Source organism: Vibrio sp. dhg (genome assembly GCF_003443775.1).
Taxonomy (GTDB): domain Bacteria; phylum Pseudomonadota; class Gammaproteobacteria; order Enterobacterales; family Vibrionaceae; genus Vibrio; species Vibrio natriegens.
On record NZ_CP028944.1, the window covers coordinates 1,095,465 to 1,210,807 of the forward strand.

At 45.2% G+C, this 115,343-nt stretch carries 110 protein-coding genes, 1 rRNA gene and 1 riboswitch (2 of these 112 cut by a window edge); of the genes, 58 read left to right on the top strand and 53 right to left on the bottom strand.

The annotated features are described in order from the left end of the window. Positions 1-605 (bottom strand): 16S ribosomal RNA (locus DBX26_RS20645); it reaches 948 nt to the left of the window's first position. Positions 606-1,075: 470 nt separating this feature from the next. Continuing rightward, a complete protein-coding gene (locus tag DBX26_RS20655) occupies positions 1,076-1,600 on the bottom strand; it encodes a DUF3087 domain-containing protein (RefSeq protein ID WP_118120766.1) in 525 nt (174 codons plus the stop codon). 148 nt (positions 1,601-1,748) lie between these two features. Between DBX26_RS20655 and trmY the strand changes: the two genes are divergently transcribed. Next, positions 1,749-2,348: a tRNA (pseudouridine(54)-N(1))-methyltransferase TrmY gene (gene trmY / locus DBX26_RS20660; RefSeq protein WP_118120767.1), complete on the top strand. Its 600-nt coding sequence runs from the start codon at positions 1,749-1,751 to the stop codon at positions 2,346-2,348. A 96-nt stretch (positions 2,349-2,444) separates the two neighbouring features. Here the strand turns inward: trmY and DBX26_RS20665 are convergent, their stop codons facing one another. Next, entirely contained in the window at positions 2,445-3,788 is a 1,344-nt protein-coding gene (locus tag DBX26_RS20665; RefSeq protein WP_118120768.1) for a TldD/PmbA family protein, read from the bottom strand. After that, complete coding sequence (locus DBX26_RS20670) at positions 3,788-5,173, bottom strand: TldD/PmbA family protein (protein ID WP_014233509.1); 1,386 nt, start codon at positions 5,171-5,173, stop codon at positions 3,788-3,790. Before DBX26_RS20670 ends, DBX26_RS20665 begins: the two co-directional genes overlap by 1 nt. 295 nt (positions 5,174-5,468) lie before the next feature. Beyond that, positions 5,469-5,576, top strand: a riboswitch (TPP riboswitch). 98 nt (positions 5,577-5,674) lie between these two features. On the opposite strand from DBX26_RS20670, the gene thiD reads away from it, so the two are divergent. The 8 genes from thiD (at position 5,675) to DBX26_RS20710 (ending at position 12,096) form a co-directional block, all read left to right on the top strand. Beyond that, entirely contained in the window at positions 5,675-6,532 is an 858-nt protein-coding gene (thiD, locus tag DBX26_RS20675) for a bifunctional hydroxymethylpyrimidine kinase/phosphomethylpyrimidine kinase (protein ID WP_118120769.1), read from the top strand. Next, complete coding sequence (locus tag DBX26_RS20680; RefSeq protein WP_118120770.1) at positions 6,522-7,280, top strand: ABC transporter ATP-binding protein; 759 nt, start codon at positions 6,522-6,524, stop codon at positions 7,278-7,280. The genes thiD and DBX26_RS20680 overlap by 11 nt, the downstream gene beginning before the upstream one ends. Further along, positions 7,273-8,073: an ABC transporter permease gene (locus DBX26_RS20685; RefSeq protein ID WP_020335112.1), complete on the top strand. Its 801-nt coding sequence runs from the start codon at positions 7,273-7,275 to the stop codon at positions 8,071-8,073. Before DBX26_RS20680 ends, DBX26_RS20685 begins: the two co-directional genes overlap by 8 nt. A gap of 37 nt (positions 8,074-8,110) precedes the next feature. Beyond that, complete coding sequence (locus DBX26_RS20690) at positions 8,111-9,061, top strand: ABC transporter substrate-binding protein (protein WP_118120771.1); 951 nt, start codon at positions 8,111-8,113, stop codon at positions 9,059-9,061. Positions 9,062-9,079: 18 nt separating this feature from the next. After that, a complete protein-coding gene (gene tenA / locus DBX26_RS20695; RefSeq protein ID WP_014233504.1) occupies positions 9,080-9,748 on the top strand; it encodes a thiaminase II in 669 nt (222 codons plus the stop codon). A gap of 12 nt (positions 9,749-9,760) precedes the next feature. Beyond that, positions 9,761-10,558 (top strand): hydroxyethylthiazole kinase, encoded by a 798-nt coding sequence (gene thiM, locus DBX26_RS20700; protein ID WP_118120772.1) that lies wholly within the window; start codon positions 9,761-9,763, stop codon positions 10,556-10,558. A gap of 59 nt (positions 10,559-10,617) precedes the next feature. Continuing rightward, positions 10,618-11,232, top strand: coding sequence for a thiamine phosphate synthase (gene thiE, locus DBX26_RS20705; protein WP_065303216.1), 615 nt, complete (start codon positions 10,618-10,620; stop codon positions 11,230-11,232). Positions 11,233-11,370: 138 nt separating this feature from the next. Then, positions 11,371-12,096 carry a phosphatase PAP2 family protein gene (locus tag DBX26_RS20710; RefSeq protein ID WP_118120773.1) on the top strand — a complete coding sequence of 242 codons (726 nt, stop codon included), beginning with the start codon at positions 11,371-11,373 and terminating at the stop codon, positions 12,094-12,096. Positions 12,097-12,166: 70 nt separating this feature from the next. Here the strand turns inward: DBX26_RS20710 and DBX26_RS20715 are convergent, their stop codons facing one another. Together DBX26_RS20715 and DBX26_RS20720 are read right to left on the bottom strand one after the other, a co-directional pair. After that, positions 12,167-14,614, bottom strand: a complete 2,448-nt coding sequence (locus DBX26_RS20715; protein ID WP_118120774.1) for a molybdopterin guanine dinucleotide-containing S/N-oxide reductase — start codon at positions 14,612-14,614, stop codon at positions 12,167-12,169. 22 nt (positions 14,615-14,636) lie between these two features. Beyond that, the gene (locus DBX26_RS20720; protein WP_118121242.1) at positions 14,637-15,731 is read right to left on the bottom strand and encodes a NapC/NirT family cytochrome c; all 1,095 of its coding nucleotides are present in this window, start codon (positions 15,729-15,731) and stop codon (positions 14,637-14,639) included. A gap of 269 nt (positions 15,732-16,000) precedes the next feature. Here DBX26_RS20720 and DBX26_RS20725 point away from each other — a divergent pair, with 269 nt between their 5' ends. Together DBX26_RS20725 and DBX26_RS20730 are read left to right on the top strand one after the other, a co-directional pair. Then, complete coding sequence (locus DBX26_RS20725) at positions 16,001-16,516, top strand: GNAT family N-acetyltransferase (RefSeq protein WP_118121243.1); 516 nt, start codon at positions 16,001-16,003, stop codon at positions 16,514-16,516. 35 nt (positions 16,517-16,551) lie between these two features. Next, on the top strand, positions 16,552-17,022 hold the full coding sequence (locus tag DBX26_RS20730) for an HAD family hydrolase (protein ID WP_118120775.1): 471 nt from the start codon (positions 16,552-16,554) through the stop codon (positions 17,020-17,022). A gap of 76 nt (positions 17,023-17,098) precedes the next feature. On the opposite strand, the gene DBX26_RS20735 is transcribed toward DBX26_RS20730, so the two are convergent. From DBX26_RS20735 to DBX26_RS20745, 3 genes are all read right to left on the bottom strand, one after another. Next, a complete protein-coding gene (locus DBX26_RS20735) occupies positions 17,099-18,229 on the bottom strand; it encodes a glycerate kinase (RefSeq protein WP_118120776.1) in 1,131 nt (376 codons plus the stop codon). Positions 18,230-18,245: 16 nt separating this feature from the next. After that, a complete protein-coding gene (locus DBX26_RS20740; RefSeq protein WP_014233495.1) occupies positions 18,246-19,595 on the bottom strand; it encodes a GntP family permease in 1,350 nt (449 codons plus the stop codon). A gap of 162 nt (positions 19,596-19,757) precedes the next feature. Further along, positions 19,758-20,900 (bottom strand): sugar diacid recognition domain-containing protein, encoded by a 1,143-nt coding sequence (locus DBX26_RS20745; protein WP_118120777.1) that lies wholly within the window; start codon positions 20,898-20,900, stop codon positions 19,758-19,760. A gap of 238 nt (positions 20,901-21,138) precedes the next feature. Between DBX26_RS20745 and DBX26_RS20750 the strand changes: the two genes are divergently transcribed. Continuing rightward, a complete protein-coding gene (locus DBX26_RS20750) occupies positions 21,139-21,312 on the top strand; it encodes a hypothetical protein (RefSeq protein WP_014233493.1) in 174 nt (57 codons plus the stop codon). Between the two features lie 70 nt (positions 21,313-21,382). Here the strand turns inward: DBX26_RS20750 and DBX26_RS20755 are convergent, their stop codons facing one another. Then, complete coding sequence (locus DBX26_RS20755) at positions 21,383-21,745, bottom strand: hypothetical protein (protein WP_118120778.1); 363 nt, start codon at positions 21,743-21,745, stop codon at positions 21,383-21,385. A 310-nt stretch (positions 21,746-22,055) separates the two neighbouring features. On the opposite strand from DBX26_RS20755, the gene DBX26_RS20760 reads away from it, so the two are divergent. The 5 genes from DBX26_RS20760 to DBX26_RS20780 all read left to right on the top strand — a co-directional run bounded on the left by DBX26_RS20760 (position 22,056) and on the right by DBX26_RS20780 (position 25,971). Next, entirely contained in the window at positions 22,056-23,903 is a 1,848-nt protein-coding gene (locus DBX26_RS20760; protein WP_118120779.1) for a M3 family metallopeptidase, read from the top strand. A gap of 68 nt (positions 23,904-23,971) precedes the next feature. Then, positions 23,972-24,508 carry a DUF924 family protein gene (locus tag DBX26_RS20765; protein ID WP_118120780.1) on the top strand — a complete coding sequence of 179 codons (537 nt, stop codon included), beginning with the start codon at positions 23,972-23,974 and terminating at the stop codon, positions 24,506-24,508. Positions 24,509-24,533: 25 nt separating this feature from the next. Further along, entirely contained in the window at positions 24,534-24,863 is a 330-nt protein-coding gene (locus DBX26_RS20770; protein ID WP_020335099.1) for a DUF4144 family protein, read from the top strand. Positions 24,864-24,989: 126 nt separating this feature from the next. Next, on the top strand, positions 24,990-25,415 hold the full coding sequence (locus tag DBX26_RS20775; RefSeq protein WP_014233488.1) for a VOC family protein: 426 nt from the start codon (positions 24,990-24,992) through the stop codon (positions 25,413-25,415). A gap of 40 nt (positions 25,416-25,455) precedes the next feature. After that, positions 25,456-25,971 carry a macro domain-containing protein gene (locus tag DBX26_RS20780; protein ID WP_014233487.1) on the top strand — a complete coding sequence of 172 codons (516 nt, stop codon included), beginning with the start codon at positions 25,456-25,458 and terminating at the stop codon, positions 25,969-25,971. A 93-nt stretch (positions 25,972-26,064) separates the two neighbouring features. On the opposite strand, the gene DBX26_RS20785 is transcribed toward DBX26_RS20780, so the two are convergent. Beyond that, entirely contained in the window at positions 26,065-27,198 is a 1,134-nt protein-coding gene (locus DBX26_RS20785) for an MBL fold metallo-hydrolase (protein WP_118120781.1), read from the bottom strand. 190 nt (positions 27,199-27,388) lie between these two features. Between DBX26_RS20785 and DBX26_RS20790 the strand changes: the two genes are divergently transcribed. Next, complete coding sequence (locus DBX26_RS20790) at positions 27,389-27,634, top strand: Rho-binding antiterminator (RefSeq protein WP_020335096.1); 246 nt, start codon at positions 27,389-27,391, stop codon at positions 27,632-27,634. Between the two features lie 153 nt (positions 27,635-27,787). Here DBX26_RS20790 and ompW read toward each other — a convergent pair whose 3' ends face one another. After that, entirely contained in the window at positions 27,788-28,432 is a 645-nt protein-coding gene (ompW, locus tag DBX26_RS20795; protein WP_014233484.1) for an outer membrane protein OmpW, read from the bottom strand. 361 nt (positions 28,433-28,793) lie between these two features. Between ompW and DBX26_RS20800 the strand changes: the two genes are divergently transcribed. Together DBX26_RS20800 and DBX26_RS20805 are read left to right on the top strand one after the other, a co-directional pair. Next, on the top strand, positions 28,794-29,105 hold the full coding sequence (locus DBX26_RS20800; RefSeq protein ID WP_118120782.1) for a cupin domain-containing protein: 312 nt from the start codon (positions 28,794-28,796) through the stop codon (positions 29,103-29,105). A 49-nt stretch (positions 29,106-29,154) separates the two neighbouring features. Beyond that, entirely contained in the window at positions 29,155-29,772 is a 618-nt protein-coding gene (locus DBX26_RS20805; RefSeq protein ID WP_118120783.1) for an HAD family hydrolase, read from the top strand. 30 nt (positions 29,773-29,802) lie between these two features. On the opposite strand, the gene DBX26_RS20810 is transcribed toward DBX26_RS20805, so the two are convergent. Next, a complete protein-coding gene (locus tag DBX26_RS20810; RefSeq protein ID WP_014233481.1) occupies positions 29,803-30,243 on the bottom strand; it encodes an Lrp/AsnC family transcriptional regulator in 441 nt (146 codons plus the stop codon). Positions 30,244-30,369: 126 nt separating this feature from the next. Between DBX26_RS20810 and DBX26_RS20815 the strand changes: the two genes are divergently transcribed. Next, the gene (locus tag DBX26_RS20815; protein ID WP_014233480.1) at positions 30,370-30,954 is read left to right on the top strand and encodes a LysE family translocator; all 585 of its coding nucleotides are present in this window, start codon (positions 30,370-30,372) and stop codon (positions 30,952-30,954) included. A gap of 194 nt (positions 30,955-31,148) precedes the next feature. After that, complete coding sequence (locus tag DBX26_RS20820; protein ID WP_014233479.1) at positions 31,149-31,922, top strand: siderophore-interacting protein; 774 nt, start codon at positions 31,149-31,151, stop codon at positions 31,920-31,922. Positions 31,923-32,025: 103 nt separating this feature from the next. On the opposite strand, the gene DBX26_RS20825 is transcribed toward DBX26_RS20820, so the two are convergent. The 5 genes from DBX26_RS20825 to kduD form a co-directional block, all read right to left on the bottom strand. Beyond that, a complete protein-coding gene (locus DBX26_RS20825) occupies positions 32,026-32,649 on the bottom strand; it encodes a bifunctional 4-hydroxy-2-oxoglutarate aldolase/2-dehydro-3-deoxy-phosphogluconate aldolase (RefSeq protein WP_118120784.1) in 624 nt (207 codons plus the stop codon). An 11-nt stretch (positions 32,650-32,660) separates the two neighbouring features. After that, a complete protein-coding gene (locus DBX26_RS20830; RefSeq protein WP_118120785.1) occupies positions 32,661-33,590 on the bottom strand; it encodes a sugar kinase in 930 nt (309 codons plus the stop codon). A gap of 76 nt (positions 33,591-33,666) precedes the next feature. Next, the gene (locus DBX26_RS20835) at positions 33,667-34,302 is read right to left on the bottom strand and encodes an RpiB/LacA/LacB family sugar-phosphate isomerase (RefSeq protein WP_014233476.1); all 636 of its coding nucleotides are present in this window, start codon (positions 34,300-34,302) and stop codon (positions 33,667-33,669) included. Between the two features lie 59 nt (positions 34,303-34,361). Next, positions 34,362-34,919 carry a YgjV family protein gene (locus tag DBX26_RS20840; RefSeq protein WP_174234202.1) on the bottom strand — a complete coding sequence of 186 codons (558 nt, stop codon included), beginning with the start codon at positions 34,917-34,919 and terminating at the stop codon, positions 34,362-34,364. 21 nt (positions 34,920-34,940) lie between these two features. Next, positions 34,941-35,702, bottom strand: coding sequence for a 2-dehydro-3-deoxy-D-gluconate 5-dehydrogenase KduD (kduD, locus tag DBX26_RS20845; protein WP_014233474.1), 762 nt, complete (start codon positions 35,700-35,702; stop codon positions 34,941-34,943). A 254-nt stretch (positions 35,703-35,956) separates the two neighbouring features. Between kduD and kdgR the strand changes: the two genes are divergently transcribed. Then, positions 35,957-36,739, top strand: coding sequence for a DNA-binding transcriptional regulator KdgR (kdgR, locus tag DBX26_RS20850; RefSeq protein ID WP_014233473.1), 783 nt, complete (start codon positions 35,957-35,959; stop codon positions 36,737-36,739). 108 nt (positions 36,740-36,847) lie between these two features. On the opposite strand, the gene DBX26_RS20855 is transcribed toward kdgR, so the two are convergent. Next, positions 36,848-37,717 carry a LysR family transcriptional regulator gene (locus tag DBX26_RS20855; RefSeq protein ID WP_118120786.1) on the bottom strand — a complete coding sequence of 290 codons (870 nt, stop codon included), beginning with the start codon at positions 37,715-37,717 and terminating at the stop codon, positions 36,848-36,850. A gap of 177 nt (positions 37,718-37,894) precedes the next feature. On the opposite strand from DBX26_RS20855, the gene DBX26_RS20860 reads away from it, so the two are divergent. From DBX26_RS20860 to DBX26_RS20885, 6 genes are all read left to right on the top strand, one after another. After that, positions 37,895-38,497: an HD domain-containing protein gene (locus tag DBX26_RS20860; protein WP_118120787.1), complete on the top strand. Its 603-nt coding sequence runs from the start codon at positions 37,895-37,897 to the stop codon at positions 38,495-38,497. A 12-nt stretch (positions 38,498-38,509) separates the two neighbouring features. Further along, positions 38,510-39,259 carry a class II aldolase/adducin family protein gene (locus DBX26_RS20865; RefSeq protein WP_065300640.1) on the top strand — a complete coding sequence of 250 codons (750 nt, stop codon included), beginning with the start codon at positions 38,510-38,512 and terminating at the stop codon, positions 39,257-39,259. A gap of 271 nt (positions 39,260-39,530) precedes the next feature. Next, the gene (locus DBX26_RS20870; protein ID WP_020335086.1) at positions 39,531-40,679 is read left to right on the top strand and encodes an S-(hydroxymethyl)glutathione dehydrogenase/class III alcohol dehydrogenase; all 1,149 of its coding nucleotides are present in this window, start codon (positions 39,531-39,533) and stop codon (positions 40,677-40,679) included. 89 nt (positions 40,680-40,768) lie between these two features. Beyond that, positions 40,769-41,608, top strand: a complete 840-nt coding sequence (gene fghA, locus DBX26_RS20875) for an S-formylglutathione hydrolase (RefSeq protein WP_020335085.1) — start codon at positions 40,769-40,771, stop codon at positions 41,606-41,608. A 401-nt stretch (positions 41,609-42,009) separates the two neighbouring features. Beyond that, positions 42,010-42,474: an oxidoreductase gene (locus DBX26_RS20880; protein WP_014233467.1), complete on the top strand. Its 465-nt coding sequence runs from the start codon at positions 42,010-42,012 to the stop codon at positions 42,472-42,474. Beyond that, a complete protein-coding gene (locus DBX26_RS20885) occupies positions 42,474-43,571 on the top strand; it encodes a diguanylate cyclase (RefSeq protein ID WP_020335082.1) in 1,098 nt (365 codons plus the stop codon). Before DBX26_RS20880 ends, DBX26_RS20885 begins: the two co-directional genes overlap by 1 nt. Before the next feature lie 84 nt (positions 43,572-43,655). Here the strand turns inward: DBX26_RS20885 and DBX26_RS20890 are convergent, their stop codons facing one another. After that, positions 43,656-44,459 (bottom strand): HAD family hydrolase, encoded by an 804-nt coding sequence (locus tag DBX26_RS20890; RefSeq protein WP_118120788.1) that lies wholly within the window; start codon positions 44,457-44,459, stop codon positions 43,656-43,658. Between the two features lie 110 nt (positions 44,460-44,569). After that, entirely contained in the window at positions 44,570-45,457 is an 888-nt protein-coding gene (locus tag DBX26_RS20895) for a LysR family transcriptional regulator (RefSeq protein ID WP_041170378.1), read from the bottom strand. 132 nt (positions 45,458-45,589) lie between these two features. On the opposite strand from DBX26_RS20895, the gene DBX26_RS20900 reads away from it, so the two are divergent. Then, positions 45,590-46,210: a DsbA family protein gene (locus DBX26_RS20900; RefSeq protein ID WP_118120789.1), complete on the top strand. Its 621-nt coding sequence runs from the start codon at positions 45,590-45,592 to the stop codon at positions 46,208-46,210. Positions 46,211-46,335: 125 nt separating this feature from the next. Then, positions 46,336-48,015: an RluA family pseudouridine synthase gene (locus DBX26_RS20905; protein WP_118120790.1), complete on the top strand. Its 1,680-nt coding sequence runs from the start codon at positions 46,336-46,338 to the stop codon at positions 48,013-48,015. Positions 48,016-48,127: 112 nt separating this feature from the next. Here DBX26_RS20905 and DBX26_RS20910 read toward each other — a convergent pair whose 3' ends face one another. Next, complete coding sequence (locus tag DBX26_RS20910) at positions 48,128-49,468, bottom strand: MATE family efflux transporter (RefSeq protein WP_118120791.1); 1,341 nt, start codon at positions 49,466-49,468, stop codon at positions 48,128-48,130. Between the two features lie 407 nt (positions 49,469-49,875). Between DBX26_RS20910 and DBX26_RS20915 the strand changes: the two genes are divergently transcribed. After that, positions 49,876-51,033 carry a GGDEF domain-containing protein gene (locus DBX26_RS20915; protein WP_065297975.1) on the top strand — a complete coding sequence of 386 codons (1,158 nt, stop codon included), beginning with the start codon at positions 49,876-49,878 and terminating at the stop codon, positions 51,031-51,033. Between the two features lie 26 nt (positions 51,034-51,059). Here the strand turns inward: DBX26_RS20915 and DBX26_RS20920 are convergent, their stop codons facing one another. Further along, positions 51,060-51,344: a hypothetical protein gene (locus tag DBX26_RS20920; RefSeq protein WP_118120792.1), complete on the bottom strand. Its 285-nt coding sequence runs from the start codon at positions 51,342-51,344 to the stop codon at positions 51,060-51,062. A 370-nt stretch (positions 51,345-51,714) separates the two neighbouring features. After that, on the bottom strand, positions 51,715-51,999 hold the full coding sequence (locus tag DBX26_RS20930; RefSeq protein WP_014233458.1) for a pyrimidine/purine nucleoside phosphorylase: 285 nt from the start codon (positions 51,997-51,999) through the stop codon (positions 51,715-51,717). Positions 52,000-52,516: 517 nt separating this feature from the next. Here DBX26_RS20930 and DBX26_RS20935 point away from each other — a divergent pair. After that, positions 52,517-55,066: a glycosyl hydrolase family 18 protein gene (locus tag DBX26_RS20935; protein ID WP_118120793.1), complete on the top strand. Its 2,550-nt coding sequence runs from the start codon at positions 52,517-52,519 to the stop codon at positions 55,064-55,066. Positions 55,067-55,168: 102 nt separating this feature from the next. Here DBX26_RS20935 and DBX26_RS20940 read toward each other — a convergent pair whose 3' ends face one another. Both DBX26_RS20940 and DBX26_RS20945 read right to left on the bottom strand, forming a co-directional pair. Continuing rightward, entirely contained in the window at positions 55,169-56,026 is an 858-nt protein-coding gene (locus tag DBX26_RS20940; protein WP_118120794.1) for an alpha/beta hydrolase, read from the bottom strand. Positions 56,027-56,156: 130 nt separating this feature from the next. Next, positions 56,157-56,747 carry a TetR/AcrR family transcriptional regulator gene (locus DBX26_RS20945; protein WP_014233455.1) on the bottom strand — a complete coding sequence of 197 codons (591 nt, stop codon included), beginning with the start codon at positions 56,745-56,747 and terminating at the stop codon, positions 56,157-56,159. A gap of 250 nt (positions 56,748-56,997) precedes the next feature. On the opposite strand from DBX26_RS20945, the gene DBX26_RS20950 reads away from it, so the two are divergent. Then, positions 56,998-58,023, top strand: coding sequence for an acyltransferase (locus tag DBX26_RS20950; RefSeq protein WP_118120795.1), 1,026 nt, complete (start codon positions 56,998-57,000; stop codon positions 58,021-58,023). Between the two features lie 411 nt (positions 58,024-58,434). Further along, positions 58,435-59,865: a sodium:proton antiporter NhaD gene (gene nhaD, locus DBX26_RS20955; RefSeq protein ID WP_014233453.1), complete on the top strand. Its 1,431-nt coding sequence runs from the start codon at positions 58,435-58,437 to the stop codon at positions 59,863-59,865. Positions 59,866-59,867: 2 nt separating this feature from the next. Here the strand turns inward: nhaD and DBX26_RS20960 are convergent, their stop codons facing one another. Next, the gene (locus tag DBX26_RS20960; protein WP_020335069.1) at positions 59,868-60,263 is read right to left on the bottom strand and encodes a GFA family protein; all 396 of its coding nucleotides are present in this window, start codon (positions 60,261-60,263) and stop codon (positions 59,868-59,870) included. A gap of 336 nt (positions 60,264-60,599) precedes the next feature. Between DBX26_RS20960 and DBX26_RS20970 the strand changes: the two genes are divergently transcribed. Continuing rightward, positions 60,600-61,208, top strand: a complete 609-nt coding sequence (locus DBX26_RS20970) for a YitT family protein (RefSeq protein WP_014233451.1) — start codon at positions 60,600-60,602, stop codon at positions 61,206-61,208. A 120-nt stretch (positions 61,209-61,328) separates the two neighbouring features. On the opposite strand, the gene DBX26_RS20975 is transcribed toward DBX26_RS20970, so the two are convergent. Continuing rightward, positions 61,329-61,811, bottom strand: a complete 483-nt coding sequence (locus DBX26_RS20975) for a methylated-DNA--[protein]-cysteine S-methyltransferase (RefSeq protein ID WP_118120796.1) — start codon at positions 61,809-61,811, stop codon at positions 61,329-61,331. After that, positions 61,808-63,175, bottom strand: a complete 1,368-nt coding sequence (locus DBX26_RS20980) for a DNA-3-methyladenine glycosylase 2 family protein (RefSeq protein WP_118120797.1) — start codon at positions 63,173-63,175, stop codon at positions 61,808-61,810. Before DBX26_RS20980 ends, DBX26_RS20975 begins: the two co-directional genes overlap by 4 nt. Positions 63,176-63,369: 194 nt before the next feature. Between DBX26_RS20980 and DBX26_RS20985 the strand changes: the two genes are divergently transcribed. The 3 genes from DBX26_RS20985 to DBX26_RS20995 all read left to right on the top strand — a co-directional run bounded on the left by DBX26_RS20985 (position 63,370) and on the right by DBX26_RS20995 (position 65,143). Then, on the top strand, positions 63,370-63,573 hold the full coding sequence (locus DBX26_RS20985) for a hypothetical protein (protein ID WP_014233448.1): 204 nt from the start codon (positions 63,370-63,372) through the stop codon (positions 63,571-63,573). A 350-nt stretch (positions 63,574-63,923) separates the two neighbouring features. After that, positions 63,924-64,367: a DoxX family protein gene (locus tag DBX26_RS20990; RefSeq protein ID WP_014233447.1), complete on the top strand. Its 444-nt coding sequence runs from the start codon at positions 63,924-63,926 to the stop codon at positions 64,365-64,367. An 80-nt stretch (positions 64,368-64,447) separates the two neighbouring features. Then, positions 64,448-65,143 carry a pirin family protein gene (locus DBX26_RS20995; RefSeq protein ID WP_118120798.1) on the top strand — a complete coding sequence of 232 codons (696 nt, stop codon included), beginning with the start codon at positions 64,448-64,450 and terminating at the stop codon, positions 65,141-65,143. 76 nt (positions 65,144-65,219) lie between these two features. Here the strand turns inward: DBX26_RS20995 and DBX26_RS21000 are convergent, their stop codons facing one another. Then, positions 65,220-66,113 carry a LysR family transcriptional regulator gene (locus DBX26_RS21000; RefSeq protein WP_014233445.1) on the bottom strand — a complete coding sequence of 298 codons (894 nt, stop codon included), beginning with the start codon at positions 66,111-66,113 and terminating at the stop codon, positions 65,220-65,222. 148 nt (positions 66,114-66,261) lie between these two features. Here DBX26_RS21000 and DBX26_RS21005 point away from each other — a divergent pair, with 148 nt between their 5' ends. After that, complete coding sequence (locus DBX26_RS21005) at positions 66,262-66,615, top strand: DUF413 domain-containing protein (RefSeq protein ID WP_014233444.1); 354 nt, start codon at positions 66,262-66,264, stop codon at positions 66,613-66,615. A gap of 153 nt (positions 66,616-66,768) precedes the next feature. Here the strand turns inward: DBX26_RS21005 and DBX26_RS21010 are convergent, their stop codons facing one another. Further along, a complete protein-coding gene (locus tag DBX26_RS21010; RefSeq protein ID WP_014233443.1) occupies positions 66,769-67,020 on the bottom strand; it encodes a DUF3081 domain-containing protein in 252 nt (83 codons plus the stop codon). A gap of 380 nt (positions 67,021-67,400) precedes the next feature. Between DBX26_RS21010 and nagB the strand changes: the two genes are divergently transcribed. Continuing rightward, complete coding sequence (nagB, locus tag DBX26_RS21015) at positions 67,401-68,201, top strand: glucosamine-6-phosphate deaminase (protein ID WP_014233442.1); 801 nt, start codon at positions 67,401-67,403, stop codon at positions 68,199-68,201. Positions 68,202-68,273: 72 nt separating this feature from the next. Here the strand turns inward: nagB and DBX26_RS21020 are convergent, their stop codons facing one another. Beyond that, positions 68,274-69,140, bottom strand: a complete 867-nt coding sequence (locus DBX26_RS21020) for a glycerol kinase (RefSeq protein WP_118120799.1) — start codon at positions 69,138-69,140, stop codon at positions 68,274-68,276. Positions 69,141-69,334: 194 nt separating this feature from the next. On the opposite strand from DBX26_RS21020, the gene DBX26_RS21025 reads away from it, so the two are divergent. The 3 genes from DBX26_RS21025 to DBX26_RS21035 are packed head-to-tail and all read left to right on the top strand — an operon-like array spanning position 69,335 to position 71,390. After that, a complete protein-coding gene (locus DBX26_RS21025; protein WP_118120800.1) occupies positions 69,335-69,706 on the top strand; it encodes a GntR family transcriptional regulator in 372 nt (123 codons plus the stop codon). Further along, positions 69,703-70,560, top strand: a complete 858-nt coding sequence (locus DBX26_RS21030; protein ID WP_065303184.1) for an ABC transporter ATP-binding protein — start codon at positions 69,703-69,705, stop codon at positions 70,558-70,560. Before DBX26_RS21025 ends, DBX26_RS21030 begins: the two co-directional genes overlap by 4 nt. Next, a complete protein-coding gene (locus DBX26_RS21035) occupies positions 70,560-71,390 on the top strand; it encodes a hypothetical protein (protein WP_014233438.1) in 831 nt (276 codons plus the stop codon). The genes DBX26_RS21030 and DBX26_RS21035 overlap by 1 nt, the downstream gene beginning before the upstream one ends. Positions 71,391-71,472: 82 nt before the next feature. Here DBX26_RS21035 and gltS read toward each other — a convergent pair whose 3' ends face one another. Beyond that, positions 71,473-72,699: a sodium/glutamate symporter gene (gene gltS / locus DBX26_RS21040; protein ID WP_118120801.1), complete on the bottom strand. Its 1,227-nt coding sequence runs from the start codon at positions 72,697-72,699 to the stop codon at positions 71,473-71,475. Between the two features lie 468 nt (positions 72,700-73,167). Between gltS and DBX26_RS21045 the strand changes: the two genes are divergently transcribed. Both DBX26_RS21045 and DBX26_RS21050 read left to right on the top strand, forming a co-directional pair. Next, positions 73,168-73,554 carry a thiol-disulfide oxidoreductase DCC family protein gene (locus DBX26_RS21045; protein WP_118120802.1) on the top strand — a complete coding sequence of 129 codons (387 nt, stop codon included), beginning with the start codon at positions 73,168-73,170 and terminating at the stop codon, positions 73,552-73,554. 60 nt (positions 73,555-73,614) lie between these two features. After that, positions 73,615-74,109, top strand: coding sequence for a peptidylprolyl isomerase (locus DBX26_RS21050; protein ID WP_118120803.1), 495 nt, complete (start codon positions 73,615-73,617; stop codon positions 74,107-74,109). Between the two features lie 112 nt (positions 74,110-74,221). On the opposite strand, the gene DBX26_RS21055 is transcribed toward DBX26_RS21050, so the two are convergent. The 10 genes from DBX26_RS21055 to DBX26_RS21100 all read right to left on the bottom strand — a co-directional run bounded on the left by DBX26_RS21055 (position 74,222) and on the right by DBX26_RS21100 (position 82,657). Continuing rightward, entirely contained in the window at positions 74,222-75,013 is a 792-nt protein-coding gene (locus DBX26_RS21055) for a LytTR family DNA-binding domain-containing protein (RefSeq protein ID WP_118120804.1), read from the bottom strand. A gap of 21 nt (positions 75,014-75,034) precedes the next feature. Continuing rightward, positions 75,035-76,057 (bottom strand): sensor histidine kinase, encoded by a 1,023-nt coding sequence (locus DBX26_RS21060; RefSeq protein WP_118120805.1) that lies wholly within the window; start codon positions 76,055-76,057, stop codon positions 75,035-75,037. Further along, positions 76,058-77,365 carry a hypothetical protein gene (locus DBX26_RS21065; protein ID WP_118120806.1) on the bottom strand — a complete coding sequence of 436 codons (1,308 nt, stop codon included), beginning with the start codon at positions 77,363-77,365 and terminating at the stop codon, positions 76,058-76,060. Between the two features lie 19 nt (positions 77,366-77,384). Further along, a complete protein-coding gene (locus DBX26_RS21070) occupies positions 77,385-78,158 on the bottom strand; it encodes an outer membrane lipoprotein-sorting protein (protein WP_118120807.1) in 774 nt (257 codons plus the stop codon). Next, positions 78,151-79,419 (bottom strand): ABC transporter permease, encoded by a 1,269-nt coding sequence (locus tag DBX26_RS21075; protein ID WP_118120808.1) that lies wholly within the window; start codon positions 79,417-79,419, stop codon positions 78,151-78,153. Before DBX26_RS21075 ends, DBX26_RS21070 begins: the two co-directional genes overlap by 8 nt. Continuing rightward, positions 79,407-80,105, bottom strand: coding sequence for an ABC transporter ATP-binding protein (locus DBX26_RS21080; protein ID WP_118120809.1), 699 nt, complete (start codon positions 80,103-80,105; stop codon positions 79,407-79,409). The genes DBX26_RS21075 and DBX26_RS21080 overlap by 13 nt, the downstream gene beginning before the upstream one ends. 9 nt (positions 80,106-80,114) lie before the next feature. Continuing rightward, on the bottom strand, positions 80,115-80,783 hold the full coding sequence (locus DBX26_RS21085) for a hypothetical protein (RefSeq protein ID WP_118120810.1): 669 nt from the start codon (positions 80,781-80,783) through the stop codon (positions 80,115-80,117). 219 nt (positions 80,784-81,002) lie between these two features. Continuing rightward, a complete protein-coding gene (locus DBX26_RS21090) occupies positions 81,003-81,719 on the bottom strand; it encodes a YebC/PmpR family DNA-binding transcriptional regulator (protein WP_014233427.1) in 717 nt (238 codons plus the stop codon). 138 nt (positions 81,720-81,857) lie between these two features. Then, positions 81,858-82,067, bottom strand: coding sequence for a DUF3283 family protein (locus DBX26_RS21095; RefSeq protein ID WP_005374484.1), 210 nt, complete (start codon positions 82,065-82,067; stop codon positions 81,858-81,860). 392 nt (positions 82,068-82,459) lie between these two features. Beyond that, entirely contained in the window at positions 82,460-82,657 is a 198-nt protein-coding gene (locus DBX26_RS21100; protein WP_014233426.1) for a PA3496 family putative envelope integrity protein, read from the bottom strand. 362 nt (positions 82,658-83,019) lie between these two features. Between DBX26_RS21100 and DBX26_RS21105 the strand changes: the two genes are divergently transcribed. From DBX26_RS21105 to DBX26_RS21115, 3 genes are read left to right on the top strand one after another with little or no spacing between them, the layout of a single operon-like run. Continuing rightward, positions 83,020-83,868 (top strand): ABC transporter ATP-binding protein, encoded by an 849-nt coding sequence (locus tag DBX26_RS21105; RefSeq protein ID WP_118120811.1) that lies wholly within the window; start codon positions 83,020-83,022, stop codon positions 83,866-83,868. A gap of 2 nt (positions 83,869-83,870) precedes the next feature. Next, a complete protein-coding gene (locus DBX26_RS21110) occupies positions 83,871-84,803 on the top strand; it encodes an ATP-binding cassette domain-containing protein (RefSeq protein ID WP_118120812.1) in 933 nt (310 codons plus the stop codon). Next, positions 84,803-85,270 carry a transcriptional regulator gene (locus tag DBX26_RS21115; protein ID WP_118120813.1) on the top strand — a complete coding sequence of 156 codons (468 nt, stop codon included), beginning with the start codon at positions 84,803-84,805 and terminating at the stop codon, positions 85,268-85,270. Before DBX26_RS21110 ends, DBX26_RS21115 begins: the two co-directional genes overlap by 1 nt. 290 nt (positions 85,271-85,560) lie before the next feature. On the opposite strand, the gene DBX26_RS21120 is transcribed toward DBX26_RS21115, so the two are convergent. Beyond that, on the bottom strand, positions 85,561-87,531 hold the full coding sequence (locus DBX26_RS21120) for a replication initiator protein RctB domain-containing protein (protein ID WP_020335045.1): 1,971 nt from the start codon (positions 87,529-87,531) through the stop codon (positions 85,561-85,563). Positions 87,532-88,770: 1,239 nt separating this feature from the next. Here DBX26_RS21120 and DBX26_RS21125 point away from each other — a divergent pair. From DBX26_RS21125 to DBX26_RS21140, 4 genes are all read left to right on the top strand, one after another. Next, positions 88,771-89,988, top strand: coding sequence for an AAA family ATPase (locus DBX26_RS21125; protein ID WP_014235120.1), 1,218 nt, complete (start codon positions 88,771-88,773; stop codon positions 89,986-89,988). A gap of 7 nt (positions 89,989-89,995) precedes the next feature. Continuing rightward, the gene (locus DBX26_RS21130) at positions 89,996-90,970 is read left to right on the top strand and encodes a ParB/RepB/Spo0J family partition protein (RefSeq protein WP_014235119.1); all 975 of its coding nucleotides are present in this window, start codon (positions 89,996-89,998) and stop codon (positions 90,968-90,970) included. 120 nt (positions 90,971-91,090) lie between these two features. Then, a complete protein-coding gene (locus DBX26_RS21135; RefSeq protein ID WP_118121245.1) occupies positions 91,091-93,112 on the top strand; it encodes a tRNA(Met) cytidine acetyltransferase TmcA in 2,022 nt (673 codons plus the stop codon). Positions 93,113-93,368: 256 nt separating this feature from the next. Then, the gene (locus DBX26_RS21140) at positions 93,369-95,045 is read left to right on the top strand and encodes a DUF342 domain-containing protein (protein WP_118120814.1); all 1,677 of its coding nucleotides are present in this window, start codon (positions 93,369-93,371) and stop codon (positions 95,043-95,045) included. A 243-nt stretch (positions 95,046-95,288) separates the two neighbouring features. On the opposite strand, the gene mpaA is transcribed toward DBX26_RS21140, so the two are convergent. Continuing rightward, on the bottom strand, positions 95,289-95,999 hold the full coding sequence (gene mpaA, locus DBX26_RS21145) for a murein tripeptide amidase MpaA (protein ID WP_118121246.1): 711 nt from the start codon (positions 95,997-95,999) through the stop codon (positions 95,289-95,291). 132 nt (positions 96,000-96,131) lie between these two features. Here mpaA and DBX26_RS21150 point away from each other — a divergent pair, with 132 nt between their 5' ends. Further along, positions 96,132-97,757: an ABC transporter substrate-binding protein gene (locus DBX26_RS21150; protein ID WP_118120815.1), complete on the top strand. Its 1,626-nt coding sequence runs from the start codon at positions 96,132-96,134 to the stop codon at positions 97,755-97,757. Positions 97,758-97,869: 112 nt separating this feature from the next. On the opposite strand, the gene DBX26_RS21155 is transcribed toward DBX26_RS21150, so the two are convergent. The 7 genes from DBX26_RS21155 to DBX26_RS21185 form a co-directional block, all read right to left on the bottom strand. After that, positions 97,870-98,460 carry a mechanosensitive ion channel family protein gene (locus tag DBX26_RS21155; RefSeq protein ID WP_065300611.1) on the bottom strand — a complete coding sequence of 197 codons (591 nt, stop codon included), beginning with the start codon at positions 98,458-98,460 and terminating at the stop codon, positions 97,870-97,872. Positions 98,461-98,912: 452 nt separating this feature from the next. Continuing rightward, on the bottom strand, positions 98,913-101,027 hold the full coding sequence (locus tag DBX26_RS21160) for a type I secretion system permease/ATPase (protein ID WP_020335034.1): 2,115 nt from the start codon (positions 101,025-101,027) through the stop codon (positions 98,913-98,915). Between the two features lie 14 nt (positions 101,028-101,041). Beyond that, positions 101,042-102,955 (bottom strand): LapD/MoxY N-terminal periplasmic domain-containing protein, encoded by a 1,914-nt coding sequence (locus DBX26_RS21165; RefSeq protein WP_065300609.1) that lies wholly within the window; start codon positions 102,953-102,955, stop codon positions 101,042-101,044. A gap of 5 nt (positions 102,956-102,960) precedes the next feature. Then, the gene (locus tag DBX26_RS21170) at positions 102,961-103,644 is read right to left on the bottom strand and encodes a transglutaminase-like cysteine peptidase (protein ID WP_020335032.1); all 684 of its coding nucleotides are present in this window, start codon (positions 103,642-103,644) and stop codon (positions 102,961-102,963) included. Between the two features lie 125 nt (positions 103,645-103,769). Beyond that, positions 103,770-105,161 carry an HlyD family type I secretion periplasmic adaptor subunit gene (locus DBX26_RS21175; RefSeq protein ID WP_014235109.1) on the bottom strand — a complete coding sequence of 464 codons (1,392 nt, stop codon included), beginning with the start codon at positions 105,159-105,161 and terminating at the stop codon, positions 103,770-103,772. Positions 105,162-105,330: 169 nt separating this feature from the next. Next, positions 105,331-106,557 carry a sigma-54 dependent transcriptional regulator gene (locus tag DBX26_RS21180; RefSeq protein WP_065300608.1) on the bottom strand — a complete coding sequence of 409 codons (1,227 nt, stop codon included), beginning with the start codon at positions 106,555-106,557 and terminating at the stop codon, positions 105,331-105,333. Continuing rightward, positions 106,550-108,400, bottom strand: coding sequence for an ATP-binding protein (locus DBX26_RS21185; RefSeq protein WP_065301593.1), 1,851 nt, complete (start codon positions 108,398-108,400; stop codon positions 106,550-106,552). Before DBX26_RS21185 ends, DBX26_RS21180 begins: the two co-directional genes overlap by 8 nt. A 278-nt stretch (positions 108,401-108,678) precedes the next feature. Here DBX26_RS21185 and pdxH point away from each other — a divergent pair, with 278 nt between their 5' ends. Continuing rightward, the gene (pdxH, locus tag DBX26_RS21190) at positions 108,679-109,314 is read left to right on the top strand and encodes a pyridoxamine 5'-phosphate oxidase (protein ID WP_014235106.1); all 636 of its coding nucleotides are present in this window, start codon (positions 108,679-108,681) and stop codon (positions 109,312-109,314) included. Between the two features lie 67 nt (positions 109,315-109,381). Here pdxH and DBX26_RS21195 read toward each other — a convergent pair whose 3' ends face one another. Next, complete coding sequence (locus tag DBX26_RS21195; protein ID WP_024372625.1) at positions 109,382-110,101, bottom strand: PAS domain-containing protein; 720 nt, start codon at positions 110,099-110,101, stop codon at positions 109,382-109,384. A 761-nt stretch (positions 110,102-110,862) separates the two neighbouring features. On the opposite strand from DBX26_RS21195, the gene DBX26_RS21205 reads away from it, so the two are divergent. The 3 genes from DBX26_RS21205 to DBX26_RS21215 form a co-directional block, all read left to right on the top strand. Further along, positions 110,863-111,675, top strand: coding sequence for an AraC family transcriptional regulator (locus DBX26_RS21205; protein WP_065300607.1), 813 nt, complete (start codon positions 110,863-110,865; stop codon positions 111,673-111,675). Between the two features lie 386 nt (positions 111,676-112,061). Then, entirely contained in the window at positions 112,062-115,208 is a 3,147-nt protein-coding gene (putA, locus tag DBX26_RS21210; RefSeq protein ID WP_065300606.1) for a bifunctional proline dehydrogenase/L-glutamate gamma-semialdehyde dehydrogenase PutA, read from the top strand. An 11-nt stretch (positions 115,209-115,219) separates the two neighbouring features. Further along, on the top strand, positions 115,220-115,343 hold the 5' end (the start) of the coding sequence (locus DBX26_RS21215) for a 1-pyrroline-5-carboxylate dehydrogenase (RefSeq protein ID WP_065300605.1). It continues 584 nt past the right edge of the window; the window shows 124 of its 708 coding nt (coding positions 1-124); the start codon lies at positions 115,220-115,222; the stop codon falls past the right edge of the window.

A 115,343-nucleotide genomic window follows, 5' to 3' on the forward strand; every position in this document is an offset into this window, starting at 1 on the left:
TAACAAACCACCTGCATGCGCTTTACGCCCAGTAATTCCGATTAACGCTCGCACCCTCCGTATTACCGCGGCTGCTGGCACGGAGTTAGCCGGTGCTTCTTCTGTCGCTAACGTCAAATCTATACGCTATTAACGCATAAACCTTCCTCACGACTGAAAGTGCTTTACAACCCGAAGGCCTTCTTCACACACGCGGCATGGCTGCATCAGGCTTGCGCCCATTGTGCAATATTCCCCACTGCTGCCTCCCGTAGGAGTCTGGACCGTGTCTCAGTTCCAGTGTGGCTGATCATCCTCTCAGACCAGCTAGGGATCGTCGCCTTGGTGAGCCCTTACCTCACCAACTAGCTAATCCCACCTAGGCATATCCTGACGCGAGAGGCCCGAAGGTCCCCCTCTTTGGCCCGTAGGCATCATGCGGTATTAGCCATCGTTTCCAATGGTTATCCCCCACATCAGGGCAATTTCCTAGGCATTACTCACCCGTCCGCCGCTCGACGCCGTTAACGTCCCCCGAAGGTTCAGTTAACTCGTTTCCGCTCGACTTGCATGTGTTAGGCCTGCCGCCAGCGTTCAATCTGAGCCATGATCAAACTCTTCAATTTAAGATTTTGTCGGCTCAATGAATACTGAACATTACATAAAGTAATGTTTGAATTGACTGTGCTGAATCCGAAGATTCAATGGTCACTTCGTTTCATTGAAACCTAATTTGAAACCGAAGTTTCTAATTGGATTATCATCAACGAGTGCCCACACAGATTGATAGGTCTATATTGTTAAAGAGCTTGCTTTGCGAGAAGTTTTTCTCTCAAAGCGGAGGCGTATTCTAATGAACTAATTCTTGGTGTCAAACACTTTTTAAATTAATTTTTAGAAGCTTTTAATTCGCCTTGTTGCCAACTGCTTTTGCGTTTCCGCTTTGCCCTGACAACGGAGGCGCATTATAGGGAGATGATTTTTCTTGGCAACCCTTTTTGAAGAAAAAATTCAAAAAAAAGCGCTGAGTGATGAAATCTCACTCAAACGCTTATTTTTAGCACTCATTTGTTAATACCAGGTAGCAAATAGGCAATCAGAATGTATCCAACCAAGACTCTTCAAAGCTTGTAATATCAAGTAAAAGCGATTTGCTCACTTCGATCTCTTCTATGGTTTCTAATTCTTTAGTTACGCTACTCATGGTGAGCGTGTTGTTGTCTAACTCGAATACTTGTCTTTGCGTGGTGTAGTAGAACTTGAGAATGGTCAGCGCTTTCAAATCATCCGAACTTGCAGCAGCTTTGATATTTTTTAGCTTACGGTAAATCTTGTTGTGTATTTGCTTAAGCTTCCAAACGTACAGAACTTCTCGCATGTAAGGGTGAGTTTTAAATTGGTTTAACAAAGAGAGGGACGTCGCGAGAGACAGAAGTACGCCAATCAAATTCCAATGAAAGTTACCTGTAGATTGTTCCGGTTGAATATTGGTATTGCCAAAAAGACTAATGAGTAGCGTACTGAAGGCTAATGAAGAGACAGCAAGCAATACAACAAAGCCGCCAATCACCAGGTTTACTTTCTTTTTATAGACTTCTTTATTGATTTTTTTAATTTCCATATACCACTCCTAAAGGGTTACCCCTATTGTAGCGGCGAGAATCGGCACCACAATCGTAGCTTTGTAAGTAAGTTCATAATTCTCGCATCAAAGCGTCGTCTGGGTATATACTCCGCGCATTCACTCTTCATATATAGAGGCTAAATTCATGCGCTCTTTTGTTTTACGAGCTCGTGCTGCACCAACCACCAGCAAAGCACTACTCGAAGGTGTCGGTCAGGAAGCACATACCGAGATCCTTGCTCACACTATGATGAATACTATGTTTGTTGCACAGTCACATCGTGAAGACGTAGTTGTGTACCTGGTTCTTGAGAGCACCAAAGATTACTCCCGCACGATTACGATTCGATCGAATGATATTACTAATATTGGTGGATTCCACGAGTCGACGTTGATCGCTGCTGTAGCTCGCGCTTTGGATGCATCGGTTGGTATGGGCAAAGAGCAGCTGCGTGACGTTGAGCCAGGTATTACGGTTCGTACTATTAGTTTCGAGCGTTTGGTTCAAGAACTGGCTGAGGACCATCAGCTATATATGTTGGATAAGAAAGGCGATTTCGTTCGTGATGCAGAAATTGGGGCAAACCCTTGTTTCTTGCTAACTGATCACATTCCAATGCCGAAGAAGTCATTCAACAGTTTGAAACGCCTTGGGACAGAAAAGATCAGCCTTGGTCCTAAGATGCTGTTTGCTTCTCAGTGCGTGGTGTTGATCCACAATGAATTGGATATTCGAGACTTCTAGTTCTTCGCTTACGAATAGTGTCACTGACAGATGGTTAAAGAACGAAAGAGGACTCCATGGAGTCCTCTTTTTGTTTCTCAATTTCTGGTGGTGGCTTTATTTACCACCAATGCTCAAACGTGCAAAACGCACATCTGGTGCAAAGAAAGTTCGGCTGTCATTGATTAGCTGAGTATCTCCAACCGCGTCCACTTCTTGCAGCATTTTGTAGAAGTTACCCGCAACAGTAATACCACGTACAGGCTGAACTCGTTGACCATCTCGGCATAAGAACCCGCTAGCACCAAACGAGAAATCACCGCTGACAGCATCTGCGCCAGAATGAACACCCTGAAGTTCTACAAGTTCAAGGTACTCGCCCGCTTTAACTTCCGCAACACTGCTCTTGCCCGTAGCAATCACTTTGTGGTTAGCAGCAACATCTAGGCTTGATTTCGCTCCTCGAGCAGCACTCGCGGTTGAAACGGCACCTAAGTAGCTTGCAGTGTGACTGTTGTGCAATAACGTATTGAGCTGACCATTCTCAATTAACACGTTGTCCTGCGTTGCAAAGCCTTCACTATCGAAACCACAAATCGCCATACCATTTGCCATATATGCGGTGTCAGTCAGGGTGATCAATTCACTTGCAACGCTTTGACCAAGCTTGTTACCCAATGGTGTAATCCCTTTCACTGCGCTTACACCAGAGAAAGCACTGCCGAATGCCCCGAACAAACTGCTCAGCGCATCGATATGGAAGATAGCTGGATAGTTGCCAGTTTTAACGGGACCGCCATCAAGCAAGTCACGGGCTAAGTTGTAACCCTCTTCAATACAGAAAGCCGAGTTCAACTCGTCGAAACGACGCCCTACCGACATCTTACCCGCCATCGACTGCTTACCGTCTTTTTCAAAAAGCGTGTAGGCGTAACAGTTGAAAGAGCGCTCGAAGTGCTGACACAGAGTACCTTGCGTATTAGCAATGATCAGTTGAGTTTCACCATCGCTATAGCCGTTGTATGGCGAGCTTGAAGCATGAGGTAAGCTGACCACACCTTGCTCAAGCGCAAGAGAAAGCTCGATTTTTTCATCAACAGACGTGGTGTCTTCCTGCGCAATTTCCGCAACATCCGTCGTGATCTGGCTGTCTACACAGCTGATCGTTTGATGTTCATCTTGCTTGGAGAAGCGAGCACTCTGCAACGCATTAGTCAGCATCAAATCTAGGCTTGGCTGTTCTAATGACTCAGAATAACTGGTCGCTACTCGTGCGTCTTTTACCACTCGAACACCGAGTACCTGGCTCGAGCTTACTTTGTATTCATCCAGCTTGCCTTGGTTCGCTTTCAAAGAGAAGCTGCTGTTGCGGTTAACAATCACATCCGCTTCTGCGCCTTGGCGTTTAGCTTCTGACAGGACGTAATCAACGGCATTAAGAAGTTGTTGTTCTTGGCTCATTAGTTACCACCTCCTACCAGAATATTGTCGACTTTCAGCGAAGGCTGACCGACGGTTGTTGGTACAGCACCACTCACAGAACCACACATACCCGGAGCAAGTGCCATATCCTTGCCCACCATGCTGATTTCTTTCAGAACTTTAGGGCCAGTACTGATCAGCGTTGCCGCTTTGAGTGGTTTAGTGATTTTGCCGTTTTCGATCAGATAAGCTTCACGTACTGCAAAGTTGAACTCGCCCGTACCTGGCTGAACAGAGCCGCCGCCCATTTTCTTGGCGTAAATACCACGCTCAACACCTGCCAGCATATCGTCCAGTGAATGCTCACCTTCTTCAATAAAGGTATTACGCATACGAGAAGTTGGAGCGAACTTGTAGTTTTGGCGACGGCCTGAACCGGTTGGCTCATAACCCGTTTTCATGCCGCCCATTTTGTCGACCATAAAACTGGTTAACTTACCGTCTTTGATAAGTTGAGTGCGCTGAGTAGGCAACCCTTCGTCATCGACATGAATTGAGCCCCATTCGTTGGTCATGGTGCCATCATCGACTGCGTTCACGGCCGTGTGAGCAATCATTTCGCCCATCTTGTCATGGAATACGGATGCTTTCTTCGCGACCGATGTTGTTTCAAGCAAGTGACCACAGGCTTCGTGGAAGATAACACCACCAAAACCATTGCCGATAACCACTGGCATTTCACCTGATGGACAGGCATCCGCTCCAAGCTTAACCAAAGCTTGCTGAGCGATAGTCTGACCCAGTTCCTTGGCATCTAACTGCTCACTGAACTCCCAGCCAGCCAGTGCACCAGGACCTTCCATACCAGAAGATTGCTCATTGCCTTTTTGAGCAACGGTGTTACCTGCGACGCGAATGTAATGACGCGTATCATCAACGTGTAAACCTTCCGAGTTGAAGATAGATACCTGCTGCTCTCGCTGTAACACACTACCAATAAACTGGCTGATGTATTCACTTTCCGCTCGTGCCGCTTGGTCAACTTTTAAAAGGAACGCGATTTTAGAATCCAGATTGGCGTCTTTACTCAGAGGCAAACGGCATCCGTGCTGAACTGGGTAGCGATTCAAATTAAGAGAACCCGCAGATGCGATTTGCTCACGTTTGTCTTTCGCAGCCAGCAACGAGGTGACGCGTTTGAGTTCTGCTTCGTCTGTGCTGTTGGTGTACCCATAAAGCACTTTGTGACCGAAGAAGAGGCGAATACCGATACCAAAATCAATACCGGAATTGACCTTATCCACCTCACCAGATGCTATCTGGACGGTGTTAGTTTGATGATGTTCAACGAATAGCTCAGCGAAATCAGCTCCTAGAAAAAGAGCGTGATCGATCACTGACTTCGCTGTTACAGAATTAAGCATGAAGTCTCCTTGCTTGATGATCGTCTTAGCCTTCCTAAATAACTTACTGTTAATTGAGTAAAGTTAAATTGGCAACACGTTAAATTTTAACAGTTTATTAACCTTGTTTTGTGCTAATCCTTGCTAAGTGAGACCACGATTGTTTATTAAATATTCCAGTTTCTGCACATAAACCAGAGCGTTGCACTGGTCAATTCCGCGCTACAAAACATATAAAGGCTACTCTATCACTCACAACACACAAATGAACACTTAAAAAACGTATCCCTCAAGTAAGTGTCCTGCTATCATCAAAACGAAATAGTCGGGGGGCCACGTATTACGCGTTGGCTGAGATCGAAATTCGAGACCCGTTGAACCTGATTCAGTTAGCACTGACGTAGGGAACTATGAGCACTTTGCCTTTCGCCTAACATACTAGGCACGCTGCAGCGGTTACGAAAATCGATCTGCCTACCGTGGTCAAAGTCAGTTCCTATACGTCTTGTAATAGGAGCGACCATGACGCAGCAATCACAGCCTAATTCCCACAAGACGCCATCTGCAACAACCCCAATCGTTTTGACGATCGCTGGATCAGATAGCGGTGGCGGCGCTGGTATTCAGGCAGACATTAAAGCCATGTCTGCAACGGGCAGTTTTGCATGCTCTGTCATTACTGCAATTACCTCGCAAAATACTCAAGGCGTCTCAGCCATTTTTCCTATTCCACTTGAGCACGTTGAAAGCCAACTCGATGCGGTATTCACTGACCTTAATATCGTGGCCGTTAAAGTCGGCATGCTGGCCGATGCCAACATCATCAAAGTGGTGGCTAACAAAATTAAACAATACCAACCGAAACATCTGGTCATTGACCCGGTAATGGTCGCCACCAGCGGTGATTTATTGCTGGAGCACTCTGCGATAAGCACGTTAAAAGAAAAACTCATCCCTCTCGCAGACATCATCACCCCTAATCTTCCTGAGGGCGCAGCGTTAACCGGAAAAGCAGCACCGCAATCCGAAGCTGAAATGAATGAGATGATTGCGGATCTCCGTGAACTCGGCGCAAAAGCAGTCTTGTTGAAAGGCGGTCACTTGGAGAAAGGTGAAAACAGTAGTGACCTACTGATCATGCAAGACTCTTCAGAACTCATTAGCGCGAAGCGCTTCCCAACCAAGAATACGCACGGTACGGGATGTACGCTTTCTTCTGCTATTGCGTCTTACCTTGGACAAGGCAATAACCTACACAAAGCCGTGCACTTAGGTAAACAGTACATCTCTCAAGCGATCGCCCATGCCGATGAGCTGGAAGTCGGTAAAGGTCACGGCCCGGTTCACCACTTCTTCGCAGGCCACACATATGTGCGCTAACGCGATTGGTATTCAGTTTAGTCACGCTAGTCTGCAATACAACGACAGCCAGGCACCCACTCTGGCAGGAGTGAACATGACCATTCCAGCAGGTCAGTGGACGGTTTTACTGGGGCGAAGCGGCTGCGGTAAAACCACCATTTTGCGCTATCTCGCCGGCTTACTTGATGAACAGGTGAAATGGCAAGGTGAACTGACGACCACTGACGGAATAGCTTTACATGAGCGTATCGCTTACATGGCTCAACAGGACTTGTTGCTACCGTGGCTCAATGTGCTGGATAACGTGTGTCTGAGTTCTCGCTTTTCTCACGCCAACTCAAATTCCGCAGGAGAGAAACAGCGCGCTATTCAATTGCTCGAACAAGTTGGATTAGCTGACGACGCCTACGCTAAGCCAACGCAACTTTCCGGAGGTATGCGCCAGCGTGTTGCTCTTGCTCGTACACTGATGCAGGACAAACCTCTGGTCTTGATGGACGAGCCTTTCTCTGCACTCGATGCCGTTACTCGTCATAAGCTGCAAACCTTATCGGCCACGCTGCTCAAAGGAAAAACGGTCGTGCTGATTACTCACGATCCGCAAGAAGCCGTTCGTCTTGCCAATCAATTGTATGTACTGCAAGGCACGCCTGCACAAGCTAAACATCTGCTGGTGCCAGATACGATGCCTCCTCGCGTGCTTGATGGCGAATGTGCCGCCTTGCAACAAGCGATCTTGGATCAGCTGGAGAAAGATTATGAGTGATATGACTCAATACAACTCCGTCTCAGAACGTATCAGCAAAAAAGAACGAGTCACCCACCCAGCTCTGCGCTTGGTGATCAGCACTGCGGTCATTTTAGGCCTGTGGCAACTGATTGTCGTGGCGTTCAATATGCCCAGCTTCATTTTGCCTGCGCCTGTTGATGTGCTGAATAGATTGATCTCCCGCTATGACGTGTTACTCGCACACACCTGGGTCACCGCACAGGAAATCCTGCTTGGTCTTGGACTCGGCTTGTCGATGGGTTTGCTGTTTGCGCTGCAAATGTTGCTGTTCGAACCACTAAAACGCTGGCTGCTACCGATTCTGATTGCTAGCCAGGCGATTCCGGTATTTGCCATTGCACCCGTTCTGATGCTTTGGCTTGGCTACGGCATCGCATCAAAAGTCGTGATGGCAGCGATCATCATCTTTTTCCCTGTTACGACTTGTTGTTACGACGGTTTACGCAATACCCCAACCGGATACCTGGATTTGGCGAAAACGATGGGCGCTTCGAAATGGCAACTTCTGCGTCACATTCAGTTGCCCGCGGCACTGCCAACATTGGCTTCAGGCATTCGTGTCGCAGTCGTTATCGCCCCGATTGGTGCGGTCGTCGGCGAGTGGGTCGGTTCAAGTGAAGGCTTGGGTTATCTGATGTTACAAGCCAACGCACGCATGATCATCGACGAGATGTTTGCCGCACTGTTTATCCTCGCCGTGCTGTCCATCGCACTCTACTTCATCACTGACAAATTATTGAAAAAAGCCATCCCTTGGGAAAGCAAATAGATAAAACAAATAGAGATCACCAAAAGGAAGATTACCCGTGAATAAAAACAAACTTATTAGCGCTGCAACTCTGCTTGCTTCAATTGTTTCAACTAACGCACTGGCGGCCGAAAAAGAGCTGACTTTGATGTTGGATTGGTTCGTGAATCCGAACCACGGCCCTATCGTTATTGCGAAAGAGCGTGGTTACTTTAAAGAGCAAGGCTTGAAGATCAACATTCAAGAACCTGCCGACCCAAGCACGCCACCTAAACTGGTTGCCGCAGGCAAAGTGGATATGGCGATTTCATACCAACCAAGTCTGACGATTGATGTTGCCGCAGGCCTGCCGCTTATCCGCTCTGCTACGTTAATCGCAACACCACTGAATACCATGATGGTGCTGGACAACGGTAAAAATGACAGCCTTGCCGACCTAAAAGGCAAGAAGATCGGTATTGCTATCGCGGGTAATGAAGAAGCAACCATCGGCACAATGTTGGCACAAGAGAATGTGAAGTTTTCTGACGTACAAATCATCAACGTTGGCTGGGCGCTATCTTCCTCTCTGGCATCAGGTAAAGTGGATGCAATTTGGGGTGGACTACGTAACTTCGAAACTAACCAGCTTGCGTTAGAGGGTTACCAAGCTAAAGCCTTCTTCCCGGAAGAACACGGCGTGCCAGCATATGACGAACTTGTGTTTGTCGCGAATGCAAATACATACGACAAAGAGGCCATCAAAGCCTTCAACAAAGCGCTTGAGCAAGCCACTACTTACATCGTGAACCATCCAAAAAAATCTTGGAAAGAGTTTGTTGCTTACTCCCCAGACACGCTGAACAATGAACTGAACCAACGCGCCTGGAATGACACTTTGACTCGTTTCGCGCTTCGCCCATCCGCAGTTGATCTAAAACGCTACGACGATTACGCCGAGTTCATGTACTCACAAAAGATCATCGAAACACTACCAAAAGCAAAAGATTACGTGCCTAGCTTTGACTAATTCTGAGGTTATCCCATTATGAAATACCAAGATTTGATCGACGCTTGCCGTCAAGACTGGCAGGAATACACCGAGCACCTTTTCGTTCAGCAACTGGCGAACGGTACGCTTGCTCAACCTTGTTTTCTGCATTATTTGAAACAGGACTTTTTATTTCTCAAGCAATACGCGCGCGCTTACGCATTAGCGATTTATAAAGCACGTACTTTGTATGACATGCGTCGTGCACTGCCGAGCGTTCATGCGTTGTTGGATTCAGAAATCGCTCATCATGTGACTTACTGTGGTCAATGGGGTTTAACTGAATCCGATCTGGAAAACGAACCGGAAGATTTCGGCACCGTCGCCTACACACGCTATGTGCTAGATGCAGGTATGACGGGTGATTTGGTTGACCTGTATGCGGCATTAGCGCCTTGCTCTATCGGCTACGCGGTTATTGGCAAAATGTTGATGGAAGATGAAAACACCATCATTGAAGGTAACCCGTACGCTAGCTGGATCACCCTCTATGGCGGTGAAGAATTCCAGTCAGGTGTTGCGGAGGGCGCAGCGCACTTTAACGAGCTATTGGCTGAAATCGATATCAATAGCCAGCGCGGCCAGAACCTGATTCAGGTATTCAAAACGGCAACGCGTATGGAAGTCGCTTTCTGGCAACAAGGCTTGAATGCTCAGCAAGATTAATTGGAGACGCCCATGTTAATTGAAAATATCACTCAAGCATTAACCGCTGTACGTCAACAAAAGCCGTTGGTTGTGAATATCACTAACTACGTTGTAATGAACAACACGGCGAACGCTCTGCTGGCAATTGGTGCCTCTCCAATCATGGCGCACTCCAAACAAGAGATGGCAGAAATGATGTCATTTGCTGGCGCGCTGGTGATCAACATTGGCACGCTAGACAGCGAGTGGACACCGCGTATGATCTTTGCGGTAGAACAAGCCAATGCCAATGGTAAGGTCGTCATCCTTGATCCTGTAGGCTGCGGCGCAAGCACACTGCGAACAGAAACATCTCGTCAGATAGCGCGTCTTGCAGACAAACTTATCATTCGTGGTAACGCGTCAGAAATCATTGCTCTGGCTGGTGAACAAGCTCAGAGCAAAGGGGTCGATTCTCTGGATAGCAGCGATGCAGCATTAGGCGCTGCGCAGTTCCTCGTTGCAGAGTATGGCGCAAACGTGGTGATTTCTGGCGAGACGGATTACATCGTGACGAAATCGCAGACCGTAACACTCGGCAATGGCCACGAAATGATGCCATACGTAACGGGAATGGGTTGTACGTTATCTGCACTCACTGGCGCATTTGCCGCGGTGGGTGATGAAACCGGTTTGGCCGCCGCTGCCGTACTTGGTGTGGCGGGTGAAATCGCCGCCGAACAAGCGCGCGGTCCGGGCAGCTTACAATTAACCTTGCTTGACGAGTTGTATCAGCTTGATGAACAAACACTGGCAAAACGACTCAAGATTACCGTCATTCAAGACTAACAACTTAACATCGATGCCTCCGGCTCATAACGAAGAGTTGGAGGCATAAAGGAAACGAAATGAACGCCTATCGTTTGTATTTGGTCACCGATGACCAACAAGATCTTGCCACGCTCAAGCATGTGGTCAGTAAAGCAGTGGAAGGTGGCGTGACCATGGTACAAGTTCGTGAGAAACATGGTGACGTACGTGCTTTCATCGAACGGGCTCAAGCGGTAAAAGATATCCTCAAAAATACTAACGTACCTTTAATAATCAATGACCGAGTTGATGTTGCACTTGCAGTCGATGCTGACGGCGTGCACCTCGGTCAATCGGACATGCCTGCTCATATCGCACGCGAACTGATTGGTCCAAATAAAATCCTCGGTTTATCCATTGAGGATGAGCAACAACTCGCGGAAGTCGACACCCTACCCATCGATTACATAGGCTTAAGTGCCATCTATGCGACACCGACCAAAACCAACACCCAAAAACACTGGGGTATAGATGGTTTAAAAATGGCACTCAATACTACATCTCTGCCGATCGTCGCGATTGGCGGCATTAACGAATCGACTATCCCAGCGCTAAGCGCAACGGGTGTACACGGTTTGGCTCTGGTATCGGCTATCTGTCACGCCGACGACCCTAAACTGGCTTGCGAGTACTTACTTAGCCTAATGGCCTGATATACCAAGAACAAATGAGCTAATGAGTTTCTTCAAACCATTTTCACTCTACTTTTGCGATTTGACACATCTTTGATAAGTTTTTCACGCCCAGTGGCGTAAGATAACTGTCTATATTCCCGGTTGTAAAAGTTCTTAATGAAAACAAAAAAATACGGATTGATGATGCTCGCCTTGTTTGTTCTTGGCATCATCCCATTGTCACTCTCCTCTTCATATCAGAATCTCTCCTCTCCAGTATCGGACGGACTCGGTATCACCTTCACTTTATTGACAGACTCCGCTGGCAGTAAGGGGTTTCTTATCACTCTGATCTTGTTGATTCTGTCTCTCTATCGATTTAAACCCAGCTATAAAGAGTGGATGCAGAAGCTGTCTATGCTTGGCTTACTGTTAGTGATTGGTTTTGTCTGTAAAGCAGGCTTAAAACTGATGACAGAAAGCCCACGCCCATATACCGAACTTTTGGCTGCCGAACAGCTTATAGACACACCAGAGTCTTTTTATCAGCTAACAACAGAACAACAATCGAGCGCGATTGAACACGTCTCAAACCAAGTCAGCGATTGGCGAACCCGCCATTGGCAGGGAGAAAAAGACTACTCTTTTCCTTCCGGACACACGATTTTCGTCGCAATTTGTCTGGCATTCTTTGGTGGCTTAATGCTGCAACAGCAATGTTACTTTTCCGCTTTTGCTCTTTGGTTTTGGGGAGTCAGTGTCGCGTACAGCCGTTTGTGGTTAGGCATGCATCGCCCTGAAGATTTGATAGGTTCAGCGGTATTTGTCGCCGTGATATTTACACTTCTGCCCACATTTCAGGTCACTAAAAAGATGCCGTTTGTTGCTTTGGTGCCGCGCTAATACGAACAAATTTTAGATAAAAAAGAAGCCAGCGAATTGCTGGCATCTTGCTTTTAAATGCTACTTATTGCTACCCATTTTTAGGTGGTTCAAACGCGGTGAGTTCTAACTCAGGGCCGGTATATTTTTCGATACGAACCAGTGCCGAGTTTGCCGCGCAGCCATTGCCGAGTCTGGAGGTCGGAATATCCAGTGTCAGCACATTACAGCCACCGTTCTTACAAATCCCGGTTTTTGGATCCAGATCTGGCCAGCCACCTTCGTGAATACATACCGAACCTTGCTTGATGCGATCCGTCACTTCTGCGCCGACTAACACCTGACCTCGGCCATTAAAAGCACGCACAAGATCACCCGTTTTTATGCCGCGGGATTTCGCATCTTCAGGGTGAATCCAAATCGGTTCACGGTTCGCAATCGCGTACTCTTCGCGGATTTTCGCGTAGTTAAACTGACTGTGAAGACGATGGGCTGCGTGTGCTGTCATTAACTGCAACTCACCATCTTGCGCATTACCCGTATATTCTGTTGGTTCGAACCAAGCAGGGTGCGGCAAACAATCTTCTAGCTGATAGCCTTCAATCGTCTTCGAGTAGATTTCAATTTTGCCACTTGGCGTACCAAGAGGGTTCAAAACAGGATCTTCGCGGAAGTCAGCATAACGGACAAACTGAGCGTTTTTCTCGTTCCATTTCATCTCGATCAGCTGGTTATCTTCCCAGAATTTACTGAAGTTCGGCATTGCTACGCGAGAGCCACGACCACCTTGTTGCGCCACTTTGTAAAACCCGTACAGCCATTCCATTTCCGTTTTGCCTTCGGTGTAAACATCTCGTCCACCCGGAGCGATCATCTCCGCCATATCAGCAAAAACATCGAAGTCGTTGCGCGCTTCTCCCTGAGGCTCAACCACCTGCTTCATTGGAACCAAGTGCTGGTTACTGTAGTCACCCGTCATGGTCATATCGTTGCGTTCAAACGACGTGGTGATTGGCAGAACGATATCGGCATGCTTCGCAGCAGCTGTCCAGTAAGGTTCTGAAATCACGATCAGTTCAGGTTTTTGCCATGCTCTGATAAGACGATTGGTATCTTGGTGATGAGTAAAGTTCGCGCCACCAGCCCACCAAATCATTTTGATATCAGGGAACGTCAGCTCGTGACCATTGTGATGATAAGCTTTGCCTGGGTTTTCCAGCGCTTCCACAATTCGCGCCACAGGGAAACTTTGTACAGCCCCCGACACCGCCCAGTCATTACCCGCAGATGAACCGCCACCTAACGATGCTGAAATTGCAGGAAGTACACCCGCATCTCGGGCAGGGTTACCACCATTAGAGTAGTGGTACGAGAGACCGAAACCGCCGCCCGGCAAGCCAATCTGACCCAGCATAGAGGCCAGCGTAACCAGCATCCAGTGACGTTGCTCACCGTACTGTTGACGCTGCATGCCCCAGCCAGACATTAACATGGTGCGGTTTTTACTGAAGATATCGGCCAACAGCTCTAGCTGCTTAACAGGCACCCCACAGATACTTGACGCCCATCCGGCTGATTTCTCTACCCCATCTTCTTCGCCAAATAAGTACGCTTCGAATTTATCGTAACCCGTGGAGTACTTCTCGAGGAAAGCTTTGTCATGCTTACCTTGTTTGACTAAAGTGTGCGCAATACCCATCATCATCGCTACGTCAGTCATTGGATGCGGCGCGATCCACTCGGCATTATCACCAAAGAATTCGATGGTTTCAGAACGAATCGGGTCAATCGCAATCACCGTCTTGCCCGATTTTTTCAGTTGATGGAAAAACTCAAGACCCGCGCAATCAGTTGAGCTCCACGCAATCTTTAGGGTGTTGATTGGGTTTAAACCCCAAAGTACCACCACGTCACTGTGCTCAAGAACAACAGGGTAAGTGGTTTGTTGCTCATAGACTTCAATCGAACCGACAACGTGCGGCATGATGATCTGTGCGGCCCCCGTAGAGTAATCGCCTAGGTGACCAGAATAACCGCCCGCCATACTCATATAGCGCTGTAGCAGGGTCTGCGCTTTGTGCAGCACGCCGCTAGAACGCCAACCATACGAGCCAGCGAAAACAGAAGCTGGACCATAGGTTTTACGAATACGCATGTGTTGCTCATGGATCAGCTTGTAAGCCTCATCCCAGGACACGCGTTCAAATTCATCACTGCCTCGAAGGCCTTCGGGTGAGGATGGGTTTGCCAGGTAGCCTTTTCGCACCATTGGGTATTTAACACGAGCCTTAGTATGCACTTGGTCTGGCCCAGTGCTTTGCAGGCTGTTTGGTACCGTCTGAGGCAGCGCATTCGTTGTAGAAATCAGTTTGCCATCTTGCACTTCACACAGCATCGGGCCCATTCGGCCAGCCGTTAAGATACCTTTGCCACGTGCATCCGAGGAAGCAACCGACAACGGTGAAAATGAAGTGAATGCCATCGCACCGGCCGCCATACCAGTGCCTTTTAGAAATCCGCGGCGGGTCATATTAGTCATAATCTTTTCCTTCTACTTATCGTTAGTGACCAACCACATCTTTCGCGTGGTGCTGGAAGAACTTAGTCAGAATTTCTAGGTTTTCGGCGGTAATATCCGTGCGATCACCCATACTCTTCGCGACTGGTCCCCATGCGTTCACCGTGAAGTGATTTGAAGGAATCTTCGCATGACAAGTTGCACAGTAAACATTGTCCAACTCTTCTGCGTATGACCATACTGGCTCTAGCGTATCTACTACTGGAGAATCAATCGTGCCAGTTAGAGAAACAGAGCGCCATTCGTTACCGTATACATCAGCAGCAAACTCGCCACCTTCAAGCGCTTGCTGACCTTGCTCGGTCAGTGTGGCGACAATCGCACGTTGACCTTCACCCATGTAGAGCACTTGTTCAGCGCCTTTCATTTGGTAAGCGTTCAGTTTAACCGTGCGAGCATCACCTTCCGTACTGACAACGTCTAACTTCGTTGTTGGATTAATAGTACCCAACTCACCCATATCGATGGCTGTGACTGGGTAAACCACTTCTGCTCCCGGAGAAGTTTGAGTAGTAAAGCTCATGAGTGTTTCAAACGCTTTACTGTCGAGTTCGGCCTCTGGTGCGAAGTGAGCCACACCTTTGTGACAATCAATACAGGTCTGATTGTTTGCAATTCCGTACTCGTGCATTTTTACAGCATCACGTGATTGCTCAAACGGTTCCATCGCATCAAAGTCGTGACACGAACGACAGGTTGCAGAATCATTTTCGCGGAACTGCTCCCAAACCATTTCAGCCAATTCTTTCCGGTGCGCTTCGTATTTTTCAGGCGTATCTAATTTGCCTGTGATGAACTCGTGGTAAATATCCTTCGATGCACGAATTTTCGTAATCAAATAGTCGACAGGTTCATGAGGGATGTGACAGTCAGAACATTCTGCGCGAATGCCTTTTGCGTTACTAAAGTGAACAGACCCTTGATACTCTTTATAAGGTGTTTCCATGGTATGGCACGAGACACAAAACTCCGTAGATGAAGTGTAATGCATCACCGCAGCCGATCCCCCGAGGGTTAGCCAACCAACCCCTATCCCAACCGCTAATAACAAAATAATAGTTCGTTTTTTCATTGTAATAACTCGCAACACTTGCTCACAAATTGTAATTGTAGGTTGTAAACTAATACTTTGTGGGTAGGTGGCACATGATCCACGTCATACGCTACTGATTTCTGTATCTCAAGAATGAAATATCGCCACATTGATCCCATAAATAAAGTTTCAGCATTAATAATTTGAATAATTCGTCACTCACAAAATAAATGCCTTTTATAAATGCAACCAATTGAACAATGTATAAAAAAGGTGAGAAACTGTCTGTTGAGCCTCATGCAGATAGGAAGCGTATGTCGATTCAACTATCCACTCCCAGAACAATAATGACACCTATCGGAGAAAACGACTGGGCATTATTTCATCGTCTTCATACTGAAAGGGATATCATCTCTCTCTGTTTCGATGTACCCAACGAGGAACAGCTAAGAGAAAAGTTCGCATCGCGCTTATCAACCTGGACACCGAAGAGCAAACACTGGCTTTGCTTGGTGATAAAAGATTCCGTAACCGAACAACCGATAGGTATCACCGGGTTTGTTGTTCATAACGGTACCGCAGAAGTCGGCTATTTGCTTCTGCCAGAGTTTCATGGCAAGCAATTAGGTCCCGAAACTCTCGAAACCGTAATAAGCTGGGCACATACGCAACATCAGATCAGTGTATTTTCTGCCACGGTAACTGAGGGGAATATCGCCTCTGAACATGTGTTGGAAAAATGCGGCTTTGGCTTAGTGAAAGTCATCCCAGAGGCTTATGAAATAGGTGGTATTCGTTTCGTAGACAAAATCTACGCTCTGGAAATATAAGAACGTTAATAGAGTGAAAGAGGGAAAATTCAAACATGATTTATCTATTCGATTGGGGCAACACATTAATGGTCGACTTCCCTCACGCAAAAGGGAAAATGTGTGACTGGAACACTGTCGAAGCGATCCCTCAGGCCAAAGAGGTTTTGGCAGCGCTCTCGCAAAATCATCAGATTTACATCGCGACCAGTGCGTCAGATTCAGTAATGGAAGATGTCCAGCGGGCGTTCCAGCGAGTTGATTTAGACCAGTACATCAACGGTTATTTTTGCTTTGCCAATGTCGGCATTAAAAAGAATCGTGCCGAATTTTACCAAGCGGTGGCGAAAATCCTGGGTGCTAAAGAAAAAGAGTTGACCATGATTGGTGACATACCGACCAAAGATATCTACCCAGCGATCGAAGCGGGATTAAATGCTATATGGTTTAACGCTGCTGGTGATCCCGCTCCGGGTCAACCCATTGAGCAGCAAATCCGCTGTTTGTCAGAGCTGGTTTCAGACTAAGCACCATCGTTCACCATATCAACAAAAAACTCCACATGACGTGGAGTTTTATCTTTTTGTCTCAGACAGAACTAAATCATTTCTTTGTCCATAACCGTGCGACGTTCTCGGCCAAATTAGCCACGTTAGTTTCCGCTTCTGTCATCGCATCCGCTAAACTCATGGCTCTTGGCACACAAGGAAATACCGCATCAATACCGCATTGATAAACGGCTTGATAGTTGTCGCCCACACAGCCAGCCAACGCTATTACTGGTAGGTTAAATTGCTTCGCCACTTTCGCGACCCCCATAGGAGTTTTCCCGTGAGCCGTTTGATGGTCAATTCTTCCTTCTCCGGTAAAAACAATATCAGCATCGGCAACATGATCCGCTAGTTTGACCGTCTCTAATACAATTTCAATGCCCGGTTGTAAACGGGCAGACGTATAACCTAGCAGTGCAGCCCCCATTCCACCTGCAGCACCTGCACCTTCTCGGGTGAGTACATGCTTACTTGTGACTTGTTCTGTCAACTCACCAAATTTACGCAATGCATTATCCAGCACAGAGATATCAGTGGTTGTCGCTCCTTTCTGTGGCCCAAAAGTTGCCGAAGCACCTTTTTCACCACAAAGAGGGTTATCCACGTCACATGCTACGAGTATTTCACATTGTGCTAAACGGACGTCGAGGCCTGACGTATCGATGGAAGCGAGATTAATTAAGCCACCACCGTTTGTGGCAATTGCATTCCCCGATTCATCAAGAAATTTAACGCCCAACGCAGTCAACATACCGACACCACCGTCATTGGTTGCACTCCCGCCCAAACCAATGATTAAACGTTGCATACCACGATCTAAAGCATGTTTAATCAACTGACCAGTACCAAAACTGCTGGTCAGTTTAGGATCACGATCTTCCGCAGGAACAAGATGCAAGCCACTGGCTTCTGCCATCTCAATCACGGCAGTTTCACCATCACCGAGAATGCCGTAAAACGCCTGAACCTCTTTATTTAAAGGGTCAAAAACAGTAGTGAATACTTGCTCACCTTGTGTTGCATCAATCAAGGACTGGACAGTACCTTCGCCACCATCGGCAACGGGGACCGTAACAAACTCGGCATCATGCCAAACACGAGCAAGACCTGCCTTTATCGCTTCGCTAACTTGCTTGGCGGTTAAGCTTTCTTTAAATGAATCAGGTGCAATTACCACTTTCATATCTATTTCCTGAGACTTATAAGAGAACGAGACTCAAAATGTATACCAACGCCATTGCAGTAACACCTTGAATTAGAGTTGCCATGGTTTGCGCTCGATACGCCAAACCGACTGACATTCGGCTAAACTGAGAAACAACCCAGAAGAAGCTATCGTTTGCATGTGAAACCGTCATCGCACCCGCACCAATTGCCATTACAGTCAGCACGCGGCCCATTTCTGAATCCAAACCAAGCTGCGTAAGCATTGGCGCTACCAAAGCAGAGGTAGTCACCAAAGCAACGGTTGAAGAACCTTGCGCTGACTTTAAAGCTGCGGCAACAATAAACGGCATAAAGATACCAACACCTAACGCTGATAATGTCGTACCAAGGTAATCACCAAGCGGCGTCGCTTTTAGCACTGCTCCAAATGCACCACCAGCACCAGTAATCAATAGAATAGGCGCTGCCGCCGTGATGCCTTGGCTAATGCGCTCACCAAACTCTTCAATCTTACGGTCCGATTTTAATAGGCGAACTGAAAGGAACAAGCCAATGACCAATGCCGTCAAAGGTTGACCTAGGAAAGTCAGTACATCAAACAGTATACCCTCACCTAACGGCAAGCTTGGGAATTTTGCAATGGAGCCAAAACAGATCAGTAAGATTGGAACAAAAATTGGAGCAAATGCCTGGCTTGCGGTCGGAAGTTTGCCGTAAGAGGCTTTCAGAGCTTTCCAATCATGTTGAATTTCTTCTGCTTCAAGGCCATCAGGCTCAACATGTTTGAATCGGTTTGCCCATAACATACCTGCTAACGCTGCGACCGCCGCTACAAAGATACCCACGCCAATAACCAAACCAAGGTTAGATTCCAAACCAAGGTTACCTGCTGCTGCAATAGGGCCCGGAGTTGGCGGTACAAAGGTGTGTGTCGCGTATAAACCTGTTGCTAGTGCCACACTCATCGCCACACTTGACGTTTTGAGTCGCTTGGCCAGTGACTCTTTCAAAGAGTTAAGAATAACGAAGCCAGAATCACAGAATACTGGCACAGAAACGATGTAACCGATAATACTCATCGTGAGGGTTGGAAAACGCTCACCCAGCACTTTAATCACAGTGTCCGCCATGGTTATCGCCGCGCCACTTTTTTCCAGGATAACACCGATGATGGTACCTAGGACGATAACTAAACCGATGTATCCAAGGATACCGCCAAAGCCAGAAGCGATGGTTTTAGCGATGCTATCGGCAGGTAAGCCATATGCAAACGCAGCAAGAAACGCCGCGATTATTAAAGCAAGGAAGGGATGTAACTTAAATTTGGTGGTGGTAAGCACGATAAACGCGATCACCCCGAGCAGGATTAATATAAGGTTCATGATAACTCCATTTATTTTTATTGTATCGAGCTGAGTCAAACGACTCGCTCACTCAATATGTAGGGACATTAGAATTATCAATTGATTGCGATCAGATTCCTTTAGGCCGAGTGACAAATGATCGGAATAGAAAATTGGCTGTTATTGGGCCAATGCACAATATTAGGTCATTTTTGAGAGCCGGGTCGCAATATATAGCTCAGCTAAACCCACAAAATCTGTAGTGGATAAACCGGTAATTTCCGTGATCTTATCCAAACGATACCTAAGTGTATTTCTATGAATAAACATAGCATTAGCGCACTCTTTCACGTTCCCGTCGCATTCGAATAATACATCCAGTGTTTTCAGTAACTGACCAGATTTATCTTTGCCCTTCAACAAGTTCACACTATCAATAATTTGTTCACCCTGCCAAATATCCGCCAAAGGAGCCAACAACACCGGCAAGCGTAAATCATTAAATAAGTATTTACGTCGCTCTGGGTAAAACTGCTTCCCAACGGCTAATACTTGCTTCGCACTTTGATACGATAACGCCACATCTTTGGGCTCGCTAAATACCTGACCAAGAGCAATATGAAAGGTATGTGAGTCATGGTCACTTAAGCGAGACATCAGTTTATCAATCCGTTCGCTTTCTATTTGGCTGTTCCACTGTTTGATACTTTGATACGGCTTAAGAACGACAATTTCGTTTACAGAGACAATGGCGACAAGGTTATTTCGTTCTGGATATTCCAACAGCTCAACAATATTTCGCACACTTTTCATGCTTTTAGAGGCTGATGAAGTCGAAACTTCAATTACCGTAGCGACTCTGGGCTGAGTAATATCAATCGACAGTCGCATTGCCCAATCTTTAAGCTCTTCGTCGGTTAAACTGCCCTTGATCCAAGACAGAATAAACTCCTCTCGATGACGCCTATCCCACTGAAACTTTTCGACCAATGCGGCTTGTTCAATGGTGAGCTCAGCCGTCATTTTAACCAAACTCGCAAAATCGCGGATGGTGTCTGGCTCTCCAGTAACACCTACCGTGCCCACCACTTCACCATGAAGTTTGAGCAGCATATTGATACCCGGTTTCACACCCTGCAAAGTAGAACATTGCTGTTGAGTTAATTCTAAGGATTCCCCGTGACTTATCGCAAGCACCGCCCCGTCATGCACCTGCCCAATTCGTTTGGCGTCACCGCTGCCTATAATGATGCCAGATGAGTTCATCACATTAACATTGTGACCAATAATAGACATGGTTCTGTCGACGATCTCCTGTGCGAGCACATGATCCAGAATCACCATAACGTTTCCTTCCTAAACAATGAACAATCCAATAAATCACAAACTGTCCAATATCACCATGACGTTAATACAAATTAGACGAGTAGCTCTTACCAGCGCTTTATTAGACTTATTAAAAATAGGGTTTTATACGTCATTATCACGTCTGGCATATATACTTAAACCAAAGGCACTTCGATGTACTTGGAGCAGCACGTTGAAGTCACTTGGCGAAAAACGGAAGTAAGGGAGAACAACCATGGAATTACACAATAAGGCCGGCGAAGTTGCAAAAATCGCTGACAACCTAACATTGAAAGAAATTACCGAAATGGGCTATACCGTTGACTTATGTGATGAAGCGTTTGACCCAGGTGAGCATTGGAAAGCAGAAGGTAAAACTCAAGGTATGGGGGAATACCCTGAAGAGTAATCCCACAGCCGATTGCGGTTCTTAACTCCTGCTGAATAACAGACACAAAACCGAGCGGCCTACGCTCGGTTTATTTTGTCACTTCTTCGATAAACATCGTCATCTCTTCGAGATAGTTACCATTGGCGCATCCCCAATCGGTCACCTCAATCAACTCCGTCATTAATTGTCTGGTTTCATCCGATTGCACAGACTGGATAAACGCATTGAACCGGTCACCATCAGCCTGATTGTGTAAACCATGTATTGCGTACTCCTGCAGCAAGTCATTGTAGACCGCCCAGCGCTGATCCTCTGACATATGGCTACTGAGAATAAGTGCACATTTCTCTTGGATACTATTCACTGAATCCTTTTGTGGCGATGTGACCGACGAGCACCCTGTCAACATCAAACCTAGTGTCAGTAACGTTGTAATTGTTTTCTTTATCATTTTAATTTTTATCGTTGCTGAAAGAGAATGCATAAACTATATATGCAAAAACTATCTGTGTATGGCTTTGATGCTAAATGCCGTGATCAACGACGAGACTGAGGCAAACAATCGCCTACGCTTTAACCAACCAGGTTTAATTTTCAGGCTCGCTTAGAAACAAACCAGCCACTAACCCATTAAAATGTAAACGAATAGTAAAACCACGTTTACGAACAGCAAAAGCAGTAAATAAAGTGCACACTCCGTTCTTGCTCCCAAGCGTGCCATAATCAACCGTCTACATAACGCAACCATTTGAAGGATCAAAATGACCGCAACGCATTACCTCAACGACCTCAATCAGCGCTACCTCGCGATTCACCGCACCAAGGAAGATTTCTTTTGGGAAACTTACATGGGGATCAGCGATGACCATGACGGTTCGACGCAAGCACAAACAGCATGGACAAGCTTTTTGAGCAACGCGGAACAAATTACCGCAATCAAACAACAGCTTGAAGCCGCTGACTCCATTTCTGACCCGCAAGAAAAGCAGCAAACCATCACGGGTTTGTCAGGCTGGCTGGCGATGTTTGAATCACATGCAATCGAAGGTGAAAAAGCGCAAGAATTAAAAAATCAATTGATTGCCTTTGAAGCCGAGCTTTTTGAAAAAAAACAGAACCATGTCCAAACGTTTACCGATGAAAATGGCAAACAAACCGAAGGTTCGCTTCCGGTATTGAGCTCGACCATTCGAACCAATAATCATGAAGAAGTGCGCCAATCTGCGCACCAGGCGCTGCTGAACCTCGAGCAATGGTTGCTGGAAAATGGCTTTATTGAGTTGATCAAACTGCGTAATCAATTCGCTCGTTCATTGGGTTATGCAACTTTCTTTGATTACTCAGTACAAAAAACCGAGAAGATGACCTCTGAGCAGCTGTTCGAGATTCTGGAAGATTTCGAACAGCGTACTCGAGATGCGCACCTGAATAGTTTAGAAAACCTAGCGAAAGAGAAAGGTCAAAATGCGCTGACAGGCTACAACTTTATCTATTCATTCGCAGGTGACGTCATGCGTGACCTAGACCCATACGTACCGTTCTCGAAATCTCTGCGACGCTGGGTAGAGTCGTTTGGCCGTCTGAACATTGATTACTCAGGCGCAACACTGACTCTGGATTTACTGGATCGCAAAGGTAAATACCCGAACGGATTCTGCCACGGCCCTATTCCTTCTTTTTACAACCAAGGTGAATGGGTTGCTGCGCAGGTCAACTTCACCAGTAATGCTAAACCAGACCAAGTAGGCAGCGGCTACGATGGCATTAATACGTTATTCCATGAAGGCGGCCACGCCGCGCACTTTGCCAACGTTAAAATGAATGCTCCTTGTTTTTCACAGGAGTTTGCACCGACGTCCATGGCGTATGCAGAAACACAATCAATGTTCTGTGACAGCCTGCTAACCGATGCAGACTGGCTAAAACAGTACGCACTGGATGATGAAGGTAACCCCGTTCCTGATGAGATCATTCAAGCGATGATCAACAGCCGTCAGCCATTCAAAGCCTACGAAGAGCGCAGTATCTTAGTTGTGCCATATTTTGAGCGCGCGCTGTATCAACTCAGCGATGAAGAGTTAACGCCAGAGCGCATCACCAAGCTTGCACGTGATTGTGAGAAGCAGATTCTTGGGTTGGAATGCAGCCCTCGCCCACTCATGGCCATTCCGCACCTGCTCTCTGACGAAGCCGCTTGTGCTTATCAAGGTTATCTGCTCGCACATATGGCGGTGTATCAGACCCGAGCTTACTTCCTGGATAAATTTGGTTACCTAACCGACAACCCAGAAATCGGTCCACTACTAGCGCAGCATTACTGGCATGCAGGCAACAATTTGTCGCACAACGAAACGATTGTTAGCCTGACAGGTGAAGGATTCAACGCCAAGTATCTTGCCGACGTATGTAATCTGTCACCAGAGCAAGCGTGGGAAGTGCAGCAGCAGAAAATCAACTCACTTACCACGCGTGAACGAGCTCCCGTAGCATCGCTGAACGCGACAATTAAAGTCGTCGACGGCAGTAAGGAACTCGCAAGCAATACCACATCCGACGAGCAAATGTGTGACGATTTTGAACGTTACATCGTAGAAACGTACGGTCGATAGTAAAAAGAGGAGCCAGAATCTGCGTTCTGGCTCTTTGCTACTGACACATGGTTACAAAAGGAAGCGCTATGCATCAGTCGATCATCAAGTTCTGGTTTGAAGAACTGCCCCCACAAAATTGGTTCGAAAATAATCCTGAACTGGATAAACTCATTGAATCTCGGTTTTCCTCAGTGCTAGAACAAGCGGCTCGCTGCGAATTGTTTACTTGGCGCGACAGTGCACAAGGTCGATTAGCCGAAATCATTGTACTCGACCAGTTCTCGCGTAATGTGTACCGCAATACGCCAAAAGCGTTTGCACAAGATCCACTCGCGCTCTCGTTAGCACAAGAGGCCATTCGACTTGGTCTGCATAAAGCGCTGAATCGCGATCAACGTAGTTTTTTGTACATGCCGTTTATGCATAGTGAATCTCGTGTCATCCATGTGGAAGCAGAAAAATTGTATAGAGCTCCGGGGCTTGAAAACAACTACGATTTTGAGCTAAAACACAAAGCCATCATCGACCAATTTGGGCGTTATCCACATCGTAATGCGATATTAGGAAGAACGAGTACACCAGAGGAAGTTGAGTTTTTGAAAACACCAAATTCTGGCTTTTAACGTCAGTAAACAACAAGGCAATAGAATGACGCTAAACACCGTAATGTGGCCGTGCTTATTGAAACTAGAGGGCGATGACGAACTCATCTATCTGCAATCCCACTCAGAGTTACAAACAGAGTGTCAGGCACTCATTTGGGGACAAGAAGATTACGTGATTGATTCAAACGGTCAAACTTTCGGCTTGCAGCATGATAATGCCAATCACATAACCCTGAACCCAAATAACAAAACCCTGTCTGTCGAGGAAGTCACTACGCTGATTCAATCTCATGAATTTAGTCAGGCTCAAAGATGCATCATTAAAATCCATTTCAGTAGTGTTCAGCAGGCCGTTTCTGCGTTAGCTGATTAATATTACAAACTCTTATATCAGACATAAGTTCCTAATCTTGATTTAAGTGCTGCTGGCCACTTTCACAGATGTCCAAGCACTCTTCAACCATATGCTATTCTCAATAGCAAACAGGAGGAGGAATACATGCCTAGTCAGAACCCCATCGAAATAAAAGCACTCGATCACATTGTTTTGCGAACAACTAATCTCAATGCCATGTTGTACTTTTATCGAGACATACTAGGTTGCCCGGTCGAAAGGGAACTCGCTGAATTGGGGTTAACTCAGCTCAGAGCCGGTACAGCATTGATTGATATCGTCACAGTAGAGAGTGAACTGGGCAAACTGGGCGGAAAACCTCCTGTCCAAAATGGTAGGAACGTCGATCACTTTTGTTTGCAACTTACGCCGTTTGAAGAAGCTGAACTCATCCAATATCTGAACACCCACGATATTCAGACTGAGGATTTTGCCGAGCGTTATGGCGCGCAAGGTTTTGGACGCTCGCTCTATATTAATGATCCCGAGGGGAATGTTGTCGAGCTCAAACCTCAGGTGATAATCGAGTAAGTTTCAGCTATCTCAACATGATTTCGATAAGGCAAACAGAATGAACGCTATCTCACTGATTAAGGGAGACATCACCACAGCAAAAGTCGATGCTATCGTTAATGCTGCTAATCCAAGCATGCTCGGTGGAGGAGGCGTCGATGGTGCGATTCACCATGTCGCTGGCCGCGAGCTGTATGTTGCTTGCTTAGCAGTGAAAGAAATCGATGGTATTCGCTGCCCTTTTGGCTACGCGCGCATTACTTCCGCTGGAAAGTTAGACGCACGTTACGTTATTCATGCAGTTGGGCCGATCTACGATAAATTTCACGACCCTCGAGCGGTGTTAGAGTCGGCCTATAAAAACGCACTCGATCTGGCGTTGGAAAGCGGCTGTAAAACTGTCGCGCTACCCGCCATCTCATGCGGGGTTTATGGTTATCCACCACATGAAGCTGCCGAAGTGGCACTCTCAGTCTGTCAGCGCCCGAAATACCACTCGCTGCAGATGCACTTTTACCTGTTTAGCGATGAGATGCTTAGAATTTGGCAACAAGCTCTCGCGGCCTATCAGTAAACCCAATCGACCAGAGAACCAGAGAACCAGAGAAGAATAGGCTCAAGACTTAACCACACTGAGGCGTCAATAAGCATAAGATGCAACAACAGCTTACACCTCAACCCCTCTTACGCGTTCTTCACTGAATTCCTTCTGCCACCAAGTTCGGTTTTTGTATTCGTTCTGAACAAGAAAACTCTCTCCCGGCATAGGCGTGAGTAACGTTACGCTTTCGCTTTGGCAGTGGCGAATCAAATCTTCAATTGGCTCATCCCATTTATGCGTGAACAACTCATAAGTTGCCCAGTGGACAGGCAATAACTTTTTCGCCTGTAAGTCCTTGAATGCCTGAACCGTATGGTGTGCTTGCATGTGGCCCCAGTTTTCTACCGGATAGCCCTGATTGTTTTTTACATCCGCCGCTACTTCCAAACAGGCAATGTCGATTGGTCCGCACCGCTGTGCGATATCGGCAAAATGCTGGTCGTAAGCACTGTCTCCACTAAAGTACAGTGTCTCACTTCGCCCTTTAATGACCCATGAAGCCCACAATGTGGTGTTTTTATCGAGATAAGTTCGCCCTGAGTTATGGTTAGCGGGCGTACAAATAAGCTCGACATTGGCATACTGTATGCTCTCCCACCAGTCGAACTCAACAATATCATCAGCACACACTCCCCATTTGATAAGGTGTTTACCAACGCCAAGCGGCACGTAAAAGGTGACTGATTTATCTGCATAAAAACGGATACTCGAAGCCTCCAGGTGATCATAATGATCGTGCGAGATCACGATAACATCTGGGATAGGCAAACTCTCTCGAGCGTGTGTATTAGGGATGTTACGCTCGAACCAAGCCTTCGCGATTAACGGTGAAGCATAGTCAAATACCGGATCGGTCAGAATACGAACCCCATTCACTTCCACCAGCATGGTTGAGTGTCCAAGCCAGGTCACTCGCATAGAATCACTGCGGTGTAAAAACTGATCTTGAACGATTGGGGAATAAGGTAAATGTCCATTGGGACACAGTGGCGCACGGCCTCCCAAATAGCTCCAGCAAACCTGCCAGAGCGACTGATGACTTGGCACGTTCGGCATGGCATTTTTGACCCGGCCATTTTCGAACTGGGGAGAGTGATGAATACGATGTGCGAGTTGCGCGGTATAAGCTTGCGGCTTAATCGGTGAGCCTAATTTACGCTCAGGGCTCAAAAAATTGCTCTTCAGGGTCGTTTCAGACATTTCTTAGCTTCGTTTGCTCGACGATAGGTTTAGTAAAGCCCGCTTTCATGTCTGTTTTATGACCAACCAGAGGCGTAAAATGAAGATTAGGTTTCAGTGGAAACGATTCCCCTCGAGTGGAATCTCAAACCAAACATTTTGTACTGGGTATACTTAAAGCAAATAGATTTGGTACAAAGGGAGAACAACGATGGTGACCTGCAATCAATACGATTTTATTGAAATAGCCTGTATGTTTCAGTTACCTGTTGAAATTACTCTGAAGAATGGTGAAAGCCATCAGGGGAGAGCGTTTGATACCGGCTTTGATATGCAGCGACAAGAATGTTTGTTTCTTGATGTTGACGGCGAACATGTGGCCTTTCCGACTGAACAACTGCTCATGATGCGAGCGCTAAAAGCCAACCCACATTTTAGTGAAGTAACGTTTGATTAGTGCATTATGGTTTAAAGATGAGAGCAAAAAAGAGGGGCAGTGCCCGAATACCGCCCCTAAAGTCATGCCAAACCTGTCATACGCTGGGCCTCTAGCCTTGCGCGTTATAAAAATTGCTAGCGGTCAAAAGACCTGAAAACTACTGGTTATTGTTTAAAACTTGTAACCACCGCTGATCATAAATACCCAAGGGTTAATCTCTACGTCAGTCTTTTGCTTCACGCCACCTGCTTTGTAGGTTGCTTCTGTCTCAATGTTCGCGTACCAAGCAGATGCGTTTAGGAACCATTGATCGTTGATCATGTAGTCCACACCAACGTTTGCCGCTAAACCAAATGAATCGTCCAGTTTCAGATCCGACAGGCCATTAACTTTACCTTTGTTATTAAAGCCTTCATCAAAGAAGATAGTGTAGTTCAGACCCGCACCAACGTATGGACGGAACTTACTTTGTGGCTCGCCAAAGTAGTACTGAACCATAAACGTTGGTGGCAGGTGTTTGGTATCAGCGATATCTCCAAGATTGCCTAAATCTGTAGAAATATCGTGACTAAACGGTGTCGCTGCTAACACTTCAAAGCTGATGTTGTCCGTAAACATGTAGCCAAATGTCAATCCAAGCTGAGTGTTAGAATCCACTTTCAGCTCTTCTGAAGAGCCAAGAATCTTATCGCTGCTATCATTAGGAACCACAGACGCCGCACCCACGCGAAGAACGAAGTCACCTTGTTTATGAGCGAAAACACTTGGTGACACGAGCGCAGCAACCACTGCCAAACTGCAGATTGTTTTTTTCATTTTTATTTCCTTTTATAGGGCTTCGTTTTTGTACCCGTCACAGGTTCATGAAACTCTGCAATATCCAATGGAAAGTCAGAGTGTTAACGAACTCGGGTATTTATATTTGTTAACTGCGCGCAATCTAGCACATAAAAACCTTACTATTTTGACGGAAATCAATTTGTAAAAAATATAGCGAGTCTGTGTTAGAAAACGCCAAATTGATCAACAAATTATGCAAATGATACACAACCTTGTAATGCAAAATGTGCGTGTGAGAAGCTCTTGCCCCTTTAGAGGCACGAGCTTAAGCAGGCTGAACGACGATAAATCACTTATCATCAGATGAGTGAGACACTTTTCAAGCTCAGGAAACGCGATGAACCTGTTTAAAGATTTACCTCATGATGTTAATGAAGAAATATTTGAAGATCTGCTGTGTTACGACAAGTTGCGTATTGAACGTATTGTGTCTTACGGGCAGACTTCTCCCGAAACTGGTTGGTACGATCAAGAAGAAAATGAGTGGGTGCTGGTATTAAAAGGAGCGGGAGAACTCACCTTTGAGAATGATATAGTCAAACGTCTAGAAGCAGGCGATTACATTAATATCCCGGCACACACTAAACACAAAGTCAGTTGGACCGCCCCCGATACGGAAACAATTTGGTTGGCGGTATTTTACCAATAATTCAAAATCAAGTTACCTTGATAAAAGCGAAAACAAGTAGGCATTCATAGTGAGCAATGTGAAAAAGCCGTCATTGGCACTGTTTGATTTTGATGGCACCATCACCAATCAGGATATGTACAGCCTATTCTTGCACTATTCCGCATCAGGCAAGCGAAAGAGCGTCGGCAAGTTCGTAATTACGCCATTCTACTTGTTGTACAAAATTGGAATATTACCTGCTCACATTATGCGTCCGATTGCGAGCTTTATTGCCTTTGCTGGAAAAGAGACTCAGCACGTTAACGCCATCGGTACGCAATTCGCTAACGAGATTATCCCCCAATACCTCAGACCAGAAGCCGCAGATAAACTGGATTGGCATCAACAAAATGGCGATACCATTGTCGTGGTATCAGCTTCCCTAAATGCGTATTTACGGCCCTGGTGTGAAGAAAACGGATACCATCTACTGTGCAGTGAACTGTTGACCAACACGCCCACAATCAGCGGACGATATCTGCAAGGCGATTGCAGTTTGGAAAGAAAAGTAAGACGGGTGCACGAATCATTTAACTTGAATGATTTTGCCTCCGTCTATGCCTACGGTGATACTCATGAAGATATCCCGATGCTCAAACTTGCCGATCACGCCATGCTGAACTGGAAAAAGTGGGAAACCACGTAGACACCGCCAAAAGCAGCAGTGGTAAGGCTATCATCGCTCATCTTTAGGCGTGTCCATCACCACCATGGTTGTAATCCCCTGAACGTGCTCACACTCCCCAAGAACACCAGCATGAAAAGCTTTGTAGGCGGCTAAGTCCCGCGTTTCTACTCGCAACAAATATTCGTTCGCGCCAGTGATGTTATGACACTCAACGACTTCTTTCACAAAACGTACGTGATCCTCAAACGCGTGCTGCGCCTGTTTAGAGTGAGAAGCTAACCCTATCGAAACATACGCGACAAAACCGACACCCAGTTGCTGACTGTCGAGCACCGCACGATAGCCTTTGATTACGCCTTGACGCTCCAATTCTTGCACACGGCGCAACGTCGCAGAAGGTGACAAACCAACTCTCTCAGACAGCTCAACATTGGAGATTCTTCCGTCCAACTTAAGCTCTTGCAATATTCTTTCGTCAAATTTATCCATAATGATTTTTTATTGCTTAATTAATCCATTCAAGGTCAATAAAAGCACAATATTGATGACGTTTCTACTTATAGTTGTTTGAAAGATGACGTCCACTCAGGACAGTTTTGATGTAAGGAAAAAACTATGGAATACCATCAATTAGGCGCTCTGGCATTGTTTGCTTTTGTATCGACTTTTACTCCGGGCCCGAACAATATCATGCTGATGACATCAGGCGCGAATGTCGGGTTTAAACGCACCATTCCACACATGTTAGGTATTACTTTTGGCTTTGGTGCAATGCTAATTCTGGTTGGTATTGGCTTAATGGGGTTATTTCACGCGTATCCGGTTACCCATACAATATTAAAAGCACTCAGCTTAAGTTACTTGCTGTATCTGACTTATAAAATCGCCACCAGTGGTAAAGCAGAAACAAAAAATGATTTTAAGCCAATGTCGTTTATCGGTGCGGCGGCATTTCAGTGGGTGAATCCAAAAGGCTGGTCCATGGCGCTCACGGCCGTCACGGTGTACAGCTCGGGAGCCGCATGGCTAGAGCTGACGTTTATTGCAGGCATCTTCTGCTTGGCTAACCTACCCTCAGTCACTTTTTGGACCGCTGCCGGGATACAGCTTCAACGCTGGTTAACCACATCTAAACGTGTCAAAGGGTTTAATTACGGCATGGCGGCATTACTGCTTTTATCGACGATTCCAATGATATAACTGAATCCCAATCAAAACCTCTACGGAGGTTTTTTTAATGTTTGAGGGATAATCATCGAACAAGCGAACATTCTCGCTTAGGTTTGAGTTTCAGTTTCAATTCACAGTGTAAATTTGTTTAAAGACACTACTCTCTCAAGAGAGATATTGATATTCTTAAATGAGAAAGAGAATAATTATCGAGAAAAGTAAAGATGAAAAAGAAACCTGAACCTAAAGAACTTGTCGTTACGCACACAGAAACGATTACCCCAAACATGCAGCGCCTTACTTTGCAAGGAGACGCCCTCAGCCAATTCCCGGCAGACTGTGAGGGTAGCTACATCAAGCTGCTTTTTAATCAAGATGGTGGAACCACTTTAGAAGCGATGTCTGAAGATAATCGCCCGTTGATGCGTACTTATACCATTCGCCGTTACCATCCAGAGAAATGCAGCATTGAAGTCGATTTTGTTCGACATATCACACAAGATCTGCAATGTGGATTCGCCGCTCGCTGGGCGATGTCAGCACAGAAAGGAGACACCATCAACATCGTTGGTCCGGGTAGTATTTCTAACCTCAATACCGACGCAGATTGGTTTTTCATGGCCGCCGATATGACTGCCCTCCCTGCTCTGTCCGCCAAAATCCGAACGTTGTCTGAAGAAGCAAAGGGCTATGCGGTAATTAGCGTCATCTCCGCCGCAGACATTCAACCACTGCACGCGCCGGCGGGTATGGAACTGATTTGGCTGACTGAAGGACAAAATCTGGCAGACGCCGTCCGCGAATTGGAATGGTTGGAAGGGAATGCCGCCGTTTGGTGTGCGTGTGAATTTGATTCTATGCGCGCATTACGCCAGTACTTCCGCAATGAAAAAGAAGTCGAGCGTGAAAATATCTACATCAGCAGCTACTGGAAACAAGGCGTGGCAGAAGATGGGCATAAAGTGATTAAGCGTGAAGATGCCGAATCCAATCAATAGCAATTCACGATAAAAAATACGCCCGGTGGAGCCGGGCGTCGGCAAAATGCCTAATAGCTTTTTTGACTATCAACGATAGTTTTCAGGCTTAGCAGGGTATAAATCATTCAATAATTGTTGCAACTTCACGAATCAACAACGCAAGTTCGTCCCATTGCTCGTTGTCAATCAAATCACCAGGCACCATCCAGGTTCCACCACACGCTAATACAGAAGAAATAGCCAAGTAATCTTTTACGTTACTATGACTTACTCCACCTGTTGGCATGAATTTAACTGGGTATACCGCTGAAAGTGCTTTAAGCATTGCTGTGCCACCTGATGGCTCCGCAGGGAAAAACTTAAGGGTACGAAGGCCCATTTCCATCGCTTGTTCAACCAGACTTGGATTATTTACACCAGGTACGATAGCGATGTTACGCTGCTGACAGTATTTAACGGTGGTTGGGTTAAAGCCCGGGCTAACAATAAAATCGACACCAGCTTCAATCGCTTCATCCACCTGAGCACTGGTTAGGACAGTGCCCGCGCCAATTAACATCTCTGGATACGCGTCGCGCATATTCTTGATCGCAAGTGCCGCTTCTTCAGTACGAAACGTGATTTCAGCACAAGGCAGGCCGTTTTCAACCAATACCTGAGCCAATTTTACAGCCTTGCTTGCATCTTTAATTGCAATAACAGGGACTACTTTAATTTCAGAAAGTTGTTGATTTAGGTCTTTCATTTCATCGTTCCTTAAATAGTCGGCATCGATTCGCTTGGAATGATTGCACCGCGATGTTGGATTACAGAACCAGCCACTTTGTGCCCAGCCAGCGCAGACTCAGCAACGTCTCCGCCTAGAATGCGTTTTGCAAGGTAACCTGCACTGAAAGAGTCGCCAGCTGCCGTCGTATCGACCACAGCGTCTACTTTCAATGCCGCAACGGAGTGCTGTTGGTCTTGTGTCACAACAAAACAGTCGTCCGCGCCGCGCTTAACAATGATCTCTTTCACTCCAAAGCCTTTGCTACGATTAATGGCTTCAGATTCCTCTTTGTCACCCCATAGCATGACCTCATCATCAAAAGTCAAAAATGCCATGTCAGTAACACTGAGAATTTGCGAGTAGAAACGACGAGCCAACTCTATACTTGGCCAAAGTTTTGGCCGGAAATTGTTATCAAACGCTATCGTAACGCCCTCGTTACGGCAGGCAGCCAACAGGTCGATCAGCGTTTGACGATGCTCTTCAGCGATAATAGCTAAACTGATACCGCTAAGATAAATCATTTGATGTTGGCAAAGATCTTTAACCAAAGATTCAAAGTTTTGCTCGCGTAGCCAATATTTTGCTGCAGCGTCTTCACGCCAGTAAAAGAAACTTCGTTCACCATCGTCCGCGGTTTCAATCGCATAAATGCCCGGCAATTTATCTTCAGAGAAGTAGACCATGTCGGTGTTGATGCCTTCGTCCTGCCAAGCTGTCAGCATTTCGCGGCTAAACGGATCGAGTCCCAGCCCAGTCACATAGGATGTTTCGACGCCATGTTGTTGGGTTAAACGAGACAGGTAAACAGCAGTATTGAGGGTATCACCACCAAAACCTTGCTGTAGCACGCCATGATGTTTCCTAAGCTCCACCATACATTCACCGATGATAGCGACGCGACTGATTGGGTTCATGGGAGCCTCCTTAGTGGTACAAAAAATAAGCCAGCACAATGGCTGGCTTGTACTTAATTCCCGATAAATTAAGTAATTAGTCCAGTAGAGACTTCACGTATTCTGCGATCTCAGGCACTTGGCAATGTGCGAAGAAGCACTCTTGGAATTGCGCACTACCAACAGCAGTTTTCACTAGCTCTTGATCGATGGCACGTAAGCCTTCAACCACATCTTTAGAGACTGCGGCTTTTACGTCGTTCAAGATCGCAGCGTTAGCTTGCTGAGGCGCTGCTCGCTCGATAGGGTAACCTTCACCACGATTTCCAGTGAACGCTTTTTCAAAGATGTAACGCACGTTCAGTTCACCAGCCCAGCCAAAACCTTTAGCGAAGGCTAGAGAGATAGCGTTGCCGTTGTTGATTTGGTTGAACAGGAATGCATCAGATGGCTCCAGGCAGTAGCCACATACTACGCCTGGATGTAGGTTGCTTGACATCAGCGCGCCTTGGCCAGTTCCACAACCCGTTACCACGAAATCTACTGCTTTTGAGTTCAGTAGGATATTCGCCATGATACCTAAGTGGACGTACGTTAGATGATGATCATTTTCATCAGTCATACCAACGTTAAATACTTCGTGGCCAAGACCACCCGCTACAGTGTTTAATTCACCAGCCACCATTGCGTTTTTCGCGGCTTGGCTGTTTTCCATCATTAGTGCAATTTTCATCTGTTACTCCTGCGGTACAAACCGCATTCAAAAAGTTTCTTAAACAAAATTCTTAGAATCTATGACCTTTCAAGCTGATTTTGATCAGTTTGTAGCGTCTTCACACAAGGCGGAAGCATTGGCTCCAGTCGCTGGCGATATAAACGGTAAATTGTCATTGAATTCATAACGATCACGGTCATTTCCAGCAGTGTCCCCCCAATAGAACCCACCAGAATATTGTTGGTCAGCCAACAACAAGCACCAATCAAAAAGCCCACGCGCATCTGAATTCCCGACAAGCAGAATACAGAGTAGGTCCCGATAATCGTTCCCAAAATAGGCCAAATGTCACGCCACTGCTCAGCAGCCCAATAACCACTAACTAAACTGATAACAATAAATGCAGCAGCGATTCGCTTCGACGAAACAAATATTGCCGTGGTCGTTCTGATTGTCGACAGGAACGCCCCAAGCGCTGAGGTCATTGAACCAAGCAATAAAAAATGGAGAAGATGATTGAGATTAAATATCAGCATCAAGATTTTTAGGCGTTTATCATTTTTTTGGTAAAAGACGGAGAATCCCAAACCAAAACTGATAAACCCTACTACTTGCGCTAATGTTGCGGTATCCACAATCAACTTCTCACAAATCGATTAGCGAGCTAACCATCCACCGTCAACCGCGATCGTGTAACCATTGATATAGTCAGCCGCTTTTGATGCCAAAAATACACAAGGGCCAGCTAAATCTTCAGGCAAGCCCCAGCGTTCAGCAGGGATACGTTCAAGGATGGCAGCGTTACGCTCTTCGTCAGCACGTAAAGCAGCGGTGTTGTTTGTTGCCATGTAACCTGGTGCAATCGCGTTCACGTTAATGTCGTGACTTGCCCATTCGTTCGCCATTAGGCGCGTAACACCCATCACGCCGCTCTTAGAGGCAGTGTATGAAGGAACGCGGATACCGCCTTGGAAAGACAGCATAGATGCGACGTTGATGATCTTGCCACCTTCACCTTGAGCGATGAACTGCTTTGCAACGGCTTGAGACATAAAGAACACCGATTTGATGTTAATGTTCATTACGTCATCCCAATCTTGCTCAGAAAACTCGATCGCATCTTCGCGACGGATGATACCTGCATTGTTTACAAGAATATCAATGCGGCCCAGCTCTGTGACTGCGCGATCAACGATTGAAGGGATGTCATCCAGCGTCATTAGGTTAGCGCGAACATCAACAAATTTACGGCCTTCGGCTTCAATTTTCTCAATAGTTTCTGTCGGTTCAATGATGTTTACGCCCACGATATCACAACCGGCTTTTGCTAAACCAAGCGCCATACCTTGGCCAAGACCAGTGTCACAACCCGTAACAATGGCTACTTTGCCTTCAAGGTTAAATGAATCAAGAATCATGTCTTTTTCCTCAATAATTAGATAATTCGTGATTTGGCGACTGGCCATGTCACTTTCTACACACATATACTGAATAAAAAAGAAATCAGTTTCAATTATTTTTGAAAAGACGTTTCAAAAAATAGATTACGATCCAATTTTTCTGCACCGAACCCCAATTTAATTCCAAATTATTGAAAAGGTATTTTATAAATACTAGTGCTACAGATTTTATAAGATATAATGAAGCAAACAAAAAATTCACAAGGACATCAATGAAAACCTCAAATCAACCTGAAGCAGTTTCATCAGTACTGAAAGTGTTTCACATTCTTCAAGCACTAGGGGAGCAAAAATCCATCGGTGTATCCGATCTTTCCCAACGACTAATGATGTCGAAAGCAACAACATATCGTTTTCTACAAACAATGAAGTCACTAGGCTACGTATCGCAAGAAGGTGAAGACGATAAGTACTCACTAACACTCAAGCTGTTTGAGTTGGGATCAAAATCGCTCGAGTATGTTGATCTGATTGAACTGGCCGACAAAGAAATGCGTCATATTTCAGAACAAACCAATGAAGCCTTGCACCTGGGTGCTCTGGATGACAATGCCATCATTTACATCCACAAAATTGATTCTGGCTACAACCTACGCATGCAATCGCGCATTGGTCGCCGTAACCCTCTTTACAGTACTGCGATTGGTAAAGTTCTACTTTCTGAGCGCGATGAAAGCTTCGTCCGTGAGGTGTTAAGCGGTGTAGAATTTATTAAACACACTGAAAAGACACTAGAAAACACGGAACAAGTGCTAGAAGAATTGGCAAAAGTGCGCGCTCAACATTTTGCAGAAGATAACGAAGAGCAAGAACCTGGCCTTCGCTGTATCGCAGCGCCGGTTTATAACCGCTTTGGTCAAATCATTGCTGCTCTGTCTATCTCATTCCCTGTTATTCGCTTTGAAGAAGAACGAATGGAAGAGTATGTTGGCTTATTGCATCAAGCAGGCAAAAATATTTCCGAGCACTTGGGATATCATAACTACCCCGCATAGTCTGGAAAGCAGCTAGACGGCTGCTTTATTGCCTACTTTATAAATATTGAGAGGGCGATTAAATTTCGCAATTTACCTTATTTAACGCTTCGGCAGCTGATGCGCTGATCACGCCAACTCTTTCGCTAAAAAGTCGATGAGTAATCTGACTTTAGGCGATAGTTTATGACTTGGTGGATACAGCGCCCAAATACCTTCACGATCATCCCGGTAATCACTGAGCACTTCGACCAGCTCACCGCAATCTAACGCCTCTTGAACGTAATAATCCGGTAACTGCACTAAACCAAGCCCACGCTTTGCGGCATCCACTAAAGCGAAACCACTGTTGCATTTGATCCGTCCAGAGACGCGCAACGACTTCTCTCGGTTCTGCTCTTTGAAATGCCAGTAATCGACAGAACCCACCAAACACTGATGACGCCCTAACTCTGATAGTGTATGGGGTTCGCCAAATCGTTCCAGATAATTAGGGCTCGCACAGACATACATTTGGCGTGAAGAAAGGCGCTTAGCAATCATACTTGAATCTTGTAATCGCCCCAGGCGTATGGCCACATCCAACCCTTTCTCTATCAAGTCGAGTCGCTGGTTAGTCAGAATCAAGTCGAGATTAACCTGAGGATGCCTCTCTAAGAACTGATGCAATAATGGCGCAAGGTTCATTTCTCCATAGGTAACCGGAGCCGTCACCCGCAGTATGCCTTTTGGCTCTGCCTGCATTTGAGTCACGGCAAGCTCGGCTAACTCTAGCCCTTCTAACAGGTGCTTACACTGCTGATAATAAAGCTGACCTGCCTCAGAAAGAGAAACTTTACGCGTGGTGCGATGCAGCAATTTCACCGCTAAACGTTGCTCTAGCGCGGAAACTCGACGACTGATCTGTGCAACCGATGTTTTAAGTTTATTTGCAGCGCCTGTGAAACTGTTTGTCTCTGCAACGGCTACAAACTCAGTAACACCTTCCCAATTCGCCATTTCTTTGTTCCCGTCAAATCATTTAACGACAACATTGTCACACAAACTCTGACCGGGAGAAACTTCCCTTTATCTGTACCCCTCAATACAAAAAGCTAATTAAATGTAAACGATTTAACATTGAACAAACATGAGCTGTGTTTTTATAGCGTCTGAATCCACAAGTAGGACAGAAGAATGACCAAGCACAATACCCCATTAGCTGGTTTTACTCATATGGAACATGGCACAGCACAAGACTGGAAGATCATCGCGGAACAATTTGTTGATTATGCTGGAGAATTACCAGACAGAATCATCAAACACCTTTTATTGCTTGATGGTGATTTTGGTGGCTTTCAGGTTGATCGGCTCACACACAGCCTCCAATGTGCAACACTCGCCTATCGAGATGGTAAGGATGACGAGTACGTCGTGTGTGCGCTACTGCATGATATTGGCGATACGTTAGGTTCGTATAACCACCCAGACATCGCCGCTACTATCCTCGAGCCTTTCGTCAGTGAAGAGAATCACTGGATGATCAAACATCATGGTATTTTTCAGGGATATTACTTCTTCCATCACTTGAATATGGACAGAGAGATGCACAAAGCGTACATCGATCATCCTTGTTACCAACGCACTCAGGAATTTGTACGTAAATATGACGCGCCAGCCTTTGATCCTGAATTAGACACCCTATCGCTAGAATTCTTTGAGCCGATGATCCGCAAGGTATTTGAGCGTCCCGTTCGTTCGATTTACAAACAAGCTCAAGACAAAATAGCAGCAGAATAGGGAGAGGCGATCATGAACTCATCAATGAGAAATCAAGTTAGCGAACAAGAATGGCAGTTACGTGTGGAATTAGCCGCATGCTACAGGCTGGTCGCAGAATTCGGCTGGGACGACTTAATCTTTACCCATATAAGTGTACGAATTCCAGGCCCTGAGCATCATTTTCTGATCAATCCTTACGGGATGATGTTTGATGAAATTACCGCCTCCGACCTTATCAAGATCGATCAAAACGGTAATAAGCTGCAAGACACACCTCACTCCGTCAATCACGCTGGATTTATCATCCACAGCTGTATTCATGAGGCGCGTCATGATGTCGGCTGTATTATTCATACACATACGCGAGCTGGTGTCGCGGTCAGCGCGCAGAAAAATGGCATCTTGCCAATCAGTCAACAGTCAACTTATGTGCTGTCGTCATTGGCTTATCACGACTATGAAGGCGTCGCAGTAAGAGAAGATGAACAACCTCGTTTGCAGCAAGATCTGGGAGAGGCAAATTTCCTTGTGCTGCGCAATCACGGGCTATTAACGGTAGGCAAAACCGTCGCGGATGCATTTTTGTCTATGTATGCCTTGGAAACCACCTGCCAAATCCAATTAGCCGCACAATCGGGAGGCAGTGAGCTCATTCACATTGAACCTAAGATTGTCAGCTCGATAACTGAAGCGGTGAAAACACAAGGCGTGGATGGTTCCATCGTATGGCCAGCGTTATTGCGCAAACTGGACCGAATCGACCCACGCTACAAAGACTGATTAATAAAGAAAAAGGCGCTGAATCATAAACACGATAAGCGCTTTTTTTGTTTGCCCCAAAGCACACCTGTCGTCATCAAAAATCCTTTTGTCTTCTATCCGGTTTAACACTCTTATTATTACTTATATGTAAAAATCATTTTCATAAACGACGGATTATCATTTTTAATGAAATAGATAAAATGAGCATAAATAAAACTACAGGCGAAAAGCGAAAGCTCAGCTACGCTTAACTACTACGCCTACCTATTGATTAGATAAGGGAAATCCAATGGCACTTGAAATCAAACCAGGTCAAACATCGATCAAATCTAAAGCGGCTGTCGCATGGGCGGCAGGCGAGCCATTAAAAATGGAAGAAGTGGATGTACAACTGCCTAAAAAAGGTGAAGTTTTAGTCCGTATCGTGGCAACTGGCGTTTGTCATACGGATGCATTCACGCTATCTGGTGACGATCCAGAAGGCATCTTCCCTGCGATCCTTGGTCACGAAGGTGGCGGTATCGTTGAAATGGTAGGCGAAGGCGTGACTAGTGTTGAAGTTGGTGATCACGTTATTCCTCTTTACACAGCAGAATGTGGCGAGTGTAAGTTCTGTAAATCTGGCAAAACGAACCTTTGTCAGGCAGTACGTGAAACTCAAGGTAAAGGCCTAATGCCAGATGGCACAAGCCGCTTCTCAATCAATGGCGAAACAATTTTCCATTACATGGGCTGTTCGACGTTCTCTGAGTACACTGTACTTCCAGAAATTTCACTAGCGAAAGTAAACAAAGAAGCACCTCTGGAAGAAGTATGTCTACTTGGCTGTGGTGTGACTACCGGTATGGGCGCAGTACTGAATACAGCAAAAGTTCAGGAAGGCGACACAGTAGCCATCTTTGGCCTAGGCGGCATCGGTCTATCTGCAATCATTGGTGCACGTATGGCTGGCGCTAGCCGCATCATCGGTATCGATATCAATGAGAGTAAATTCGATCTTGCGAAACAACTTGGCGCAACCGATGTGATTAACCCTCAGAAATTCGACAAGCCAATTCAGGAAGTCATTGTTGAAATGACAGATGGCGGCGTTGATTTCTCGTTTGAATGTATCGGTAACGTCAACGTGATGCGTCAGGCTCTTGAATGCTGTCACAAAGGCTGGGGTGAGTCAGTCATCATCGGTGTAGCTGGTGCAGGTCAAGAGATCTCTACCCGTCCATTCCAACTGGTAACTGGCCGCGTATGGCGAGGCAGTGCGTTCGGTGGCGTGAAAGGCCGCTCTGAGCTTCCAGAAATTGTAGAAAAATACATGGCAGGTGAATTCGGTCTACAAGAATTCATTACTCACACTATGGGACTTGAAGACGTCAACGAGGCGTTCGACCTGATGCATGAAGGTAAGAGTATCCGTAGCGTGATTCACATGGACAAATAATGTCTCTGCAGGCTCTCCCTAGGGAGAGCCTTATTGTATTAACGGTGTCCTGCCGTTGAATCTAATATCTGCTTCTTAAGAGTTTATTCATGATGATAGAAAACGTAAGTCAGGCCAAAGTTTTTGGTGGCTGGCACAAACAATACACTCACGAATCTAGTTCACTGAATTGCCAAATGCGATTCGCTATTTTCCTGCCGCCAAACGCGACAAAGTCCCACCCAGTACCAGTGCTTTACTGGCTATCGGGTCTCACTTGTAGCGATGAAAATTTCATGCAGAAAGCTGGCGCATTTCGTATGGCTGCCGAACTTGGCATCGCCATTGTTGCCCCAGACACCAGCCCTCGTGGCGAAGGTGTGGCAGATGATGAAAATTACGACCTCGGTCAGGGTGCTGGTTTTTATCTCAATGCAACTCAGGCACCTTGGTCACAGCACTACTTCATGTATGACTACATCACGAAAGAACTACCAGCAATCATCGAAAACAATTTCCCGGTTTCTGATGTGAAGTCTATTTCTGGCCACAGCATGGGCGGGCATGGTGCACTGACTATCGGCTTAAAAAATGCCGATCAGTATCGCTCAATTTCAGCATTTAGCCCTATCAGTAACCCTATTCAGTGTCCTTGGGGCCAAAAAGCGTTTACCGCTTATTTAGGTACCGATATCGAAAACTGGAAACAATATGATGCGAGTGAGTTGCTGAAACAAGGTCCATCACCATTGGCTATTCTGGTTGATCAGGGCGACGCAGACGGGTTCCTGAGTGAACAACTTAAACCTGAACTTCTCGTTGCGGCGGCGAATAAGCATGGTTCAGAACTAACGCTTCGAATGCAGCCAGGTTATGACCACAGTTATTACTTCATCTCAAGCTTTATTGATGACCATTTGAACTTTCATGCTAAGTATTTGTTCGAGTAAGTTGTTAATAAGTAACATAATAATAAGCCACCCCAAAAAGGTGGCTTTATTCTTTTTTGAATATCTATTCGTTATTCAGAAATATTATTAATTTTAAAATTGAATTGAAAATGTTAATTTTCTTCTAATAATTATTAATTGATAATTATATCGATTTTTATTGAATAGTACTTAAAATACGCTAAGAGTCCTAATATTCCTCTAATCACTGCATTTCATCGTTCATTTATTTAAGAAGTCACTTAATAGCCTTGACGTAAAGTAAGCGTAAGGTTACTTTTCAAACAAGATATATTTTTGCAACCTTATCCATTTATTCAAATCATCGAAACCTTAAATAAATCACGGCTAGCGTCGCTTTCTCTAGCTCAGTAAAAGCATAAAACTCCAAAATGAATAGAATGAAAAAGATACTCGTATTAGGCTTGCTGTGTTTTGCCCCTTTTATTTCTGCACATACCGTTTCATTTAGTAACGGTCCGCAAAAGTCCAGTGTGGCATTGGAATTAGAAGACATTCAATCGTTGCCAGAAACCACTTACACCACCGAGTTACCTTGGAGTAAAGGGGAGTCTGAGTTTACTGGAGTAAAGCTGAGTGACTTACTCACTTACGTATATGGTGATATTCCAGCGCAAATCGATATCAGTGGTTTAAACAATTACCATGCGACCGTAACGCGACCAGATATCGTTAGATATGAGCCGATTTTGGCCTATCAAAAAGATAAACATTACATAAAAATCAGGGACAAAGGCCCATATTGGGTTGTATATCCGCTGAACCTTTACCCAGAGCTAAATCGATCCGCATATCATGCCCAAATGGTCTGGCAGGTGAATGAAATTAAATTGATAAAGAAATAATGAAATTATCAGATACCTATCCACTCAAGCCCCAAAAGTGGCGATACACAACACTCAGCAAACTGCTGCTGTTCGTCTTTGCTACCTCTTTATTGCTCGCGAATGTCGTGCTACTTCAACAAACGCGTGCATTAGCGCAAAACTTTACTAACGAGCAAAAACAAGCCACGTGGTTTTTGTTTCAGCTGTCTAAAGAGCTGTCGGAACTGGTTGGGGAAGCACGTCGGCTTGATGAAGACATACAGGACATAAATGGCGCAGAGCTACAGTATGAGCTCGCCTGGAGCCGCTTTGACTTACTCATCAACAGCGATGATGCGTACACTTTCTTTTCTCGCAACAATATTCAGCAGTATTTTTTAGAACTCTTCGAACAATTCAAAGACCTTGAGCCTTTTCTTGTCGAGGCGAGCAACGGAGATCGTCAAGCGGCAGCCCAGTTTTATCGCTCAACCCAGACGCTGTACTTAGACTTAGTGGATTTTGTGAATCAAAACTTCCGACTCACCAGCAAAGTATATGAAGCACAAAAAGGTGAAACACAGCGACTGGTACAAGCGCAATATATGCTGTTTGCGACTTTTGTGTTGTCGACACTTTCTCTTATTTATTTCTTTTACCGCGAATCAAGTTTCCACCGAAAACTAGCACTCAGCGATCCGCTGACAAGGCTAGGCAACAGAAGCGCGCTGTTTGTGACGCTCAGAAAAAACATGCAACAAAAAAACACGTTTTATCTCTGTATCCTGGACTTAAACGGGTTTAAAAAAATTAATGATACTCACGGACACCAAGCTGGCGACAAAGTTTTACGAGCTATCGCTAACCGGCTAAAGTCGATGGAGATCAATAATTTTACCACTTACCGAATGGGTGGTGATGAGTTTGCCATCGTCGTTCAGGACAAAGCCATCAGCGAAGAAGAAATACAGCGTCATATTAATGCCGTGTTTGATGACCCGGTACTAAAAACAGAAAACGATCATCAACTTTCGACCAGTATTGGTATCGCGCGGTATCCGATGGATAGCGATAATATCGACTTCCTTATCAATATCGCAGATAAACGCATGTACAAGATGAAATTCCAAAGATAGAACAGAGTGACATCTCAAACATACAAAAGCCCCGCTCTTCAACAAGCGGGGCTTTTCATTACAACTGAGGGTGAGTCTGCGCGACTAGTTGTTCATAAATTTTTCTTTCAGCACAGTGAGCACACCAGATTCCTGATTGCTTGGCGCAGAAAAACGGGCGATTTTCTTAATCTCTTCATGAGCATTGGCCACCGCATAAGAGTGCTCGCTCACTTGCAGCATTTCCAAATCATTTAGGTAATCACCAAATGTCATCGTCTCTGCAGGTGTGAAATTCATGGTTTGTTGAAGATACTGAATTGCCGCCCCTTTAGAAGCTTTTGCGTTCATCACATCTAGCCAGATTTTGGCACTAACAACGACTTTATGTGAGTCACCAAACTGGCCGTTCATCGTCGGGAAGACTAACTCTTCTGAACCGTCAAAATGGCAGATCGCAACTTTAATGAACTCATCGTCAACCTGAAGCAAATCGTCGACGTTTTCACAGCGATGGTAGTACTTTTGAAACTCTTCCAACGTTTTTTGATCCTGAATTTCGATATAAGCCGAACGCTTACCACACAGAACAATGTGTGCCCCATCTATGCCGCGCGCCGCTTTGATTATCTCTGCTACTTCAGGTTTCGGAATTGTACAGCTATAGAGTTCTTTATCTTTGTGTATCACCAAAGTGCCATTTTCTGCCACGTACAGAATACGATCCTGAATCGGAGCGAAAGTGTCACGCAAGCTATAATATTGACGACCAGAGGCAGCCGAAAACAAAATACCTTGTTCCTCTAATCGTAAAAAGACATCGAAGAATTCTGGGTCTAAACGACCGTACTGATCGAGTAGCGTGCCATCCATATCGGAGGCGATAAATTTAATGCTAGCTTGTGACATGAACTAAAACTCTAATTAGGGAAGGAAAACAGCGATTACGTTTAAGGTACAGGATCGTGTGTGAATCTCAAGTTGAGTTGTTCTATTGCTTTGCGATATTGACTCTTGATCTACCATGGATGGCGCTTAAAGTACTGTTCACTATGGTCGATGAAGGCTCTCACCGCCGGAGATAAATGTTTGCGGGAAGAGTACAGTGCGTAAATGTGTAGCCGATTCGGTTTCCAGTCAGGAAGCACGATTTCAAGCTCGCCCAATTGCACATACTTCGTGGTTAAATACGTGGGCAGTAAAGCAACACCCATCCCCTGCAAAGCCCCGTGTAGTAGTGCAGTCGCTTCATTACACGTCAATCGGCAATGAATGCTGACCGATTCAAACTGCTCACCCAGGGATAAATGCCAGACGCGCCGCTCAAAATTTTTATAACCTAAACAATCATGGTCAGACAAATCGCTTGGTTGAGAAATCACTCTCTGTTTCTTCAGATATTCAGGCGCAGCCACTAGGACAGAATCACAGTCAGCAATGGGCTTGCCAATCAAGGCAGGATCCGGATTCGAAGCTATTCTAATCGCCAGATCGATACGTTCTTCCGTCAGGTCACTCACGGAGTCTTGCAGATCCAAGTCAATATCAACCTTAGGATGTAATTGCATAAAACTGTGTACGGCAGGGATCAACTGAGAAAAACCAAAAGAAGCACTCGACGCGAGTCGGATTTTACCTGCCAGTTCACCGTCAGCGACAATATTCGAGGTCAGGGAGTCGGCCTGCTTTAGCCAACGTTCAATTTGCGCAACACTGCGTTCACCAGCGGTGGTGAGTGAAACTTTGCGCGTGGTTCGATGCAGCAAACGAATTTGCAGCCAGTTTTCCATGGCATCCACATAGCGCGTCACCATCGGCCGGGACATCTCCAACCGCTCAGCCGTTGCGGTAAAACTGCCGGAATACACCACATCAATAAAAACCTTAGCGGCGGTTAGTCTATCCATTGATTTGCTCGGAATAAGAAACAGTGTTGTACATTATTGTGTATTTTTCTGAGCGTATCAATTTCATAACATAGCCTCTGTACCCAAACGAACCGTGCCGTTTGACTAATTTCATTTCTAAGGAGATCTTTCATGGTTACCATTCATTATTTTTTCGACCCTATGTGTGGCTGGTGCTATGGCGCATCAGACCTCTTAGAACCTCTGGTGACATCTCCACAATTTAATGTCGTGTTCCATCCGGGTGGCATGCTCAATCAGCACGTGATTAGTTCCGAATTTCGCCAGCACATTATTGGCAGTGACGAACGTATAGCTGCGGAGACAGGCGCTGTATTTGGCGATGCTTACTTGCAAAGAGTGAAGCAAGAGCGTGAGTTCATCCTAGATTCCTATTTGCCTACGCTAGCCATCTTAACCGCGGAGAAACTCAGTCTAGACCCATGGGTTATGCTGAAAGCGATTCAGTCTGCTCATTACCAATCGGGACTCAAAGTAAATGAGCCCTCCACGCTTAAATCCATTGCTGAAACACTCGGATTGGACACAAGCGATTGGGACGAACTGATGGAGCAAAATCAAACCGTATTGATCAACGAAATTCACTCCAGCCAGCAGTTGATGAGCCAGTTGCAAGTGAGTGGATTCCCAACGTTACTGGTAGAAAAAGAAGGCCAATTCTTTAGAATTCCTCACACGGCTTATTACGGTAAACCAGAACAATGGCAGGACGCATTGCAACAGCTGCAGTAAGCCACTCGATAGATTCGCTCTTTCAGCCTCAGAAAGAGCGATTTCACGGTGCAATATCAACATGGCAATCTTGAATCAAACAGGTACAATCCTCGCTCAAATTTTTACTCGCGCGGATACACATCATGCACTCGCCTGAACATTGCTTTACTCGTTTTACTGCTGATATTTCTGGTTATGAGTTACCAGAGCAGTTTACGTTTCCGTTCTATTACACACCGCACCCTCTATGCGTATTAGCCGCTGAACAACTGCAACAACACTTACTCACGCAAAATGACTTTGAGCATGACTTTGGGTTAGAGGATGAGCAAGCGGGACGAGGGAAAATGTTCGGCGTACTTTTGGTACAAAATCAACAAGGTGAGCTAGGGTATCTCAGTGCTTTCTCCGGCAAGATCGCCGATCAAAACTTGTTGCCTGGGTTTGTACCACCAGTGTATGACATGCTGACTGATGAAGGTTTTTTCCGCGCTGAAACCGACGCCATCAATGCAATCAATGCCGAATACAAGCAGTGTGCAGATAACCCCGAATTAATTGAGCTAAAAGCGGAGATTCAAGCCGATCGCACTTCATATCAGCAAGAAGAACAGGCGCAACGCCAAATCATGATAGACGGCCGCGCGAATCGAAAACTGCAGCGTAAACAGGGTGAGCAAACACTAGGTCCCGATGAACTAAAAACGTTGTTAGACGACTTGGGTAAACAAAGTGTGGCCGAGAAAAATGCGCTCAAATACCTCAAGATGGCGTGGGATGAAAAACTGGCAGTGAAAGAGCAGCGTTTAGCCACTTTAAAACATGAACTTTCAGAATTTAAAGAGCGTCGAAAAACACTGTCTAACGCTTTACAGCACAAACTACACAGACAGTACCGGTTTCTTAACGGACTGGGACAAGAACGCGATTTAGTGGATATTTTCGCTACCACCACGAATCCGGTGCCACCAGCAGGCGCAGGTGAATGTGCTGCCCCGAAACTGCTTCAATACGCATTTAAACATGGCTTTAAACCACTGGCGCTTGCCGAGTTCTGGTGGGGGGAATCACCAAAGTCCGAAGTGCGCCAGCACAAGAAGTTTTACCCATCGTGCAACAGTAAGTGCCAACCGATACTAGGCCACATGCTGCAAGGTATGAACGTCGAACCCAACCCGCTGGCGGAAAACTGGGCAGAAGACAAAGAGCTGGAAATTCTCTATCAGGACGAAGCCATGGTAGTAGTAAACAAGCCATCAGGTTTGCTGTCTGTTCCGGGCAAAACCATCAAAGACTCGGCGTACACAAGGCTACAGGCAATGTTCCCTGACGTTGAAGGGCCTTTTGTCATCCATCGCTTAGATATGGCGACATCAGGCATTTTGGTGTTTGCACTGACCAAACGCGCGAATAAAAGCTTACAGAAGCAGTTCATGGCTCGTGGCGTACAAAAACGCTACATGGCTCTGCTGGAAGGTGAACTTAGTGATGCCGAGGGTGATATCTCATTACCTATGCGTGGTGACCCAGAAGATCGCCCGCGCCAATTGGTTTGCTTTGAGCATGGAAAACCAGCGGAGACGCACTGGCAGCTGATTGAAGTTAAAAATGGCCGTAGCAAAGTGTATATGTACCCTAAAACTGGCCGTACCCACCAACTGCGTGTCCACAGTGCTCATCACATGGGATTAAATATGCCAATGATCGGCGATGGCCTGTATGGCGAAAAGGCAAATCGCTTACACTTGCATGCAGAAATGCTGGAACTGGATCACCCATACAGCAAAGAACGCATGAGCTTCCATGCCGATTGTGAGTTTTAAACCCAGCACGGTTAATCTGAAGAAACTAAAAAGGCACTGAATTCAGTGCCTTTTTTAAATTCAGACCAAGCATATTCCGACTCAGTCTTTGCCACTATCGGCTATGACGCATTTAACTGACTTTAAATTTCGTCCACACTTGTGAACGCCAGCGTCTCGCCATGATGATGCCACGAACCCATTCATCCAAAGCGATTGCCATCCAGGCTCCCACTACACCGTAGCCCATGTGAATACCAAGCACGTAAGAGAACAACACGCCTAAGCCCCACATACTTACGATACCCATTTGCACCGGGAATTTAATGTCGCCCGCACCTTTTAAACCAGCAATGAAGATCAGGTTAAACACACGTCCAGCTTCTAACAGGATCGACCCCAGAACCAATGAGCCAGCAAGAGCAAGGATTTCAGGCTGATCAGTGAACACGCGGAGAATGTCTTCTCGGAATACGTAAATCACGGTCGTGGCAACGGTAGAAGCAACAAAGCCCACCAAGAAATAAATCTGAATACGCTTCAGGATGCTGGTCACCCAGCCCTTACCAATGTAATAACCGGTTTGAATCTGCGCTGCCTGTCCAATCGCCAGTGCAAAAGCAAAAGAAAAACGCGCAATATTCTGCGCATAGGTAAATGCCGCCAACGAAGCCGTGCCCATCTGTACCACAAAGTACACAATACAGATTTGCGCAATGTTGTAAGACAACACCTCACCCGCATTCATGCCGCCAATCTTCAAAATCTTTTTATAGATGTCCGCCGGCACTTTTTTCATGGTCGACATTGGTAACTGGATGCTCGAACGCGCCACAACCACCAACAACATCAATGTACCTACAACTTGGCTCACGACGGTCGCAACGGCAACGCCCTCTACGCCATAAACGGGTAAACCAAACGGCTGATACAACGCGATGTAGTTACCTGCAATGTTTAGCACGCCACTGAGCAGGTTAACCACCATTGGTGAGCGCGAAAAACCGTGACTACGCAGAATCGTGGTTAGCACGATGCCAATGGTGACATTGAATGTCAGTGAGCCACTGATCAGCAAGTAATTGCGCGCGTATTCCTCCACTTGGGCTTCAAGGCCGTAATATGGCAAAAAGAATATCGCACCAAGTACCGCTATCACGCTGAGGAAAATACCTACAATCACCGACAACACAACACTCGCGACACCAACATCAACCGAGTCTTTCTCACGGTCAGCGCCATTGTATTGTGCAATTAAGATGCCCGTCCCACTGCTCACAAATGTTGAAACAATGATCAGAAAAAACGTCAACTGGGTAATAACCCCAACCGCTGATACCGCTTTGTCTGAGTAACCACTCAGCATGAATACATCACTGGTTCCTAAAGCCGTCCTTAGCAAAATTTCCACGAGTATCGGCCAAGCGAGTGTCACGATGGACATGCGCTGGTTGATGTTCTGGCTCTTAGGCATAGTTGTAAACCTTCACACAATGAAAAACTGCTTCACAGGAAACTGTGAAGCAGTTTAAGAAAATAGCCATTCATACTTGAAATGGGCGAAAAGTTGCTATGCGCAAATTTTATTCGCATCCCGGTCACAACAGCAACAAAATTTCGTCGAAATGAGCAATATTTTTCTTATCTCACGGTAACTCATTGACGATATGAAAGGCACTTTGTCGACGTATACAAAAAACAATAGCTGAAGAGCGTATGACCCACGTGAAACATCATCATCGCCTCGAAAATCTACTTTTAATTCAATTACTCATCGCCATATTCAAAATGATTTACTTCACAGTTAGCCGAACTTTTATTCTATCTATCGCTCAGTTAACAACTAGAATAGAGTTAAAACTATAAAGTTAGGGATACAAGATGTCGACATTGGCAGGGGCACGCTTAGAAGAGATGGCGGATATCCGCGCAACGAGAAAAAAGAAGATTGTTTTTATATGTTCGAGCATCGCCGCCACTTGTCTAGTCTATGGTGCGATTGTTCAAGCATTTGAGCAGCACTGGGGGCTGTGTTTGCTCCATGCTTTATCTGCGCTTGCCTGCTTTGCGATTTGCTACATGATAAAAGTACAAAAGCATCACCAGTATGCCGATCTACTTTTAAGCGCAGTACTCATGCTAGAAGGTTTGCTGTTACTACTGTTTAATGATGCGCCTTCAGGAAAAATTTTGTGGCTGTATCCAATTGTCGCAACCCTCATTCTTATCAACGAGTTTAAAGTTGGGCTTCTCTTTAGCTGTACCTACATAGTCTTTATTTTTTTCGGCATCGCTTTTCTGGATAGATTACCAACCGCCTCTCCTATGATTGAGCGTCGGTTTATGTTGACGTTGATTGCGATTAGCTTTGTTTGTCATACATTTTCTTATTACTACGCCAAGGTTCTGAATTACATTCAAGTCCTCTATCGAGAAGGCATTGAAGAACTGGCCTATTTTGACCAACTGACCAGTTTGGCCAATCGCTGGAGCTTTGAAACTTGGGCACGACAAAAACTGAGCGAAATCGATCGCTATCAAACCAAAGGTTTGACCGCCGTTATCTTCCTCGATCTCGACAACTTTAAACTCATTAATGACAACTATGGCCATGACGTTGGTGATCACGTTCTAAAGACATTTGCATCTCGATTGAAAGAGAGTGCTCGCTTAGCTGGCCACACTCCCCCGAAGAATGATTATTCTATCGCTCGGTTTGCCGGTGATGAATTTGTCCTGCTACTACACGATGTGCCTAACAAAGAAAGTTTGGACGAAGTGTTAAAACGCATTGTTAATGTATTCTCAAACCGCTCTCTAGATTACGACCTCATTAATGAAATCACGATGAGTGTCGGGGCGGCGATTTATAAACAAGATGCAAACGACTTATCGGAACTGATTCGATGTGCAGATAAAGCCATGTATGTAGCAAAACACACCGGTAAAAATCAGTACGCCTACTATGAAGATTGTGTGCAGTTGGAAGAATTGAGCACCCAACAATTGCGCCAACCAGAAATCGGAGAGGTTTATTAGCTCGTCGAGTGAACGTTTACAGAATACTAATAAGCGAACCAATACGTCGCCCATAAACCAACAAGCAGGATAACCACTAACCAGATGACTTGGCTTGCACGTCTGGTTTTTCCTTGATGTGGAGCCTCGTTATGTTTGCAAGCTTGTTGACTCAATTTACCCACCAGCTCGTTATCTAATACTCGTTTATACAAATCTCGCCGCTTTTGCGCAGCATTCGCCACAGCAGTGAAGCGTCGTCTTTGCTCTGTAGTAAAATCATTAGCCTCGTAACGTGGAGGGAGATCCGTGTGTTTGCGTTGTACTGACATCATTTCCTCCTTGGATTGATGAGTACTCTCTAGGGTCTGTTTACCTTTCGTGGTTAATTTTTGTTCGAGATAAAAGCGCTTTAATCGCGACGAGAGGCGGACGGCTAGAGGTTTGTAGCTTAGTCATTCTAAGTAAAGCACCTCTCAACAAAGAGTATAGCGCTTTTAGCCGAACCCTTTGGGCAGCGTTTGTGGCTCCTTTCTACTGCGTTATCGGCTTGTCAGGTAGGTCAACTACATTTCAAAACCTCTGCATTGTATAAAGAACCCACAAACTGCTGCAAAAATCAGCTCGAAAGGTCAACAGACCCTAAGTACACACAAAAAAACCACCCGAAGGTGGCTTCAATTCACGGTGCAAGACGGTGTTTTATAGATATTCACACAAGTACGCTGTCGCATCTTTAACTTGTAGTTCAAACGATGAGTTGCCTTCAACGTCAAAAGACTCACCGCTGTTGTATGTTGTCCAGTCAGTTTCACCTACACGTTTAACAATAAGGGCACCTTTCACTACTGTCATGCGTTCTGGAGCTTGTGTACCAAACGTGTACTCTCCTGGAAGCATCACTCCGACACTCACTTCTTGCTCGTGTTGACTAAAACCTAGTGACTTCACACCGCCTGCAAAATAGCTGTTTTCCTTGATACTCATTATCAGTTCCCTCATTAAAAATCTGACCTTTTTTACCCTGTTTTTCTCCACGACTCAAGCCCATAAAGCCTTCTAATTAAACATTAGTGACAAATAGGTTCATAACTAGGTTTTCTTATCATGCATAGCACATCAAAACCGGTGATTATTTAGGCATAACAAATAGACAATGTGGCACCTGAGCCCTCACTCTCCTAGCGCCTTTAGATGTAAGAATTCCCAAGATATTCAGACAAATAAATACGCTTCATTTTGATTTTTCTTTAAGTGCGTAAACGATAAATACTGCTTCTGCAGAATATTTTTAGATTATTGACTCAAGATTGTATTTCACGTGCAACAGCGTACGAGTTTTATTTAACTTCTCTCAAGTGACTCGAAAAACGCTTTGATTTTTTTTGACGAAAAAAAACTCTCTGAAATGCTAAACGTGATGCTTTTGCAAGTGGTGCCGGACTTTGGCGTAAGAGCAGATTGTGTTTGTGATAGAACATGAATCTAAGGATAGAGAGAAGTTATGATTCGATTTAACCTATGTGCCGCAGGCGTTGCTTTGGCATTATCCGGAGCGACTGTCGCTGCTCCAACTGCACCAAGTATTGATCTATATGGATCTAACAACCTTCAGTTTTCTAAAATTGAATTGGCCATGGAAACCACATCCGGTTACCACAATATGGTGACCTACCATGACCAAGCAAAGATTGCGGTGACATTCAACCAGTGGAGCGGCTCGACGGGCGACACATACAACATCTACTTTGATGGTACCCAAGTTGCCACTGGCGCCATTACCAGTAGCCAAACCACCGCCAACTTCGAATATGGTCAAGGCGGTTTGTATCAGATGGAGATCGAAGCGTGTGATGAAACAGGCTGTGCGAGAAGTGCCCCAGCTGAAATTACCATCGCTGACACTGATGGCTCGCACTTAAAACCGCTTACGATGAATGTAGATCCAAACAACAAATCTTACAGCACAGACCCTAGCGTGGTGATGGGGACTTACTTTGTTGAGTGGGGCATTTATGGCCGTAACTACACCGTCGACAATATTCCGGCAGACAACCTAACCCACATCCTTTACGGCTTCATCCCAATTTGTGGCCCTAATGAATCCGTTAAATCCGTTGGCGGGAATAGCTTTAACGCGTTGCAAACTGCCTGTAACGGCGTACCTGATTATGAAGTCGTTATCCATGACCCATGGGCAGCGTACCAAAAGAGCTTCCCACAAGCCGGTCATGAATACAGCACTCCGATCAAGGGTAACTACGCAATGCTGATGGCCTTGAAACAACGTAACCCTGAGCTGAAAATCATCCCATCGATTGGTGGTTGGACTCTGTCTGATCCATTCTTTGATTTCGTCGATAAAGCCAATCGAGATACCTTTGTGGCTTCCGTTAAAAAATTCCTCAACACATGGAAATTTTACGATGGCGTCGATATTGACTGGGAATTCCCTGGCGGCGGCGGTGCAGCGACAGACCGAGGCGACCCCGTCAACGATGGTCCTGCATATGTTGCTTTAATGCGTGAACTGCGTGCAATGTTGGATGAGTTAGAGGCAGAAACAGGCCGAACATACGAACTCACTTCAGCAATTGGTGTGGGTTACGACAAGATCGAAGACGTTGACTACGCGAACGCGGTCCAATACATGGATTACATTTTCGCGATGACCTACGACTTCTACGGTGGTTGGAACAACGTACCGGGGCATCAGACCGCCCTTTACTGCGGGTCGTTCATGCGCCCTGGTCAGTGTGATGGCAGTGGTGTTGATGAAAACGGCGAACCGTTCAAAGGGCCAGCCTATACTGCAGACAACGGTATCCAGCTTCTTCTCGCCCAAGGCGTCCCTGCCAACAAGCTCGTACTCGGTACTGCTATGTACGGTCGTGGCTGGGAAGGGGTAACACCGGACACCCTAACCGATCCAAATGATCCAATGACAGGTACTGCAACTGGCAAGCTAAAAGGCAGTACCACACAAGGTGTCTGGGAAGCTGGCGTTATCGATTACAAAGGCATTAAGTCATTCATGCTTGGAGCGAATAGCACTGGGATCAACGGCTTTGAATACGGTTACGATGATCTGGCAGAAGCGCCGTGGGTATGGAACCGCTCAACGGGCGAGCTGATTACTTTTGATGACCACCGTTCCGTACTAGCAAAAGGCAACTACGCTAAAACGCTTGGGCTTGCGGGTCTATTCTCCTGGGAGATTGATGCAGATAACGGCGATATCCTCAATGCCATGCACGAAGGTATGTCTGGTGCGGTTATTGAGCAGCCAAACCGTGCTCCAACAGCAACCGCTGGCGCAGATCAATCCGTAGCAGGTCCTGCAACCGTGACGCTAGATGGCAGCCAGTCCAGCGATTCTGACGGTACGATCGCCAGCTACGCTTGGGAGCAAGTATCTGGTACAGCAGTAACCCTGACCGGAGCAAATAGTGCGAACGCAAGCTTCGATGTGGCTGAAGTAACCGCAGAAGAACAACTGACGTTCAAACTCACAGTAACAGATAACGAAGGTGCAACCGCTTCTGATCTTGTTGTGGTCACCGTGAAGCCAGCAGGCGTTATCGAACCACCTCAAAACACAGTGCCAGTTGCACAAATCACCGCTCCAGCAACAGCGAATGCAGGTGAGGTTATGGTCATAGACGCGTCGGGATCTAGCGACGCAGACAACGACACACTCACGTTTAGCTGGACGCTACCACAAGGTTTAAACGCGACCGTTGAAGGTGCGAAAGTGACCTTTACTGCTGCTGAGTACTCCCAGGATACCAGCCTAAACTTCACCGTGAGTGTGAGTGACGGTGAAGCATCCGCGACCGCAAGTACAACCATAGTCGTTGCACAATACACCACAGATCCGAATACGGGCACATGTGATAACGCTTGGGATTCAGATGCGGTTTACACAGGGGGTGATCAAGTGACTCATGCTGGCAGTACTTGGGAGGCGAAGTGGTGGACTCGCGGCGAGGACCCAACAACGACAGGTGAATGGGGTGTTTGGAAACAAGTAGGCACAGCGAACTGCAACTAAGCCGCACTAGCCACGCTACTTTCTACAAAACTAAACTATAACCATGATGTTTAAAGGACAAGGGCAGCACTCGCTTCCTTGTCCTTTATTTTTATAAAATCACTAAACTTTAGATTCGATTAAGCGGTCAAAACTTTGGAACACTTGCTCGCACTTCATGACTCGGCCATGACCTTGACCTTGCGTGGTGACTAACTCAACATTGGCGATGTCCTCCGCCGCTTTTGCTGAGATACTGTGTTTAGTGAACTTGTCTTGCTCATCGTGAACAATAATCGTCACTGACTCACGCTCAGAAAGGCGTTTTAGCGGGTCAATCGACTGTAACGGGTAATCAAACTGCGCTTCCACTTCTGACACCACTGCATTAAACAGTTTCATGGAATAGCCCGAGCGCGCGATACTGCCAAACAGGTTTTCTACATAGTTTAAAACAGGCGCGATGAGCAAAAATGGCTTGTTCTCCAGTTTGCTGTGACGACATTCCAGTGCAGAAGCGGTACCCATGCTGTGACCAATTACTCCCGCAATGTCATCAACCGAGTCCAGCACATCTTCAAGACCACGAATAAAACCGGGAATGTGACCATACTGACCTTCACTCTCACCATGAGCAGGATGGTCGTAAGCCAGTGCGGTAAAGCCTTTCGCGGCGATATGTTCCATCAGAGGAAAAAACTGGCTCGCGGTTCCCGACCAACCGTGAGTCAGAACCCAAATAGGGCCAGTTCCAAGTGAGTAGGTTTTAATCACACCATCAAACCCTTGGATCTCCCCTTTGACCAAACCTTCAGGCTCTGCATTTTTCGGTTTAGTACGCACTGGCGTCAAAAGGAGCTTTCTTGCAGTACTTTTGGCGTGTGACGGTGCCAGAGTGTGATGTAGACGGGTACTGATATTAACCAAGCTACGTTTAACGCTAAAACGCTGCGAAGTATTAAAGTAAATTTTGTCGCTCATGATCTTTCCCTTAACTAGCAGCACAAAATAGAACGGTCGTGCTTTTTGTGCTGATAAGAAAGAGCGAACTCTGTCGCTCTATCTAAAATTTTGAATGTGTCTGTGTTTTAACAGACTGGAAACGGGATACTTACGCCTTCCAACGAGCAAACAAGTTATCTATCCCTTGCCAGAACAGTCTCTGACTCTCTGCCTCGCCTTTAATCGAATAAAACACATGCGCGCTTAGGTACTGTCCGTACAAATCAAAGGTTGCCTGCTTGGTGTCTAAATCACTTGAGAACTCACGATTATCTTTTCCTTTCGCGATTTGTATTTCTAAGTAGTTCAACCATGTATTGATCGATTTTCTCAATGCCACTTGTAATGGACAATCATCCGCTGCAGTATCGTTCCAGGCATCAAGAAACATACAACTACCCTGAAAAGAGTGGTTCCAAGTCATCCATGAATCTAACAACCCACGAATTTTTCTCTCTATGTGATCATCCCCTAGCTCCCGAACAGGTTCTATCACCCGAGAGGTAAAGACTTGATTCGCGTGCTCGAGTACCGAAAGCTGCAAGTTCAGCTTAGAGTTAAAATGAGCAAACAGGCCACTTTTCGACATCCCACACAGCTTTGCCAATTCACCAATGGTAAGGCTTTCCAGCCCCTCTTCACTGGCAATCTCAAAGGCTCTTTGCAGAATAAACTCTTTCGTTACTTTTCCTTTTTTCATAACAGTATTTTTAGCACGGTCGTTCTTTTATGCAAGGTTTAGTGTTCTGGTCTAACCATTCATTGGCAAGAACAATTGCAACGATCGGTATATTGAGTTCCGTGATAGGTATATAAATGAGAAGCTTGAACCACGTCTGAATTTAAAACATTACCTGTCACCAAGAGAGCATGAGTTGATTTCTTCACGTACACCGTTATTCGGGAACTGTTACTTTCGCTGAATAGTTTTATGTTCAGGTAAGTAATTTATGACAACCAAAAAGAAGATCGCCAGTTTAGAATTTGCCCGAATCATCGCCATGTTGGCGATAATTGGTCTTCACTGTCAAATGGCTCTCACATACTGGCAATGGGGAGAGGTGCCCTGGGTCGGTTACATTATTAACCAGATGTCACGTTTTGCGGTTCCTTTGTTTTTCCTTATTTCTGGCTATTTGATTCAGCCCAAACTCAGTACCAATCCAATTGAAACACTGAAGAGCTACGCCAAACCGTTAATCAGGATCTGGATGGTGTGGAGTGTAATTTGCCTAGTCGTACCGCTCCGGTGGCAAACTGTCTCTGAAGCGGGTTATTTAGCAGAACGACAAGGTTACTGGGATTATCTGATGCAATCCCCGATTAACTCATTGCTAGAAGGGGGCTTGGTTCATTTGTGGTTCCTGCCGGCACTCCTGATAGCCGTGACACTTATCGCTTTTCTGGTCAAAGCTGAGCAGTCACGACTCCTACTTCCTATCGCTTTATTGTTTTACGTGTATGGAGTTTTAGCAGGAAGTTACTCTACATTAACTGAACTGCCAGCTCCCTTTTTCACTCGCAATGGCCCTTTCTTTAGTACATTGCTGGTTGTGCTGGGTTATCTGGCCAGAGAGAAACAATGGCAATGGTCTAGCAGCAAAGCCTTATTCCTGATGGTGATTGGTTTGGGGCTTCACTTTGCAGAAGCCAATCGACTGATGCAATACGACGTAGTGTTTAACACTCATGATTTCTTATTTGGGACCGTTATTTGGTCACTTGGTATTTTCATGTGGCTACTTGCTAACCCCAATTTTGGCAATATGTCATGGGTGCACAAGTGGTCACCGAGCATCTTAGGTATCTACGTTAGCCACCTACTGGTGGTAATTATCATGATGAATGTAGCAGGCATTCTCCTATTACAAGGTTTAGTTAAAGATGTTTTCATTTACTCAACCACCATTGTCGCCACATTGCTTTTAGTCAAAAGTATTGAGGCTTCACCACTAAGAAAACTATTACTAAGATAAATCAATTAGATGCGAGCCATAGCTTGCTCTGACACGTTCGTTGGGGCAAGCCAAACAAAAATGAGAGTGAGCTCTCACTGGCTAAAATTTTAGCCAGTGAGCCTCAATAATTTTGTCGATACTCACAAAAAACATTGAGCATTTCCTTTAGATTTACCCAATAAATAAAACACTGCTCATTTAACGGAGGCTGTATGTGGGCATCTCAAGGAGTCACTCCTTTTTTAGAAATAAGCCATTGGCTGACCTACGGTTTGTATGCCGCAGCGATTTTATGTTGCGTAGCGGGTATCGTGTCACTAAGAAAATAGTGGCATAACACCCGGTTCCTACTGTTAATTCGAGCTTTCTCACAACTAACCTCTTAATTTATGGCTACTATTTCTCCAACAAGACAAGGGAGAAATGTCTATGCCAATTTACCCAATTGTGGCTTTCTGCTGTTTGTTATTCTCAAGCTCCAGCATGGCTGCGGTCACCAGCGAGCTCAACCTAGTTAATTCTACCGTTGGCTATACCGCTCTAGTTCTGTTTTCTATTGCTTACGCTCTGGTTATGCTGGAAGAGTATCTCAAGATGAGAAAATCCAAACCTGTGCTGCTTGCAGCAGGGTTAATTTGGATTCTGATCGGGTACACCTTTACTCAACACAACCAACAGGATGTAGCTAAAGCTGCGTTAGAGCACAACTTGCTTGAATACGCAGAATTGCTGCTATTTCTATTAGTGGCGATGACTTACATCAACGCCATGGAAGAGCGAAGACTCTTTGACTCTTTACAAGCGTGGATGGTGGGTAAGGGTTTCGGCTTTAAAAAGCTGTTTTGGCTGACAGGTTTCCTCGCATTCATTATTTCACCCATCGCGGATAACTTAACGACGGCACTGTTGATGTGTGCTGTAGTAATGAAAGTCTCTGGCGACAACCCAAAATTCGTCAATCTGGCTTGTATCAATATCGTCATCGCCGCCAACGCGGGCGGTGCATTCAGCCCTTTTGGTGATATTACAACGTTAATGGTCTGGCAAGCGGGTCACGTCAGATTTTCTGAATTTCTTCCTCTGTTTATCCCTTCTTTGGTCAACTATTTAGTCCCAGCCTTTTTGATGTCGCTGTTTGTACCAAACACCAAACCCAATACCAAACATGAGCACGTGGAGCTGAAACGCGGAGCAAGACGCATTGTTCTGTTATTCATTCTGACCATCGCTACCGCCGTCTCTTTCCATGCCGTGCTGCACTTCCCTCCTGTGATAGGCATGATGATGGGTTTGGCTTACTTGCAATTTTTTGGCTATTTCCTACGTCGGACACTCAAGCAGTCTTTAGCGAAAAAAACGGCCATCGCGATTGCGAATGGCGATGAGCAGGCTCTGAAACGTATCGGTTCCGTCGTGCCGTTTGATGTGTTCCATCGTGTGTCACGTGCGGAGTGGGATACCTTACTCTTCTTCTACGGAGTCGTGATGTGCGTTGGTGGGCTTAGCTTGCTTGGCTATTTAGAGCTGGTTTCTCATGTGATGTACACCGAATGGAATCCAATGTGGGCGAACGTAATGGTCGGCATACTTTCAGCCATCGTGGATAACATTCCAGTGATGTTTGCCGTATTAACCATGCAGCCAGACATGTCTGTCGGCAACTGGTTGCTGGTCACACTCACTGCGGGTGTTGGTGGTAGTTTACTCTCTATCGGGTCGGCCGCTGGCGTCGCGTTAATGGGGGCAGCACGTGGTCAATACACTTTCTTTGGCCACTTAAAGTGGACACCGGTGATTGCTCTGGGTTACGCCACCAGCATCGCTGCACATGTCTGGATGAACGGTGGCTTGTTTCAGTAACGCTATCTGTCTGATGGATGGTTCACGCCATCCATCACTTCAATATCACCTAGATCGTATGGATTTACACCATCAAGACACCCGACATTGTAACCATATTCAGTAGGGTCTGAGCGACGCTGGTGATGGGTATAAATACCGCATTCGCTACAGAAGTAATGTTTTGCGGTAAAGGTATTGAACTGATAAAGCTTAAGCTTTTCTTCTCCTTTAACAATTCGAATGCCACTTAGGGGGACAGAAGCCACAATAGCGCCACGACGACGGCACATAGAGCAATCACATCGTCTTGGTTTTTCAATGCCATTAGGTAGTGAAAGCTCTAGCTCCACTGCTCCACAATGACAACTCAGCCTATGCAAAGCGTTAATTTCAGTTGGTCCAACTCGCTTTATCATGATTTTCCTTTCTTTTTCTAGCTCAACTTTACAACGTGTACATTATGTTAAACAGGCTAACAAAAATTCAATGTTTGTTGAAAACTCGACATTGGTCACTTTTCAAGACATTTTATGCGCAAGTAACCCAGACTTAAGCGGTTTCAGTGACAATTGGGAGGCTAACGATGGCGTGTTTTTCTGAAGTATTGCCCACCTCCCTAGCTCACGCAGCAGCATAACGTCATCAGGTTATATCAATACTATTGCAAATATTTTGGTGGCCACTTTGGCGACCGCATCCCTGACTCCAGCTGCCAATGTGGCTGGAAGGGTTTAAACCAAGGAAAAACTTTTATGGATAAAGATCATAGCTTTAGAGAGAACCTCTTGGCTCTGACGCTTGGCAGTGCGTTGGTGTCTTTGGGGGTTATTATTTTCAGCAAAGTTGGACTACTGACTGGCGGCACGGCAGGTTTAGCGATATTCCTCACCAAAGTGAGTGATTTCAGTTTTGGTCAAATCTTTTTCGCACTCAACCTCCCGTTCTACATTCTTTCTGTAACACGTATGGGCTGGCGATTTTCCATCAATACCTTTATTGCGGTGACGATTGTCTCTTTCGCGGTAGACCATCTGCATCAAGTGATTGAAATTTCGAGAATCAATATGGTGTATGCGGCACTTCTGGGTGGTGGACTGATCGGTATCGGAATGTTGGTTATCTTTCGCCATAAGATGAGCCTTGGCGGCTTTAACATTCTGGCGCTGTATCTACAGGAACGCTTCGGAATCCGGGCGGGTAAAGTACAGATGGCGTTGGATTGTGCCATTGTCATCATGTCTCTGTTTATCGTGGATGTTTACATCATCGCTCTATCTGTAATGGGGGCTGTGATTATCAACCTGATTCTTGCCATGAATCATAAACCTGGCCGTTACCAACCCAAACCTCAGGAAGCATAATCGCCTGATAATGCCTGAAGAAATAGAAAAAGCCCCGAGCCAACGTCTCGGGGCTTTTTTATACTCAATAAAAGTAAGTGAGCTTAAGTTCGGTTCAGTCTGAGAACGCTCTCATCTCAATCAAAGAGGCTTGCCCTGCTCCAAAGCCAGTAACCTCTGCTTACGCTCAACGCCACCCGCATAGCCCGTCAATTTCCCACTCTTACCAATGACACGATGACAGGGAACGACGATAGAAATTGGATTTTTCCCGTTGGCCAACCCTACGGCACGCACGGCCTTAGGATTGCCTATTGCGTCTGCAAGCTGTTGATAGCTCCAGGTTTCTCCGTAAGGAATGGTTGTTAGTGCATGCCAGACCTGGTTTTGAAAATCCGTCCCCGTGGCCGCCAAGGGAAGATCAAACTCGTTCCTTGACCCAGAAAAGTATTCCCCTAACTGAACAACGGCCTGATGCAAGATTGGCTGGCGATCATCACGCTCACCCAAATCATCCGGTTTTGTTGTACAGGTTTCAAACCAAATACCAAGTAAGCCGTCAGAGTTAGCTTGTATCGTCACGGTGCCTAACGGGCTGGGCATTTCGGTATAGATTGTTTTCATGATTGATTCCATAAATGAAAAGTTGCGTAACTTCCCCAAGGTGACGCGGTATGGCTATTGAGAGACGGGAAGCGCTGCATTGCCTTTTTTACGACTAAGTCGTTATGCAAAAAACAGTCAGGGTTAGACTCTCCCCGAAGCTCGGCATAACTCACCGTCCAGGGCCCAATACCTTTAAGTTTTAACCATTGCTGTGGTTCCGCTTGTGGATTATCCAACATATATTGTGCAAAGGTCACTAACGTATTCTTTCGACTCTGAGGCATGCGTAAAAAACTCACGTCCGCATTCACGATGTCAATTGGCTCAGGAAAATAACGCGCTTCTCCTTCTGCACTGAGTTTATCTACCAGCAGATTCAACTGGCCAATCGCCGCTTTAACCGAAACTTGCTGGCCTAAAATTGCCCGAACGCCCGCTTCCCATGTACTCCACACACCAGGAATCCGAATACCACTACTCTTTACAACCCCAGGGGCAACATAACTGAGATGCCGCTCTATCGTGCAAATATCAGCGTCAAGATCAAACATTCGGCGAACACTGGTCACCAAATTCTGCAATTTGGCGACATCTTCAATTTCGAAGTCCAGTTCGAGATGGCTTTCACCTTTCGTCGCTTTAAACCACGCTTTGCTTCCTGAGATACAAACCGTACGGCTATAGCTGTTTTCCGTCAGTACTTCCACGCCTTCTATCGCCCTTAAACGATAAAAGTCCAACATATGCTGCCAATTAAATTCGCCGCGAAACGGTAACACTATCCGATTCGTTTCCATTTTTTCAAACTCATTACGCCTAACCTGAGACGGTGTCAATTTGAGAAACTTTTGAAAAGCATCATTAAACCGGCGCGTGCTGTTAAAACCTGCGGCAAAGCCCACTTCGGTAACAGACATCGAACTCGAATGCAGTAACTGTTTAGCAAACATCAATTGCTGATATTGAGCATATTGCTTGGGCGACATACCTAGGTACTGTTCGAACAACATTCTCAAATAACGATCAGATATTCCTACACGCTCTGCTAGTTCACACACCGAATGATGATGCAACTCCCCCTTATCAATCATAGAGATAGCGCGTTGAAACGTGGTTTCTACTCCTCTCCAGGCCCACGAACCAGGCGCACTATCCGGTCGGCAGCGCAAACACGGGCGATAACCTGCCTTAATAGCCTGAGTTTTGTCCGTAAAATATTCGACATTCTCTTCTTTCGGTAAGTTAGCTGGACATATTGGTCGGCAGAAAATACCGGTTGTTTTAACACCAATATAAAATCGACCATCAAAACGGCTATCACGTGACATACGCGCTTTCTGACATTGCTCAAACGTCAATGACGTGTAGGGGTGTATAAGCATGATGCTGTCCTTGCTTGCACAATCTTAACGAGCAGTTCATCTGCTCAATGGGCTATATGATCATTGTAGAACGAGGTGTTTACTGAGGTTAGCCATTTTCGGAACTCAATATTGAGAATAGTTGGCATTAGCGTATTTCTACACTAAAGTTAAGACCAGAACATCACAACAACGTCGGCTAAAAGGGAATTGGTATGGACTTACACACATGCGTAATTGTGCTTAGAAACCAAAAGGTTATTACGAGTAAATCCGTTGATCATTCTATCGGAATAATTGAGCGAGACTCAAATAACGAGATTTCAGAAATTCAAATCAATACTACCGATGGGGGTAATATTAGGACTTATCACTACAACAATGTAGAGGAGTCGCTTGAAAGTTTGATGAATCTCTAATTCTTGTTGCCGAGGAAGCCTCCTCCCTCATTAATATCGAAAAAATAGAGCACACGCCCCCGTGCTCTATTTTTTTGGTCTAGTTTCATAGATTTATCACCAAAGTTAACCCCCCTCTCTTTCGAAAAAAATGACATAGTGATTAAGAAACCTCGATTTTTTCAGGAAAAACAAACACCAAATACAATCTTAATAATATGATTTAAAAGGTAAAAAACTACTAGTTCGAATTTATTGAACTAGAGCATCAAATAACCCCAATTTTTTATCGTATAAACCCGACCTAAACTGTACTCAACAGCTAGGGAGAATGGACTCCCGCTCAAAAAACATCGTATGAGGACAGAATCATGAAAGCACTTCTACAAAAAATTACCGCATCAAACGCAGGTTTCAGCACGCTGGCACTTCGCATTCCTATCGGCATCATCTTTATGGCACACGGCTCTCAGAAGCTATTTGGCTGGTTTGGTGGCTACGGACTGGAAGGCACTGGTCAGTGGATGGCATCGATTGGCTTAGGTCCTGGTGTTTTAATGGCTTTCTTAGCAGGTAGTGGTGAGTTCTTTGGTGGTTTGTTTATTCTATTAGGCTTACTGACTCGACCAGCAGCGACCGTACTTTCTTTTACCATGCTTATCGCTATTTTCTCGGTTCACTTCGAGAACGGTCTGTTCCTGGCAAACAACGGTTATGAATTTGGATTAGCACTATTAGCAGCGAGCGTTTCTCTGATTTTCTCAGGTGCTGGTAAAGCTGGTCTGGATAACCTTTTAAACAAGAAGCTTTCTTAATTTCCCTTTTTAGAAGTACGGTTCAGAGTGCAGTTCCACTCTGAACCCCATATCTGAACACGAATACTGAGGAAACACAGATGATCACAGTGCGACACGCAAAAGATCGAGGAAGAGCTGATTTTGGCTGGCTGGACAGTAAGCATACTTTTTCTTTTGGCAGCTACTACGATCCTCAACACATGGGCTTTTCGGATCTCCGTGTGATCAACGACGACATCGTCCAACCAGGCGCTGGCTTTGACACTCATGGTCATCGAGACATGGAGATCATCAGCTATGTACTTGAGGGCGTAATTGCTCACAAAGACAGTGAAGGGAATGTACAGAAATTACCATCGGGTGAATTTCAGTTAATGTCGGCAGGTAAGGGGATCTACCACAGCGAATTTAACGCTTCAGACACTGGCCCTCTGCGTTTTCTTCAAATCTGGATACAGCCAAACTCATTTGGAAACAAACCGGGTTATCAACAAAAGAATTTTGGTCAGCACAGCGGACTCACGCCCATTGCGACGCCAACAGGTGAAAATGGCACCCTACACATCAAACAGGATGCGCGTTTATACCAGTTGATTTTAGACCCAAACCAAGAACTGACGTTTAGTATTGAGCAAAGCAGAAACCTTTTTATTCATCAGGTACGAAGCAAGCTTGATGTCGACAGCACAACATTGGCTGAAGGTGATGGCGCGAAGATTGAGCAGCAAAACAGCGTCACATTTCGTAATCACTCTACGGCACAGACTCTCGCACTGGTGTTTGACTTAGCGTAATCCCAGTTTTGATAAAAAAGCCCCTGATATCAAATCAGGGGCTTTTACTTTGTGTTCATTTCACAGCAATGATGGCTTATTCGTCAGACGCACCTGATCCAATTTGCTGCAAGCTGTATGCGGTAAGGGGATCAACCTGCTTCACTATCTCTTCAACCTGCTTAATCGCCTCTACAGACGAGCTGGCTTTGCGATAGCTCAAGTAAATAGGGCGATGCCAGTCTTCCACTCCAGACACCTTGTAGAGCTGCCCATTAGCAATAAATGGCTCAACAAGAGATATCGGTAAGTAGGCGGCCCCACCCTTTTCTAGAATAAAGTCCAGTGCAATACGCGCAGTTGAGGTCCGTAAGAACGGTGCCGGGATTTTCGGGTGGCGCTCGGAATGCTCAGAAGCAAAACGGGTGCCCCAGTCAACGTATACGTATTTTTTATCAAATACCGTATCTAGCGAATCTTGTTCGGTCGATACCAGAACAAGCACAACATCAGCCACTTTTTTACAGTTCAGCTCATCCGCTTTTATCTGGTCAAAGGCAAATGCCATGTCCAGAGTACGCTCTAAAAGACTACGGCTGAGCATTTCGCGCCCCATGACTTCCGCCATAAAGCCATAGCCGCCGAAAGAATCGGTGACCACACTCAAACAGTTCTGTAGATACGCATCCCAAATATTCGGGGTGCCACCTAAGGTAAGTTGCAGCGCTTTACCATCATCGAGTGACAGTTCCAGCTTGGCTTGCTGCAATGTGGTGACCATCACCTCAGCGTAACTAATTAATCGCTCACCCGCAGACGTTAGCTTTATGTTATTGCGATCACGAATAAACAATTGAGTATCGAAATAACTTTCCAGTTGCTTGATGCGAGCGCTGACCGCTGCTTGGGTAATATACAAGTTCTCAGCAGCACGTCCAAAGTGACGAACCCTTGCCAGCTCTAAAAATGTTCGAAAGACCTTTACATCCATAAACCATCTCCTGGTTAATATCAAACCAGATTAACAACTATTTAAAATCATGACGATAAAAAAAATTTGTTTTTCTTTTGTTAGGTTTGCGCCTAATTTTCGCCTTAGTTCATTACATTCATCAATAACGGTTACAGAGGCTGTTGACATGTCTGACACTGAATTCCGTCATGGCAAAAAACGATTTTACGATAACGTAAAATTCCCACGCGGATTTGCAAAGTCTGGTGATTTTACTCTTGCAGAAGAGGAAATTCTAACAATTTATGGGGATACAATGCTTGGTCTGGAAACAGGCGAGTTAACACCGGAAAACAGCGAAGAGAAACACTTCGTTAAGGTGTTAGAACACCCAGGCAAAGCAAAAACCAAAATTGAGCGTACGTGGTTAAAATATACGCAACTCGCTCGTGGTCGCAAGCGCTTCCATACGCTAAACGGACGCAACAAGCCGGATGCAACGGAAGACTACACGGAAGAGAGTTTGGTTGAAGACGATTAATTAACCAGTATAACTATCTAATAGATAGTTAAGTCGAAGACTTAGACAAGCGTTCATTCGCCTTAAGAGTGAACGTTTGTGATTTGTTTCTTCTCCTAAAGCCCAAGGTCGCGTTCTCCCGAGGGCTTTATTTGTTCATAAAACCGTGTTGGTTTACTTGGCAAGCATGGCAATCTTTTTCAAAAAACTCTCCTTCAAGTGTTCCTGATCGTATTCAAGATTGTAGGTATTGTGGAAACCAATCTTTAACTCCACACCGTTACCTCTCAAAAATACGTTGTAGCCATCATAGTCAGAAAACGCCTCAACCCCTTCATAGATCTTCCCAAACTCAGTTGGGGTACCATTGTTCATCACATTTTCGTATGCCGATAATACTTTGCTTGGATCTAATTCGTTTTTCATAGCGAGTTCCTCACCAATACACACGCCTTAATTATGGATAAGGAACTGACACCTTGCCATTATCGATCTTATCTGAAATCAAAACATTCTCATATCTACCGATGCTTGTGACTTTTCTGCGTCACCGCCGTATTTCCACACGATGAAAAACTTAATTTCAGCCATGAAATTTACCTCAATACACTCTAAGCTAATAAGAAGTAAAAAACGGCATACTGGTCCTTTTTAGTGTTATTTGATGGCTCATTTGTTGATAAAAACAACAACGCTCAAAGAAAAAGCAAATTTTTGACCTAAAACAATAGCAGTTGCCGATAACTTATTTTATAATGCGAATTAATGTTTCAGAACATCTTAAATTCAATTACTAGGGGCACAAAATGAGACTTATCCCGTTAACTCAAGCAGCACAAGTAGGTAAGTGGGCAGCAGCACACATCGCAAAACGCATCAACGATTTCCAACCTACTGCTGAACGTCCATTCGTTCTGGGTCTACCTACTGGTGGCACTCCTCTAGCAACTTACAACGCATTGATTGAACTGCACAAAGCGGGTGAAGTCAGCTTTAAGCACGTTGTGACTTTCAACATGGATGAATACATCGGTATCCCAGCCGATCACCCTGAATCATACCGTTCATTCATGTACAGCAACTTCTTCAACCACATTGATATCCAAGAAGAAAATATCAACTTGCTGAACGGCAATACTGACGACCACGATGCTGAATGCAAACGCTATGAAGATAAGATCAAATCTTACGGTAAGATTAATTTGTTCATGGGCGGTGTGGGTAACGACGGTCACATTGCGTTCAACGAGCCAGCATCTTCGCTTTCTTCTCGCACTCGAATCAAAACTCTGACGGAAGACACTCGTATCGCGAACTCTCGTTTCTTTGACGGCGACATCAACCAAGTTCCAAAATACGCTCTGACTATCGGCGTTGGCACACTTCTGGATTCTGAAGAAGTAATGATTCTGGTAACAGGCCACAACAAAGCACTTGCTCTTGAAGCTGCGGTAGAAGGCTGCGTTAACCACCTATGGACAGTCTCAGCACTTCAACTGCATCCGAAAGCCGTGATCGTATGTGACGAGCCTTCTCAGCAAGAGCTAAAAGTGAAGACAGTAAAATACTTCTCTGAACTAGAAGCAGAAAACATCAAAGGCTTCTAATCGCAGCGCAATTTTTAGCCCACGCTAGAAATACAAAACCCGTGATCACTCACGGGTTTTTTTGTTTATCGTTTAATACGCTTTGATACCAAACTGGCGTAACCGTTGGGGTAACACCTCATCGAGCTTTTCAAGCTCACTTGGATCGACTTCAATCAAGTTGAGCTGATGTTGCTCATAAACCTCTCGAATCGTCTCTCGGTCAGCTTTGCAGATTTCTCCACTATCACTTCCCCAAAACTGCAAATAGACTTTGCCAGTTGGCAAATAGAAATCACTGGTGACATCCTGCTCAATCGGCAGTTGGCGTTCGTAGGCATGTACCACTCCAGCCAAATAGAGCCAGTTATCAATTAACAGCTCACCTTTCGAGCGCACATAATGTCCGTCTAAAGTGCGGTGTTTGGCTTCAAACTTTTGACGAAAACTAGAAAAAGATTTGTCCGTCGAGTGAGACTCCGCATCCTGACCTAAAAACTCGACCACAGACTGCTTCAAGCGCTTGTTTTTCAGAACGACTTCGTGCCAAACAACAAAAGAATGTTGAGATTCCTTGTCAATTCTCTGCTGTCCTCCGGCTCGAACCCCCGTGGCAGTCACGTTCCAGCCTGTCTCTGATTTATTGATCCAACCCAGTTCGCTCAATAGTTGATTAATGCGCTTCGGATTTAAGTTGAGCTTATCCCCTAGTTGCGTCGCACTGAGTGTTTTACCAGTCGTTGAAGAGAGTTCAATATGCAGTGTGGTTGGCCACACGATGAATTGACCAAATTTGGCATGTTCGACATATTCTCCGCCGAATTTAGCCCCCTCTTCCGTCAACAGCCATTTGTCGTCTTGACGTGTGATATAACCCGCTCGCTGAAGATCGGCGAACAATAGCTTGGCTTCTACATTACGCATTTTTGCTAATGCTGACGTCGATACTTTTTCAGACATGTTCTACCTCTGGCTGCTGATCAATTAGATGAATATTAACTTATTGATTTTATTACTTGAAGTGGCACCTATGACAAACCTTCTTAAGCAATCAATAAAACCATGACTCTCACTCATCTTCTTGCAGACCTTTCTATATAAACGCCAAGGTGTTATACCTATATATAACACTAACTTGGCCAAAGGGTTTCATCATGAAACATTGGCATGATCGCCAGCCAATTTTTCGTCAGTTGGCGGACCTGCTCACTCAGCAAATCCTGCAAGGAACTTGGAAGGAGGGCGAGGCTTTACCTTCTGTTCGTAGCGTTGCTGCTGATATGAAAATTAACCACCTGACTGTCATGAAAGGCTACCAACTCTTGGTTGAACAAGGCGTCGTAGAGAAGAAACTCGGTCAGGGTATGTTTGTCTCATCTGGCGCGAAACAACGATTACTCGCCACAGAAAAAAAACGCTTCCTTAATGAGCAAATCCCTCAGATAGCCGACACGTTAAAGCGTCTGGATATGTCTCTCGATGAACTTATCCTGCAACTCAAATTACAAATTAAAGGTGACCAATGAACGCAACCGTCAGTGTAAAGCACCTCTCCAAACACTATAGCCAACAAGGAGAAACACTACACGATATCAGTTTTGACTTGCATCCTGGTCAGGTGCTCGGCTTACTTGGTCACAATGGTGCTGGTAAATCGACGTTAATTAACGCGCTGCTCGGCGCTCATGAATATAAAGGCACGATTCGCATCAACGGCTATGAGCCCGTCATGCAACGCCACAAAATCATGCAGCACTTGTCCTATATCTCAGATGTGAATGTGTTGCCAGACTGGATGACAGTCGAGCAATTGCTGGCCTATACCGAGGGGGTTCACCCAGGTTTTGATCGTCATAAAGCCGATGCCATACTTCACCAAACTGATATCAAAGCAAAGTCTCGCATTCGCGCGTTGTCAAAAGGGATGAAAGTACAGCTGCATCTGGCGATAGTCATCGCGACCAATACGCAAATTCTGATCCTTGATGAGCCAACTCTCGGTTTAGACTTAGTTTATCGAGATACATTTTATCGTCATCTACTGGAATGGTTTCACGATGGTGAACGCATATTGATCATCGCCAGCCATGAAGTGGCCGAAATCGAACACCTGTTAACGGATGTCCTGATCCTCAAGCATGGTCATTCTGTTTTGCAAACCTCGATGGATAAAATCCATGAAGACTACTTCATTCTTGATGCACAAGATCAATACCATCGACAAATTGAAGCGATGCATCCTCTCTCTTCCCAAAAAGGGCTTGGTACAACGAAGTGGTTACTCCCCGCAAGGTACGCCGCACAAGTCGATGGCTTAGGTGACATTCACGGTGTCACGCTTGCTGATCTGTTTCTCGCGTTGCAAAAAGGGGTAGCTTAATGCGTTCTATAATGACGATGTTAAATAAAGAATGGCTAGAAAACCCACTCGTGTCTCGGGTGCCATTTTTTATGTTTGTCTGTGGGACCTTGTTGTTTATCGGTTTAATGAGCAACTCGAACCTTCAGCAAAATTTCTTCTTCCAAATGAGTGTCGGCGGTGATGCCAACGGTATCCAAAAACAGTTGGGGGAAGAGTTAAGTTCTCTCATTGCGGGAGGTGCAGGCTTACTTTCCATTCTACTTGGTACCCAATATTTTCCGAGAACGCTACGCAAAGAGCGTTCAGAAGGCAGTATCATGTTCTGGCGTAGTATGCCGATCAGCGATGTTCAGACGCACGTCGTCAAGCTCGTCTTTGGACTGTTAGTGATACCTTTAGTGTGTTCTGCCTTGGTGATCATTGCCGATTTTATGTTGTGGTCACTCAACGTATCCACCAATCATCAAATCGGTTTCTTGTATCGCTACTCATCAGTAGGCTATGTCTTACTGCATTGGAGTGAGTTTCTGTTAAGGATGGGGTTGGCTGGTTTTCTGCTGCTACCTTTGGCTTTAACCACCATGGTTATCTCACAGAAAGTAAACTCACCGCTTGTGATCTTATTTATCGCCATTTATGCGCTGCGCTGGATGCCGATCGCTTTGTTTGGTTATTACGGAGTGGATCAGTTCTTTTCTGAGATATTCACCCTGCCTTTCCACGCGATCATCGCGCCAAATCCACTGGATGCAGTAGCTGAAGTTGGAAAAACTAATCTCGGAATTTATGTCTTTATTGGCTTATTAGCCTGGGCAGCATGCCTGAGAGTCAGCCGAACCATTCAATAGCGGTAGAAGCTCGACGCTGAACTCAAAAACAAAAAATGGTCACAACTTTCGTTGTGACCATTTTTTTCATTTCCCTTTTCTCTTAGCCAAGAAACGAGATATATCCTTGCAGGATGACTAAGTTGACGATATCGATAAAGAAAGCGCCCACAATCGGCACGACCATAAATGCCTGAGGTGACGGACCATAACGGTTAACGATAGAGCCCATATTCATGACCGCTGTGGGCGTGGCACCCAAGCCAAAACCACAGTGTCCACCAGCAATGACGGCAGCATCGTAATTACGCCCCATGACTTTAAACGTCACATAGTAGGTAAAGATTGCCAGTACCGCAGACTGCACAGCCAAAATCACCAAAAATGGAATCGCCAAATCGAAGATATTCCACAGTTTCAGACTCATTAGTGCCATCGCCAGAAACAGAGATAGCGATACCGTGCCGAGCATATCGACCGTTTCTGCATCCAACTTGCGAATTTTGGTCACTTCGAGGAAGTTGGTCACAATCACGCCAATAAACAGGGCATACACAAAATCAGGAATCATCAGCCACGAGATTTCAAACGTACTTACCCATTGTTCTAAGTATTTAGCGCCAGTGACACAAATCAGTAAAAAGAACAGCTTCTCAACCACTTTTTTAGCGGTCACTTTGTCTTCTTCGTACTCGTTGTAGGTGACTAGTTCTGGGAATTTTTCATGCGTTTTTGCGCTGCGACCGTATTCTGATTCAATACCATGCTTATCCACCAAACGCTCAGCCATCGGGCTGCCGATAATACCTCCGATGATCAAACCAAATGTGGCCGACGCCATCGCGATTTCCAAAACGTTATTTAATCCATATACGTCCTGAAAAGTTTGAGACCAGGCTGCGCCGGTTCCATGTCCTCCAGAAAGCGTGATTGAGCCTGCAACCAGCCCCATTAGTGGGTCTAAACCTAGTGCTGCTGCGAGTGAGACGCCCACACCATTTTGGATGATGATGTAGAATGAAGCCACAGCCAGGAAGATGAAAACCTTAGCGCCACCTTTCATCAATTGGGTGTAATTTGCCGCTAAGCCGACGGTTGAAAAAAACATCAGCATAAACGTGTTTTGTAATGGAAGATCGAACTCTAAATCGATGCCGTAGAAATGAAGTGTCGTAATAATGCAGGCTACGATAAGACCGCCTACAATCGGCTCCGGTATGTTGAACTTACTTAAAACTGGCAATCTGGCATTCACGAAATGCCCTAGAAATAGCACACTGATCGCAACCATGAAGGACTCCAGAGCCCCGATAGATATTATATGATTCATATCACCTCTTATTGTTGTCCTCTTCATCCTCCATAATGATTGAGTGTTAATTTAACCGTATTCCAATAGCAAATATTCTCACTGATGTGTTCAAAAATATTCTAAAGATCATGCAAATGCGCGATAGACTCTATGAGAGCGCATTAAAATGTAAGCAGAAGGGGGACTTGTTATCGAGTAGTTTACTTACTCTGACTCATGGATATTTAAATGAGCCGAATCCAGAGAAACTCTCAAGCAACAACAAAAATGTTCGCTATAACGGAGACAGATTATAGCATATCAGCAAAAACTGTCTTTATTTCAATAACATTCATGTAGCCTATAGTTTACAGTCAAATCTATTCACCATGCACGATTGCTCTATCGAAAATATAAAATGGAATAGGCTAGAATCAACATCGCTGACACAACGTATAAAAAAGTGTAGTCAAAACGGTATTCTAAGCAGAAACGTAAGGAGCAGCTATGGCAAAACTCACCATATTTTATGATGGTACCTGTCCGCTTTGTGCCAAAGAGATGAGAGCGTTGATCAAGCGCGATACGCATCAACATATCCGCATCGTTGACATTTATAGTGAAGCATTCTCTGCTTACCCACAAATCGATGCCGCCAAAGCAAATACCATACTCCACGCTTTGGACGACTGCGGTAATTTACTGCTTGGTTTGGACGTTACCTATCGAGCCTGGCAGCTGGTGGGTAGAGGTTGGCTGTATGCACCATTACGTTTGCCCTTAATTAGACCGGTTGCCGACTGGCTGTATATAAAATTCGCCAACAACCGATACCGCATCTCTTACTGGCTCACGGGCACATCGCGCTGTGGCACCGATCAATGCTCAAGATAATACGAACATGTTATCGCTTGGGCTATAATGCCTGCTCCAAACACCACTAGAGAACCACTCATGATCATTATGACAACCAATTTCGGTGATATAGAAATTGAACTGAATACCGAAAAAGCCCCCGTAAGCTCAAGAAATTTTAAAAGATATTGTGAAGACGGCTTTTATAACGGTACGATTTTTCATCGCGTCATTAAGGGATTTATGATCCAAGGTGGTGGCCATACTGAAGACATGGCAGAGAAACCTACCCGAGCACCTATTGCAAATGAAGCAAATCGCGGATTAAAAAATACTATTGGTACTATTGCAATGGCTCGCACCGATGCACCCCATTCCGCCACGGCACAGTTTTTCATTAACTTGGAAGATAACGACTTTCTCGACCACACCGCAACGACAAATCTCGGTTGGGGCTATGCAGTATTTGGCAAAGTTTCCGCCGGTATGGATGTAGTCAATCGCATCGCAGATGTGAAGACAACCTCTAAACTCGGTCATGATGACGTTCCTTGCGATCCGATTATTATCGAGAAAGTGACCGTCAGGGACTAAACCTCCGTGCACACTAATACGCCACAATTTCACAAAAGTTGGTAGATATACTGTTAATGGAATAAGAGCGTAGTTTACAGTGTAAAGAACAAAGCGCCTTGCAAAGTCACGGTCACATACCTTTGAATAAACTTTGTGAGGCTCGACTTACCGCCAATTTCGTATCACCAATATGGACAAGCATTCGTCCTGAAAAATCTTTGTTAACTTTATTGATTTTACAAACCTGAACGACAGTTGAACGGTGAACTTGCCAAAACTGGTCAGGATTAAGTTGTTGGATCAGTTCTTTTAACGATGTTCGAATCAGGTATTCCACAACCATCCCCTGCCCTTGCTGTGCATAGACCGAGACGTACTTCTCTTCTGCCTTGAAATAGAGCACATCAGAGGTAGCGATCAAATGAATGTCTTCCCCCTGAGTGGCTTTAATCCATTGCAGATATTGGGGAGTTTGGGGCGCAGACATTTGCTGAAGCTGCTCTAACAAGCTATTCATCTGCATGTTGCCGTTGTCTTGCACGCGATTAGCAAGGCGCGCTTGAACACGTTCACAAGTGGTTTGCAGCCGATCATCAGAGATAGGTTTGAGTAGGTAATCTGCCGCATTTTGTTCAAACGCTTTAATCGCGTAATCGTCGTATGCGGTAACAAAAATAATCAAAGGTGGATTCACCATACGATTAATTTTTCGCGCTAAACTCACCCCGTCTAAAACGGGCATGCGAATATCAAGAAAGGCGATGTCGGGTTGGTTATTTTGAATGGTACTCCAAGCCTGCTCACCGTCCGCGACTTTTGCGACCACTTCCAGTTCTGGCCATACTTCAGCCAGGCTTTTGTCCAAATGATGCCTCAGCAACGGCTCATCGTCGGCAATAATTGCAGTGATTCCAGTCTTCATTTCTCCATATCCTTGTTTAGATTACCACTCAATTGGCCAGCTTAAACGGACACTGACACCACCCTCGACAAGCTCACTGATTAACACCTGCCCTTCTCCGGAAAATAGAGCATCAATTCGCTGCTTTAAGTTGCTAAGCCCAATCCCCGATCCACAATGTTGACTGACGTGATTCAGCCCGACACCCGAGTCTCGGACTTCAATTTCAAGTAACCGGTTGTCACGTTTGATCCGCAGACTCACTTCTCCCCCTTCTCGCTTCGGTTCAATGCCGTGAATAATGGCATTTTCAATCAGCGGTTGTAGCATCATTGGGGGTAGCTCGAGTTGCTCAGTACCTTCCTCTACTTCAATGGAGTATCGCAAGCGATCACCTAAGCGAATTTGTTGGATCGCGAGATACGCCTCAATCAATGCGGTTTCATTGTCGATGGTCGTGTTTTGTTCACGTGAGCTTTTTAATGTTGCACGCAATAATGCGGTGAGCTGATCAAGCATCTTTCTGGCTTTATCCACGTCTTGTGACATTAGCGCACTGATGTTCGCCAATGTATTAAACAAAAAATGCGGCTCAATTTGGCTTTGCATCTGTTTCAATTGACTGAGTAATAAGGCGCGCTCTTTTTCCGCTTTCTCGAGCTTGATGGTTTCCAATTCACGCTGTGCGATAGCTTGCTTCTCTCGCGAGTGAAAATAGAAAAAACACATGGCACTGAACAACAATCCCATCAAACCGATGGGCAACATGCCAGAGATCCCGAAGTATTCGCCAAGCCAAAACTGCGCATTTACCACCCCAAACAGCAAACATGCGGTGAGAGAAATGGCAATTTCCATTACACGCGGGATGGTGGGAAAGAGTTTGTCGATCAACCACGAGAAAAAAATGGCCGAATAGCCAAAGCCAAAACTGACCAGTAAATGAATATATAACGGGCCGCCCCATACAAAGAGCGTCATTACAGCAATAAATAGGCAGAATAAAGAGGTCTCCACCAAACTTCTTCGCCATCCACCTTCTTTCATTGACTTCCCTGAGAACATTTAGAATTTCCCTTTTATATTAAAGACAATCATATATTTATCATTGATCTGCGCATACGCGGATTGCTTATCTCCAGATAAAAATCGTGCAGCAGCTTCCAGTTCCACACTTTGGTCACCAGTATCAATCCATTGATAACTCACCCATTGAGTCACTATCGCACCGCCGTCTTGTGGAGAAATCAAGACATCGAGCGTTGGTGTGACGTCACTTAACCAACCCATATTCTCTGTCATAAACGTCGCGCCACTCCATGCCGCCCAGGCTTCTACATCCCAACTCCAATGCAGCATCACGTTATGTTGCACAATATTGGCATGCTGAAAACCTTGCGCGTAACTGCTCGCAAGCAACCAAGTTGAGGGGAATGAAGAGAGTAAGTCACCACGGCTTATCGCCTTCTCCCATTCGCTCGTTGACCAGGCACGGCTGTCATACCAATATTCTGCGATTACGTTATGCCCAGCTTGGTTAGCCCAGTTAAGTCCAACCAAAGCTTGAAATGCACTGCCTTGGTTATCAACAGACACAGGCTGTTCAAGCTGATCAGAAATCTGATAACTGACACTCTGCTTTTGCCATAGAAGAGAACTGTGCATGGCTATCGACTCGTCCCAAACGGTAATCACGCTGGCGCCAAGTAAGCCGCGGCGAACATCATCGTAATAACCAATCCATTGGAATTCCGTGTCATCCACCAGCATATAACGACGTACACCAACACCTTGTTGCTCGGTCGCTTGATCCAATGCACTTTGATCTTGTTGCCCCCAACTTGAGTCTGTGGCAATCAAAGTCCATTCACCGGCTAAATCGTAATGAGAAACAGAAAAAACGCCCGCCCCTTCTTCGGCCACCAAACCAACTGGATTTTGTCGGTAGGGTTTGAACAAATCCAAGACACGGTAGCCATACCCCACGCCCCAATCGACACGTAATTTACCCACACTGATATCGAGAATAACATCACCGATTTGCCATTCGTCTTGCCAGACAAGTTCTCGTATTAAGAGTTGGTTGTCTGATTCGCTCCCCCATCCTTTTCGGTCATGTTGATTCAGATACAAGCCTTGGCTATAAAACGAAAATAAGCCACTGATGTTTTGGTAGTTCATTTGCACATCAAGCAGCGCATTGAGCGAGTCACGAGAATCTCCTTGCGCTGGGATGAAATGAGTCTCGCGTTGCTTAACGGTCTCGTAGCTCAACGCCCAATCCCATTCGAGACTCAGTTCGTTACCCGCCAATACGGGGGAAGCGAAAGCTCCCATCAAAAGACTTGCGATACAAGTAGTACAAAATCGCATATTGGTCCCCTACTGCAGCCTACAATTGCGAGGTGTTCGCTTTTGGCAAATAGCTGGGATTGTAGAACTTGTCGTCCAACTGCCATGGCAAGATCGCCTGATACTCGATCACCGTCTTTTTGCTTGGCTGGATGCTGTCCAACAAGGTCATCTCACTGACGTAATCTCGCGTATCTTTCGTTGCTCGGCTGTAGTACGCTTGCTTAGCGAGTTTGCCTGAACGTAGATAAAGATCAGCTTTGATTGGAAACGCATCCTGCTTTGCCAGCCATAGATCGATCTTCTGATAACTCGCGCCTGCAGTTTTAGCGGTCAGGACAAGATGGTAAGTGGCAATGCTCTTGCCGCTCACAGAGGTGGTTTCTGTCGCTTTCCACTCTCCCTGATAATCTTGGCTCCAGGTGAGTGTAGATATATCTCCGATCGATGCTTCACCCAGTAACTTTTGCATTGGTGTAATGCGAATCGGGCGACGGCTTTTAGGCATTTGCAGCCAGTAGTTATCGCCCATCATCAGCATTTTTTGACCAGCCTCGACTGCCGATTTAAACACCACGAGTGACTCTCGATTGGGACGAGTATAAACATGGTATAAACGGGTCTTATCCAATTCTTGATCTTGGTACAAGCGCACCAACGATACGACTTTAGATGATTGATCCTGTAAGCGGTAGCCATCGGCTTTTTCCATCAATTGCGCCACTTGCTGTGTATCCAGCGCTTGCACATTTGCGGAGACTGCGCCACAGATTACTAGCACCGCCAGTGGCATGGTTCGTTTGAAATTAAACATAAATCAGTGCCTCCGTAATAGGCTTGTTCACCCCTTTGCGTGCCGATAAAAACGCCGCAACCAAACAAATCAGTAGTACTGCAAATCCGGCAACCGCAACGAGCTCCCAAGAGAAGTAAATAGTGAGAGGATATCCTTCTGTGCGTCCCGGCGGTGGCGGCATCTGCACGTCTACCACCATCAACAAAACCGTTACGACGGCGGTCAGCAGCGCGCCAATCAAGCTGCCAATCACGGCAAGCAACCCCGCTTCTCTTAAGAACCCGGCTATAATTTCACGCGGATAACTTCCCAGCGCAGACAACGTACCTATCTCACGCGTTCGCTCCGTGACGGACATGGTCATGGTGTTAAACAGCGCGACAAAAACCACCAGTGCCATTACCGCTCCCATGATGCCGAAGATCCGGTCGTACAACCCCTTCACTTTGAGATAAAAGAACGCTCTTTCCTGCCAAGGGGTGATTTCAACCTCTTGATTACCGAAGCTTTGTTTTTGATTCGACAGAATTGTTGCCACATCTTGTCTGACCTTGTTTGTCAGATTGGTATCGAATAAGAAAACCGATAAGGTACTGACTTTGTCCGAACCGAGCAAAGACTGTGCGCTATGGATGTGTACATACAACTGACGTTTATCCAGCTCTGGAACGCCCGTTGAATAGATGCCGCGAACTTTAAAGTCGTACGCATTGAGCGCGCCGTCCGTCGTCGTAGCCAGTAGCGTGATCCAGTCGCCTACGTTTACGTTTAGATTGCTGGCGAGATCCACACCTAACATGACTTCCGGTTCAGCTGGGTCATAACGTGAAGCGTGGATATTGGACAGCGTCTGCCCTGCTCTCACATCCAAAAATGGCCCTTTCATATCGAACTCCCGGTCATTCACACCTATACCGATGAAAATGGATGACTTACTGCCGTTGGAAACCAGCCCGTTGAACTCCACACGCGGCTGCACGCCTCGTACTTCATTAATACCGATAAGTTGCTTGGTAAAAGCATCAACATGGCTTAGACCATTGCTTAGAGGCATTTCCTCCTCTTTCGTGAAGTATCCAGGTGTTGTTAGGGTTAAATGCCCGGTATCGCGCGCGGTTGCCTCTTTCAAACTGTCATAGGTATATAAGCCGAAACCGCCTGCACTGGTCAGGGCAAATACAGCAATGGCGATAATCAGCATCGAAAGCAGGCTACGGCGGCGGTTACGCTGTAGGTTGAGCCACGCAAGACGAACTGAATCTGGGATTAACTTGCCCATGAAACCTCCTCAGCCCCAAGAGGCGTTTGAGTCATGTTTCCGTCGACCAGCTCAAGAGTACAATCGCAGCGTGAAGCCATTCGCATATCGTGAGTCGCAATAATGAAAGTGGTGCCCCTTTCGTGCCCCAGTTTTTTCATGATGTCGATAACCTTATTGGCACTTTGGCTGTCCAGACTGGCAGTGGGTTCATCAGCAATCACCAATGCCGGTTTATGGACCAACGCTCGTGCAATAGCGACGCGCTGCTGCTGCCCTCCCGACAAATTATCTGGCATATGGTGAACAAACTCCCCAAGGCCCACGAGGTCTAGCATTTCGTGAGCGAGTCTGGTTTGTTCAGCTTTGGAAAAACCGTTGAGATGCAGCGGATAAGCAACGTTCTCTAAAGCCGTCATCACGGGCACTAAATTGAATTTCTGGAATACAAAACCGAGCTTTTCTCGGCGCATTTTAGCGGCTTGTATTTGCCCGGTTGGGTATGGGCTTCCTTTAAAGGTCACTTGCCCGTGATAATGCGTATCCAGCATGCCTAGAATATTGAGGAGCGTACTTTTTCCCGAACCAGAAGGACCACACAGCGCCACCATCTCTCCGGCAAACACTTCTCCCGACACATTTCGCAGTGCATGAACCGTCTGGCTTCCTAAGACATAATCACGACTGAGTTGATTGAAAGTGATCATAGTGGCTCCTTACCGCTTCGCGAGCAGTGCCTTGGCGTTTTGCGTTTCAATGTTGTCATAACCTAAGCGCTCCATCTCATCCAACCAAGCTTGGGCTTGTGTCTGATCGTCAGCGCGTAAAGCGGCCTCAATGGCGTAACGGTAAACCCATGCGGTAGCGGAAAAAGGCTGTTGCTGGAAACTTGGATCATTGATCAAGGCAAGATACAGCTCATAGCCTCGCTCAAAGTGATTGAACATATCAGGAAGGGCTGTGTATGTTGTCGCCGCCATCGCAGTCGCTAACAGATATTCTGGTAAGCCTTGCAATCGTTGCTGCTCTTGAACCGGTATCGGCTGGCTAGCCATTAAATCCAAACCCTTTTGTATCGTCGCCAGACCTGACTCGGTAAACTTCATCTTATTCCAAGGCATAAATGCTTCCCGACCTTGAAGAGTTTGAGAGCAGCCGAGGTACACCAAAGTCAAAGGCGTAGCGCCGTGCTGCTCGATAAGAACCACTAGTTCGTCATGAACGCTGTCGACCAAAGCTGAATTTCCTTGTTCAGCTTGATTAAATCGGTGAAGTAACGACTCCGTAGGATTGGCAAATGCGAAACTACTGCTCAGTGCGAGAACGGAAAATAAGGCGATGAATAATTGAAATCCCGATCGGAAGTACGAATTGAAAACCATCATAGTAATTGTCCTTTATTAATATTGATTTGATGGTTTCAGATTAAGGAAAGGTGCTCTCCCCTGCTTAGGGATGCGACCAATGGTGTTTTTGCGGAGTGAATGGGGTTCAGCACGGATGAATGGTTGTATCGGCCTCCCAATCAGAAAGATTAAAGACTCGCCCAGCACGATCAAAAAAGGCTTCCCGAAGGAAGCCTTTCAATCGAATTCGCGAACGAATTACAGCTCAGCGTTATGGTAAACCTGCTGAACATCATCACAGTCATCAAGAAGGTCTAGGAACTTCTGGAATTTCTCAGCATCTTCACCTGCGATTGGCGTTTGAGTTTGAGGAACGAAAGTGATTTCTTCCACATCAATCGTTAGATCTGGGAATGCGCCGTTCAAAGCTGTTTTCGTTTTGAAGAACTCAGTATGAGGTGCAAATACTGTGATCACACCGTCTTCTAGTTCAACGTCAGTGACATCAACATCTTCCATCATTAGCGTTTCCAGAATGATTTCATCATCATCGCCTTTGAACTGGAATACCGCTTGGTGATCGAACATGTGAGATACCGAACCTTCTACACCAATTTTCGCGCCTGTTTTTACAAAACACTGGCGAACATCTTGGAAAGTACGGTTGCCGTTATCTGTTAAACAATCAACGATGACACTTGTGCCACCTGGGCCAAAGCCTTCGTAACGCGCAGGAGCGTAATCTTCACCGCCACCGCCACTCGCTTTATCAATCGCTTTGTCGATAACGTGTGCAGGAACTTGGTCTTTTTTCGCTTTCGCGATCAGGTGCTTAAGAGACAAGTTCATGTCTGGGTCTGCACCGCCATTTTTCGCACACATGTAAATTTCTTTACCGTATTTGGAATAAACTTTAATTTTTGCGCCTGCAGTTTTCGCCATAGAGGCTTTGCGCACTTCAAAACTTCTTCCCATCGGGATGTTCTCTCTAAATTCAAATTTAATGCGAAGGATTTTAGCAAAAAGCGAAACGTTTTCAATTTTCGCTCTGCTGAGGAATGGGGGAAGTTACCTCATTCGCCGCGTTGATTCCTATCAAGGCCACGATTCGCTTTACGCGACGCCCATTACTCGCTTGTACTTTTCAACCGATTGCTGGAAAAATGCTTTTTCATCAGCATCGTTAATCTTAGATAATTGCTCTTCTATTGCTTCAGGGCCAGATTTGGCCTCTCTGAGTTTCCAAACCAAAAACGAAGCTTGCTTATCCAGTTCGATTTTGTTTTTTTCATCAGGCGGCAACAGGGATAGATTAAACGACATTCACAGCCTCAAGGTACTTTAAATACTAGCCGCGCACTATAGCATACCGACTATAGATTGGAGAATAGAAACGCACTTATCTTGATCAATTTCAAGTTACCGATGTGACTATCCCATCGAATTTCAACGCTTTTGGCGACGAATCAAAATTCTATCGACGCGCGGCACTGCTATCCCCTGCTTAAAAATCTTATTTACACTGTAAAACAGCGAGTGATAACCATAGGCCAGCGAGCATGGTATCCAGCAAAGTCTGGCATTGTGCGGCTATAGTTTTACAACTAGGAAAGTTGACAAAAACATTAACCATTGAAGTAGGTGCGATGAGTCATAAAATGAAAAAGGGTAGCAATGAGCTACCCTTTGAATTGTTTGTTGATGACAAAGATGAATCAGTGGATCAAACCCAGTTCTTTGGCTTCTTCAATCGTCAAACCACTTTCACGGATTTCACGAAGTGCCTCAATGCGTCTTCTGGCTTCTGCCGATTTCACGGTTTTGTCAGGCTGCACAACGGATTCTTCTTCAGGTAATTCCCATTTGTGAGCGATGTTACTCATTTCTTCATGGTCGATAGAATTAATGGACATATTTCCTCCGAACACACCATGTTTTCGATGAGTAATCTATAGCAAACCCCATCAGGTGTGGTAAGCAAAACAGTAGGGAAATGTGAACCCTCCCGACCTTTCGCTAACTCATTAATAGTTTCATCATTTAAGTTTTGCCAAAGTAACAATTTAGGATTAAATTTGAATGATTACCCCTAAGAAAAGTGTGCTGATCCAGCTCTCATTTTCGTCCTCTCAGACATTTTTAACGTACACCGTAAACCTGTTTTTATTTCACTTAACTTTCGAGTCACTTCACCGATTCTCCATCTGTCACTTTCTAAAAACCGTCCCAACATGCTAATGATAATAATTATCTTTTAGATTGGTAAGGTGTTTATATGAGTGGTATTAACTTAAATCATGCATACCACAATGATCCGGTCATCCAGATCAGAGAATTGTGTGTCGATTACATCACAGATAATGGTGATTTTAACGCAGTGAAATCCGTCAGTTTTGACATAGGTAAAGGGGAAATATTTGGTCTTGCTGGTGAATCAGGGTGTGGGAAAAGCACCATCGCATTCTCCGTGAATCGTCTCCATAAGCCACCTGCATTCATTTCTGGCGGCAAAATACTGTTTGAGGGAAAAGATATCCTTAATCTCTCGGATTCTGAGCTAACGGCTTTACGATGGAGTGAAATCGCTATGGTGTTTCAAAGTGCGATGAACTCACTTAACCCTGTCTTAACGATTCAAGAGCAATTTGCCGATGTATTGCGTCACCATCAAGGCTTAACCAATGCTCAAGCTAAGGATCGAGCCCAGAAGTTGATGGACTTGGTCAACATTCCTCGACAGCGACTAAGCGAATACCCCCATCAGTTTTCTGGCGGGATGCGTCAGCGCTTGGTCATTGCCATCGCCCTGTCTCTCAATCCGAAACTGATCATTATGGACGAGCCAACGACAGCTTTAGATGTCGTTGTACAACGAGAAATTTTGCAGCAAATCTATCAGCTTAGAGATGAATTCGGGTTCTCGATACTTTTTATCACCCATGACTTGGCACTAATGAGCCAATTGTGCGACAGAATCGCCATCATGCGCCATGGAGAAATAGTTGAAGTTAACCAAGCTTACGACATTCGCAATCATCCTCAACATCCCTACACACAGAAGCTTTGGGCTTCTTTCCCCAATATCCACGACGTCCACAAACAACCTGAGACACTAGGAGCCTAATCATGAACCAGCCTATTATCCAAATGAAAGATGTGATTAAAGAGTTCAAAGTCGGCGGCGGTCTTGAGAAAGAAGAAACCTTTCGCGCTCTGCAAGGCGTTAGTTTTGATCTTTATGCCGGGAAAACACTGGCTTTGGTCGGTGAATCTGGGTGCGGTAAAAGTACCTGTGCGCGCTTGCTCACGAAAGTCTACCCGGCAACTGAGGGCAAGATCCTGTTTAATGGTACCGACATCAATGAGATCACGACTCGATCTGATATCCAAGCGTACCGCAGTAAAGTACAAATGGTCTTTCAAGATCCTTTTGGCTCACTCAATCCAACGCATACTATTCGCCATCACCTCACGCGTCCTATCAAAATTCATAAGCAAGTCAAAACTGATCGTGACATATCTGCCCGCTTGCTGGAGCTGTTGAAGCTGGTGGAACTTCCAGAGGAAACGTTAAATAAGTTCCCACACGAGCTAAGTGGTGGCCAGCGCCAACGGGTTAATTTAGCGCGTGCTCTCGCCGTTGGATCACAGATAATTCTCGCGGATGAACCGACATCAATGCTTGATGTATCCATTCGCTTGGGCGTCTTGAATTTAATGCAGAGAATGAAGCAAGAGCTTGGCATTGGCTTTTTGTATATAACTCATGATCTGGCAACCGCACACTACATCGCAGAAGAAACCGCGGTGATGTACAAGGGGCAAATCGTTGAATGGGGTGATACTCACTCAATACTCAAGAACCCGCAGCACCCTTATACTAAGCTGTTGATTTCTGCCGTGCCCGATCCAGACCTTCCCTTTGGTAACTTAGTGAAAAATGAACCAAACTATTCAGTAGACGCCGATGAGATTCGTAGTCGAAGCAGTATCATTGTCGACGAATTTGATCAAATAGGGCCAAATCACTTTGTAAAACAATGGACTGAGGCAGCGTAATGGAATTGAGTACTTGGCAAGATCAGATCTCGATGTGGTATGAACATCGGAAGCATGATCAAGTTGGTAAATTGGAAACGATCTTATACCAGGCACCAGATGAGGTCTTTGGGCCTAAGCTGTGCGAGCGACAAAGTAAAGCGATTGCTTGTTGGCTTGACGGTTGTTTACGAGTATTCCAACACGCCAGGTATCATGACCATCAAAAAGCCTACCAAACCTTGCTCTACGCAAGTGCAAAACTGGAACAAGCTGCGTGTCAGGTATCAACCGATATTGAGATTAAGGACTGGTGTTTGAAACGTTTGCAGCATCTTACGGTGCTCGCTTTAGAGTTTTGTAATCAGCAGTGCGATCAAAGTGAGTGGCAACAACAAGCTCACAGCTTGATCGAGTCACATGTGGCATTGATGCGATCTTTAAATTGGAATGAAACCGGGAAGCATGATCAAGGTTTACGTCATTAACCCGGAAAGATGATCAAGGTTTTCCCCGAATTTGAGACAAAAAAAAGCGAGTTTCCTAAGCAGAAACTCGCGAAGTCTATTCAGAATGAATGTAACAATATATGAGCCTATCTATTAATCATCAGAAAGGACAAAAGGTTGTCTATTCGAGATCAAGCTTAGTCTTGACTCCGAACCGCTATGTCATGATTTTGTTAGAGTTAGGTCTGTTTTCTATTATCGAAATATATATTTACATTTAAAATCAATCAGTCACATTAATCGGTTTCAATTCATAAACCTGAATGATGTTAAATCGCCATTTCATCAAGAGCTCGATACACCATCTCATCCATATGGCCATCATAAATTTGTCTGCAGACCTTGCGACGAACCGCTAAACCGGCAATCAGACGCTCAATAGTAAGATGTTTGAGATCATTTTGCGTATTGAACAGCTCAACGGTCTTACTCAGAGTCTCATAAGGTAGTGGGTCATCTCCAACTCTTAACCAATCAAGCTTCTCAATGTACTCAGAGCACTCTTCCTTAATCGAGGCGTACGAGTGCCCTGTCATTGCTGATAACGCCGTTATGCTGCGTTCCAGAGCCTCTGGTGAGGTATATTTGGATAGAGTAATGGTAATTTCATCTGCATTAATCTCAACCAGATGTTTTCTTTGCTTGATCCTACGCCCTAAATTACCACGAGGAGACGGTGCTTTGCGCTGAATAGGCTCAAATTCGCCGTCAATGATGCCTGAGAGCTCTTCTAGCTGTTGTTTGGATACCATCTCATTACGAAGTGGGTTTGGCAGCGTAGGAGCCATGTTACGCTTTCCTGCGTTTGTGGTACGAGCACGTGAATAACGCAAGACTTCCTCAACATCACACTTGATATCGATCTGGTAATCCATGATTTTGCCTTTCTCGATCATGGTTTCGATCGTCAGGTGGTAGCCCCATAAGTTAACAACAAAAAGATCTTCCGTCCCTTTTCCATCAGATAATCGTTTCAGTTCCCGGATAAGATCCATGGAGAATCGACGCCACTCGATGTTACGCGCTAACTTCTGATTCAGTTCACTAAGCAACATACAATCCGTATGGCGACGAACCATGCGGCTACGGAAAAAGGAATATAACTGGAACACCAAAGTATGTTGTTTCAGAATCTCTGGCGGGAACAGGAAAAAGTAATCACGAGTCAGTAATTCCTCGTAAAACGACGGCTCCCAAACCAATATGTACAAATTAGGTTTGATTCGGATCTCACCGTCGCTGCCCTCAACTGGCGCTTCTTCTGATGCGGTGATCGTTCGCGCTAGAAAGCGGAATCGATCACTTTTAAAACCTTCCGGCATGTTTTCACTTAACCAGCGGCCTGTAAGCTCATGCAACTGGAAGTCGGTGAATTCGATTCTATCGATACTGTCACGAATGGAATCACGAGCAGGTCCACTGTCCTTTTTGCCACGCAATGACAGGATGTCGGTGATATACAGCGGTGTTTTATTCGGTACATGAGCAGCATCAAGATGGTACTGATCTTTGTGATGATCATGGTATTGCACGGTCAGGGTAAACAGCGCAAACAAGGTCATCAGATCATCGACTGTCATGATATTTTTTGACGATCGAGTTTCTATTACCGCTTTCGTACCAGAGATCGACACCATCGACTTCTGATAACTCTTACGAGTACGTGGTGGCGCCAAAGCTTGGTCAATGATCCCAGCCCAATTAGTTGGAGAGACGACAAATTGATCCGCTTCATCTTTCATCGTCGGCGGCGTGTTTAAGCCATGTTCTGTCAGCAAGCGTTTGTTTACTTGCGTCTGAGCTAGTGCTTTTGAGCGTTTTTGTTTTTCATTCTGGCGGACTTTTTCAGTAACTAAGCTCGTTGCACCCAAAGCGGAAATGAGCTTATTGGGATTAACAAACGTGTGAAGCATGGTTTTACCTGCCAGTCCTTCTTCAAAGCGAACTGGAGTTTGCGTAAATAAACCAATGTTCACCGCTGCTCGTAATCGTTGTTGTAACGCAGCACGAGTCAGTTGACCATCTGTTGCTTCAACGATTTCAGTAGTTGATACAAGTCCATCTTTGCTGCTGAAACCTCTCAACGAGATCAGATTAAGCAATTCTAAGATGCTTTTGGTCACCCCTTTGAAGTGTTGGTATTGTTCTACCCAATCTGCAGAAGATTCGTGCACTTCAAAAAGATGCCCGTCTTTGTGGCTTCTTGGTGCTTTAATCAGAATTTTTTCATCAGCCATCATTTTAGATCCAGATCACACTAGCCGTAGTTGTGCTATGGTTCCGAAGAATAAAGAAAAACAGATCATAAATAAAGAAAAAATCTTGTTTTTTAAATAACTGATCTTTTTGATTATTCTGATCTTAATTGATTATATGATCTATTGATCTGGCAATTTTTATCATTTTAAGTTGTTGTTATAAAAGGGAATTATTGAAACCCCTTTCGGAACCATGATCATGAATATAACGAAACGATGATCAACGATATCTTGAAAGCATGATCATATTCTCTCGTAAGCATGATCATTAAGTTTCTGAAAAGATGATCAAAATGGTCTTGAAACGATGATCATGACATTTGTACAGGTTATCCACAGAAATGCGGGTTTGCTTGATCAACAAAGGTGTAAACACCATGGATTTTACCGCCTCCTTGGTTCCGGATCGATGATCAAGAGTAGCGTTAATGCCAAGTTAAAGTCTCATTTCGGCGGTAATTTATTCATGTGCTGAAAATATCATCAGATATCAGTACTAAGCGTGTAAATCCTATATCTGTTCTAAATTTAGGAAGCATGATCATGATAGCTGTACTTATCAAATACCATGTTTTTATTTCATCGTTCCGAGGTTTGTTTACGCTTGATTCTCTGAATGCCCCAGTATATCTGCATTCGTCCGTAAAATGGCGAGTAAAAAGCATGCTTCCGAGAAACCTATTCACTTGATCATTTTTCCGATGGTTTGATCGCATAGAATAACGTCCATCTACTCATGCACTCCCCTACTTTTGCCATGATCATGCTTTCGTAAGTTGGATAAAACACGGAAAGATGATCAAGTAACCCTCTTGATCATCTTTCCGAACCATCTATTAAAAATTGGCCTCAAATGCTTTGGAAGCATGATCAAGTAGGTATCCGTGAATGAATCTTGTCCCCGTTTCTGCATTTTTTGTTGTAAACATGTTGATTTTACATAATCCGTAATTTAGCCGGTCAATATAATCGTTCCGCATAAATTTTAATTTACAATGTAAATGTGTGACGCTGTAACACTTTTAATTTATAGAGTTAGCAAAGCGTTTGTGCGAACTTGTTTGATTATATTTTGATATATTTTTTACCATAATTCATAAAAGAGTCGATTTTATTGTTTTTATATGTGATTGTTATTCAAAATGTTTGTGCACCTTTTTGTTGTTATTGGTGTTCACTGCTGTACAATTGCAATCAGATATCCTTTCAACGGAAATTGGCATGAAAAGAGAAAAAACGATTGAAAATCTTCATGAGTTAGCAGAACTCACACAACAAGTTCAAGCTGACCGTATTGAGATTGTTTTGGAAGAGCGAAGTGACAACTACTTCCCTCCAATGTCTAAGGCAATGATGGAAACCCGATCGGGTTTGACTCGTCGAAAACTCGATGACGCGATTGGTAAAATGGAAGCCGCTGGCCATCAATTTACAAAGAACAACGCCAATCATTATTCCATTACGTTAGAAGAAGCACATATGCTGATGGATGCGGCTGAGGTGCCTAAATTCCACGAGCGTAAAAAAAACAATGGTAATAAGCCGTGGATTATCAACGTACAAAACCAAAAGGGTGGTACGGGTAAATCGATGTCGGCGGTGCATTTAGCGGCTTGTTTAGCGCTTAACTTAGATAAACGCTACCGTATTTGTTTGATTGACTTAGATCCACAAGGCTCATTACGTCTATTCCTAAACCCACAAATCAGTGTCGCTGAACACGATAATATCTATTCTGCCGTTGATATTATGTTAGGTAACGTACCAGACGGTGTTGAGATTGATAGTGAGTTTTTGCATAAGAATGTATTGCTACCTACGCAATATCCAAACTTGAAGTCAATCTCTGCTTTCCCAGAAGACGCGATGTTTAATGCCGAAGCGTGGCAAACCTTATCTGAAGACCCATCTTTAGATATCGTGCGTTTGTTAAAAGAGCAGCTTATCGACATTATTGCAGATGATTTCGATATCATCATGATTGATACCGGCCCGCACGTGGATCCGCTAGTTTGGAATGCAATGTATGCTTCTAACGCCTTGCTGATTCCATGTGCAGCCAAACGTCTTGACTGGGCTTCAACGGTAAACTTTTTCCAACACTTACCGACAGTGTATGAAATGTTCCCAGAAGATTGGAATGGCCTTGAGTTTGTGCGCTTAATGCCAACCATGTTTGAAGACGACAATAAGAAGCAAGTTTCTGTTTTAACTGAAATGAACTATCTTCTAGGTGACCAAGTTATGATGGCTACCATTCCGCGTAGTCGAGCGTTTGAAACCTGTGCTGACACCTACAGTACGGTATTTGATCTCACTGTGAGTGATTTTGAAGGTGGTAAGAAAACGCTCGCAACCGCTCAAGACGCCGTTCATAAGAGCGCACTTGAACTAGAGCGTGTATTGCACTCTAATTGGCCGTCATTGAATCAGGGGTAATAAGTAAATGGCTTTGAAAACGTCTGAATTAAACGCAAAATTATTTGGCAAAACTAATAAACGCCGCGTAGCTACGCCTCAAGAAGCGCAAACCGCTGCAAAAGAAAAAACGCAAACTATTGAGTTAGCGGTCGCAGGTGAGAATACCGTTCAATTCGAGTTGGTTCGCATTCCTGCTGACAAGGTTGAGTCTGAAACGACAGTGTTTGTCGATAACGCACGCGAACAATCTTTCTTGAATGAGCATGCTTTATCCGATGTATTGGTTACGTTAAAAGAGCGTGGTCAACAGTATCCGGCCGTCGGCCGTCGCACTGAAGATGGCAAGATTGAGGTATTAGACGGTAGTCGTCGTCGTAAATCTTGTATTCTAGCTGAGCAAGATTTTCTGGTTTATGTTGGTGACAACATTAACTCTAATCATGCTAAGTTTCTGTCTGATGTGGCAAACGCTCACAAGCCTCTCTCTCTTTATGAGAAAGGTAAAGAGATGCAAGCCAAGTTAGACAGCGGTGAAGCAGAAGACCAGAAAGCGCTGGCGAAAATGTTCCAATGCAGTGAGGCATTGGTAAGTGGAGCGTTAAAAGCGGCTTCTTTACCACTAGAGTTGCTTCAAGCGTATCCAAATGTTGGCGACCTTGGTCGCCCAACCATTGTTAAATTGCACAAGCAGTTTACGAATCTAAGCCCTGAACATCAGCAAGGGTTGTTAGATAAATGTCGTACAACAGAAGGATACTTGTGGCAGCGTAGCACAGCGCAAGGTGTTGCTCGTCTAACAAAAGAAGTCACAGAAAGCCTAGAAAGTTGGATTACAGAATTATCACCAGCCAAACCATCACCAAAGGTAGACAAAGTCGATTTGATAAAAGGTCGCGCGAGTTACAGCCGCAAAGGCAGTAATCTGGCACTGAACCTTAAAAAAGTAGATGACAGTTTGATGGAAGAAATTCTTGCTTTTGTTCACAGCAAATTGCAATAACGTTAGTCAAAACTTCAACCGCCTTCGGGCGGTTTTTTTATGCCTGTTGTTTTTGCTTGCCGATCAGTTGCCTGTTTAAGTTGTGGTAATATGGCGTTGGTTAAACCTTGGGTATACAGCATGCACACACAAACTGAGTTTCTCGCTTTACTTCAACAAAAGGCATTTCAGTCTTTCCAACGCGTAGGCGTGGCTATCCAGGGTGATGGCGACTGGCAAAACGAACTTATCGCTTCGTTCTATCAAGCTCATCAAGAATTACGTTGGTTTTGTGTCGGTGAATGGTCGTTAGGCGACGCCTTTTCAGTATCTAGCAAACAAGGGCATATGTTGCTAGGAAGAGAATGTGATGTGCTCGTTTATGATGCGCGTAAAAACTTTGATGCGAACAGCTTCTCTGCAGCATTGGGCTCACTAGTTGGTGGCGGTATTCTGATTGTGGCTACCGATAATGTTGAGCCATCAAACTGCGCTCAACAGTGGATGGCGTCTCAGTGGCAGAAGTTACTTGTCTTAGAGCAACATCAAATTGTGCCTGAGTTACCAAGTTTTGAACCCTCCAGTAAAGTCCAAAGATATACGCAACAAGAGCAGGCTGTTGCTGCGATTGAAAAAGTGGTAACAGGCCATCGAAAACGCCCTTTAGTGTTAACCGCAGACCGTGGCCGTGGGAAAAGCAGTGCCCTTGGGATCGCGTGTGCGAATTTATTACAAACTAAGCCGTTGCGAGTTTTAGTGACAGCACCATCTATTAAAGCGGTAGAACCGGTTTTCTTACACGCAGAACGAATACTGCCAAGCGGCCAGCGTATCAGAAAAGACAGATTTGAAGCCGGGCAGGGGAGCATACAATTTATCGCGCCGGACGAATTACTCGCGTTGCTACCCGAATGTGACTTACTACTTGTCGACGAAGCCGCTGCAATTCCAGTTCCTATGCTGCAGCAGATGACGGCTCATTTCCATCGCCTTGTATTTTCTAGCACCATTCACGGTTACGAGGGTTGTGGACGCGGGTTTACGCTTAAGTTTGTTGACTGGCTGAGAAAGCAAAGAGCCGGAATGAAAACCTGTCATCTTAAACAACCAATCCGCTGGTGCGAAGGTGATATTCTCGAGTCCTGGCTATATCAAGCATTTGTATTGGATGCAGAACTGATGGCCCCTCCATCCGTGGTTGCGCAAGAATTCCTACTTAAAAAAATTGCAAAGCATGAATTGGTTTCTAATCCTAGTTTACTACGTGACTGTTTTGCTCTTTTGGTGAATGCGCACTATCAAACTTCTCCGAATGATTTGCTGCACTTACTTCAAGATGAATGTAGTTCTATTTATGTAGCAACGAGTGAAAAGAAAATAGTCGGCGTTATCATGACGGTTGAAGAGGGCAGTTTAGATGATTCGATTATTTCTGATATTCAACTCGGGAGGCGTCGTCCACCAGGTCATCTAGCCCCTGTTACTATTATCAATCAACTCGGCATGCCTGATGTGGGGCGGCTATCAACGCTTCGTATTATGCGTATCGCGGTGCATCCTGAGTTACAAAATAAAGGGCTCGGGAAGCGGATGCTTACTCAACTTGAGCAGTCTCTACCTTCTCATGTCAATTATCTTTCCACCAGCTTTGGTTTGACAGATGAGCTGTTGCGCTTTTGGAATAGTGTCGGTTATCAACCGATTCGACTTGGAACAATGCGCGATGCCGCAAGTGGTTGTTACTCTCTATTGATGGTCAGACAGTTGGCCAATAAACCGCAGAAATGGATTGATGAAGCTGAGCTACTTTTATGTGAGTTTATGTCGATGAGCGCCAATCTGGTGTACTCGAAGTTAGAGCCTAGTTTAAATCGAAGTTTACTCAGTGCGCCAAGAATGAAGATCGCTCTCCATCCTTGCCAACTTATGCTTATTCGCAATTACGCTCTAGGTGGTGGTAGTTACGAATCTGTGTTTGTATGGTTAAAACAGTGGCTATTGAAAAATGGCTTAGTATCAGTTTCCGATTTAATGATCTGCAAGTTATTCCTTAACCATGATTGGGAGAGCTGTGCGAAACAGTTCAATCTAACTGGACGTAAGCAAGTTGAACAAGAAATTCGGCGTGAAGTGCAGTTGCTTCTGAAACAATTTACACTGTAAAGCAGACCTTAATTAGATTTACACTGTAAATTAAAATAACGAAGAAGAGGGGGTTTACACTGTAAATCGCCTCTTTTTTTATTTGTCCTATTTGAGCTGGTTTAGATTATATTCACGATACTATTCACTGACTTGGCGGAATTGACATTTATCTCACTATTAGTGATATAAGCTTGATTATTAAGACTGCACAGTTTGTCGAGAAAATATTTTTAGTTAGACTGATGGTGTTGATGTTCAGCAAAGTGGTATCGCTATGTGGAAGCTGTGTCTTGAGTGGTCTGAGGACAAAACAAGGATAATCGCTCGTCTTGCACCAGATGTGGATTTGGAAAGTCAGTTTGATAGAAAAGAGTTACTTACACAACTTGCGTTAATGAATGCCGATTCGTTATTTGTTGAGGATGACTCGGTCAGCCGATTTATTGAATGCGTGAGAGTTCGAGACGCGCTAGCTTATAAAGGCGTAGTGGTCGCTCAGAAGAAAGACGCAGAGATTACTGTGGAGTTGTCCAATAACGATATGCTTGCAAGTATTATCGTAACCGGCGCTTATGGCGGACGCGGATTACGTGGAGCAGAAATTGTCAGGGCACTAGCACAAGCAAAGGTTACCAAGGGAATCAACAAACTCGCCTTAAAGAAAGTAATGCTGGTCAGTAGTCAACTTAGGCCTGGAGAAACGTTTACCCAACCTGTTGCTGTTGGTAAACCGCCAATCAAAGGTAAAGACTCTATTTTTACGCCTCTGGTAAAAGACATCACAAAACGTATTCTCAAGCCAAAACAGGGACAATCGAGTAGCGACAAAATAGACTTGAGAAATCTTGGCGAAACAATCTCTGTCAATGTTGGTGATGAAGTCATGCGCCGCACTCCTGCTACTAAAGGGATCCCCGGCTTCACTGTCCAAGGCCGACTTATACCTGCGCATGCGGGCAAAGATACCGCTCTCAAACCGGGCAAAGGTAGTGAAGTTTGTCCAAGTGATCCAAATCTTCTCATTGCTTCAATTTCAGGTACGCCACTAATAAAGAACAATACGATTGAAGTCGACAACGCACTGTGCCTCAACAATGTTGGCGTTAATACTGGCCACGTTAAATTTAAAGGAAACGTGATTATTGGTGGCAACATTGAATCTGGCATGATTGTTCAGGCGACAGGCTCGATTACGGTAGGTGGATTTATTGAGTCCGCTGATGTTCAAGCGCGCGATGACATTCTGGTCGGTAGAGGAATTATTGGTCATACCGTTAGTGATGGCCAACCTAGAAGTTGTCGTGTGAAAACCAAAGGTTCGATTCGGGCTAGTTACGCGCAGTATAGTGAACTATCTGCAGGTAAAGACATTGAGCTCGCAGTCCATAGCATGAATAACGAAATTACTTGCGGTAAGACCCTGACAGTTCTGGATGCGAGTGGTAAAAATGGCACATTGAGTGGTGGCCACGCTAAAGTCGCCAAAAATGTGTTGTGTTTGCAACTGGGCGTAGAAGGAGATACAGCAACCAGGGTAGAAGCGTTCACAGGCTATTCTTTGTATAAGGAGCATATTAGCAACTTAAAGGAACAGTATAAAAACGTACAAGCTGAAACGATGGATATCATCCGCAAAGAGTTAGAATTCAAAAAGCGTTCCAAAGCAGAACGTAATCAAGCAGAAGGTGTGGAAATAGAAACGTTAAAATCCCAAAATAACCGCCTAGTGGAAGAGTTAAAGCTGAAACTTGATCAGACCGAAATCGCCTTTGAACTTGCGCTAAAAGAAAATACGGTGTTAGCGAAAGAACACGTTTTTTCTCGGGTAACCGTTCAGTTTGGTAACGAGCAAGTGACAACCAAACGCACCCACGGCGGTTGCACATTTCGATTTAATCAATACGAAATCAATGTGTCGGCAAATCTCGAGCAAGAATCCATCATCGCTTAGACGGCCAATTTTTGTCTCTGAATCCTTTAGCGTATAGGAATCACAATCAGGCTTTATCGACGCTTGTACTCAACTGAGTCTTCAACCGTTAGGTAGGGTGCTTCTCTATCTACAAAAATAAGCCTCTTCAAATACGAGACTTGTTTGGCTCGACCTACATAACGGCGTTTTACACTGTAAATCACATATCTATGTCTCTCTTTTTCAAAGCATATATGAAATGCCTTTTTCTATCGTAAAACCTTAATTAACAGGCTCATACTGAAGCAGTGCAATAATCGCGGGTAGGTACTGCTCTATGGTTAAATCAGAGGACATGGCTGGTAATTCCAGAGTGACACACGGCAGTTCTCTTTCACTACACCAAGTGCCAAATGACCCGGGAGTTTCGTAATCCACGTCTTCGACCAATGGGAGATCGAATTGGCTACCGAGCCATTTTGCTAAGGCGGAAAATTTTGGGTCATCCACAAAGGCCAGCGGTTCATGGAATGAGACCACAAACGTTGGTCGTCTTTCTTCGATAAGATTGATCAGCGCGGCCACCTCAGGCTCAAGTTGATTTGCATTACCCGTTTTCACTTTTACATCGCGTACCGGAGTATGAGAACTCCAACGATACACAGTGCCATGCTCAGTCCAGTTTTGAGTTGGAAAGGCACGATTAAGATCAACTTGATTGGCGTTTGCTCTGGTACCGAGTTGGTTGCCATCAGGGTTCATCGATAACACCACATCATGATGTAAGCCGTTTACTGGCAAACTTCTTAGCGCGCATGATAAACCTGTTATAGAAGCTGTCTCATCTCCGTGTGTTCCCGCTAATATCAAACCACGTGATGTGCTTTCCACCTGAGCAGGGAAGTAAAGCAAAGGCGCACCTAAAACGGACTTTCCGTAGGTTTTGGGCTTAATTAAAAATGCAGCTCTTTCCGTTCTTGGAATTAGATTCACCATAATCTCCAACCAGATGAAGTAATATTAATTTTAATTACTTAGATAAACCGAACTGTTAAATTTCGTCAATGGTTGTATTGTTAATTGTGGTGTTGGCTTCAAAGACGAGTTAGGAGAACTAAAAACGATATGGATATTAAAAAATTCTCAAAGACATTGCTTATTTCCTCTCTTTTTACCCCTGTCGTAACGATTTCTGCGTTTGCAGATGTCATACCTGAAGATGTTCAACTTGCCGCTGAGCAAGTTTTAGTGCGAGCGAATGATGCTGAAGCGGCCACTCTCGATCCGGCAAAAGCCGAAGGGATGCCAGAAATGCATATATTGCGAGACTTATTTGAAGGGTTGGTGATTCAAGATCGTGATGGCAATATTGTTCCTGGTGTCGCCCAGTCGTGGGAAACGAAAGACAACCAAACGTTTGTCTTCCATTTACGCAAAGACGCAAAATGGTCCAACGGTGATCCAGTAACGGCAGACGACTTTGTGTATGCGTTAAGAAGGGCGGTTGATCCTCAATTGGCGTCACCAAATGTTTGGTATCTTGAAATGACAAGCATCAAGAACATTGTGGATGTCGCTGAAGGTAAACTGCCAGTTGAAGAGTTAGGTGTTAAGGCTCTAGATAAATACACACTTCGTTTCGAGCTAGAAAGTAAAGTCCCGTACTTTGTGGCAATGACAGGCCACACATCAATGATGCCTGTTCATAAATCGACAGTGGAGCAGGGTGGGAAACCATGGAGCGATCCGAAACAGTTTGTCGGTAATGGCGCATTTGTCCTCGATAAATGGGTAGTCAATGAACGCATTGAACTGAAGAAAAACCCTAATTATTGGGATGCAGACAATACGCACCTCACCAACGTAACTTACATCCCGTTTGAGAATCAAAATGCCTCGATTAATCGCTATGTGGTTGGCGAAGTAGACATCACTTCTGATGTACCAACACATATGGCACAGAAGCTGGAACAAGAATATCAGGATGCGTATACAGTGGTGCCATTATTGTGTACGTATTATTACGCGTTCAATACAACCCGTCCGCCGTTTGATGATGTAAGAGTTCGTCAGGCTGTGTCTTATTCAATCATGCGCGACGTCATTACCAATGGCGTTACCCAGGTTGGTAACTTACCCGCATACACGTTTGCTCACCAATATACGGCTGGTTTTGATGCGACTCAACCGGACTACAGCAACTGGACACAGCAACAGCGTGATGAAAAGGCTCGTCAGTTATTAGAAGAGGCGGGTTATGGAAAAGATAAGCCGCTCGATTTTAAACTTCTTTACAATACCAGTGAGTCGAATAAAGCCATTGCTGTGGCTATTGCCTCTATGCTCAGTGAAAACTTAGACGCGAAGGTAGAGTTGGAAAACCAAGAATGGAAATCTTATTTAGTGGCGCGTAAGCAAGGTAATTTTGATGTAATGCGAGCCTCATGGTGTGGAGATTACAATGAAGCATCGACATTCTTGAGTTTGTTAAGATCGGATTCCTCAGGGAACTTTGCGCGTTACCAAAGCCCTGAATACGACCAGGCGATGGACAACGCACTCGCGACCACAGACGATAAAAAACGTCAGGCGTACTACGATGAAGCCGAAAAACTGATTGCGGCAGATGTTCCTATCGCCCCAATTTACTATTACATGCAGGCGAGATTAGTGCGTCCTAACGTTGGTGGCTTTGCTAAAAACAACGTAGAAGGCCGAATTTACTCTAAAGACCTGTACATTAAGAAGTAAAAATAAAGCCCCGTAGAGCGAACTCTCGGGGCTTTAATTTTTATCACACTATTTTTGTCGCAGAATGACTATCTGCTTCCCACGTCTAAAACCAACTTACTCGAGCTCCGGGTTACTTTCTTCGGGTGTAAATTCGGGACTTGGTTTTAGTTGCGACAGGCTTGTTTTTGGCCAGTTTCAACACCGCTTTCTGTAATATTTGGTTATTTGGATAAGTGATAAGGTTGCCGTTTTCGTGCTTGATCAACACATGAAACATGCTGATCTCTTGAATCTCACCGCTGATGTCTTCATCTTTATCGACGACTTTGATCCGATCCCCGACGCGATATGGAAATACGAAGAAGATCAAAAAGCTTGCGGTGATATTACTCAGTATCGACCATTGGGCAATAAACGCGACTCCCAGGACTGCAAATATGGAGGATAGGAACAGCGATACATCACCGTATCCGATGCCAGTGACAATCGCAAAAGTGGATGCGGTCAGAAACAACAGTGCCACGTTAAAGCAACGCTGAATAAAGCTTAAGCGTGCCTTCTTTACCCCTTTCGATGAGGCTAGGTTTATGATGGCTCGGTTGGCAACTCTTTTCAGGATCCGATAAGTGATCAAGACAATGATGCCCATTAACACTTTATATCCAAGAGAGCCTTCGTTGAAATACTGGTTCACTTGATCTAATTGGATCCAATCATTCATTTCTTCAACTCGCCTTTCTTCAACTCGATGGTACTAACAAACGGCTGTTATAGCTGATTTTTTACTGTAAGTAATCACAATTTTTTATCTTAGCTGGTCAACTTTGTCTCGTACTTGAATATGACTTGATTTATCTCGCATATCTCAAATTGATGTGCCTATTGAGCACACTGAGAACCGGAATTCGCGCTTTTCTACTGCTAATCTAATAAGGTCAACAGACCCTAGTTATGACAGCAAGTTATCTCACTTGATTAACGAAGCGAGGGTGCTTAGATCTGCGAGGTGGAATAAGATGAGGCATATGGAAGAAGATGAAAAAGCGATTATGATGTTGGCTGTTATTGTTGGTTTCGTGCTTATCTGGGTATTCTTGGAAGAGGTGAACTATTTCGGGTTCAGATAGAGCGAGCCCCGTAAACAGTCGGTGTTTAAGGGGCGATATTGGCACGTTAACTTACTGCACGCACTTTACCTTGTTTCAAATCGCTCAGTACCTGAGCTTTTGGACCATCCGCAATAATGCTGCCTTTTTCTAAAACGATAACCCTATCAACGATATCAAGCATTGCGGTCTTGTGAGTGATAAAAATCAACGTCTCATTCTCTTTCAACTGGGCTAACTGATGCTTTATGTGCATTTCAGAGCGGTTGTCCATGGCGCTGGTCGGTTCATCCATCAGTAGGACCGGAGGATGCCCTAACAGAGCTCTGGCGATGGTAACGGCCTGACGTTGCCCACCTGATAGCATTGCACCACCTTCACCTACCTGACGCTCCAGACCGGCCGGATCCGACTGAGTAAATGCCGTCACTCCAGCACGATTAGCGGCATCCATAACATCACGGTCATCGGTGAGAGGGCGTCCGAGCGTAATGTTATCGCGTATCGAACCAAAGAATAGAGTTGGATCTTGTGGTACGCAGCCGATGTTGCGCCTTATATCGACGTGATGAAGCTGAGCAATATCGGTGTCATCAATGCGCACATGTCCCTCTGTAGGCTGATATAGCCCCATGATAAGACGTTCTAATGTTGTTTTTCCTGAGCCTATACGCCCGATAATCGCGACTTTCTCACCAGGGTTGATGGTCAGGCTCAAATCACGAATCGATGCGACAGGCGAGTTAGGGTAGTAGAAGGTGACACGTTCAAGTTCAATTTTACCCTGAACAATAGGGCGGTGAATGTAACGCTTTCCTTCTTCTTGCTCATCCGGCATCTCCATGACCTGATTAATGATGGTCATTGAAGACTTCGCTTGATTGTAGCGTGTTGATAGCAAAGAAAGCTGAATCATCGGGCTGATGGCGCGTCCACTCAGCATCGTCGCTGCGATTAAGCCCCCCATGGTTAACTCTCCTTCTGCAATCAGGTAAACGCCGAGAATGACCATACCGACATTACTACTTTGCTGCACAAAGCTTGCTGAGTTTTGAATACTGTCCGTGATACGGCGGCTTTTAATATTCCAGTTTGCCATGTGTGCTACGGCTTCTTCCCAACGATATTGGAATTGGCTTTGCGCACTGAGCATTTTGACGGTTTCGATACCGGAGAGGCTTTCAATTAAGTTGGCGTATTTTTGCGAAGCGAGTCGCGACCCTTCTTCTATCGAACGTCTCAACGGCTTTTGAATTATCAGCGAGTGAATAACCAAAATAATGACACCGACCAACGGGACGAATACGAGGTTACCTGTCATTAACCAAATGATGACTAAGAACAGAATTGCGAAGGGTAAGTCGATTAGGGCGCTGACGGTTGCTGATGTGAAGAATTCACGAATAGATTCAAATTCCTGTAGATGGCGAGCAAAAGCGCCAACCGAAGGAGGTTTGGATTCCATTCGAATCCCCATCACTTTGCTAAACAGTTTGGAGGAAATCAGAATGTCAGATTTTTTACCCGCGACATCGATGAAGTAGTTACGTAATGTCTTGAGAATAAAATCAAATAAGAAGACAACAAATACACCACTTGCCAGTACCCATAGGGTTTCAAAGGCAAGGTTAGGGATCACTTTGTCATACACCAAGCGCGTAAACATTGGTGCAGCGATGGCAAAAATATTGATCAGTAGCGAGGCAATAAATACATCACGGTAAATGCGTTTTGATTGCCATAAAGTCGACCAAAACCAGTGTCCTTGATTGGTTTTGAGTACCTCTGGCGAGCGTTCATCAAAACGGAACTGTTTTTTGACCAGGAAGTAGCGCCCGGCGTATTGTTGAAGTAAGTCTGGTAATGAAATGGAGATAGGCACCATTCCACTTTCTAAGGTGGTGATTTCCGCTTCTTGTGTCTCTGGGTTAAGACTATTTAAAACACAAGAATCACCACCTTTCAGAACTAATATTGCTGGCAGTATCAAGCTGGAGATATTCTCCAGCTCTCCACGGTTTTCTTTGGCGACCAACCCGGCTCTCTCTGCTGCTCTGGGAAGCAAAAACGGAGTCAGCCTGCCTTCTGAGAGCGGCAATCCGTTAACAAGTGCTTCCGGCGAGTTAGCTAATCCATAGTAACGGCTAACGTAGATCAGCGAATTCAGCAAAGGGTCTTTCATCGTGGTTGAACCTTCTATTCTTTGTCGACAATAAATCCTTGGAATACTTCAACAAAATGTTCAGCAAGGAAATCCAACTGGATTTGAGTCTCGATACGCGACGCAATGGTCGTGATGCCTAAGTTGTGCGCGGTACGAGAGATCGAAGTCAGCGTAAATTTCTGTTTTTCATCGTGCAGATTATGCGTAAACAAGTAATCGAGTTTCACGTAATTTGGACGGAACTCCTGAATGTACTCCAGCGACTGGAAATTTCGACCGTAATTATCCACACCGAATATTGCCCCCGCCTGACGAATAGCATTACACAACAGGGCGGTATGGTGAGGATTCTCAATAAAGCACTCTTCTGGAATCTCAAAGTGTAGCTTAGGCGCGACTTCAGGGTGTTTTTCCAGCATGCTCGTTGTCCAGCGAATAAACGAAGGCTGAGATAAACTGCTTTGCGCAATGTTGATCGCGACAGGATCGGTGATGTCTCCACGCTCTAGCATGTTGATCATTGACTCGATCACGTACTGATCGAAAATGTTGGTCGCTTCTAGCTGCTCAAGCGCGAATAAGTATTGGTTCGCACGGAACGTTTCGCCATCTTTTTCAATACTTGAAAAGACTTCACTGTGGAAAACTTTACCCCAGGTATTTTTAGCAGCCTGAAAACGGAATTGGATCCAGTCACTGTGAATCGCTTCTTCAACCAAAGCTTTCCACTGCTGTTTACCCATCAGGTTAGATGGGGAATCGCTGCCGATAAATCCGTAAGGCTTATCTGGCTGAGCTTTTGCCTTGGACAGGGCATTATCGACCATTGATAGAATTTCAGAGTGGGTTTTATGCTCTTTACTATGGGCAACACCAAGTGCTGCTTTCGGTTTAGCAAGGCCCGTTGGGTCGGTGTTTAACCCATTCACACAGTTAACGATGCTGTCGGCCATAAGACGAAGTTCACTTTCATCCATATGAGGGAAGAGAAGACCGAATTCGTCACTCGATAGGCGAGCAATCGTCGCTCCCGAAACATCGATGGTATTTTTCAGGCGTTGAGAAAGCTCTTTTACGTGCGCATCAGCGCGTTGGTAATCTTTCGTCTCGTAAATATCGCCAATATATTCGGCATGGAGTAGCGCGATACCACCTTGTGTTTCTTCTGCTAGCCATTGATCGACTTGATTCATATAAAACGAGCGATTACCCAGCTTGGATATTGGATCGAGGTAAGCCTGAGCGCGTAAACGCTGTGCTTCTTTCGCCTGTTCTTTAAAAGACAGCTCAATTTGAGCCGACATGGTGTTAATACCATCAACGACAGCAATCAGGTCTTTGGTTTTAGGACGGGTAAGCGGTTCTCCAAACTGATTATTCGCGATGTCATGCATTTTCTGTACGATTGCCGCCAACGGTCTGAGTGAACGTCGTAAAATGTAGGAGATAGCAATCAAGCCTACCAGAAAGAGAAGGCTGAACGCAGATAACAGACCAATGAATCCTTTCCATAGCTGTTCATAGGCAGCGCCGGGGTGGCTGATAATCTCAACTTCGGCAAGCTGCATCCAACCGCTGGTCACCACACGTTTATCATGAATCGCTTTAAAGAGATTTAAGTTGATAAACCATTGTGGCACTGAGCTTGGTTTGATTGGGTAAGAACGTACGATCTGGTAATCTGAGTCAAGCGATGTCAGACGAACAACGGAATAGGTGCTGCCATCAAACAGCGCATTAATGACCGACTCAACGGCAACCTTATCTTTGTCTTTTAGGTAAGGAGCTAATGCCAAACCGACAGTATTGATGGTGTTGTTGACCTCTGAACGCTGCTGTTGCTCCAGACTGGTTCGAGTAGTATTGAATTCGATTACGAGTACTGATGCCATCAAGAGCACAAAGACCGTAACCATTCCCACTACTAGCTTCTTATATAGGGTCATGTTTTTCACTCGTCATATTTAATTTTAGGTTTTTTTAACTGCAACTTACGTTCGCGCGAGCGTAAGTCATTCCAAAGGCTCAAACGTGAGGCTTTCCCTGCCAGTTCTCCGTTTCCAGCAGAAGATTTTATTAACCACAGGTTTGTACCATTAAAGCTGTAAATCGGTAGCAAGTCGCGGCGCTTAGAGGCTCTGACAATTTCTGCATTTAGGTTGTCGAGAATAAGCGGCTCTGCACTGGCCGTCGGGTAATAGGCCAACACCATATGAAACTGATTTAGTTCTATGGCTTTAACGTACACCAAACGCATCTTAGAGTCAGGCACACCCAGTTCAAGTAATGAGAAATACTTCGCAATGGTAAAATCTTCACAGTCTCCAGCATTACTTCCTAAGAACTCGAGGGGCGTTGCCCAGTAATCCGACGTACCCCAAAGCTTTTTGTCATCAACGAAATACAATTGATTAAAAAAGCGGTTAACACCTGCGAGTTTCTCTCGGGTATCCACATGGCTTAGTTCAGTCAGTGTGTTTCTCCACGTACTGACACGCACTCCGGCTCGTTGGCCGTACACTGCCGTGACTCTATCGACCCATTGTTGCTCTTCTTTGTTTAACGCACCTGTTTGGAGCGAAAGACAACTTAAGCTAAATAGTAATGTGACTTTACGTGTAAAAATGGGTTGCATATTAGATTTACGTCACAAGTGTACTCTTATAATGAGTTCGTCTGTGAGAAATAATTACTTTTTATTTAACAACTTACAAACTCATCGTTGCAAATTCAGTATGAAGTCAGAGTGCCACGTGTCGTCTACTCCTTTAACGCATTGGTTTTGGCTTTCAAAATAGGCTCAAGCAAATATTCCAGAACGGTTCTCTTGCCGGTAATGATATCGACGGATGCGGTCATGCCGGGAATAATCGGTAAATCGGCACCCTGACCAAAGTTAGTTTTGTCTGTGCGTACCCGGACAATATAAAAGCTGTTGCCTTCGTCATCCTGGGTGGTATCCGCGCTGATATGCTCGAGCTCGCCTTCCAAACCACCGTACTTGGTAAAGTCATAAGCGGTAAATTTTACAATGGCATGCAGGTCTGGGCGCAGAAATGCGATGTCTTTCGGGGCGATTTTGGCTTCAACCAAAAGGGTATCTTCAGTTGGAACAATCTCGACGATATCCATTCCTGGCTGAATAACACCGCCAACGGTATTAACGTAAAGGGTTTTTATTTTGCCAGTCACTGGCGAGTTGACGACGGTGCGATTGACTCGGTCTTCCAAGCCAACGGCTGATTCAACTAACTCTGAAAGTTGGTCTTGTGCATTATTGAGTTTTTCTTGTTGTTCAGAACGGAACTGTAATGCGACATCAATACGCTTGAGCATGGCTTCTCTCAACGCGGACTTGAGCACCGGAATTTTCAGTTCGCTAGACGTCATTTCACGGCGAGTATCATTAACCTGACGCTGTAGTTTAAGTAGTTCAATACGCGGTACCACGCCTTCGTCTGCTAAAGGTTTGGTGATATCCAGTTCTTTACGCACATATTGATAGCTTTGACGTAAGTTTCTCACGCGGGCTTCTATCTCGACGAGATCTTGCTGCTTTTGCTGGACTTGTTGATCGATAACGGAAAGTTGGTTGCGCAGGTTATCTAAATTTTCACGGTATTCCGCTTTTTGACGCTGTGCCAATTGTGGTTGTTTTTCTTCTAATAGGGGGGGAAAGGTGAGTTTGCCATAATCCAGCACGACACTCTGTTTCCAGTTGTCTGTATCGAAATCTCGATTGACTTCCACACTGCTGATCGAGGCTGAAAGCTGAAGAACGGAAGCCGTTAAGTTCGCAACCTGCTGCTCTCGTTCACGAAAGTCAGAGCGAAATCGGGTGTCGTCAATTAACAGGAGTTGTTGACCTTTTTCGACCAGCTGACCTTCTTTCACCAAAATTTCTTTGACCAAGCCGCCCTCTAGGTTTTGGACGACCTGAATTTGAGAAGAAGGAATGACCTTGCCCTGGCCAACGGTCACTTTATCTATTTTTGCCCAAGAGGCCCATCCAATAGCGGCAATGAAAAAAAACATCATCACCCAAAGCATCAGGCGTGCGCTACTGGGGGTATTAAGAAGCAAAGCTGCGGTTTTATCGTCGACAAAATCCAGTTCATCAGTGCTGAGTTTGCTGTAGTTGTTTTGGCCCATCACATTCCCTGATCACAATGGCTCATTATATTTTTGATCTAATTACTGTTCAGTCTTATGCGTTTGTTCTCGTTTTGCTTCGACTGAATCAATGTGTAGGGATTGCCTCCCCCCGTTAATCACCCAACGTTATACCGTTCTCCGTGTGGCACGGGCGCTGCTTCCGCCTTTACAGTGCCTTGAACTTCGTTTTGTCCAACTGATGTTTTTTTAGTTTGTCGTACAAGGTCTTGCGTGATACCTGTAATTCTAGTTGAACCTCTTTAAGTCTGCCTCTGTGCCGCTGTAAAGCATCAATTAATAGACAATATTCAAAGTGTTCTGTGCGTTGGGTCATACTCTGAATTTCGATGCTTTTGTCGCTATTCCAATCTTCGATACGAAAGGTATCAGGCTTGAGTGCACGCAATTCTGCAAATCGACGCAATTGTTTGATGTTTTCAGGCCATGACAATTCCGTAATGTATTTGACTTCATCAAGGCTGATGTGTGGTGGTTGCAGTTGATAACGGCTGGCAGCATGGCGTACGAAGTGTTTGTACAGCGGGCCGATATCTTCTTTTCGCTCATCCAAGGTGGGTAAGTGAATCAGCGTTGCTATGTTTTTGATGTCTTTTTCTACGTGTGTCGCAGCACCAAAGACACGTTCGAGTTTCGGATGGTTAAATAGGCTCTGCCACTGATCCAAAGAGAGGTTTTCTGCATTGTATAGATATAAGCTGCAATGGCTTTTCCCTTCGGTTAAACGTTGAATGGTTTTATCTAACGAATCGATAGAAAGCTCTGGTAGATCTTCTCCGGAGACGGCGATTAATTCACTGTCGGCGGTAGCGTGTATATCATGAGCAAACTGTGTGGCAAGCCTGCGACCTGTGCCGTCTTCACCAATGAATATCAAAGGTTGGCTCGTCGGTATGCTAATCAGTAACCGGCGAATATTTACCATGGCTTTACTGTGTCCGATCATTTTAGGACCGACATGCGTTTGCATGTCGAGCTCTTTTTTCAGCCAGATGTTTTCTTGCAATAGATTGAGTTTATCGTCGGCATTATTGAGCGATTTCATTAACTGATCAGTTGAAAAAGGTTTTTCCAGAAAGTCGTACGCGCCACTTTTCATGGCTTCAACTGCAGTTTTGACATCTCCGTGACCGGTTAACACGATAAACTGAAAGTGTTTGTTTTTGCTCAGCAAGGTTCGCATGAACTCCAGACCATCCATCACTGGCATGTGAATGTCGGTAATGATGACGGCAGGGGAGTTTGGATCGATCACGCGTAACGCTTCGACGGCATTTGGCAGACAAGTGACGTCTATACCTTCGATAAGTAGGGCCTGAGAAACCGCATCTCGAATATGAGGTTCATCGTCTACGAAGAAAACAGGGTTATGCATGATCGTTTTCCATTAATTGAGTGGTTGTGTATGGCTTGGTCATCGGAATGTTGACCACAAAGGTCATGCCGCCGCGCTGCTCTGTTGTAGCGCTGTTATGATTAAAGGCGCTGAGCGAACCCTGATAGCTTTCTAAAATACGTTTAGAAATGGTCAAACCGAGTCCTAACCCCTCAGGTTTGGTGGTAAAAAATGGGTCGAAGACTTTCGCTAATGCCTCGTCGGACATACCAGGACCATTATCAGAAATCAGAATGTCACAGCTCGAGTCATCGCATTGAACGGCAATCGAAATTTGCGGATCGATACAATAGCCATCCATTGCCTGCGCTGCGTTGTGAAAGATATTGATCAAGACTTGCTCCAATTCAACACTGTGAATGGCTAAACGCAAACTGCTATCTATCTCGGGTACTTTCAGCGTGACGCCCTGTTTAATCAGTTTGTTACTTAAGATGCTGGTGGCGTTGTGTACAGCATCATGCAGTATCGACACTTCACTGAAAGAGTTTTGATCGGTTTTGCGGGTAAAGACTTTCAGGCGAGCAATGACTTCGGCAATGGTGTCATTCAACGTCAGCATCTTCTCCAAGTTGTCTGAGACCATCGGATAGCGTTCCATTGCCAGCAGACGTTGGGAGTTCTCAGTGTAAGTTCTCAATGCGGCTAAAGGCTGGTTTATTTCATGATTAATGCTGGCAGAAAGCTCTCCCAATAACGCCAGTTTCGCCGCTTGAGTCAACTCCTGCTGTGTTTGTTTAAGCTCTTGCTGGCTCTGTTCATATTGGCGGATAGTTTGTTGCAGTTTTTGATTCGCTTCGCTTAACACAACCGTTCGTTGAACGACTTTTTCTTCCAAACTGACATTGAGATTGGCCAGATGGGCTTTGTTGACCAGCATTTGAAACCAGGCAAGAGCAATCAAAGCGATGAGAGCGTAAAGGATCAGATAAACGGCATCCGCCTGTAGAACAGCAGCAAGAACGGTATCTTGATTTATCAGTGCGATAACTCGAAAACCTTTGTCTAACAGCTCTGTCGCATAAGCGAGATAATTTGGCGACAACAAAAGCTGGTTGCCTGAGAAGTTGTCGGCATTGCTTTGCGCAGTAAGTGAACCGTTGTATTCCGGCAGGGTATCACCATACTGTCGGGTTTGAGTCAGCGCATCAATCGCTTCTGGGGTCAAAGGGTACAGTGCTTTGTAGCGCCACTCGGGCAAGTTACTCATGAAGACAACATTATGTTTATCTGCAATCAAAACATCGGTGCCGTTTTGAGCGAGTCGCTTTTCCAACTGTTCCAGGTTCACTTTAACGGTAATTACGCCAGCGACGTGGTCATCGACCCAAAGTGGTGACGAGAAAAAGTAACCGCGTTTATTCGAGCGAACGCCCAAACCGACATATTGAGCCGTTTGTCCGCGTCGCGCATTTTGAAAGTAGGGGCGATAACTGAAACTGGAACCGACAAACGAATCCGATTGCTGATAGTTGCTTGATGCAATGACCAACCCCGTGCTGTCGTGCACATAAATCGTATCCGCTAAGCTTTGTTTTAACCAGTTTTCCAGTAAGACATTAAGCTCATCAGACGCAGTGCCTTGCTGTACCGCTTTGAGCAACCTTGGATCGTGGCTCAACAGATTAGGAATTTGCTCAAATTTAGCCAGCTCGTAGTCGACTTCTTGCGATACCAGAGAGGCTTGGTTTTCTAGTTTATGCTGCCATTGATCATGTTGATACTGAGTTGCGTAATGATGAGTAAGAGCAAGCCCTGTGAGACCAACTGCAAACAGGAGTAATAAAAAGTGGCGAAGTGCTTTGGGATTGAGTAAGTTCACGTTTAGCTCACCAGTTATAACGCTATCCCTAATTGGGGCGGCGAGAGTTTTTGGGTTCAGACGCGGGATTAATGAATCAATCATAATTGATTCTGATAGTCTCGATATATTCCCTGCATCTTAAAGTTATTAAGGTAAATAAGTCACTTGAGGCCTAGTTTATCAGAAGGTATCTGATGATGCTGTGAGGCGCAGCGATTACGAGACATAACCATTGATGTCCTTGTATTTCCTTATTATCGAGAGCACAATCGACAAAAAATAGTGAAGGAGTAAAGATGGAACTTGCTGATATTCGTCGTGAATACACGAAAGGTGGTCTGCGTCGTAAAGATTTGGCGGCGGATCCTATTGATCAATTTAACCTGTGGCTGCAGCAAGCGGTTGAAGCGGGGTTAACTGATCCTACCGCAATGACGGTGGCAACGGTTGATGAGAATGGCATGCCGTTTCAGCGTATTGTGCTGCTGAAAAATGTCGATCAAAATGGCTTTGTGTTTTACACCAACCTGGGTAGCCGTAAGGCTCAACAACTTGAGCATAACAGCAACATCAGTCTGCATTTTCCTTGGCACCCTCTTGAACGACAAGTTCACATCACTGGCGTTGCCGAAAAGCTCACCGCGATGGAAAACATGAAATACTTCACGTCTCGCCCTAAAGAAAGTCAACTTGCTGCCATTGCCAGTAAGCAGAGCAGTCGTATTTCGGCTCGTGGCGTACTCGAAGGTAAATTCCTAGAACTAAAACAAAAGTTTGCCAAAGGCGAAATTCCAGTGCCGTCATTTTGGGGTGGATTCCGAGTGAAACCGCAAAGCATTGAGTTTTGGCAAGGTGGGGAGCATCGACTGCATGACCGTTTCTTGTTTTCGCAGCATGACGGTAAATGGGACATCGATCGCTTAGCGCCATAGTCCACGACATCAGGCTATTTGACTGAAAGACACCGCCACCTCGGCGGTGTTTTGCTATCTGCTACTTTTATCTGTCACCATTGAGAACAACAGAAAGCTGATGCTTCAGTAAGGTCTTCGGTACCACAGAGCCGTATCCAGCTTCCATCGCTTTATCAATCAACTCATTTTTGCTGTTCGCATCAAATTTGTTGCGCAGGCGAGCGACGTGACCTTCAACCGTTTTGGTCGAAATCCCCATTACTTGGGAAATGAACTGCGGCTTCTTGCCGTAAAGTAACAAGAAAAGCGTTTCTTGCTCACGCTTGGTGAGTGTCACGGCCTTGGAGTCTAGATTCGAGAAACGGAATATGGATTGCTGATTAGGATCGGTTTCGACCGCTCGGCAAACCCAATAGCCAACTTCGATAACTGCCGTGTCGGTCAGTTCTCTTCCATAAAAGATGGTACCCAGGGTATTTCCCTGTTCATCTCGCCAAGGCGTTTTAGTAAAAATGTGGGCGCGCCAGTGTCCGTCTGGGTAGGGATGAATATCAAGAATTTTCAGCGACTCACCAGTCTCCATAACGTATTTATCCTGACGTTGAAACTCTTCTGCACACTCAGTGGTTGGGCTTAGCATGTCGAAGTCAGTCTTACCAATACAATGTTCGGGGCTGGTATGGCCTATTAGCTCGGCATACTCCTGATTAACGTAACGGAACACGGAATCTTTATCTTTGCACCCCCAACAACCGGGAAGTTGTCGAAGGAGTGACTGTTCTATGCTATTGACTGGGATATTCACAACAGGACTCACTACTCTCTGACTGAGTAAATACAGGTTAATAAGCTCGCGTCTCGTTTTTTCCGATTTACATAAAGAGTGTCCCTTGATCATGCTTTCGTCGTTTCGCTAAAACTGGTTGGCGCTGGGACGGGCGTGATTAAGATTTCTCAAAATGATAGTTAACGCGAGGATACAGTTAGGTGGTCAATATGATATCAGCTTATGCTATTGTTTTCATTCATATAAAAAAAGCCAGCCTGAAGACGGGCTGGCAACACAAGATATTAATCTTATTGACTTGTAGAAGAGGTTCTAATTTACGTAGCGAGGGCCTGCTAGGTAAATTAGAGGTATCAACGAGATACCTAGATCTTAAGGGGGATGTTCCCTAAAGTTCTCGGTCTAATGTATTGAATCGGTAGAATATAAGTAAGGGGGGAATTCCCTCTATGAGCAATGATTTAAGAGAATCTTCATCACTGATTATTCGCTCAGTAGATTGAGTCTACGTAAGCGTCCGATTGCAATTGAGGATCTTTACTAATAATGGTGGTTACATTCAACAGTGCTCGCTATCTATCCGTTTTTACTATCAAAATTGGTTTGTCGTTAACCGTAGTTTGAACCAACATGATCATCGTTCCGGAACGATGATCATGTAATTCATGTTGATCATCGTGTTTTGATCTTGTCCGATTAATGTGTGGAAGATTTGCAAGCTTCCCTAGAAGGTATATCATGCGTGATTGTAAGCCTCACGCTTAAGATGACTGTGTGAAATGACTGATTCAGAGAACCCGAAAGCCCCGCTATATAAAGATATTATGCTGCCTCGCCCTGCAGAACTGATCACGCTTCCATCTTATATGGAATGCCATGATCATTCTTATACTCAGATTGTCATTGGGTTGAAAGGACAAGCTGAATTTGAAGTGCGCGGGAAGGGAAATCTCGTCGGGCCGGGTCAGGGATGCGTGGTAACCGCTTGCTCTGATCATGCTTTCGGAGGGGTGATAAATCAGTCAGATATTTTGGTACTCAATATGCCAAAACCGACCAATGACGATCCGGAAATGTTGGATAAACTCAACAATTTGGAGCGTTCGCATCTGTACTTCAAGCTAGATAGTCAAATTCAGAAGCTGATACAGATGCTGGTTCAGGAGATGCGCAGTCACCCAGAAGATCTGTTATTGAGCCGTGCTTGTAACGATACGGTCATCGCACTGATGCAGCGCCATATCTCCGCTTTTGAAACCAGCCGCAAAGAGTCCCGTTTTGATCTGGAAGCGATCGACCGCTACATCGAGCAGCATTTAAGCCATAAGATCAGTGTTGCTCAACTCGCTGGTCGAGTGTTTTTAGGTGAAAGTCAGTTCCACTGCTTATTCAAAGAGCAAATGGGAATTACACCGCATCAGTATGTTTTGGGTAAACGCATTGATATGGCGCGAGAGTTAATCAATCAAGGACAGCTATCGCTGGGGCAAATTGCAGAGTTCACAGGTTTCTCTAACCAAAGTACGTTCACCCATACTTTCACTCGTCTTCAGGGATTATCGCCTTCACAATATAAGAAACAGATTGGATAAATTCCAAAGATTTTTACTCAAGACCATGCTTTTAGCATGGTTTTTTGTTTTTTATTAGTGTGATTTAGATCTCTTTTCTCTTCATTTTTCATCAAGTTGTACGTTAAAGCAGCATTCTGTCCTGAGTTATTCCGCTAGGACCGCGGGCTTACGAACAATATTATTGATATCGTTGGTTTTTTGTTGTTAATAAGCCAGAAAAATTAAAATTTCCGATACAAAATATTACCTATTTGAGCGTGATTGTGTGGATGTTTTGTTATAAAAGCGAGTTTTTAGCAAAAATACCGTAGTTTTTGACAAGTATTCTTGTCGGCCTCAAAATACACTGCCAGCCATTGATGATCCTCGAAGCGGTTTTCGAGGAGTGAGATTGAGGAACACACATGTTTACAGCTACAAACGTGTTGACACCGGAGTTTATCGAGCAGCCGCTTGATAAGTTGTGGTCACTGATCTCGCCATTGTATATGGTGGACGAGTCTCAATGGCTAGAGCAATTATTGCCGCTAGCGACGCCGACAGAGGAAGAAAAATCGGCGATCACTATCCAAACGACCAAACTTATCGAAGCCATTCGTGCCGATAAGAAGTCAATCCAGATGATTGATGCCCTGCTGCTGGAATACAGCTTAGATACACAAGAAGGTATCTTGTTGATGTGTCTTGCAGAAGCATTAATGCGTATCCCTGATTCTGCAACTGCTGATGCGTTGATCAAAGACAAGCTAAGTGTTGCGGACTGGAAATCTCACCTGAAAAATTCAGACTCTGTTTTCGTTAACGCGTCAACATGGGGTCTTATGCTGACGGGTAAAGTGGTTGGTCTTGGTGAAAAAGGCAGCCAGAGCCCAAGTCAGGCTGTAAACCGTCTGGTGAACAAATTCTCTGAACCTGTGATTCGTAAAGCCATGTATCAGGCGATGAAGATCATGGGTCATCAGTTTGTTCGTGGCCGCACAATCGAAGAAGCGCAAAAAAATGGTCGCCCGATGCGCGACAAAGGTTTCACTTACTCATTTGATATGTTGGGTGAAGCGGCGCTGACCACGGCTGACGCGAATAAATACTTCAAAGATTACTTAATGGCTATCGAAGCGGTTGGTCGAGAGACTTACGGCAGCGATACCAGCCCAGCACCATCTATTTCTATTAAGCTTTCTGCATTGCACCCACGCTATGAAGTTGCAAATGAAGAGCGTGTCATGACCGAGTTGTACGACTCGTTAATGCAGTTGCTAAAACGTGCGATTGAAGTGGATGTAGCGATTACGATTGATGCAGAAGAAGCCGATCGTCTTGAGCTTTCTTTAAAACTATTTGAGAAAGTCTACCGCAGCGACCTAGTGAAAGGCTGGGGCAAGTTTGGCCTGGTAATTCAGGCGTACTCGAAGCGTGCTCTACCTGTATTGGTATGGATAAATGCGCTAGCGAAAGAGCAGGGCGATCTTATCCCACTACGTTTGGTTAAAGGCGCTTACTGGGACAGCGAAATTAAATGGTCTCAGCAAGCTGGCTACGACAACTACCCAGTTTACACTCGCAAAGAAGCGACAGACGTTGCCTATCTAGCTTGTGCTCGATTCCTATTGAGTGACGGCGTACGTGGCAATATCTTCCCGCAGTTTGCGAGTCACAACGCACACACTGTGACGGCAATTGCAGTCATGGCGCAGCACAAAGATTATGAGTTCCAGCGCCTGCACGGCATGGGTGACTCACTTTACAACCATGTGATGGCTAAATACGGCCAGCCAGTGCGTATCTACGCGCCAGTTGGTAGCCATGCTGACCTGCTTCCTTATCTGGTTCGCCGTCTATTAGAAAACGGTGCAAACAGCTCGTTTGTACACCGTTTGGTAGACGCTCGTTGCCCTATCTACGAGTTAACGCATCACCCTGTGGATGTGCTGACTGGTTTTGATACGTTGAACAACGACAAGATTCCATTGCCATCGGGTATTTTCCCAGAGCGCAAGAACTCTTATGGCGTAAACGTTGATATCGAAAGTGAAGCTAAACCATTTGAGACCCAAGTTGAAAGCTTCCTGAACAACACATGGACAGCTGGTCCTGTGATCAATGGTGAGTCTTTCGCTGAAAGCATGATCAAGGATAACGCTGCAGAGATCGTTACTGCGCCATACGATCGTCGTATCGAAGCAGGTAAAGTCGCTTTTGCTACGCTTGATCATGTGTCCTCTGCAATTCAAGCGGCTCAAAGTGCTTTCCCTGCGTGGAAAGATACGGCGATTGAGCAGAAAGCACAGTGCTTAGACTCACTTGCTGATTTGATGGAAGAGAATCTTGCTGAGTTGGTGGCGATTTGTCACAAGGAAGCAGGTAAGACGATTCACGATAGTATCGATGAAGTTCGTGAAGCGGTGGATTTCTGTCGTTACTACGCGAAGCAAGCACAAAATCTAAAACCATTCGAGCTAGAAGGCTTTGACGGCGTTAAACGTATTTCGAGCCGTGAAGGTTTGGGTGTGTTTGTTTGTATCAGCCCATGGAACTTCCCTCTGGCGATTTTCCTTGGTCAGGTCACAGCAGCACTTGTTGCTGGTAACACAGTGGTAGCGAAACCGGCTGAACAAACCAGCTTGATTGCAGCTCGTGCAATTGAACTGATGCTGGAAGCTGGCTTCCCTGCAGGTGTTATTCAATTGCTTCCTGGTCGCGGTGGTGAAATCGGTCATGCACTGACTTCTCACGATGCGATTGCTGGTGTGGCATTTACCGGTTCGACAGCAACTGCACAGCGTATCAACGTGACATTGGCAGAGCGCACAGCGAAACCTGTTCCGTTTATCGCAGAAACAGGCGGTCAGAACGCGATGATCGTCGACAGTACGGCGCTGCCAGAACAGGTTGTACGTGATGTTATTCGTTCTGCGTTTGCATCAGCTGGTCAACGTTGTTCTGCACTACGTGTACTGTTTGTGCAGGAAGACGTTGCGGATCGAATCATCACGCTTATCCAAGGTGCGATGAATGAGCTAAAAGTTGGCTTACCGTATCTGCATGAAACCGATGTTGGTCCGGTTATCGACCAAAATGCGAAGCAGAAACTTCAGGCTCACATTGAGCAAATGAGCAAAACTCAGAAGAAAGTGGCTGAGTTGAACCTTAACGAAGCGTGTCAGTACGGTGATTTTGTGTCACCAAGTGCGTTTGAAATCTCAGGCATTGATGTGCTGAAAGAAGAGCAATTTGGTCCAATTCTACACATTGTTCGCTTTAAAGCGTCTGAATTACCAAACGTTGTTGAGCAAATCAACCAAACGGGTTTTGGTCTGACCATGGGTATCCATAGTCGTAACGAAACCACTTACCGTTGGATTGAAAAACACGCTCGTGTTGGTAACTGCTACATCAACCGAGATCAAGTTGGTGCCGTAGTAGGTGTTCAACCATTTGGTGGTCAAGGCTTGTCTGGTACTGGCCCTAAAGCTGGTGGTCCTCACTACTTGTACCGCTTTACTCAACCTTTTCTTGCTCAACAAATAGTTGCTCAAGCAGAGAACGCATAAGGAGTCGCATTATGGTTCATCAGATCACATATTTTAAAGATGCATTTTCTGCGTGGGAACAGTGGAATCTGACCGATTTTGATTACAAATGCGAGCACGCGCTGGCATTTAAATCTGCACTAGAAGGGCACAATG

Excerpts from the sequence above, each read along its gene's own strand:
- DBX26_RS20655 (WP_118120766.1), bottom strand. The coding sequence starts at position 1,600 with ATGGAAATTAAAAAAATCAATAAAGAAGTCTATAAAAAGAAAGTAAAC.
- trmY (WP_118120767.1), top strand. The coding sequence starts at position 1,749 with ATGCGCTCTTTTGTTTTACGAGCTCGTGCTGCACCAACCACCAGCAAA.
- DBX26_RS20665 (WP_118120768.1), bottom strand. The coding sequence starts at position 3,788 with ATGAGCCAAGAACAACAACTTCTTAATGCCGTTGATTACGTCCTGTCA.
- DBX26_RS20670 (WP_014233509.1), bottom strand. The coding sequence starts at position 5,173 with ATGCTTAATTCTGTAACAGCGAAGTCAGTGATCGATCACGCTCTTTTT.
- thiD (WP_118120769.1), top strand. The coding sequence starts at position 5,675 with ATGACGCAGCAATCACAGCCTAATTCCCACAAGACGCCATCTGCAACA.
- DBX26_RS20680 (WP_118120770.1), top strand. The coding sequence starts at position 6,522 with ATGTGCGCTAACGCGATTGGTATTCAGTTTAGTCACGCTAGTCTGCAA.
- DBX26_RS20685 (WP_020335112.1), top strand. The coding sequence starts at position 7,273 with ATGAGTGATATGACTCAATACAACTCCGTCTCAGAACGTATCAGCAAA.
- tenA (WP_014233504.1), top strand. The coding sequence starts at position 9,080 with ATGAAATACCAAGATTTGATCGACGCTTGCCGTCAAGACTGGCAGGAA.
- thiM (WP_118120772.1), top strand. The coding sequence starts at position 9,761 with ATGTTAATTGAAAATATCACTCAAGCATTAACCGCTGTACGTCAACAA.
- thiE (WP_065303216.1), top strand. The coding sequence starts at position 10,618 with ATGAACGCCTATCGTTTGTATTTGGTCACCGATGACCAACAAGATCTT.
- DBX26_RS20710 (WP_118120773.1), top strand. The coding sequence starts at position 11,371 with ATGAAAACAAAAAAATACGGATTGATGATGCTCGCCTTGTTTGTTCTT.
- DBX26_RS20715 (WP_118120774.1), bottom strand. The coding sequence starts at position 14,614 with ATGACTAATATGACCCGCCGCGGATTTCTAAAAGGCACTGGTATGGCG.
- DBX26_RS20725 (WP_118121243.1), top strand. The coding sequence starts at position 16,001 with ATGTCGATTCAACTATCCACTCCCAGAACAATAATGACACCTATCGGA.
- DBX26_RS20730 (WP_118120775.1), top strand. The coding sequence starts at position 16,552 with ATGATTTATCTATTCGATTGGGGCAACACATTAATGGTCGACTTCCCT.
- DBX26_RS20735 (WP_118120776.1), bottom strand. The coding sequence starts at position 18,229 with ATGAAAGTGGTAATTGCACCTGATTCATTTAAAGAAAGCTTAACCGCC.
- DBX26_RS20740 (WP_014233495.1), bottom strand. The coding sequence starts at position 19,595 with ATGAACCTTATATTAATCCTGCTCGGGGTGATCGCGTTTATCGTGCTT.
- DBX26_RS20745 (WP_118120777.1), bottom strand. The coding sequence starts at position 20,900 with ATGGTGATTCTGGATCATGTGCTCGCACAGGAGATCGTCGACAGAACC.
- DBX26_RS20750 (WP_014233493.1), top strand. The coding sequence starts at position 21,139 with ATGGAATTACACAATAAGGCCGGCGAAGTTGCAAAAATCGCTGACAAC.
- DBX26_RS20755 (WP_118120778.1), bottom strand. The coding sequence starts at position 21,745 with ATGATAAAGAAAACAATTACAACGTTACTGACACTAGGTTTGATGTTG.
- DBX26_RS20760 (WP_118120779.1), top strand. The coding sequence starts at position 22,056 with ATGACCGCAACGCATTACCTCAACGACCTCAATCAGCGCTACCTCGCG.
- DBX26_RS20765 (WP_118120780.1), top strand. The coding sequence starts at position 23,972 with ATGCATCAGTCGATCATCAAGTTCTGGTTTGAAGAACTGCCCCCACAA.
- DBX26_RS20770 (WP_020335099.1), top strand. The coding sequence starts at position 24,534 with ATGACGCTAAACACCGTAATGTGGCCGTGCTTATTGAAACTAGAGGGC.
- DBX26_RS20775 (WP_014233488.1), top strand. The coding sequence starts at position 24,990 with ATGCCTAGTCAGAACCCCATCGAAATAAAAGCACTCGATCACATTGTT.
- DBX26_RS20780 (WP_014233487.1), top strand. The coding sequence starts at position 25,456 with ATGAACGCTATCTCACTGATTAAGGGAGACATCACCACAGCAAAAGTC.
- DBX26_RS20785 (WP_118120781.1), bottom strand. The coding sequence starts at position 27,198 with ATGTCTGAAACGACCCTGAAGAGCAATTTTTTGAGCCCTGAGCGTAAA.
- DBX26_RS20790 (WP_020335096.1), top strand. The coding sequence starts at position 27,389 with ATGGTGACCTGCAATCAATACGATTTTATTGAAATAGCCTGTATGTTT.
- ompW (WP_014233484.1), bottom strand. The coding sequence starts at position 28,432 with ATGAAAAAAACAATCTGCAGTTTGGCAGTGGTTGCTGCGCTCGTGTCA.
- DBX26_RS20800 (WP_118120782.1), top strand. The coding sequence starts at position 28,794 with ATGAACCTGTTTAAAGATTTACCTCATGATGTTAATGAAGAAATATTT.
- DBX26_RS20810 (WP_014233481.1), bottom strand. The coding sequence starts at position 30,243 with ATGGATAAATTTGACGAAAGAATATTGCAAGAGCTTAAGTTGGACGGA.
- DBX26_RS20815 (WP_014233480.1), top strand. The coding sequence starts at position 30,370 with ATGGAATACCATCAATTAGGCGCTCTGGCATTGTTTGCTTTTGTATCG.
- DBX26_RS20820 (WP_014233479.1), top strand. The coding sequence starts at position 31,149 with ATGAAAAAGAAACCTGAACCTAAAGAACTTGTCGTTACGCACACAGAA.
- DBX26_RS20825 (WP_118120784.1), bottom strand. The coding sequence starts at position 32,649 with ATGAAAGACCTAAATCAACAACTTTCTGAAATTAAAGTAGTCCCTGTT.
- DBX26_RS20830 (WP_118120785.1), bottom strand. The coding sequence starts at position 33,590 with ATGAACCCAATCAGTCGCGTCGCTATCATCGGTGAATGTATGGTGGAG.
- DBX26_RS20835 (WP_014233476.1), bottom strand. The coding sequence starts at position 34,302 with ATGAAAATTGCACTAATGATGGAAAACAGCCAAGCCGCGAAAAACGCA.
- kduD (WP_014233474.1), bottom strand. The coding sequence starts at position 35,702 with ATGATTCTTGATTCATTTAACCTTGAAGGCAAAGTAGCCATTGTTACG.
- kdgR (WP_014233473.1), top strand. The coding sequence starts at position 35,957 with ATGAAAACCTCAAATCAACCTGAAGCAGTTTCATCAGTACTGAAAGTG.
- DBX26_RS20855 (WP_118120786.1), bottom strand. The coding sequence starts at position 37,717 with ATGGCGAATTGGGAAGGTGTTACTGAGTTTGTAGCCGTTGCAGAGACA.
- DBX26_RS20860 (WP_118120787.1), top strand. The coding sequence starts at position 37,895 with ATGACCAAGCACAATACCCCATTAGCTGGTTTTACTCATATGGAACAT.
- DBX26_RS20865 (WP_065300640.1), top strand. The coding sequence starts at position 38,510 with ATGAACTCATCAATGAGAAATCAAGTTAGCGAACAAGAATGGCAGTTA.
- DBX26_RS20870 (WP_020335086.1), top strand. The coding sequence starts at position 39,531 with ATGGCACTTGAAATCAAACCAGGTCAAACATCGATCAAATCTAAAGCG.
- fghA (WP_020335085.1), top strand. The coding sequence starts at position 40,769 with ATGATGATAGAAAACGTAAGTCAGGCCAAAGTTTTTGGTGGCTGGCAC.
- DBX26_RS20880 (WP_014233467.1), top strand. The coding sequence starts at position 42,010 with ATGAAAAAGATACTCGTATTAGGCTTGCTGTGTTTTGCCCCTTTTATT.
- DBX26_RS20885 (WP_020335082.1), top strand. The coding sequence starts at position 42,474 with ATGAAATTATCAGATACCTATCCACTCAAGCCCCAAAAGTGGCGATAC.
- DBX26_RS20890 (WP_118120788.1), bottom strand. The coding sequence starts at position 44,459 with ATGTCACAAGCTAGCATTAAATTTATCGCCTCCGATATGGATGGCACG.
- DBX26_RS20895 (WP_041170378.1), bottom strand. The coding sequence starts at position 45,457 with ATGGATAGACTAACCGCCGCTAAGGTTTTTATTGATGTGGTGTATTCC.
- DBX26_RS20900 (WP_118120789.1), top strand. The coding sequence starts at position 45,590 with ATGGTTACCATTCATTATTTTTTCGACCCTATGTGTGGCTGGTGCTAT.
- DBX26_RS20905 (WP_118120790.1), top strand. The coding sequence starts at position 46,336 with ATGCACTCGCCTGAACATTGCTTTACTCGTTTTACTGCTGATATTTCT.
- DBX26_RS20910 (WP_118120791.1), bottom strand. The coding sequence starts at position 49,468 with ATGCCTAAGAGCCAGAACATCAACCAGCGCATGTCCATCGTGACACTC.
- DBX26_RS20915 (WP_065297975.1), top strand. The coding sequence starts at position 49,876 with ATGTCGACATTGGCAGGGGCACGCTTAGAAGAGATGGCGGATATCCGC.
- DBX26_RS20920 (WP_118120792.1), bottom strand. The coding sequence starts at position 51,344 with ATGTCAGTACAACGCAAACACACGGATCTCCCTCCACGTTACGAGGCT.
- DBX26_RS20930 (WP_014233458.1), bottom strand. The coding sequence starts at position 51,999 with ATGAGTATCAAGGAAAACAGCTATTTTGCAGGCGGTGTGAAGTCACTA.
- DBX26_RS20935 (WP_118120793.1), top strand. The coding sequence starts at position 52,517 with ATGATTCGATTTAACCTATGTGCCGCAGGCGTTGCTTTGGCATTATCC.
- DBX26_RS20940 (WP_118120794.1), bottom strand. The coding sequence starts at position 56,026 with ATGAGCGACAAAATTTACTTTAATACTTCGCAGCGTTTTAGCGTTAAA.
- DBX26_RS20945 (WP_014233455.1), bottom strand. The coding sequence starts at position 56,747 with ATGAAAAAAGGAAAAGTAACGAAAGAGTTTATTCTGCAAAGAGCCTTT.
- DBX26_RS20950 (WP_118120795.1), top strand. The coding sequence starts at position 56,998 with ATGACAACCAAAAAGAAGATCGCCAGTTTAGAATTTGCCCGAATCATC.
- nhaD (WP_014233453.1), top strand. The coding sequence starts at position 58,435 with ATGCCAATTTACCCAATTGTGGCTTTCTGCTGTTTGTTATTCTCAAGC.
- DBX26_RS20960 (WP_020335069.1), bottom strand. The coding sequence starts at position 60,263 with ATGATAAAGCGAGTTGGACCAACTGAAATTAACGCTTTGCATAGGCTG.
- DBX26_RS20970 (WP_014233451.1), top strand. The coding sequence starts at position 60,600 with ATGGATAAAGATCATAGCTTTAGAGAGAACCTCTTGGCTCTGACGCTT.
- DBX26_RS20975 (WP_118120796.1), bottom strand. The coding sequence starts at position 61,811 with ATGAAAACAATCTATACCGAAATGCCCAGCCCGTTAGGCACCGTGACG.
- DBX26_RS20980 (WP_118120797.1), bottom strand. The coding sequence starts at position 63,175 with ATGCTTATACACCCCTACACGTCATTGACGTTTGAGCAATGTCAGAAA.
- DBX26_RS20985 (WP_014233448.1), top strand. The coding sequence starts at position 63,370 with ATGGACTTACACACATGCGTAATTGTGCTTAGAAACCAAAAGGTTATT.
- DBX26_RS20990 (WP_014233447.1), top strand. The coding sequence starts at position 63,924 with ATGAAAGCACTTCTACAAAAAATTACCGCATCAAACGCAGGTTTCAGC.
- DBX26_RS20995 (WP_118120798.1), top strand. The coding sequence starts at position 64,448 with ATGATCACAGTGCGACACGCAAAAGATCGAGGAAGAGCTGATTTTGGC.
- DBX26_RS21000 (WP_014233445.1), bottom strand. The coding sequence starts at position 66,113 with ATGGATGTAAAGGTCTTTCGAACATTTTTAGAGCTGGCAAGGGTTCGT.
- DBX26_RS21005 (WP_014233444.1), top strand. The coding sequence starts at position 66,262 with ATGTCTGACACTGAATTCCGTCATGGCAAAAAACGATTTTACGATAAC.
- DBX26_RS21010 (WP_014233443.1), bottom strand. The coding sequence starts at position 67,020 with ATGAAAAACGAATTAGATCCAAGCAAAGTATTATCGGCATACGAAAAT.
- nagB (WP_014233442.1), top strand. The coding sequence starts at position 67,401 with ATGAGACTTATCCCGTTAACTCAAGCAGCACAAGTAGGTAAGTGGGCA.
- DBX26_RS21020 (WP_118120799.1), bottom strand. The coding sequence starts at position 69,140 with ATGTCTGAAAAAGTATCGACGTCAGCATTAGCAAAAATGCGTAATGTA.
- DBX26_RS21025 (WP_118120800.1), top strand. The coding sequence starts at position 69,335 with ATGAAACATTGGCATGATCGCCAGCCAATTTTTCGTCAGTTGGCGGAC.
- DBX26_RS21030 (WP_065303184.1), top strand. The coding sequence starts at position 69,703 with ATGAACGCAACCGTCAGTGTAAAGCACCTCTCCAAACACTATAGCCAA.
- DBX26_RS21035 (WP_014233438.1), top strand. The coding sequence starts at position 70,560 with ATGCGTTCTATAATGACGATGTTAAATAAAGAATGGCTAGAAAACCCA.
- gltS (WP_118120801.1), bottom strand. The coding sequence starts at position 72,699 with ATGAATCATATAATATCTATCGGGGCTCTGGAGTCCTTCATGGTTGCG.
- DBX26_RS21045 (WP_118120802.1), top strand. The coding sequence starts at position 73,168 with ATGGCAAAACTCACCATATTTTATGATGGTACCTGTCCGCTTTGTGCC.
- DBX26_RS21050 (WP_118120803.1), top strand. The coding sequence starts at position 73,615 with ATGATCATTATGACAACCAATTTCGGTGATATAGAAATTGAACTGAAT.
- DBX26_RS21055 (WP_118120804.1), bottom strand. The coding sequence starts at position 75,013 with ATGAAGACTGGAATCACTGCAATTATTGCCGACGATGAGCCGTTGCTG.
- DBX26_RS21060 (WP_118120805.1), bottom strand. The coding sequence starts at position 76,057 with ATGTTCTCAGGGAAGTCAATGAAAGAAGGTGGATGGCGAAGAAGTTTG.
- DBX26_RS21065 (WP_118120806.1), bottom strand. The coding sequence starts at position 77,365 with ATGCGATTTTGTACTACTTGTATCGCAAGTCTTTTGATGGGAGCTTTC.
- DBX26_RS21070 (WP_118120807.1), bottom strand. The coding sequence starts at position 78,158 with ATGTTTAATTTCAAACGAACCATGCCACTGGCGGTGCTAGTAATCTGT.
- DBX26_RS21075 (WP_118120808.1), bottom strand. The coding sequence starts at position 79,419 with ATGGGCAAGTTAATCCCAGATTCAGTTCGTCTTGCGTGGCTCAACCTA.
- DBX26_RS21080 (WP_118120809.1), bottom strand. The coding sequence starts at position 80,105 with ATGATCACTTTCAATCAACTCAGTCGTGATTATGTCTTAGGAAGCCAG.
- DBX26_RS21085 (WP_118120810.1), bottom strand. The coding sequence starts at position 80,783 with ATGATGGTTTTCAATTCGTACTTCCGATCGGGATTTCAATTATTCATC.
- DBX26_RS21090 (WP_014233427.1), bottom strand. The coding sequence starts at position 81,719 with ATGGGAAGAAGTTTTGAAGTGCGCAAAGCCTCTATGGCGAAAACTGCA.
- DBX26_RS21095 (WP_005374484.1), bottom strand. The coding sequence starts at position 82,067 with ATGTCGTTTAATCTATCCCTGTTGCCGCCTGATGAAAAAAACAAAATC.
- DBX26_RS21100 (WP_014233426.1), bottom strand. The coding sequence starts at position 82,657 with ATGTCCATTAATTCTATCGACCATGAAGAAATGAGTAACATCGCTCAC.
- DBX26_RS21105 (WP_118120811.1), top strand. The coding sequence starts at position 83,020 with ATGAGTGGTATTAACTTAAATCATGCATACCACAATGATCCGGTCATC.
- DBX26_RS21110 (WP_118120812.1), top strand. The coding sequence starts at position 83,871 with ATGAACCAGCCTATTATCCAAATGAAAGATGTGATTAAAGAGTTCAAA.
- DBX26_RS21115 (WP_118120813.1), top strand. The coding sequence starts at position 84,803 with ATGGAATTGAGTACTTGGCAAGATCAGATCTCGATGTGGTATGAACAT.
- DBX26_RS21120 (WP_020335045.1), bottom strand. The coding sequence starts at position 87,531 with ATGATGGCTGATGAAAAAATTCTGATTAAAGCACCAAGAAGCCACAAA.
- DBX26_RS21125 (WP_014235120.1), top strand. The coding sequence starts at position 88,771 with ATGAAAAGAGAAAAAACGATTGAAAATCTTCATGAGTTAGCAGAACTC.
- DBX26_RS21130 (WP_014235119.1), top strand. The coding sequence starts at position 89,996 with ATGGCTTTGAAAACGTCTGAATTAAACGCAAAATTATTTGGCAAAACT.
- DBX26_RS21135 (WP_118121245.1), top strand. The coding sequence starts at position 91,091 with ATGCACACACAAACTGAGTTTCTCGCTTTACTTCAACAAAAGGCATTT.
- DBX26_RS21140 (WP_118120814.1), top strand. The coding sequence starts at position 93,369 with ATGTGGAAGCTGTGTCTTGAGTGGTCTGAGGACAAAACAAGGATAATC.
- DBX26_RS21150 (WP_118120815.1), top strand. The coding sequence starts at position 96,132 with ATGGATATTAAAAAATTCTCAAAGACATTGCTTATTTCCTCTCTTTTT.
- DBX26_RS21155 (WP_065300611.1), bottom strand. The coding sequence starts at position 98,460 with ATGAATGATTGGATCCAATTAGATCAAGTGAACCAGTATTTCAACGAA.
- DBX26_RS21160 (WP_020335034.1), bottom strand. The coding sequence starts at position 101,027 with ATGAAAGACCCTTTGCTGAATTCGCTGATCTACGTTAGCCGTTACTAT.
- DBX26_RS21165 (WP_065300609.1), bottom strand. The coding sequence starts at position 102,955 with ATGACCCTATATAAGAAGCTAGTAGTGGGAATGGTTACGGTCTTTGTG.
- DBX26_RS21170 (WP_020335032.1), bottom strand. The coding sequence starts at position 103,644 with ATGCAACCCATTTTTACACGTAAAGTCACATTACTATTTAGCTTAAGT.
- DBX26_RS21175 (WP_014235109.1), bottom strand. The coding sequence starts at position 105,161 with ATGGGCCAAAACAACTACAGCAAACTCAGCACTGATGAACTGGATTTT.
- DBX26_RS21180 (WP_065300608.1), bottom strand. The coding sequence starts at position 106,557 with ATGCATAACCCTGTTTTCTTCGTAGACGATGAACCTCATATTCGAGAT.
- pdxH (WP_014235106.1), top strand. The coding sequence starts at position 108,679 with ATGGAACTTGCTGATATTCGTCGTGAATACACGAAAGGTGGTCTGCGT.
- DBX26_RS21205 (WP_065300607.1), top strand. The coding sequence starts at position 110,863 with ATGACTGATTCAGAGAACCCGAAAGCCCCGCTATATAAAGATATTATG.
- putA (WP_065300606.1), top strand. The coding sequence starts at position 112,062 with ATGTTTACAGCTACAAACGTGTTGACACCGGAGTTTATCGAGCAGCCG.